This window comes from Ruegeria sp. AI2 (genome assembly GCF_056541275.1).
Genome location: NZ_JBQFYB010000001.1, coordinates 454,078 through 567,306, shown reverse-complemented (window position 1 = coordinate 567,306; position 113,229 = coordinate 454,078). Strand labels below are relative to the sequence as shown.

106 protein-coding genes, 1 tRNA gene, 1 pseudogene and 1 riboswitch (1 of these 109 only partly in view) are annotated in these 113,229 nt (G+C 58.1%); of the genes and pseudogenes, 46 read left to right on the top strand and 62 right to left on the bottom strand.

Annotated elements, in window-relative coordinates; all coding sequences use genetic code 11:
• The 3 genes from ACR0LL_RS02805 to ACR0LL_RS02795 all read right to left on the bottom strand — a co-directional run bounded on the left by ACR0LL_RS02805 (position 1) and on the right by ACR0LL_RS02795 (position 3,010).
• Positions 1-837, bottom strand: coding sequence for a class I SAM-dependent methyltransferase (locus tag ACR0LL_RS02805; RefSeq protein WP_480583760.1), 837 nt, complete (start codon positions 835-837; stop codon positions 1-3).
• Between the two features lie 46 nt (positions 838-883).
• A complete protein-coding gene (locus tag ACR0LL_RS02800) occupies positions 884-2,218 on the bottom strand; it encodes an NAD(P)-dependent oxidoreductase (protein WP_480583758.1) in 1,335 nt (444 codons plus the stop codon).
• Between the two features lie 159 nt (positions 2,219-2,377).
• Complete coding sequence (locus ACR0LL_RS02795; RefSeq protein ID WP_480583756.1) at positions 2,378-3,010, bottom strand: cupin domain-containing protein; 633 nt, start codon at positions 3,008-3,010, stop codon at positions 2,378-2,380.
• Positions 3,011-3,154: 144 nt separating this feature from the next.
• Between ACR0LL_RS02795 and ACR0LL_RS02790 the strand changes: the two genes are divergently transcribed.
• The 3 genes from ACR0LL_RS02790 (at position 3,155) to ACR0LL_RS02780 (ending at position 6,227) form a co-directional block, all read left to right on the top strand.
• On the top strand, positions 3,155-4,150 hold the full coding sequence (locus tag ACR0LL_RS02790) for a hypothetical protein (RefSeq protein ID WP_480583753.1): 996 nt from the start codon (positions 3,155-3,157) through the stop codon (positions 4,148-4,150).
• 71 nt (positions 4,151-4,221) lie between these two features.
• A complete protein-coding gene (locus ACR0LL_RS02785) occupies positions 4,222-5,514 on the top strand; it encodes an O-acetylhomoserine aminocarboxypropyltransferase/cysteine synthase family protein (protein ID WP_480583751.1) in 1,293 nt (430 codons plus the stop codon).
• 2 nt (positions 5,515-5,516) lie between these two features.
• Positions 5,517-6,227, top strand: a complete 711-nt coding sequence (locus tag ACR0LL_RS02780; RefSeq protein WP_480583748.1) for a GNAT family N-acetyltransferase — start codon at positions 5,517-5,519, stop codon at positions 6,225-6,227.
• 2 nt (positions 6,228-6,229) lie between these two features.
• Here ACR0LL_RS02780 and ACR0LL_RS02775 read toward each other — a convergent pair whose 3' ends face one another.
• Entirely contained in the window at positions 6,230-6,934 is a 705-nt protein-coding gene (locus tag ACR0LL_RS02775) for an SIMPL domain-containing protein (protein ID WP_480492689.1), read from the bottom strand.
• A gap of 155 nt (positions 6,935-7,089) precedes the next feature.
• On the opposite strand from ACR0LL_RS02775, the gene ACR0LL_RS02770 reads away from it, so the two are divergent.
• A complete protein-coding gene (locus ACR0LL_RS02770; protein WP_480583745.1) occupies positions 7,090-9,042 on the top strand; it encodes a hypothetical protein in 1,953 nt (650 codons plus the stop codon).
• An 87-nt stretch (positions 9,043-9,129) separates the two neighbouring features.
• Here ACR0LL_RS02770 and hppD read toward each other — a convergent pair whose 3' ends face one another.
• Positions 9,130-10,227 (bottom strand): 4-hydroxyphenylpyruvate dioxygenase, encoded by a 1,098-nt coding sequence (gene hppD / locus ACR0LL_RS02765; RefSeq protein ID WP_480583742.1) that lies wholly within the window; start codon positions 10,225-10,227, stop codon positions 9,130-9,132.
• A gap of 147 nt (positions 10,228-10,374) precedes the next feature.
• Here hppD and ACR0LL_RS02760 point away from each other — a divergent pair, with 147 nt between their 5' ends.
• Together ACR0LL_RS02760 and ACR0LL_RS02755 are read left to right on the top strand one after the other, a co-directional pair.
• Positions 10,375-10,830, top strand: a complete 456-nt coding sequence (locus tag ACR0LL_RS02760) for an Lrp/AsnC family transcriptional regulator (RefSeq protein ID WP_267364492.1) — start codon at positions 10,375-10,377, stop codon at positions 10,828-10,830.
• A gap of 19 nt (positions 10,831-10,849) precedes the next feature.
• Complete coding sequence (locus ACR0LL_RS02755; RefSeq protein ID WP_480583739.1) at positions 10,850-12,730, top strand: monovalent cation:proton antiporter-2 (CPA2) family protein; 1,881 nt, start codon at positions 10,850-10,852, stop codon at positions 12,728-12,730.
• Positions 12,731-12,760: 30 nt separating this feature from the next.
• On the opposite strand, the gene cobT is transcribed toward ACR0LL_RS02755, so the two are convergent.
• Entirely contained in the window at positions 12,761-13,771 is a 1,011-nt protein-coding gene (gene cobT, locus ACR0LL_RS02750; RefSeq protein ID WP_480583736.1) for a nicotinate-nucleotide--dimethylbenzimidazole phosphoribosyltransferase, read from the bottom strand.
• Between the two features lie 78 nt (positions 13,772-13,849).
• On the opposite strand from cobT, the gene cobS reads away from it, so the two are divergent.
• Positions 13,850-14,614 (top strand): adenosylcobinamide-GDP ribazoletransferase, encoded by a 765-nt coding sequence (gene cobS, locus ACR0LL_RS02745; protein ID WP_480583733.1) that lies wholly within the window; start codon positions 13,850-13,852, stop codon positions 14,612-14,614.
• On the opposite strand, the gene ACR0LL_RS02740 is transcribed toward cobS, so the two are convergent.
• From ACR0LL_RS02740 to ACR0LL_RS02715, 6 genes are all read right to left on the bottom strand, one after another.
• The gene (locus ACR0LL_RS02740; protein ID WP_480583730.1) at positions 14,611-15,372 is read right to left on the bottom strand and encodes a potassium channel family protein; all 762 of its coding nucleotides are present in this window, start codon (positions 15,370-15,372) and stop codon (positions 14,611-14,613) included. The two genes, cobS and ACR0LL_RS02740, sit on opposite strands and share 4 nt — an antisense overlap.
• 117 nt (positions 15,373-15,489) lie before the next feature.
• Positions 15,490-15,999: a CarD family transcriptional regulator gene (locus tag ACR0LL_RS02735; RefSeq protein WP_209504207.1), complete on the bottom strand. Its 510-nt coding sequence runs from the start codon at positions 15,997-15,999 to the stop codon at positions 15,490-15,492.
• Between the two features lie 279 nt (positions 16,000-16,278).
• On the bottom strand, positions 16,279-16,617 hold the full coding sequence (gene fdxA / locus ACR0LL_RS02730) for a ferredoxin FdxA (RefSeq protein WP_170616129.1): 339 nt from the start codon (positions 16,615-16,617) through the stop codon (positions 16,279-16,281).
• Positions 16,618-16,683: 66 nt separating this feature from the next.
• Complete coding sequence (locus tag ACR0LL_RS02725) at positions 16,684-17,049, bottom strand: RNA-binding S4 domain-containing protein (protein ID WP_480583727.1); 366 nt, start codon at positions 17,047-17,049, stop codon at positions 16,684-16,686.
• 6 nt (positions 17,050-17,055) lie between these two features.
• Complete coding sequence (locus ACR0LL_RS02720) at positions 17,056-19,869, bottom strand: helicase-related protein (RefSeq protein WP_480583724.1); 2,814 nt, start codon at positions 19,867-19,869, stop codon at positions 17,056-17,058.
• 20 nt (positions 19,870-19,889) lie between these two features.
• The gene (locus ACR0LL_RS02715; RefSeq protein ID WP_480583722.1) at positions 19,890-20,459 is read right to left on the bottom strand and encodes a tetratricopeptide repeat protein; all 570 of its coding nucleotides are present in this window, start codon (positions 20,457-20,459) and stop codon (positions 19,890-19,892) included.
• A 69-nt stretch (positions 20,460-20,528) separates the two neighbouring features.
• On the opposite strand from ACR0LL_RS02715, the gene ACR0LL_RS02710 reads away from it, so the two are divergent.
• The 3 genes from ACR0LL_RS02710 (at position 20,529) to ACR0LL_RS02700 (ending at position 23,699) form a co-directional block, all read left to right on the top strand.
• Positions 20,529-20,819, top strand: coding sequence for an SCP2 sterol-binding domain-containing protein (locus ACR0LL_RS02710; RefSeq protein WP_209504212.1), 291 nt, complete (start codon positions 20,529-20,531; stop codon positions 20,817-20,819).
• The gene (locus ACR0LL_RS02705; protein WP_480583719.1) at positions 20,819-21,793 is read left to right on the top strand and encodes an alpha/beta hydrolase; all 975 of its coding nucleotides are present in this window, start codon (positions 20,819-20,821) and stop codon (positions 21,791-21,793) included. Before ACR0LL_RS02710 ends, ACR0LL_RS02705 begins: the two co-directional genes overlap by 1 nt.
• An 85-nt stretch (positions 21,794-21,878) precedes the next feature.
• Positions 21,879-23,699, top strand: a complete 1,821-nt coding sequence (locus ACR0LL_RS02700) for a M3 family oligoendopeptidase (RefSeq protein WP_480583716.1) — start codon at positions 21,879-21,881, stop codon at positions 23,697-23,699.
• Between the two features lie 153 nt (positions 23,700-23,852).
• Here the strand turns inward: ACR0LL_RS02700 and ACR0LL_RS02695 are convergent, their stop codons facing one another.
• Positions 23,853-25,226, bottom strand: coding sequence for an aminotransferase (locus ACR0LL_RS02695; RefSeq protein ID WP_480583713.1), 1,374 nt, complete (start codon positions 25,224-25,226; stop codon positions 23,853-23,855).
• A gap of 404 nt (positions 25,227-25,630) precedes the next feature.
• Here ACR0LL_RS02695 and ACR0LL_RS02690 point away from each other — a divergent pair.
• Positions 25,631-27,011, top strand: a pseudogene (locus tag ACR0LL_RS02690) (IS1182 family transposase).
• Between the two features lie 172 nt (positions 27,012-27,183).
• Here ACR0LL_RS02690 and ACR0LL_RS02685 read toward each other — a convergent pair.
• The 5 genes from ACR0LL_RS02685 to cuyA form a co-directional block, all read right to left on the bottom strand.
• On the bottom strand, positions 27,184-27,906 hold the full coding sequence (locus tag ACR0LL_RS02685) for an alpha/beta fold hydrolase (protein WP_480583710.1): 723 nt from the start codon (positions 27,904-27,906) through the stop codon (positions 27,184-27,186).
• The gene (locus ACR0LL_RS02680) at positions 27,903-29,447 is read right to left on the bottom strand and encodes an ABC transporter permease subunit (RefSeq protein ID WP_480583707.1); all 1,545 of its coding nucleotides are present in this window, start codon (positions 29,445-29,447) and stop codon (positions 27,903-27,905) included. The genes ACR0LL_RS02685 and ACR0LL_RS02680 overlap by 4 nt, the downstream gene beginning before the upstream one ends.
• Entirely contained in the window at positions 29,444-30,499 is a 1,056-nt protein-coding gene (locus ACR0LL_RS02675) for a quaternary amine ABC transporter ATP-binding protein (protein WP_480583704.1), read from the bottom strand. The genes ACR0LL_RS02680 and ACR0LL_RS02675 overlap by 4 nt, the downstream gene beginning before the upstream one ends.
• A 70-nt stretch (positions 30,500-30,569) precedes the next feature.
• Positions 30,570-31,529 carry an ABC transporter substrate-binding protein gene (locus ACR0LL_RS02670; RefSeq protein WP_480583701.1) on the bottom strand — a complete coding sequence of 320 codons (960 nt, stop codon included), beginning with the start codon at positions 31,527-31,529 and terminating at the stop codon, positions 30,570-30,572.
• A gap of 31 nt (positions 31,530-31,560) precedes the next feature.
• Complete coding sequence (gene cuyA / locus ACR0LL_RS02665; protein ID WP_480585245.1) at positions 31,561-32,574, bottom strand: D-cysteate sulfo-lyase; 1,014 nt, start codon at positions 32,572-32,574, stop codon at positions 31,561-31,563.
• Between the two features lie 194 nt (positions 32,575-32,768).
• On the opposite strand from cuyA, the gene ACR0LL_RS02660 reads away from it, so the two are divergent.
• Positions 32,769-33,671, top strand: a complete 903-nt coding sequence (locus tag ACR0LL_RS02660) for a LysR family transcriptional regulator (RefSeq protein WP_480583698.1) — start codon at positions 32,769-32,771, stop codon at positions 33,669-33,671.
• A 505-nt stretch (positions 33,672-34,176) separates the two neighbouring features.
• Here the strand turns inward: ACR0LL_RS02660 and ACR0LL_RS02655 are convergent.
• Complete coding sequence (locus ACR0LL_RS02655) at positions 34,177-34,932, bottom strand: helix-turn-helix transcriptional regulator (protein ID WP_480583695.1); 756 nt, start codon at positions 34,930-34,932, stop codon at positions 34,177-34,179.
• 153 nt (positions 34,933-35,085) lie between these two features.
• On the opposite strand from ACR0LL_RS02655, the gene ACR0LL_RS02650 reads away from it, so the two are divergent.
• The 5 genes from ACR0LL_RS02650 to ACR0LL_RS02630 are packed head-to-tail and all read left to right on the top strand — an operon-like array spanning position 35,086 to position 39,891.
• Positions 35,086-36,198, top strand: coding sequence for an ABC transporter ATP-binding protein (locus ACR0LL_RS02650; RefSeq protein ID WP_171237916.1), 1,113 nt, complete (start codon positions 35,086-35,088; stop codon positions 36,196-36,198).
• Between the two features lie 34 nt (positions 36,199-36,232).
• Positions 36,233-37,396, top strand: a complete 1,164-nt coding sequence (locus ACR0LL_RS02645) for an ABC transporter substrate-binding protein (RefSeq protein ID WP_171176818.1) — start codon at positions 36,233-36,235, stop codon at positions 37,394-37,396.
• A 37-nt stretch (positions 37,397-37,433) separates the two neighbouring features.
• Positions 37,434-38,285, top strand: coding sequence for an ABC transporter permease (locus ACR0LL_RS02640; protein ID WP_171236886.1), 852 nt, complete (start codon positions 37,434-37,436; stop codon positions 38,283-38,285).
• 7 nt (positions 38,286-38,292) lie between these two features.
• Positions 38,293-39,114, top strand: a complete 822-nt coding sequence (locus ACR0LL_RS02635) for an ABC transporter permease (RefSeq protein WP_480583691.1) — start codon at positions 38,293-38,295, stop codon at positions 39,112-39,114.
• An 18-nt stretch (positions 39,115-39,132) separates the two neighbouring features.
• Positions 39,133-39,891: an SDR family oxidoreductase gene (locus ACR0LL_RS02630; protein ID WP_170485295.1), complete on the top strand. Its 759-nt coding sequence runs from the start codon at positions 39,133-39,135 to the stop codon at positions 39,889-39,891.
• A 98-nt stretch (positions 39,892-39,989) separates the two neighbouring features.
• Here the strand turns inward: ACR0LL_RS02630 and ACR0LL_RS02625 are convergent, their stop codons facing one another.
• The 4 genes from ACR0LL_RS02625 to ACR0LL_RS02610 form a co-directional block, all read right to left on the bottom strand.
• Positions 39,990-40,259 (bottom strand): DksA/TraR family C4-type zinc finger protein, encoded by a 270-nt coding sequence (locus ACR0LL_RS02625; RefSeq protein WP_480583687.1) that lies wholly within the window; start codon positions 40,257-40,259, stop codon positions 39,990-39,992.
• 59 nt (positions 40,260-40,318) lie between these two features.
• Entirely contained in the window at positions 40,319-41,293 is a 975-nt protein-coding gene (locus tag ACR0LL_RS02620) for a Gfo/Idh/MocA family protein (protein WP_480583684.1), read from the bottom strand.
• A gap of 272 nt (positions 41,294-41,565) precedes the next feature.
• Positions 41,566-42,462: an RNA polymerase sigma factor RpoH gene (rpoH, locus tag ACR0LL_RS02615; RefSeq protein ID WP_267366971.1), complete on the bottom strand. Its 897-nt coding sequence runs from the start codon at positions 42,460-42,462 to the stop codon at positions 41,566-41,568.
• Between the two features lie 145 nt (positions 42,463-42,607).
• Positions 42,608-43,642: an RluA family pseudouridine synthase gene (locus ACR0LL_RS02610; RefSeq protein ID WP_480583681.1), complete on the bottom strand. Its 1,035-nt coding sequence runs from the start codon at positions 43,640-43,642 to the stop codon at positions 42,608-42,610.
• Here ACR0LL_RS02610 and ACR0LL_RS02605 point away from each other — a divergent pair.
• Entirely contained in the window at positions 43,641-43,943 is a 303-nt protein-coding gene (locus ACR0LL_RS02605; protein WP_480565221.1) for a DUF6476 family protein, read from the top strand. The two genes, ACR0LL_RS02610 and ACR0LL_RS02605, sit on opposite strands and share 2 nt — an antisense overlap.
• Before the next feature lie 5 nt (positions 43,944-43,948).
• Here the strand turns inward: ACR0LL_RS02605 and ACR0LL_RS02600 are convergent, their stop codons facing one another.
• From ACR0LL_RS02600 to ACR0LL_RS02580, 5 genes are all read right to left on the bottom strand, one after another.
• Positions 43,949-45,856 carry an ATP-grasp fold amidoligase family protein gene (locus ACR0LL_RS02600; RefSeq protein ID WP_480583678.1) on the bottom strand — a complete coding sequence of 636 codons (1,908 nt, stop codon included), beginning with the start codon at positions 45,854-45,856 and terminating at the stop codon, positions 43,949-43,951.
• A 26-nt stretch (positions 45,857-45,882) separates the two neighbouring features.
• A complete protein-coding gene (locus ACR0LL_RS02595) occupies positions 45,883-46,902 on the bottom strand; it encodes a glycosyltransferase family 2 protein (protein ID WP_480505587.1) in 1,020 nt (339 codons plus the stop codon).
• 55 nt (positions 46,903-46,957) lie between these two features.
• Positions 46,958-47,629: a class I SAM-dependent methyltransferase gene (locus ACR0LL_RS02590; protein WP_480583676.1), complete on the bottom strand. Its 672-nt coding sequence runs from the start codon at positions 47,627-47,629 to the stop codon at positions 46,958-46,960.
• 94 nt (positions 47,630-47,723) lie between these two features.
• Complete coding sequence (locus ACR0LL_RS02585; RefSeq protein WP_480583673.1) at positions 47,724-49,604, bottom strand: glycosyltransferase family 2 protein; 1,881 nt, start codon at positions 49,602-49,604, stop codon at positions 47,724-47,726.
• A gap of 189 nt (positions 49,605-49,793) precedes the next feature.
• A tRNA-Leu gene (locus ACR0LL_RS02580) sits at positions 49,794-49,880 on the bottom strand.
• A 141-nt stretch (positions 49,881-50,021) separates the two neighbouring features.
• On the opposite strand from ACR0LL_RS02580, the gene ACR0LL_RS02575 reads away from it, so the two are divergent.
• Both ACR0LL_RS02575 and lipB read left to right on the top strand, forming a co-directional pair.
• Positions 50,022-50,681 (top strand): DsbA family oxidoreductase, encoded by a 660-nt coding sequence (locus ACR0LL_RS02575; RefSeq protein WP_480583670.1) that lies wholly within the window; start codon positions 50,022-50,024, stop codon positions 50,679-50,681.
• A 41-nt stretch (positions 50,682-50,722) separates the two neighbouring features.
• Positions 50,723-51,379: a lipoyl(octanoyl) transferase LipB gene (lipB, locus tag ACR0LL_RS02570; RefSeq protein ID WP_480583668.1), complete on the top strand. Its 657-nt coding sequence runs from the start codon at positions 50,723-50,725 to the stop codon at positions 51,377-51,379.
• Positions 51,380-51,882: 503 nt separating this feature from the next.
• On the opposite strand, the gene ACR0LL_RS02565 is transcribed toward lipB, so the two are convergent.
• Both ACR0LL_RS02565 and ACR0LL_RS02560 read right to left on the bottom strand, forming a co-directional pair.
• Entirely contained in the window at positions 51,883-52,305 is a 423-nt protein-coding gene (locus ACR0LL_RS02565) for an HIT family protein (protein WP_480583665.1), read from the bottom strand.
• Between the two features lie 356 nt (positions 52,306-52,661).
• Positions 52,662-53,675 (bottom strand): AraC family transcriptional regulator, encoded by a 1,014-nt coding sequence (locus ACR0LL_RS02560; RefSeq protein ID WP_480583662.1) that lies wholly within the window; start codon positions 53,673-53,675, stop codon positions 52,662-52,664.
• A gap of 121 nt (positions 53,676-53,796) precedes the next feature.
• Between ACR0LL_RS02560 and ACR0LL_RS02555 the strand changes: the two genes are divergently transcribed.
• The 5 genes from ACR0LL_RS02555 to ACR0LL_RS02535 all read left to right on the top strand — a co-directional run bounded on the left by ACR0LL_RS02555 (position 53,797) and on the right by ACR0LL_RS02535 (position 59,526).
• The gene (locus ACR0LL_RS02555; protein WP_480583659.1) at positions 53,797-54,717 is read left to right on the top strand and encodes a SphA family protein; all 921 of its coding nucleotides are present in this window, start codon (positions 53,797-53,799) and stop codon (positions 54,715-54,717) included.
• Between the two features lie 51 nt (positions 54,718-54,768).
• Positions 54,769-56,208 carry an arylsulfatase gene (locus ACR0LL_RS02550; protein WP_480583656.1) on the top strand — a complete coding sequence of 480 codons (1,440 nt, stop codon included), beginning with the start codon at positions 54,769-54,771 and terminating at the stop codon, positions 56,206-56,208.
• 401 nt (positions 56,209-56,609) lie between these two features.
• Complete coding sequence (gene ctaD / locus ACR0LL_RS02545) at positions 56,610-58,268, top strand: cytochrome c oxidase subunit I (protein WP_267366169.1); 1,659 nt, start codon at positions 56,610-56,612, stop codon at positions 58,266-58,268.
• A 122-nt stretch (positions 58,269-58,390) separates the two neighbouring features.
• On the top strand, positions 58,391-58,990 hold the full coding sequence (locus ACR0LL_RS02540) for a DsbA family protein (protein WP_480493417.1): 600 nt from the start codon (positions 58,391-58,393) through the stop codon (positions 58,988-58,990).
• A 44-nt stretch (positions 58,991-59,034) separates the two neighbouring features.
• Positions 59,035-59,526, top strand: a complete 492-nt coding sequence (locus tag ACR0LL_RS02535) for a DUF2244 domain-containing protein (RefSeq protein WP_480485972.1) — start codon at positions 59,035-59,037, stop codon at positions 59,524-59,526.
• Positions 59,527-59,547: 21 nt separating this feature from the next.
• Here ACR0LL_RS02535 and ACR0LL_RS02530 read toward each other — a convergent pair whose 3' ends face one another.
• On the bottom strand, positions 59,548-60,033 hold the full coding sequence (locus ACR0LL_RS02530; protein WP_267366166.1) for a GatB/YqeY domain-containing protein: 486 nt from the start codon (positions 60,031-60,033) through the stop codon (positions 59,548-59,550).
• A gap of 183 nt (positions 60,034-60,216) precedes the next feature.
• Between ACR0LL_RS02530 and carA the strand changes: the two genes are divergently transcribed.
• Both carA and ACR0LL_RS02520 read left to right on the top strand, forming a co-directional pair.
• Complete coding sequence (gene carA / locus ACR0LL_RS02525; RefSeq protein WP_267366165.1) at positions 60,217-61,383, top strand: glutamine-hydrolyzing carbamoyl-phosphate synthase small subunit; 1,167 nt, start codon at positions 60,217-60,219, stop codon at positions 61,381-61,383.
• Positions 61,384-61,464: 81 nt separating this feature from the next.
• Positions 61,465-63,342, top strand: a complete 1,878-nt coding sequence (locus tag ACR0LL_RS02520) for a glycosyltransferase (protein WP_480583652.1) — start codon at positions 61,465-61,467, stop codon at positions 63,340-63,342.
• A 3-nt stretch (positions 63,343-63,345) separates the two neighbouring features.
• Here the strand turns inward: ACR0LL_RS02520 and ACR0LL_RS02515 are convergent, their stop codons facing one another.
• Entirely contained in the window at positions 63,346-63,993 is a 648-nt protein-coding gene (locus ACR0LL_RS02515; RefSeq protein ID WP_267363400.1) for a GntR family transcriptional regulator, read from the bottom strand.
• A gap of 100 nt (positions 63,994-64,093) precedes the next feature.
• On the opposite strand from ACR0LL_RS02515, the gene ACR0LL_RS02510 reads away from it, so the two are divergent.
• The 3 genes from ACR0LL_RS02510 (at position 64,094) to ACR0LL_RS02500 (ending at position 66,344) form a co-directional block, all read left to right on the top strand.
• A complete protein-coding gene (locus ACR0LL_RS02510) occupies positions 64,094-64,738 on the top strand; it encodes a pyrimidine 5'-nucleotidase (RefSeq protein WP_480583649.1) in 645 nt (214 codons plus the stop codon).
• 86 nt (positions 64,739-64,824) lie between these two features.
• Positions 64,825-65,073, top strand: a complete 249-nt coding sequence (locus ACR0LL_RS02505) for a hypothetical protein (protein WP_480583646.1) — start codon at positions 64,825-64,827, stop codon at positions 65,071-65,073.
• Between the two features lie 74 nt (positions 65,074-65,147).
• The gene (locus ACR0LL_RS02500; RefSeq protein WP_480583643.1) at positions 65,148-66,344 is read left to right on the top strand and encodes a UbiH/UbiF family hydroxylase; all 1,197 of its coding nucleotides are present in this window, start codon (positions 65,148-65,150) and stop codon (positions 66,342-66,344) included.
• 12 nt (positions 66,345-66,356) lie between these two features.
• Here ACR0LL_RS02500 and ACR0LL_RS02495 read toward each other — a convergent pair whose 3' ends face one another.
• Positions 66,357-67,484 (bottom strand): aminotransferase class V-fold PLP-dependent enzyme, encoded by a 1,128-nt coding sequence (locus ACR0LL_RS02495; protein WP_480585243.1) that lies wholly within the window; start codon positions 67,482-67,484, stop codon positions 66,357-66,359.
• Between the two features lie 317 nt (positions 67,485-67,801).
• Here ACR0LL_RS02495 and ACR0LL_RS02490 point away from each other — a divergent pair, with 317 nt between their 5' ends.
• Complete coding sequence (locus ACR0LL_RS02490) at positions 67,802-68,416, top strand: GntR family transcriptional regulator (protein ID WP_480583640.1); 615 nt, start codon at positions 67,802-67,804, stop codon at positions 68,414-68,416.
• Positions 68,417-68,422: 6 nt separating this feature from the next.
• Here the strand turns inward: ACR0LL_RS02490 and ACR0LL_RS02485 are convergent, their stop codons facing one another.
• Together ACR0LL_RS02485 and ACR0LL_RS02480 are read right to left on the bottom strand one after the other, a co-directional pair.
• Entirely contained in the window at positions 68,423-68,881 is a 459-nt protein-coding gene (locus ACR0LL_RS02485) for an Lrp/AsnC family transcriptional regulator (RefSeq protein ID WP_209504239.1), read from the bottom strand.
• Complete coding sequence (locus ACR0LL_RS02480) at positions 68,878-69,333, bottom strand: Lrp/AsnC family transcriptional regulator (protein WP_480583637.1); 456 nt, start codon at positions 69,331-69,333, stop codon at positions 68,878-68,880. The genes ACR0LL_RS02485 and ACR0LL_RS02480 overlap by 4 nt, the downstream gene beginning before the upstream one ends.
• 131 nt (positions 69,334-69,464) lie before the next feature.
• On the opposite strand from ACR0LL_RS02480, the gene ilvC reads away from it, so the two are divergent.
• Complete coding sequence (gene ilvC, locus ACR0LL_RS02475; protein ID WP_267363386.1) at positions 69,465-70,487, top strand: ketol-acid reductoisomerase; 1,023 nt, start codon at positions 69,465-69,467, stop codon at positions 70,485-70,487.
• A 46-nt stretch (positions 70,488-70,533) separates the two neighbouring features.
• On the opposite strand, the gene ACR0LL_RS02470 is transcribed toward ilvC, so the two are convergent.
• Positions 70,534-70,989 (bottom strand): SRPBCC domain-containing protein, encoded by a 456-nt coding sequence (locus ACR0LL_RS02470; RefSeq protein WP_480583634.1) that lies wholly within the window; start codon positions 70,987-70,989, stop codon positions 70,534-70,536.
• Complete coding sequence (locus ACR0LL_RS02465; protein WP_480583631.1) at positions 70,986-71,297, bottom strand: ArsR/SmtB family transcription factor; 312 nt, start codon at positions 71,295-71,297, stop codon at positions 70,986-70,988. The genes ACR0LL_RS02470 and ACR0LL_RS02465 overlap by 4 nt, the downstream gene beginning before the upstream one ends.
• A gap of 78 nt (positions 71,298-71,375) precedes the next feature.
• Here ACR0LL_RS02465 and ACR0LL_RS02460 point away from each other — a divergent pair, with 78 nt between their 5' ends.
• Positions 71,376-72,278 carry a DMT family transporter gene (locus tag ACR0LL_RS02460; protein ID WP_480537588.1) on the top strand — a complete coding sequence of 301 codons (903 nt, stop codon included), beginning with the start codon at positions 71,376-71,378 and terminating at the stop codon, positions 72,276-72,278.
• Here ACR0LL_RS02460 and glmM read toward each other — a convergent pair.
• The 9 genes from glmM to ACR0LL_RS02415 form a co-directional block, all read right to left on the bottom strand.
• Positions 72,275-73,618 (bottom strand): phosphoglucosamine mutase, encoded by a 1,344-nt coding sequence (glmM, locus tag ACR0LL_RS02455; protein WP_480481419.1) that lies wholly within the window; start codon positions 73,616-73,618, stop codon positions 72,275-72,277. The two genes, ACR0LL_RS02460 and glmM, sit on opposite strands and share 4 nt — an antisense overlap.
• 33 nt (positions 73,619-73,651) lie before the next feature.
• A complete protein-coding gene (folP, locus tag ACR0LL_RS02450) occupies positions 73,652-74,650 on the bottom strand; it encodes a dihydropteroate synthase (RefSeq protein WP_480583628.1) in 999 nt (332 codons plus the stop codon).
• The gene (locus ACR0LL_RS02445; RefSeq protein WP_480583625.1) at positions 74,647-75,567 is read right to left on the bottom strand and encodes a dihydroneopterin aldolase; all 921 of its coding nucleotides are present in this window, start codon (positions 75,565-75,567) and stop codon (positions 74,647-74,649) included. Before ACR0LL_RS02445 ends, folP begins: the two co-directional genes overlap by 4 nt.
• 100 nt (positions 75,568-75,667) lie before the next feature.
• Positions 75,668-77,041 carry a multicopper oxidase family protein gene (locus ACR0LL_RS02440; protein ID WP_480583622.1) on the bottom strand — a complete coding sequence of 458 codons (1,374 nt, stop codon included), beginning with the start codon at positions 77,039-77,041 and terminating at the stop codon, positions 75,668-75,670.
• Positions 77,042-77,114: 73 nt separating this feature from the next.
• On the bottom strand, positions 77,115-77,756 hold the full coding sequence (locus ACR0LL_RS02435; protein WP_267363369.1) for a cell wall hydrolase: 642 nt from the start codon (positions 77,754-77,756) through the stop codon (positions 77,115-77,117).
• Between the two features lie 187 nt (positions 77,757-77,943).
• Complete coding sequence (locus ACR0LL_RS02430) at positions 77,944-80,484, bottom strand: putative PEP-binding protein (RefSeq protein ID WP_480585240.1); 2,541 nt, start codon at positions 80,482-80,484, stop codon at positions 77,944-77,946.
• A gap of 89 nt (positions 80,485-80,573) precedes the next feature.
• Positions 80,574-82,793 (bottom strand): glycine--tRNA ligase subunit beta, encoded by a 2,220-nt coding sequence (glyS, locus tag ACR0LL_RS02425; protein WP_480583619.1) that lies wholly within the window; start codon positions 82,791-82,793, stop codon positions 80,574-80,576.
• Between the two features lie 9 nt (positions 82,794-82,802).
• A complete protein-coding gene (gene gltS / locus ACR0LL_RS02420; RefSeq protein WP_480583616.1) occupies positions 82,803-84,050 on the bottom strand; it encodes a sodium/glutamate symporter in 1,248 nt (415 codons plus the stop codon).
• Entirely contained in the window at positions 84,026-84,547 is a 522-nt protein-coding gene (locus ACR0LL_RS02415) for a DUF6446 family protein (RefSeq protein ID WP_267363363.1), read from the bottom strand. Before ACR0LL_RS02415 ends, gltS begins: the two co-directional genes overlap by 25 nt.
• A gap of 78 nt (positions 84,548-84,625) precedes the next feature.
• Here ACR0LL_RS02415 and ACR0LL_RS02410 point away from each other — a divergent pair, with 78 nt between their 5' ends.
• Positions 84,626-85,258 (top strand): MarC family protein, encoded by a 633-nt coding sequence (locus ACR0LL_RS02410; protein WP_480583613.1) that lies wholly within the window; start codon positions 84,626-84,628, stop codon positions 85,256-85,258.
• 5 nt (positions 85,259-85,263) lie between these two features.
• Here ACR0LL_RS02410 and ACR0LL_RS02405 read toward each other — a convergent pair whose 3' ends face one another.
• The gene (locus ACR0LL_RS02405) at positions 85,264-86,196 is read right to left on the bottom strand and encodes a glycine--tRNA ligase subunit alpha (protein WP_480583610.1); all 933 of its coding nucleotides are present in this window, start codon (positions 86,194-86,196) and stop codon (positions 85,264-85,266) included.
• A 207-nt stretch (positions 86,197-86,403) separates the two neighbouring features.
• Between ACR0LL_RS02405 and ACR0LL_RS02400 the strand changes: the two genes are divergently transcribed.
• Positions 86,404-88,143, top strand: coding sequence for a serine protease (locus ACR0LL_RS02400; RefSeq protein WP_480583607.1), 1,740 nt, complete (start codon positions 86,404-86,406; stop codon positions 88,141-88,143).
• A gap of 67 nt (positions 88,144-88,210) precedes the next feature.
• Here ACR0LL_RS02400 and ACR0LL_RS02395 read toward each other — a convergent pair whose 3' ends face one another.
• The 5 genes from ACR0LL_RS02395 to metZ form a co-directional block, all read right to left on the bottom strand.
• Positions 88,211-89,785: a thiamine pyrophosphate-binding protein gene (locus tag ACR0LL_RS02395; protein ID WP_480583604.1), complete on the bottom strand. Its 1,575-nt coding sequence runs from the start codon at positions 89,783-89,785 to the stop codon at positions 88,211-88,213.
• Positions 89,785-91,233: a TrkH family potassium uptake protein gene (locus tag ACR0LL_RS02390; protein ID WP_480486008.1), complete on the bottom strand. Its 1,449-nt coding sequence runs from the start codon at positions 91,231-91,233 to the stop codon at positions 89,785-89,787. The genes ACR0LL_RS02395 and ACR0LL_RS02390 overlap by 1 nt, the downstream gene beginning before the upstream one ends.
• A 59-nt stretch (positions 91,234-91,292) precedes the next feature.
• Positions 91,293-91,931, bottom strand: a complete 639-nt coding sequence (locus ACR0LL_RS02385; protein WP_480583601.1) for a hypothetical protein — start codon at positions 91,929-91,931, stop codon at positions 91,293-91,295.
• A 282-nt stretch (positions 91,932-92,213) separates the two neighbouring features.
• Complete coding sequence (gene folE2, locus ACR0LL_RS02380) at positions 92,214-93,317, bottom strand: GTP cyclohydrolase FolE2 (RefSeq protein WP_480583598.1); 1,104 nt, start codon at positions 93,315-93,317, stop codon at positions 92,214-92,216.
• A 244-nt stretch (positions 93,318-93,561) separates the two neighbouring features.
• Positions 93,562-94,752, bottom strand: a complete 1,191-nt coding sequence (metZ, locus tag ACR0LL_RS02375) for an O-succinylhomoserine sulfhydrylase (protein ID WP_480583595.1) — start codon at positions 94,750-94,752, stop codon at positions 93,562-93,564.
• Between the two features lie 61 nt (positions 94,753-94,813).
• Positions 94,814-94,891: riboswitch (SAM riboswitch) on the bottom strand.
• Between the two features lie 122 nt (positions 94,892-95,013).
• Here metZ and ACR0LL_RS02370 point away from each other — a divergent pair.
• A complete protein-coding gene (locus ACR0LL_RS02370) occupies positions 95,014-95,712 on the top strand; it encodes a glutathione S-transferase N-terminal domain-containing protein (RefSeq protein ID WP_480486013.1) in 699 nt (232 codons plus the stop codon).
• 76 nt (positions 95,713-95,788) lie between these two features.
• A complete protein-coding gene (locus ACR0LL_RS02365; RefSeq protein ID WP_480583592.1) occupies positions 95,789-96,625 on the top strand; it encodes a class I SAM-dependent methyltransferase in 837 nt (278 codons plus the stop codon).
• A gap of 186 nt (positions 96,626-96,811) precedes the next feature.
• On the opposite strand, the gene ACR0LL_RS02360 is transcribed toward ACR0LL_RS02365, so the two are convergent.
• A complete protein-coding gene (locus ACR0LL_RS02360) occupies positions 96,812-97,309 on the bottom strand; it encodes a hypothetical protein (RefSeq protein ID WP_480583589.1) in 498 nt (165 codons plus the stop codon).
• 240 nt (positions 97,310-97,549) lie between these two features.
• A complete protein-coding gene (locus tag ACR0LL_RS02355; protein WP_480583586.1) occupies positions 97,550-97,921 on the bottom strand; it encodes an OB-fold nucleic acid binding domain-containing protein in 372 nt (123 codons plus the stop codon).
• A gap of 127 nt (positions 97,922-98,048) precedes the next feature.
• On the opposite strand from ACR0LL_RS02355, the gene ACR0LL_RS02350 reads away from it, so the two are divergent.
• Both ACR0LL_RS02350 and ACR0LL_RS02345 read left to right on the top strand, forming a co-directional pair.
• A complete protein-coding gene (locus tag ACR0LL_RS02350) occupies positions 98,049-98,372 on the top strand; it encodes a 2Fe-2S iron-sulfur cluster-binding protein (protein WP_209504265.1) in 324 nt (107 codons plus the stop codon).
• Complete coding sequence (locus ACR0LL_RS02345) at positions 98,372-99,115, top strand: FG-GAP repeat domain-containing protein (protein WP_480583583.1); 744 nt, start codon at positions 98,372-98,374, stop codon at positions 99,113-99,115. The genes ACR0LL_RS02350 and ACR0LL_RS02345 overlap by 1 nt, the downstream gene beginning before the upstream one ends.
• Before the next feature lie 135 nt (positions 99,116-99,250).
• On the opposite strand, the gene purD is transcribed toward ACR0LL_RS02345, so the two are convergent.
• Positions 99,251-100,519 carry a phosphoribosylamine--glycine ligase gene (gene purD / locus ACR0LL_RS02340; protein WP_480583580.1) on the bottom strand — a complete coding sequence of 423 codons (1,269 nt, stop codon included), beginning with the start codon at positions 100,517-100,519 and terminating at the stop codon, positions 99,251-99,253.
• Positions 100,520-100,595: 76 nt separating this feature from the next.
• Here purD and xseA point away from each other — a divergent pair, with 76 nt between their 5' ends.
• On the top strand, positions 100,596-102,080 hold the full coding sequence (gene xseA, locus ACR0LL_RS02335) for an exodeoxyribonuclease VII large subunit (protein ID WP_480583577.1): 1,485 nt from the start codon (positions 100,596-100,598) through the stop codon (positions 102,078-102,080).
• A 3-nt stretch (positions 102,081-102,083) separates the two neighbouring features.
• The gene (locus ACR0LL_RS02330) at positions 102,084-102,725 is read left to right on the top strand and encodes a glutathione S-transferase family protein (RefSeq protein WP_267363992.1); all 642 of its coding nucleotides are present in this window, start codon (positions 102,084-102,086) and stop codon (positions 102,723-102,725) included.
• Here ACR0LL_RS02330 and ACR0LL_RS02325 read toward each other — a convergent pair whose 3' ends face one another.
• Positions 102,726-103,106: a hypothetical protein gene (locus ACR0LL_RS02325; protein WP_267363991.1), complete on the bottom strand. Its 381-nt coding sequence runs from the start codon at positions 103,104-103,106 to the stop codon at positions 102,726-102,728. It abuts the gene before it with no gap.
• Positions 103,107-103,261: 155 nt separating this feature from the next.
• On the opposite strand from ACR0LL_RS02325, the gene ACR0LL_RS02320 reads away from it, so the two are divergent.
• From ACR0LL_RS02320 to ACR0LL_RS02300, 5 genes are all read left to right on the top strand, one after another.
• The gene (locus ACR0LL_RS02320; RefSeq protein ID WP_480583574.1) at positions 103,262-103,900 is read left to right on the top strand and encodes a lysoplasmalogenase family protein; all 639 of its coding nucleotides are present in this window, start codon (positions 103,262-103,264) and stop codon (positions 103,898-103,900) included.
• A gap of 58 nt (positions 103,901-103,958) precedes the next feature.
• Complete coding sequence (gene ftsY / locus ACR0LL_RS02315; protein ID WP_480557327.1) at positions 103,959-105,101, top strand: signal recognition particle-docking protein FtsY; 1,143 nt, start codon at positions 103,959-103,961, stop codon at positions 105,099-105,101.
• Positions 105,102-105,189: 88 nt separating this feature from the next.
• Entirely contained in the window at positions 105,190-106,092 is a 903-nt protein-coding gene (locus ACR0LL_RS02310) for an EamA family transporter (RefSeq protein WP_480476492.1), read from the top strand.
• Positions 106,093-106,108: 16 nt separating this feature from the next.
• The gene (locus tag ACR0LL_RS02305) at positions 106,109-106,714 is read left to right on the top strand and encodes an inner membrane-spanning protein YciB (RefSeq protein ID WP_267363984.1); all 606 of its coding nucleotides are present in this window, start codon (positions 106,109-106,111) and stop codon (positions 106,712-106,714) included.
• A gap of 114 nt (positions 106,715-106,828) precedes the next feature.
• Entirely contained in the window at positions 106,829-107,497 is a 669-nt protein-coding gene (locus tag ACR0LL_RS02300; RefSeq protein ID WP_480481510.1) for a Crp/Fnr family transcriptional regulator, read from the top strand.
• 218 nt (positions 107,498-107,715) lie between these two features.
• On the opposite strand, the gene ACR0LL_RS02295 is transcribed toward ACR0LL_RS02300, so the two are convergent.
• From ACR0LL_RS02295 to rpiA, 6 genes are all read right to left on the bottom strand, one after another.
• Positions 107,716-109,209 (bottom strand): DegQ family serine endoprotease, encoded by a 1,494-nt coding sequence (locus tag ACR0LL_RS02295; protein WP_480583571.1) that lies wholly within the window; start codon positions 109,207-109,209, stop codon positions 107,716-107,718.
• A gap of 127 nt (positions 109,210-109,336) precedes the next feature.
• Positions 109,337-109,531, bottom strand: coding sequence for a DUF2065 domain-containing protein (locus ACR0LL_RS02290; RefSeq protein ID WP_267363999.1), 195 nt, complete (start codon positions 109,529-109,531; stop codon positions 109,337-109,339).
• On the bottom strand, positions 109,531-110,427 hold the full coding sequence (gene hflC, locus ACR0LL_RS02285) for a protease modulator HflC (protein ID WP_267363981.1): 897 nt from the start codon (positions 110,425-110,427) through the stop codon (positions 109,531-109,533). Before hflC ends, ACR0LL_RS02290 begins: the two co-directional genes overlap by 1 nt.
• Positions 110,428-110,430: 3 nt before the next feature.
• A complete protein-coding gene (hflK, locus tag ACR0LL_RS02280; protein WP_267363979.1) occupies positions 110,431-111,573 on the bottom strand; it encodes an FtsH protease activity modulator HflK in 1,143 nt (380 codons plus the stop codon).
• A gap of 72 nt (positions 111,574-111,645) precedes the next feature.
• Complete coding sequence (gene gor / locus ACR0LL_RS02275; protein ID WP_480585237.1) at positions 111,646-113,004, bottom strand: glutathione-disulfide reductase; 1,359 nt, start codon at positions 113,002-113,004, stop codon at positions 111,646-111,648.
• Positions 113,005-113,128: 124 nt separating this feature from the next.
• Positions 113,129-113,229, bottom strand: partial view of a ribose-5-phosphate isomerase RpiA gene (gene rpiA, locus ACR0LL_RS02270; RefSeq protein WP_480583566.1) — the 3' end only. 688 nt of this gene lie beyond the right edge of the window; 101 of the gene's 789 nt are visible here — the last part of the coding sequence; its start codon lies beyond the right edge, outside the window; its stop codon occupies positions 113,129-113,131.

Genomic DNA, 113,229 nt, shown 5'->3' with positions numbered 1-113,229 from the left:
TCAGCCGGATTTTTTGAATATCATTTCGGTCGGACGTATGCGCCCGGCCTTGAGGTTTTTGACGTAGTTCTGGAACTTTTCGGGCGCCGTCTCGCCCATCATCAGATGAATGCCCAGCGGTGCCGGGCCGGATTCGGCAATCTTTGCAAAGACGTCCTCGAAGAACTGTATCGCGAATTCGGTGCGATCCGTTTCTGTCACCAGTTCAAAACCCGCGGCGCTTGCCGCAGACTTGTAAACATCCGGCGCATCCACGAACGAGGTTTCGGCAACAGTGGACCACGGCAGAGGGAAAGCCAGCGGCTCATCCACGTCTCCGGCCATCACATCGAACAGGGCAAAAGTGCCACCCTTGGCCAGCGCCCGCGACACTTCGGCGAACAGCCCGGCCTTGTCCTTTATGTTCATGCCCACATGCATCATGACGGCCAGGTCGAACCCAGCATCCGGCACCGGCATGTCCAATGCGCTGCCCACATGAAAGCTGGTTTTCGAGGAATGCCCGACCATATCGCTGAGCACCTTGGCGGTTTCAACGAATTCCGGTGTCAGATCGACGCCTGTTACTGTCGAGTCATAGCGATCCACGACATAGCGACAGGTCCCGCCGATACCGCATCCGACATCCAGAACACGGGTCGCATGGGTCGGCGACAACTGCGCAAACAGGTTGTTGGTCGCCAGAACGCCGCCCGTATGGAACTCGTCCCCTGCTTTCAGGTCTGCGACCGTGGCCGCATCCGGATCGATACCGCTGGCCTCAAGCGCCGCGCGGACGCGGTCGGTCAGTGCTCCGGTGGTGTAGTGTTGCGCTACGGCTTGTTCGATCTGGGACATGGGAATACCTCAGCAGCGAAAGGAATGGGGTGAATACCCCATCCTATCACGAAACCAGCGTCGCGTGGATGTCCATCGCTGCATCCCGGCCTTCGGCAACAGCCGTAACGGTCAGGTCTTCGCCCCCCGCCGCGCAATCTCCGCCTGCCCAGACACCGGCCACAGAAGTGCGTCCCGCACCGCTGACAGCGATCTTGTTGCCGTCCAGCTTCAGCCCTTGCGGCGCACCTTCCAGCGTCTGACCGATGGCTTTGAGAACCTGGTCTGCCCGCAGCCGGACCGTCTCACCGGTTCCGGTGAGTTGGCCGTTCTGGCTTGAGGTATACTCCAGTTCTATCTCGGCGGCAGTCCCATTGCCGTGTACCGCCACCGGCTGCACGTTGGTCAAGATCTGAACCCCGTGCGAGGCTGCCAGATCCTGCTCGTACCGGCTGGCACCCATGGCGTCGCGGCCCCGGCGATAGGCAATGGTGACATTCTCGGCACCTAACAATTTGGACTTTACCGCTGCGTCCACGGCAGTCATGCCACCGCCAATAACGACGACGTTCCGCCCGACAGGAAGCTTTGCAAGATCACCAGCCTGCCGCACGTCCGAGATGAAATTGACGGCATCCCGCACGCCGTCCTTGTCAACACCATCCGCGCGCAGGGCATTCACCCCGGCAAGTCCGATGGACAGGAACACCGCGTCGTAGTTTTCGACCAGACCATCCAGCGAGATGCCTTCACCCAGAACCGACCCGGTTTCAACCGTGATACCACCGATTTTCAACAGCCAGTCGACCTCGGCCTGCGCAAAATTGTTGGTCGATTTATAGGCGGCAATCCCGTATTCGTTCAGACCGCCCGGTTTGGGCTTGCCTTCGTGGATCACCACGTCATGACCCAGCATGGCAAGACGATGCGCGCAGGCCAGACCGGCAGGCCCTGCCCCCACGACAGCAACCGTCTTCCCGGTTGATGCCGCACGTTCAAACGGATGCGCGCCCGCAGACATAAGATCATCCGTCGCAAAGCGCTGTAGCCGTCCGATTTCGACCGGCTTGCCTTCTGCCGTCTCGCGAACACAGGCCTCTTCGCACAGTGTTTCCGTCGGACAGACACGGGCGCACATTCCACCCAAAATGTTCTGCTGAAAAATCGTTCGCCCGGCTGCCTGCGGCTGTCCGGCCTGAATCTGACGGATGAATAGCGGAATATCGATGTCTGTCGGACACGCTGTCACGCAAGGTGCGTCATAGCAGAAATAACAACGGTCTGCTGCAACTGCGGCCTCATGCGGGGCCAATGGCGGATGCAGATCGGTGAAATTCGAGGTCAGCTCATCGCTTGAAAGCCGCCCGGCGACGATGCCGGGTGCCATCTGGCCCTGTGCCATCACTCTACTCCCTGTAGATATGTTTGTTATGACCTCAGCTTGCCACAAATAAATTTTTTATCAATTGGTAAAATTTGCCAAATGGTCAAAAAATTGAAAATCCGGGCCGTAGAACCCGGATTCATTGGCATTTTGGTTAATTTCAGGGCCGAAAAGCTTTCAGACCATTTCGCCAAGATGGTGGGACTTGGTCCAAACCCGGGCGCCGTCAGGCCCTGCAACGGCCCGCGAGTGCGTTCCGGGCGGCAAGCGTAACCAGTCCCATGTAGAAAATTCCTCCCCCGATTCAGAGAAACTGCCGCTTATGACAAACACTTCCATGCCTTCGCGCGCATCCAGCTCGACCACGTCCCCCGCCGCCCATGTCCGCACAAAAACGTCCTCATGATCATCTTTGAACAGTTGTACGTCAGAATCGCCATTTATCGAGCGGCGCACCTCGGTACGGTCTTGCGGGTCAAACTGGTGGAGCTTGACCAGAATGGTCGCGCCTTCCGCTGCAGACGGAGTGTGCGAGGACGTCGGCGGATTGCGCACATAGCTGCCGACGGGGAAATCTCCGGTCTCGTCCTGAAATACGCCGTCCAGCACCAGATATTCCTCGCCGCCGTCATGGGTATGGGCAGAAAAAGCGCTGCCGGGCGCAAAGCGGACAATGGTTGTTGCACGGGCCACCTCATCACCAATCCGGTCCAGCATTTTACGCTCGACGCCAGCCGCAGGGGAAGCGACCCATTCGCTATTGTCAAAATGAACTGCGACCCGTTTTGTGAAATCCGCATTGATCCGCATGTGTAACCCTTTCTGCTGCGACCCCTGAAAGAAATGGGATCGCGCGATGAAATTTCAAATTTTCCGCTTTTGACGCCTTGGGCCGCTTGCTGTAATCCGGACTTCAAGGTGCACGGTCAAACACCTGTCGGGAAACGGGCATAGATGCAGGCAACGTCACAGAAATTCAACATCGCGGTCGTCGGTCAAAACAACCGCCTGCAATACGAAGCCCTGCTGTTTGCGGCTTCACTGCGCCATTCTTCACCGCAATTCGAGGGCAAACTGTTTGTCGCCACACCCAATCCGGGGCCACGCTGGAAACAGGACCCACGCATTCAGGACGAAGAAGTTCTGAATGCCCTGAAACAACTGGATGCCGAATTTCTGCCCTTCGACTCGCATGTATTCGGTGAAAGCTATCCCTACGGCAACAAGATCGAAGCGCTGATGGCTCTGCCGGAAGATGAGCCCTTTGTGTTCTTTGACACCGACACGCTGATCACTGGCGAGATCACATCTGTACCTTTTGACTTCGACCGCCCCAGCGCATCACTGAAGGTTGAAGGGACATGGCCCAAACCAACGCTGTATGGCCCCGGCTTTGACGGTATCTGGCGCGCGCTTTACGCCCGGTTCGGGTTGGATTTCGAAGGCTCGCTGGACACCGATCAACCCCATGACCACTGGCGGCGGTACCTGTATTTCAATGCAGGCTATTTCTTCTACAAATGCCCGCGAAAATTTGGTGAGCGTTTTCTGGACTACGCCAAAACAATCCGCGACGAAAACATTCCGGAGTTGACTGGCCAAAGCCTTGACCCTTGGCTGGATCAGGCCGCCCTGCCCCTTGTCATTCACTCGTTCGGCGGTGGTCGTGATGTTTTGCCCCCCGGTTTGCTGGACGGGTCCGTCAGTTGCCACTATCGCCTGTTTCCCTTGCTTTACGCCCGTGAAAGCGACCATGTGATAGACGTCGTGGAGGCCATCGTCGCTCCAAACAAGGTCAAGAAAGTTCTCAAGCAATATGAGCCGCTGAAAAAGATGGTGCTGCAGGGGAAAGGCGCAAAAGTCCGCGCCCTGTTTGACCGGGATCATCTGCCACGACGTGAACAGGCCATCCGCAACACGATCAAAAGCAAGGGCCTCTGGCTGCGCTGACAGGATCGTTGTGCGCAGGCGGGCAATGGCCTACAGATTTCGCAAGACAAATTCCAACAGGAGATTTCAAGATGTCTGACGGCCCCACCTACGGTTTCGACACGTTGCAAATTCACGCGGGCGCCCGCCCCGACCCGGCGACCGGAGCGCGCCAGACACCGATCTATCAGACAACTGCCTATGTGTTCCGCGATGCGGACCACGCAGCGGCCCTGTTCAACCTGCAAGAGGTGGGCTTTATCTACTCCCGCCTGACCAATCCAACTGTGGCCGTTCTTCAGGAACGCGTGGCAACACTTGAGGGCGGCGTTGGTGCTGTTTGCTGTTCGTCCGGGCACGCGGCCCAAATCATGGCGCTGTTCCCGCTGATGGGTCCGGGTTGCAACGTGGTCGCCTCGACCCGTCTGTATGGCGGCACGGTCACGCAGTTCAGCCAGACGATCAAACGTTTTGGCTGGTCGGCAAAATTCGTGGACACCGATGATCTGGACGCGGTGAAGGGCGCAATCGATGAGAATACCCGTGCGATTTTCTGCGAGTCCATCGCCAATCCCGGCGGCTATGTGACGGATATCCGTGCGCTGGCGGACGCGGCTGATGCAGCGGGCATTCCGCTGATCGTCGACAACACCTCGGCCACGCCCTATCTGTGCCGCCCGATTGATCACGGCGCGACCCTGGTCGTGCATTCAACCACCAAGTACCTGACCGGCAATGGCACCGTCACTGGCGGTTGCATCGTGGATTCGGGCAAGTTCGACTGGTCGGCAAATGACAAGTTCCCCTCGCTCAGCCAACCCGAACCGGCCTATCATGGACTGAAGTTCCACGAGACCTTTGGCCCGCTGGCCTTCACCTTCCATGGCATCGCCATCGGTCTGCGTGATCTGGGCATGACCATGAACCCGCAGGCAGCCCACTACACGCTGATGGGGATCGAAACCCTATCGCTGCGGATGGAGCGTCATGTTGAAAACGCGCAAAAAATCGCGGCCTGGCTGGAAGCGGATGATCGCGTGGACTACGTCACCTATGCCGGGCTGCCCTCTTCACCCTATCAGGATCGGGTGAAGGCTCAGTATCCACGTGGTGCAGGCGCATTGTTCACCTTTGCAGTGAAGGGCGGCTATGACGCCTGTATCAAGCTGGTCAATGCGCTGGAAATCTTCAGCCACGTAGCCAATCTGGGCGACGCGCGCTCGCTGATCATTCATTCGGCATCGACCACGCACCGTCAGTTGACCCCGGAACAGCAGGAAGCCGCAGGCGCAGGTCCGGGCGTGGTGCGCGTGTCCATCGGGATCGAGGACGTGAACGATCTGATTGCCGACCTTGATCAGGCCCTGGCCAAAGCAACCGCCTGACCATGACCCAGCACGACACAAACAACCTTGGCCAGCCTATCGGTTTACCGGTTTCGGGTGACTTTCCACGCCCGACGCCACCCTATACGCCGATGGTGGGCCGGTATTGTTCTGTCGTGCCCCTTGATGTGAACAGACATGCGCCCGGATTGTTCCGGGCGTTTGCAAAGGACACGGATGGCCACAACTGGACCTACCTGCCTTACGGCCCGTTTGCTGGCGAGTCTGAGTTCGAAGACTGGGCGCGCGCCAACTGCATGGGCGCGGACCCGATGTTCCATACCGTTCTGGACGGTGATGATATACCGTTGGGCATGGCCTCATATTTGCGGATCGAACCCGCTGCCGGAGCGATTGAGGTCGGGCATATCCACTTTTCACCCCTGCTTCAGCGCAAACCGCAATCAACCGAAGTCATGTATCTGATGATGCGGCGCGTGTTCGATGAACTGGGTTACCGGCGTTACGAATGGAAATGCGACGCGCTGAATGGTCCGTCGCGCAGTGCGGCAGAGCGGCTTGGGTTTACCTTCGAAGGCGTGTTTCGCCAAGCAACCCACTACAAAGGGCGCAACCGCGACACAGCCTGGTATTCAATCATAGATACCGAATGGCCACGCATCCGCGATGCTTTCGAGGCCTGGTTGTCACCCGAAAATTTCGACGCTTCGGGCCAGCAACGAAAACCGCTGACGGCCCGTGCGACAGGTTGAATTCATTCCGAGATCTCGAACACCATCGAGACGCTGACAGACACCGAAACCTCACCACCTGCGACAGGAACACCCCCTGCGTCAGCCATGCTCATCATGCGCATCTCGGGCATCGGGCGCACGCCCCCCGTTTGTTCCGAAATCGTTTGCACCGCGCCAAGGGTTACACCCGCCGCCTGTGCCAGCTGCTCGGCCTTGGCCATAGCTTCGCCGACAGCTTGCGCGCGCGCTTGGGCTTCGATTGGTTTGGTATCCTGCACCCCAAAGCTCAATCCACCAAAATCGTTGGCGCCATCCTGAATGACCGCATCCATGATGCTTCCAAGCTTGGACAGATCACGCACACGCACAAACACGCGGTTCGAGGCAGCGAACCCCGAAATTTCCGGTGTTTCCCCATTCTGCCCGTGCCGCCCAGACCAAACAGGGGAAAGCGACAGATCGCGGGTCTGAATATCGCGGTCTTCAATCCCCATCCCGGTCAGGCGCGCAAGAACCTTCGCAACTGCGTCCGAGGTGGCCTGCATCGCTGCCGAAGCCTCGGCATTTTCATTTGTCACACCCAATGTGATCGTCGCCATATCGGGGGCAACATCGATGGTTCCGGTTGCGTCAACGGTGATGCGACGTTCTTCCGCATGGGCAAGTCCAGCGGTCGTTGCGGCCATCATTGCGGCCAGAAAAGCGAATGTCTTCAATGTTATCACTCCGATTTGCTTGCGTTAAAGATGGGTCGGCGATGCATTGCCATACAAGAGGAGAGTTTGCCTTTTTCTTTCCCTCGGCAAGTTCCTGCTTTAATGTCGGTCTGCGAACGCCAAGGTGTTTGCATTGACGTTGATAATTATGGTTCCTGCGGATTATGAAACCTGCCTTTGCGCTGTCTTTTTCTGCGACCGGAATATCACTGTATCATCACTCGGATGACGAATGGTTCGTTATCGGCTCGATTCCCTTGGATTCGCCGGACCTGTCCGGTCAGATGCAGGTTTTGCGGGAAAACGCCTTTGCGTTGGAAAACGACCTAAGCTGCAAGCTTGTTCTACCTTCCGAACAGGTTCGATACCTTCAGGTTGCAACCGATGACTTGCCCCCCGAAGACATGGTCGAACGTATTGAGAGCGCACTTGCCGACGCAACGCCTTACGCATTGTCCGAGCTCAGCTACGACTATCAGATCGAAGGCGGCACCACCTATGTTGCAGCCGTTGCGCAAGAAACGCTGAGCGAGGCGCGTACCTTTGCCTCGGACCATGGTTTCGTGCCGGTTTTGTTTTGCGCCGAGGAAGACGCAGACGCATTCCCCCGAGAAGCATTGTTCGCGCAGCGTTCAGGCACATCGGAAACCCGACCAGCAGAGCTACCGCTGTCGGTAAAAAACGCAGACCAGCCCGAACCGGCAAAATCCTCTGGGAAACCAGCGCATCCCATTGCAGGCGCAGCGGCACCAAACGTGTTTCTGACCCCCGAAACACCTGACAATAAGTTTGCGACTACGAAAGCGCAGGCACCGCGTTTTGCTATCCCGGCATTTGCCGCGGCGCTTCTTCTTGGTGGCGCTTTCGGCGTTTGGCTGGCCTTGGACAGCGGTGGAGAAACAGATCAGGCCGCACCGAGCCCAATTCCAACCGAGACAGGTGTTTCCGAGCCGGTTATCGACGCCCTGCCACCGATAGTGCCCGAAGTTGCGGCAATTGCCCCCCCGGAAAACTTGCCCGCTGACCCTGCTCTGGACAGGGACGTGCCCCCAACACCGGAACCTACTGACGCCGAAGCCGAAGAACAACCGGAACTCACGCCTACCGACGCGGCAATCCTTGAGGCGCTCAAGGTGGCCCCGACCCCTGTTGAATCTGTGGCTCAGGACCCCGAGGCAGATGAGGATATCAGCGCTGCCTCCGGTGTGAATGTAACGCCTCCGGCCGCTTTGGACGTGCCAGAAGCCCCGGAACCGGACGATCTGTATCTGACGTCGATTGACAAATCCGACCTGTCCAGCGATGCGGTTGCCCTGCCCCCGGCTTCCAGTTTCGATACCGACGAACCCTTTGTTCGGGACGTGCAACATGGCATAGCAGGAGCGCGGTTCAATCTGGATGATCGCGGGCTGGTAACGCCCACGCCGGAAGGGACGCTGAACCCGGATGGGATTGTCGTTTATCAGGGCCGACCGTCGAAGGTTCCGCCAGCAACGCCAGTGCGTTTCGAAGATGAACCCGTACTTGACGAGGTCGACGAAAGACTGGCCGGTCTTCGCCCCAAACCTCGCCCCGCAGATCTGGTCGAGAGCTTCGAACGCGGGCAGTTGGGGGGGCGGTCGCTGGCAGAGCTTTCGACCAAGCGACCAAAAGCACGCCCGGACAGTCTGCAAGCGCGCACAGAAATCGACGAGACGCCAACCGCATTGGCCGTTGTCCGCGTCCCGCGCCCCAGAGTGCGCCCGGCGGGTCTTGTTATTGCAAAGGCACCTGCTTCTGGTAACTCCAATCTTGGATCAACGGCCGCGCTGGACCAGAGTTCAGACGACGCCGGATCGTTTCAGGCGAAATCGGTCGCGCCCAAGATTCCCTCAACCGCGTCTGTAGCCCGGCAGGCCACGCTCGATAACGCGATCAATTTGCGTCGCCTGAATCTGATCGGCGTTTACGGCACACCCGCAAATCGGCGCGCCTTGGTCCGGCTTCCCAGTGGGCGCTACAAAAAACTGAAAGTTGGGGACAGTATTGACGGCGGCAAGGTCATTGCTATCAGTGACAGTGAACTGCGTTATCAAAAGAAAGGTCGCAACGTGACCCTGGCGATGCCACGCAGCTGACATAGGCGCTCAAAGCTGTGACCGATCACCTGTAGACAGGCACGTCAGAGGCAGCAGAACCGCCCCCGACTTATTGGTTCATTTGGATCAAGCCGCGGAAATCTCGCCGCTTTCGATCTGTTCGCGCTCGATGGATTCAAACAGCGCCTGGAAGTTCCCTTCGCCGAAACCATCATCACCCTTGCGCTGAATAAACTCGAAGAAGATCGGGCCAATCACCGTTTTCGAGAAGATCTGCAACAGAATGCGCGTCTCGCCCCCGTCAACGACACCTTCACCGTCGATCAGGATGCCGTGTTTCATCATCCGGTCCAGCGGCTCTTCATGGCCGACCACGCGGGTCCTGGACATCTCGTAATAAGCTTCATTCGGACCCGGCATGAACTTCAGGCCGTTTTCAGCAATAGCATCGGTTGACGCGTAGATGTCGTCGCTGCCCACTGCGATATGCTGAATGCCTTCACCTTTGTATTTCTTCAGATAAGACACGATCTGCCCGGTCTCACCGCGGTCCTCGTTGATCGGAATACGAATACGACCGCAGGGTGATGTCAGCGCGCGGCTATAAAGGCCGGTGAATTTTCCCTGAATGTCAAAGAAACGAATTTCACGGAAGTTGAACAGGTCGCCATAGAACTTGAACCACTTGTCCATGTTGCCCTTGTAGACATTGTGCGTCAGGTGATCGAGATAGAAGAACCCCTCGCCCCGAGGTTTGGATTCCTTGATCCAGTTGAATTCCTGATTATAGGGCGATGTGTCGTAGTACTGATCAATGAAATAGATCAGCGACCCGCCAATACCCTTGATCGCAGGCACATTCATGGTTTTGTCAGCGTGGTCGTAAGGTTCCGCACCTTTTGACACGGCATGCTCAAACGCTTTTTGCGCGTCCACGACCCGCCAGCCCATCGACGGCGCACAGGGCCCATGTTCGGCCACGAACTTAGCCGCAAAACTGTCCGGGTCAGCATTCAGGATATACGTCACATCCCCTTGCTGCCATAGCTCGACAGAGGGTTTTTCCTTGTGGCGGGCCACCAGATCAAACCCCATCTTTGCGAACAGGTCACGCAGCTCCTGCGGTTCTGGATGGGCGAATTCGACGAATTCAAACCCATCTGTACCGGCAGGGTTTTCTTCGCTGATCACGGATTTCGGGGCATTGTGCGGGAAAGGACCCATGGCGCGTCTCCTACGAAAACAGGAATTTCTTTGCTGATTCAAAAATACGACTTTTCTGACGCTGTTTCTGCGCATTGTTTTCGTATAAACTGGAAGATGACGCGCAAAACGCGCATATAAGTTAATAAAACCAGGATTTTTCCGCACATGCTGGATGCAACCGACAAGCGACTGCTTTCCGCGCTGCAAAAAGACGCGCATCTGACGGCCCATCAACTGGGTGAAATGCTGAACCTGTCGCCCAGCCAAGCGGGACGCCGCCGACAGCGGCTTGAAGTCGAAGGGTACATCACCGGGTACGCTGCCCGGCTGGACCCGCTGAAACTGGGCCTGCAGGTGCAGGGGTTCGTTCAGGTGCATCTGGGCACCCATGGCCCCGAGCAATCCGCAAGCTTTGCCCGCATGGTCGACACCCGCCCCGAGATTACCAGCGCATGGACGATGACGGGTGAGGCAGACTATCTGCTGCACATCTACTGTGACGACCTGTCCGCCCTCAACAGCTTGCTACATCAGGTGATCCTGCCGCATCCTGCCGTTGCACGAGTACAGAGCCAGATCGTAATGGATCAACTTAAACGCGACGCCCCCCTTCCCACCTGAAAAGGTTCCGAGGACACACATGGACGACTTTCTATACCAGGCTTCGATCTATCTGGCAGCGGCAGTCATTGCCGTTCCCCTGTCTGCCAGACTGGGGTTGGGATCTGTGCTGGGCTATCTTGCAGCCGGGATCATAATCGGACCCGTACTGGGGTTAGTCGGAGCGGAAACCGAAAATCTTCAGCATGTGGCCGAATTTGGCGTGGTGATGATGCTGTTTCTCATTGGTCTGGAATTGGAGCCACGCGCCTTATGGGATATGCGCGACAAGCTATTGGGTCTGGGCGGTTTGCAGGTGTTGCTGTCAACAGTCGCGATTGCTGCCGTGGCTATGTACGCCAACCATCCATGGTCGGTTGCCCTAGCGGTGGGTTTGACCCTTTCGCTTTCCTCGACTGCGATCGTTCTTCAAACCCTGTCAGAAAAAGGCCTGATGCAGACAAACGGCGGCCGCGCGACATTTTCGGTTCTGTTGACGCAGGACATCGCGGTGATCCCAATTCTGGCTTTGTTGCCACTGCTGGCGCTGCCCGCCATGCCGCGTTTCCAAGCAGATGGATCGATTGACCGGGGGGCTGGAGGATCACATGGCGCAGGCGATCACAGTTTGTCGCTGGTCGAAGGGCTGCCGGGCTGGGCCGTTACCCTTGTCACAATCGGCGCGGTGGTGTTTGTCATTCTGGCCGGTGTCTACCTGACAAGACCGTTGTTTCGCTTCATCCACGCAACCCGTCTGCGCGAGATGTACACCGCACTGGCGCTGATGATCGTCGTGGGCATTTCGTTTCTGATGACACTGGTCGGCCTGTCACCTGCCTTGGGCGCGTTCCTGGCAGGTGTTGTTTTGGCCAGTTCTGAATTCAGACATGAAATGGAAAGTGACCTTGAACCGTTCAAAGGGTTGTTTCTGGGGCTGTTTTTCATCACGGTCGGGGCCGGAATAGACTTTGGGTATTTTTTCAACGACCCGCTGGACCTGATTGGACTGGCGCTGCTTGTGATACTTGCCAAAGGGATCATCCTATTTCTGGTGGGCAAGGCCTTCAAACTGCGGGGGCGCGATCACTGGTTGTTCACCCTAGGGTTGGCGCAGGCTGGTGAGTTCGGATTTGTCCTGCTGGCATTTTCGACGAAACAGAATGTTATTCCGCCCAACCTGTCGCAAAAGCTGCTGATGATCGTTGCTCTGACGATGTTGATCACACCTCTTCTTTTCATCGTCTACGATGCGTTGTCGCGGAAGATTGGCGATTCCGCGGCCAGCCCCGAACCTGACGTGATCGACGAAAAGGGCCCCGTAATCATCGCCGGCATTGGTCGCTTTGGTCAGATCGTCAACCGGCTGGTGCGGGCCAGCGGTTTCAAGACAGTCGTTCTGGACCACAATATTGAAACGATTCAGCTGATGCGCCGATTTGGTGTCAAAGGCTTTCTGGGCGATCCCACTCGACCGGAACTGCTGCGCGCGGCGGGGTTGGACAAAGCATCCGTTCTTGTTGCCGTTATGGATGATCACAAGCAAGTCACGCGGCTTGTCAGCTATGCCAGACGGCAGCGTCCTGACCTGCACATCATCGCCCGCGCCCGCGACCGGACCCATGTGTACGAGTTGTATCAGGCGGGTGCCAATGACATCGTGCGGGAAATGTTCGACAGTTCGCTGCGCGCAGGTCGCTATGTTCTGGAGAATGTCGGACTGAGTGAATACGAAGCAGCCCAGGCCGAGCAGACGTTTTACAACCATGACAGGAAGGCGGTGCGCGATCTGGCCGAGCTTTGGGTCCCCGGAATGCCAATCGCCGAAAACAGGAAATATATCGAACGTTCGCAGGCACTGGAAAAGGATCTGGAAACCGCGCTGCTGGAACTGGCTGAAGAGCACGCCAAGAAATCGGCCTGACCCAAGCCTTTGCCCGGGTCAGGTGCGAGTTCAGCCGTCAGAAACCCCAGCTTCGGCAAAGGTTGCCATGCCGGAATGACAGGCGACCGCGCTTTTCAGAATGTTGATCGCCAACGCCCCGCCGGACCCTTCGCCCAACCGCAGGCCAAGGCTCAGCAAAGGCTCTTTACCCAATTTTGCCAGCACGGCACCATGGGCTGCTTCGGCGCTTTGGTGGCCTGCCACAGCATGATCCAGCGCACCATCCGACAGCTTCCACAAGCAGGCTGCGGCAGCCGAACAGATGAACCCGTCCAGGATCACCGGGATGCGCAACACCCGCGCGGCAGCAATTGCGCCCGCCATTGCAGCAATCTCGCGCCCACCAAGACAGCGCAGGATGTCCAGACCATCATCTGACGCGTGTTTGGCGACACCCTCGGCCACGACACGGGTTTTGTTGGCCAGACCGGCGTCATCCACACCGGTTCCGCGCCCTGTCCAATCGGACGCGTCGCCACCAAACAGCGCGCAGGCAATAGCCGCAGCCGGGGTGGTGTTGCCAATCCCCATTTCGCCGACCACCAAAAGATCGGATTGCGGATCAACGGCCAGCCAGCCAGTGCGCAACGCGGCCAGCAATTCATCCTCTGTCATGGCGGGGGTTTGGGTGAAATCCGCGGTCGGCTTGTCCAGATCCAGCGCGTGAACATCCATCTTCGCGCCTGCCGCCCTTGCCAACTGATTTATCGCCGCCCCGCCATGTTCGAAATTCATCACCATCTGCACGGTTACTTCCGGCGGAAAGGCCGAAACACCCTGCGCGGTAACACCGTGATTTCCGGCAAACACAATGACCTGAGGCGCGCTGATCTGTGGACGGGCGTCCCCTCGCCATCCTGCAAACCAGACCGCAAGATCCTCAAGCCGACCAAGCGCTCCGGGGGGTTTGGTCAATTGTCCGTTTCGCTCGGCCGCGCCCTGCACCGCAGCAGCATCTGGGCCCGGCGCCCCCGCTAGGACAGCACGGAACGTGTTCAAATCATTCAGTTCAGGCAGCATGAAAGCCTCATTGCATCAGAGTGGTCCTGCGTGTTTAACCGAAGGATCGAAACCAACAAGACCCCGAAAGGCACGGGCGTGCATAAAAACGACACCAAACCGTTTTCCCTGTGGGATGTTCCGCTGGCCCTGGTGCTGTTGACCCGCCTGCCCCTGCCCCGTTTGCCCAAAGCCGTGTTTGCCCGGCAGGCACAATCGGTATGGGCATTTCCACTGGTTGGGCTGGTCGTTGGCGGGCTGGCATGCCTGACCGGTTGGCTGGCGATGGGGCTTCAACTGCCCCCGTTTGCGGCAGCCTCGTTGCTGGTCGCGGTACTGATCCTGTTGACGGGCGCTATGCACGAGGATGGTCTGGCCGACACGTTCGATGGGCTTTGGGGCGGTTTCACCCCTGAACGGCGGCTGGAGATCATGAAGGACAGCCAGATTGGAACGTACGGCGTGCTTGCCTTGATGATCTCGCAGATTTTACGAATCTCGGCGATTTCCACCATACTCGCTGTTGGTCCGATCTGGATGGTTGTTGCGGCTTGTGTATTTTCCCGCGCCCTGATGCCAGCACTAATGGTTCTTCTTCCAAACGCCAGAAAGTCGGGCCTGAGCCATTCAGTTGGCACCCCCGGCGCAGGATCAGCCTGTATCGCCGTGGGCATCGCGATTCTGGTCGCTTTCAGCTTGTGCGGAAGTCTGGCGCTTAACGCGATAGTCTGCGCGGCTTTAATCGTTGCGGTATTGGGGCTCGTCGCGAAAACCAAGATCGGCGGTCAAACCGGAGATATTCTGGGCGCGTCACAGCAATTGGCGGAGATCACGTTTCTGCTTGCCCTCAGCACCCAGATCTAGGAAGCGCCCCCAGTTTCAATTCGCAACGTATCGCCGCAATGTTTGCAATGCACGGCGTCCGGGTCGTGCCGGTACAACCCACAGCTGGGGCATTTGTGACGGACCTTCTGTGGCGCGAAAATTGCTTGCGCTAGCCGGACGAACAAGGCCACGCCAACGACCATTATGAAGACGGAAAACAGCTTGCCACCCGGTGTGACCAAAGTGATGTCGCCAAACCCGGTCGTGGTGAGCGTCGCCATGGTAAAATACAGCGCATCTATGTAAGGCGTTTGCGCGTCTTCGGGGATAAAAAACACCAAAACGGCCGTCGAGGTGGCAAAGACAAAGACCAGCAGGTTGATCGCCGCGATAACAGCGTCCTCGTGCGTGCGGAAAAAACGGCTGTCGCGCCGCAGATCCCAGAGCAGATGATATGAATGAATCAGACGCAGAGCGCGTAATATCCGCAGGAAAGCCAGGTTTCCTGTCAAAAACGGATCAAGCACCAGCGAGAGGACGACCACGATATCCGCCACTGTGTAGATCTGGCGCAAAAATCTCCAGCGGTCTTTTGAAATCCAGAGACGCGCAGAGAAATCCAGAAAGATCAGCACACCGACCAGTTGGCTTGCAACGGTCAAGCCCGGCCCATGCGGGATGTGGGCCGTCCCGACAAAGAAAATGATTGTCGCCACGTCAAACAGGATCAGTGCATACCTAAACCAGACCGAAACAGGGTCGTGTCCGATATACAGGTATTTCACAGTCTGCTTCATGTCTGTCCGGTAATCCGCTGCATATACAGTGAAATTAGCGCCACTTAAACAAATCACCAAGCCACGAAAAAGGCCGCCCCAAATTTGGAACGGCCCGTTTTGTCAAAGTACCTTCAATCAGGCAGCGCGTGAGGTCAGAACTTCGTCCACCTGCTTGGCAGCTGACACCTCGCCAGCGCCTGAAACAGCCGCGACCTCACGGGTCAGACGTTCCAAGGCGGCTTCATATAGCTGACGCTCGGAATAGCTCTGCTCGCGCTGGTCATCGGTGCGGTGCAGGTCACGGACCACTTCGGCGATCGAGATCAGGTCACCCGAGTTGATCTTCTGTTCATATTCCTGCGCACGGCGGGACCACATGGCGCGTTTCACCTTGGCCTTGCCTTTCAGCGTTTTCATCGCCTGGCTGATCACATCGGGCGAGCTGAGCGACCGCAGACCGGATTCGGTCACCTTGTTGGTCGGCACGCGCAGCGTCATCTTGTCTTTCTCAAATGAGATGACGAACAGCTCAAGCGAGAATCCCGCGACATCCTGTTCCTCGATCGAGATAATCTGGCCCACGCCATGGGCGGGGTAGACAACATAGTCGTTCGGGCGGAACTCGAGCTTTTTCGACTTTGTCATTCAGTTTCTTCCTTGCTTGCGGACGGGACACGGACAACAAAAGCACCACATGCGGGGACTGTCTCAGCCCCGTCAGGCGGCGATATTGTCACAAATTCAGAACTCCAAAGTGAGCATACTTACGGAGCGCATCCCAATCTCGGTCATCATGTAGGTATAGTATATCACAAATTTACGACGCCCGAAAGTTTACCTTACGGGAATTTATCATATTCAACCTGCATTCAACAGGTTGTGCCGCGGTCTTTATGCCAAAACAGGCCGCTTGGAACGAATCACTCAGCCGCCTTCGCCGGGCGCTTCCGAGAAATACTTCTCCATCTTGCCCTCTTCACCGTCACGCTCCTCCGCATCTGGCAGCGGGTCTTTCTTGGTGACGATCACCGGCCATTGTTCGGAATACTTGCGATTGAACTCGACCCACTCCTCCATACCTGGCTCGGTATCGGGGCGGATCGCGTCGGCGGGGCACTCGGGCTCGCACACGCCGCAGTCAATGCATTCGTCAGGATGGATGACCAGCGTATTTTCACCTTCGTAGAAACAGTCCACCGGACACACTTCGACACAGTCGGTGTATTTGCAGGCGATACAGTTTTCGGTGACTACATAGGTCATGGTCGGATTCCTGTTTGCGGTTTGAGCGACTAGCTAATTCAGTCTGGCCCGCTCTTCAAGACAGGATCAGTGATCTTCCGGGCGAGAAAGATCAATAGCGCGTCGATCTTTCTTGGTTGGTCGACCTTTTCCCTCGAATCCCGGATTTACAAGAGGCGCTTCCTGCTTTTCGGTCATATCAAAGTACAGCGTTTGCGCCTCGGGCGCCGGACCGCGGCGTTCCCCCAGTTTTTCCACACGTATCACGCGGACAATGCGGCCCTGCGAGAAGGTCAGAACGTCACCGGGGGCCACGGTCTGCGCCGGTTTCAGCACCCGGTTTCCATTCAGCCGGACATGGCCACCACTGACCTGTTTGGCGGCAAGGCTGCGGGTCTTGAAGAACCGCGCCTGCCACAACCATTTGTCAATTCGCAGTTTGGCCTCGGCCATCTTGCGTCAGTTGCCGTCCTTCAGACCCATAAGCGCTGCGGCGAACGGGTTGTCGGGATCAATGGCCTTTTCCTTTTTCGGTGGCCGTGATGAGAAGGTCTTGGCACCCTGCGGCTTGCCGCCCTTCTTGCCGTGCGGTTTGCCACGGCCGTCCTGCGGTTTGCCCCGTGGTTTCCCCTTGCCCTGCCCCGGCTCGCGGCGCGGGCCACGGTTCGGCTGGCGCTGACGACCCCAGGTGAAGGTGTAAAACACTTCAACCTCGGATTCATCCGACGCACGTTCCGCAACCTGACCTTCTGCGACGACCTCTGCTGCCGCCTCAGTGCTTTCGGTGGCCTCGGCTGGCGCGGCGACCTCTTCTGAGGCCGCGTCAGGTGCTGGCGTCTCATCGATAACGGCTTGTTCAGCCGCCTCTGTCTCAGGCTGCTCTGCCGGTGCCGGTTTGACCTTGTCACGCTCGCCGCGCTCGGCTTTGTAGCCGAGCCCCTGCATCAGGTCTGCAAACTGTTCAAGCGTCATGCCAGTGATCGACAGCATATCCGGCTTGGCTTCGAACCCGCCACGGCTATCTTCCGAACGAAGCATGTCCGCCAGACGTTCCAGCATATCGATACGGATCGATCGGTCGCCCGCATCGCGGTAGCCGCACATGGTATCGTAACCCTGCGGTGCATCCTTGGCGACCGGCACTGTTACCAACCCCGGAGGCGGTGCTTCGGGGAATTCCTGCAAACCGCCATACAGCGCCCATAGCACTAGGCGCAGACGCGTCGGTGCGGGCTTCAGCAAGAGCGGCATGAAGATGGTGAACTGGCCAAACCGGATACCATGCTTGCGCAAGGCGCCGCGGGCGTCCTGATCCAGATCCTTGACCTCTTGCGCGACACCGGCGCGCGGCAGAACGCCCAGCGCCTCGACCATGCGGAAGGCAAACCCTTTCGCCAGACCGTTGAGTTCCTCGTCGCGCGACAGATTCAGCAACGGCTCGAACAGCGCAGCAATCTTGCGGTCGATGAAATGCTGCAACCGGCGCCGCACCTTCTGTTCGACATCCGGACCGGCGGCCTCATCCACAAAAACCTCGACCACGGGCTTGAGAGGTTCGGCCCCGGCAACCAGTTTGCCAACGGCGTATTCGCCCCACATCAGGCCACCCTGATCGGTGAAATCAATTTCGGTATCGGGCGCATTGTAGAAGCGATCGGCACGCAGATGGAATTGCGGCGCGAGTGCTTGCAAAGATGCCGATTTGAGCGCTTTCGCCTCGGTTCCTTGCGCGCTTTTGTCCGGGCTGAACCGGAACCCTTCCAGACGACCGACGAATTCGCCTTCGACGGTCACTTCACCCTTGTCATTTACTTCGGCCAAAAGGGCCTCCTTCTGTTTGAGCCGCCGCAACAAAACCGATGTACGCCGGTCCACAAATCTTTGAGTCAGTCGCTCATGTAGTGCGTCAGACAGTCTGTCTTCTACAGTGCGCGTTTCGTCACGCCAATGTGATTCGTCACGCACCCAACCGTTTCGTTGCGCAACATATGTCCAGGTGCGAATATATGCCAACCTTTTGGATAACGCATCGATATCCCCATGGGTTTGGTCAATCCGCCGTATCTGCCGGGCCATGAAATCATCAGGAATACTGCCGCGTTCGTGCAGGTGGCCATAGATCACTTCCAGAAGGCTGGCGTGTTCTGCATGGCTGATGCCGCGAAAATCAGGGATTCTGCACACATCCCAAAGCAATCGGATGGATGGACCGTCACTTGCGCGGGCGGCAATCTCGGCCTGTTGTGACAGCGATTTCAACACATTCAGGTCATCAGCAGGGCGGGCTTTGATCAGGTGTTCGTCACTCGGGCTGACCTCAAGCGAGCTGATCAGCGCATCAATCGAACCAAACCGGAGAGCGGCATTCCGCCAGTTCAGCTTTTTCATCGGCGTAAACCGGCTGTCCATGATTGCTTGCGCGACACCTTCGTCCAGCGGCGGCGCCTCTCCGGTCACGCCAAAGGTGCCGTCCGACATGCCACGCCCGGCCCGGCCTGCGATCTGGGCCAGCTCATTCGGGGCCAGCGGGCGCATCCGCCGCCCGTCGAATTTGGTCAGGGATGAAAATGCAACGTGGTTTACATCCAGGTTCAAGCCCATGCCGATGGCATCTGTGGCAACCAGATAATCAACCTCGCCATTTTGATAAAGTTCCACCTGAGCATTCCGCGTCCGTGGGCTCAGGGCCCCCATGACCACCGCCGCGCCACCTTTCAGGCGGCGCAGAAGCTCCGCGATGGCATACACATTCTCAACCGAAAACCCGACAATAGCGCTGCGGGCCGGCATCCGGCTGAGTTTCTTCGAACCGGAATAGACCAGCTGCGACATCCGCTCGCGTCGGACAAACTGCGCCTCGGGCACCAGCGCCGCAATCGGGCCGCGCATCGTGTCAGAGCCAAGAAAAAGCGTCTCGTTTGTTCCGCGCGACCGAAGCAGGCGATCTGTAAAGACATGGCCGCGCTCGGGATCGGCACACAACTGGATTTCATCAATCGCCACGAAATCCGCACCCATACCTTCGGGCATCGCCTCGACAGTACAGACCCAATACTGGGTCCGGGGGGGTACGATCCGCTCTTCACCGGTGACAAGCGCAACAACCGACGGCCCGCGGATGGCGACGATCTTATCGTAGACCTCGCGCGCAAGCAGACGCAGCGGCAGACCGATGACACCTGTGCGGTATCCCAGCATCCGTTCGATTGCATAATGGGTTTTACCTGTGTTCGTAGGGCCCAAAACGGCCACTATTCGGGATGACCCGCTCACCTTTGCCCCCTGCCCGGACTTTACAGCGCTGCGCCGTCAATCTGCGGCTTCAGTCGATTCACCGCATTGGTTACTTCTTCGTGGTGGGGATGTATAGCCAATGCCCGTGAATAGGCCTCGTAAGCTTTGTCAGGTTGTCCGATAATCTCAAAGATCAGGCCCAGACCATAGATTGCCTCGTAATTGTTGGGGTTCAGGGTCAGGGCATGTTCCAGATCGGCAGCGGCCATGCCAAACCGTTCGATCCCGAAAAAGGCCGAAGCGCGCAGGTGCCAGCCTTCAGCAAAATCGGGCGCATGGTCCGTCAGGGCGGTCAGATGTTCCAGTGCCGCACTTACGTCTCCGTCATCCAACGCTTCGCGGCCACGTTCCAGCAGCAGATCGGCCGATGCTGAACCGGACTGGGCCCACAGAGCTTGCAACTGCCGATCCAGAGCAATGGCCTGATCGGGCGTCGATTGGGCAAGTTGTTGCAGCAATTCGCCCTCGTCCCGTGAATCCGCCTGTTGCGCGAGGCAAGTGGAGGAAATCGTGACTAGGACAAAAAGTGCCGCGACGGTACCTTTGAGATTGTAGATTGCAATGCTCATAACAATAGTCAGTGTAGCGTTGCGACCGGGGATGTCCATTCACGGCGCACTAACAATATGAGGAAAAACATGAGCGAGACACTTGAAAAGGCAGCCGCCGCTTTGAATGAAAAACTGGAAGGCGGCGCGTTTGATGCCTCGGCCAAGTTTGATATCGCCGATCTGGGGGCTATTGTCCTGGATTCCAACGGCGCGCGGGTCAGCGACGATGATGCTGATGTCACCCTAAGCGCGGATGCCGACACGTTCGAACAAATCCTCAGCGGTGAATTGAACCCGACAGGTGCGTTCATGTCCGGCAAGCTGAGCATTGATGGCGACATGGGTGTTGCCATGAAGCTGGCATCGGTACTGGCCTGATGGAGTTCTCGCCGGCCCCTTTGTTTGAAGACGTGGCCGGCGGCCCCGCCGGTGGAAAGGCCCGCTGGTTGACGACGTCGGATCAAAAACGCATCCGCGTTGCTCACTGGCTTCCGGACGGAAAGGCACATGGCACTGTCATGATGTTTCCGGGACGCACGGAATACATTGAAAAATACGGCAATACTGCCAGCGAATTCGTAGAACGTGGGTTCGCCATGCTGGCCGTCGACTGGCGCGGTCAGGGTCTTGCAGATCGGTTGCTGGACGATGCTCGGGTCGGACATGTCGATCAGTTCACCGATTACCAGCAGGACGTTCAGGTCACCCTGAAACTTGCACGCGCGCTGGACCTGCCGAAACCGTGGTACGTGGTCGGGCATTCGATGGGCGGTGCAATCGGGTTGCGTGCCGTCATCGAGAATGGCTGCTTTGCTGCGTGTGCCTTCACGGGCCCTATGTGGGGAATTTTCTTCACTCCGGTCATGAAACCCCTAAGCCGCGTAACAGCCTATTGGGGCACGGCGCTTGGCCTGGGCGAGCGCACACCCCCCACCACAACGCTCAAAAGCTATGTTCTGTCGCAACCTTTCGAGGGAAACATGCTGACCCGCGACCCGGACATGTACCGGATGATGCAGGATCAGTTGAACGCACATCCTGAACTCGCGCTGGGTGCCCCTTCAAACCTGTGGCTGCGCGAGTCGCTGGACGAATGTGCATGGTTGATGGAACAGCCCGCCCCGAAAACTCCTTGCCTGACATTTTTGGGCAGCCATGAGCAAATTGTGGATCGCAAGGCAATTCGTGCGCGCATGGCCAATTGGCCCAACGGAACGCTGATCGAAATTCCGGATGGTGAACACGAGGTGCTGATGGAAGCACCCGAGGTTCGAGGGCCTGTTCTGGACCAGATCGCGGCGCATTTTCTGGCCAACCAGGCCAATAGCGTTTCCAAGCTGGTTTCCTCGTAAACCTTTTCACCTTTGGGATTGGCCGCTTGTGATCCGGGCGCGCCAGCCCTAGATGTTTGCAAAAGCAGTCTACTAAAGGTGACCCATGCGCAACCTTCCCTTCCCTGTCCGTGACGCGAACGCAACCGGTGGTTCCGGCAATCTGGGCAATCTTCCGGAATGGGATCTGAGCGATCTCTATACCTCGGAAGACGCACCCGAATTAGCGCGCGATCTGGATTGGCTGGAAGGTGAATGTGCCGCGTTTGCTGCTGATTACGAAGGCAAGCTGGCCGGTCTGGAGGCCGCAGACCTGCTGACCTGTGTGCATCGCAACGAAAAGATCAACGCCATCGCCGGGCGTATCATGTCCTTTGCCGGTCTGCGCTATTATCAACTGACCACAGATGCAGAGCGCGCCAAATTCCTGTCGGACATGCAGGAAAAGATCACGATCTTCACCACTCCGCTGGTGTTCTTCACGCTCGAGATCAACCGGATCGAAGACGATGTTCTGAAAGCGCATTTTGCGGCGAACACGGATCTCGCCCGCTACGAACCTGTGTTCCGTCGCATCCGCGCAATGAAGCCCTATCAGCTGTCTGATGAACTGGAAAAGTTCCTTCATGATCTGGGGGTTGTCGGCGACGCGTGGGAACGTCTGTTCGACGAAACGATTGCCGGACTGGCCTTTCATGTCGACGGTGAAGAACTGAACATCGAAGGCACCCTGAATCTGCTGACGGAACAGGACCGCGCGAAACGTGAGGCCGCGGCGCGTGAACTGGCATCGGTCTTTCAGGACAATATCAAAACCTTTGCCCGCGTTCACAACACGCAGGCCAAAGAGAAAGAAATCGTCGACCGCTGGCGCAAGATGCCGACCGCTCAGACCGGGCGTCACCTGTCGAATGATGTCGAGCCCGAGGTGGTCGAGGCCCTGCGCGAGGCGGTCGTGGCCGCCTACCCCAAGCTGAGCCATCGCTATTATGAGCTGAAGCGCAAGTGGCTTGGACTGGACGTCATGCAGGTCTGGGACCGCAACGCGCCCCTGCCCATGGAAGACACGCGTATCGTGAATTGGGAAGAGGCCCAAAAGACGGTGATGAACGCGTATAATGCCTTTGACCCCCGGATGGGTGAAATCGCGGCGCCTTTCTTCTCAAAAGGATGGATCGACGCGGCGGTGAAACCGGGCAAAGCGCCGGGGGCCTTCGCACATCCGACAGTTACAGATGTCCACCCCTATGTGATGCTCAACTATCTGGGCAAACCGCGCGATGTGATGACGCTTGCCCATGAACTGGGTCACGGCGTCCATCAGGTGCTGGCCGCCGGCCAGGGCGAGATGCTGTCATCCACCCCGCTGACGTTGGCGGAAACCGCCTCGGTCTTTGGTGAGATGCTGACATTCCGCAAGATGCTGGACCAGGCCGAAACCCCGGAACAGCGCAAGGTTCTGCTGGCCGGCAAGGTCGAAGATATGATCAACACGGTGGTCCGCCAGATCGCCTTCTACGACTTTGAATGCAAGCTGCACGCCGCCCGACGTGAGGGCGAGCTGACCCCGGATGACATCAACGCCCTGTGGATGAGCGTTCAGGCCGAAAGCCTTGGCCCCGCATTTGAATTCATGGACGGGTACGAGACCTTCTGGGCTTACATCCCGCACTTCGTCCACTCGCCCTTCTACGTCTATGCCTACGCCTTCGGCGACGGGTTGGTGAACGCGCTCTATTCCGTTTACGAAAGCGGCGCCGACGGGTTTGAGGACAAGTATTTCGAAATGCTGCGTGCAGGTGGATCAAAGCACCACAAGGAATTGCTGGCCCCGTTCGGCCTGGACGCCAGCGATCCCAAGTTCTGGGACAAAGGCCTGTCGATGATCTCAGGCTTCATTGACGAACTGGAGGCGATGGAGGGCTGAGACGCCCTCGACAGAGGGTGGCGACATCTGCCTTGCTGAAATAACCTGCCATGCCTGGCAATGTCACACCCAAGGGGCTCCTGAATGCCCGCTAAGCGGACGAACCAGACATTCAAATCGAAGAAATGAATGTCCGGTTCCGGGCGGTAACGATTAACCTAAAACTGCGCCGACCGCTTTCGCCGTGGCGGCAACGATCTCGTCTGCTTCTGCGGTGGTCAGACAAAACGGCGGCGCAAAGCCCAGAATGTCACCTTGCGGCATGGCGCGGGCGATGACCTTGCTTTGTTCTAGCATCTGCGCTGATAGCTGCGGCCCAATCTTTTCGGCGGGATCAAAGAAGGTCCGACTGTTTTTGTCTTTCACAAACTCGACCGCACAGAGCAAGCCATCGCCACGCACCTCTCCCACATTCGGATGGTCGGACAACACGTCTGACATGGCTTGATTTAAATAAGCGCCGACCTTGCCTGCATTCTCGACCAAACCCAGTTCATCAATCAGCTTCAGATTTGCCACGCCAGCTGCAGCGCCGATGGGGTGGGCGGAATAGGTCCAGCCGTGGCCGATAGAGCCGTTTTCGTCGGTACCTTGTTCCAGGACCTGCCAGACTTTGTCTCCGACAATCGATCCCGACAAAGGCGCATAGGCCGAGGTCAGCCCCTTGGCGATGGTGATAATGTCGGGCGTGATCCCGTAATGGTCCGAGCCAAACATGGTGCCCAAACGGCCAAAACCGGTCACAACCTCATCCGCAATGAGAAGAATGTCATGCTTGCGTAGAATGGCTTGGATCGCCCCCCAATAACCTGCGGGCGGGGGAACGATGCCGCCTGTACCAAGGATCGGTTCCCCGATGAACGCCGCAATCGTGTCTGCGCCTTCGCGCTCAATCAACGCCTCTAGTTCGGCAACGCAGTGGGCGACGAATTGCTCTTCGGATTGTGATTGGTCTTCCCGCCGGAAGAAAAATGGCGCTTCTGTATGGATCACCTGTTCGACAGGTAGATCAAAATTCTTGTGGAACAGCTCAAGCCCCGTCAGAGATCCGGTCACGAGACCCGACCCATGATACCCGCGCCAGCGCGATATGATCTTCTTCTTTTCAGGGCGGCCAAGGATGTTGTTGTAGTACCAAACCAGCTTCACGTTGGTTTCATTGGCGTCCGATCCGCCCAGCCCGAAATAGACCTTGGACATGCTTGTGGGCGCGCGGTCAAGGATCATTTTTGCCAGCGTGATTGAGGCTTCCGTCCCGTGGCCAACATAGGAATGGTAGTAGGCCAATTCATGTGCCTGATCGGCAATCGCTTCGGCGATCTCGCTGCGGCCGTAGCCGACATTAACGCAGTAAAGCCCGGCAAAAGCATCGAGTAGTCGTTGACCATCTCGGTCTTCGATATGAACACCAGAGGCGGTCTTTATGACGCGACCGGGACTTTCACCCCGTGCGTGTTGTGCCAGATGTGTGGACGGATGAAAGAAAGCTTCACGGTCCCATTGTTCGAGTTGATCATTTTTCAGCAATTGGCTCCCCTTTTTTGGCCAAGACGGCGCGCCGCCTGTTTGAAGTTATGGAGCTGTGGTTTGCGCGGTCAGCTGACACTTTGCCGGGTCACAAACGGAGGGCTCCGTTCATCCCAACAGCAGCGCGCAATGCCTTTATTGCTGAGCACATCATTTATAACATGTTTTGCATCTTCGGGAAGCGGTCTTTCCTGCGTAATGCAGCATCGGTCAAAACGGGCTCTCTGCAGGCTTTCTCTGCAACATGTTTAAGTTGGTGAATTGAGCCCCAACCGGACCTTCAACGTGATACTACACTTTGCTCACGCAGAGAGCCGCGAACGGCATATTTCGTTGAAAAACTCTTGCTTGATCGTGAGGTAAGTCGCTGATTCAATTCTCCCCGAGGATGGGAGGACTGAGCGATGATGGGACCAAGGCAGGAAGCGCAGGCGGCGTTGTTCTACGAATTCTCTCTTGAGGATCATGTTCCCCAAGACTACCTGCTGCGCTCGATTGATCGCATTGTCTGGATGGCATCCGCGCCTACCTCGCAGATTTCTACAGCCACACCGGTCGGCCATCTGTCGACCCGGAACTGCTGATACGCATGCTGCTGGTGGGATATTGCTTCGGCATTCGGTCAGAACGTCGGCTGTGCGAAGAAGTGCATTTGAACCTGGCGTATTGCTGGTTCTGCCGTCTCGACCTGACTGACCGCGTGCCGGATCATTCGACGTTTTCCAAGAACCGACATGGCCGGTTTCGGGAGAGTGAACTGCTGCGGCACCTGTTCGAGACGACTGTGGCGCGCTGCATCGTGGAAGGTCTGTTGAGCGGCCAGCGCCTGGCAATTGATGCCAGCCTTATCGAGGCGGATGCAAACAAGCAAAACTCGACACCCAAGGAAGAATGGGACGCCTCCGACATCGACCCGGCCGATGCCCCTCGCGCCGTTCGCGAGTATCTCGACACGTTAGATGAAGCTGCGTTCGGTGCCGCCGGCGAGGTGCAACGGAAGTTCACCTCCCATTCTGATCCGGCCAGCCAGTGGACGGCGGCACGTAAAGGCCCTGCGTTCTTTAGCTATTCCGACAACTATCTGATCGACACCGATCATGGGGTTATCGTCGATGTGGAGGCGACCCGCTCGATCCGGCAAGCCGAGGTCGGATCAACGAAGACGATGTTGAACCGCGTGAAGGCAAAGTTTGATCTTAATCCTGAACGGCTGATCGCCGACACGGCTTATGGCACCGGGCCACTTCTGGGCTAGCTGGTTGACCGCGAGATCGCACCGCACATTCCTGTCTTTGATAAATCAGGGCGCAACGACGGTACCTGGACGCGCGCCGACTTCGAATGGGATGCCGAGAACGATCAATACATCTGCCCGGAAGGCCACGTGCTCAAGCAGTTCCGCCGCAACTACTCCGATCCGAACCGAGGTCCGACCGGTAAAGGCACAGCCCGCTATCGCGCGCTGAAGGAAGTCTGCCAGGCTTGCCCATCGAAGCCAAATGCTGACCGAATACCGATGCACGCAAAATCACACGTGAAGAACACGAAGACGCCCGACAGGTTGCCCGCGATATTGCGAAGACAAAGCAATACGACGTCTCAATGAAACTCCGAAAGAAGGTCGAGATGCTCTTCGCCCACCTCAAACGCATCCTCGGGCTGGGACGGCTCCGATTACGCGGACCATGCGGTGCAAATGACGAATTCCTCCTCGCCGCCACCGCCCAGAACCTCCGCAAGCTGGCAAAGATCTTTCCCGCACCGCAGCAAACGCACAAAGCCTGACCCGAAAGGCGCTCGCGTCGCATTCACACGCCCGCTTTCTGCACCAGCAACACGTTGTTTTTCCACAGAATCGGCACAGTCCGGACATTCAATTCCGCCAAGTGAATTCGAAAGGTGCGGACAAAGCTGATCTTGGCTGCCGCCCTGCAAAGGTCCAAGTTGTTGGGATTGCTCAGCGGTCCAAAAAGTCGGAGATTAAACGTGTGAAAAAATCAGGTCTCTCGGCATGTAGAGCGTGAGCGCAACCTGGCACAACTGCTAACAATGTATTGGGAATTGTTTCCCAAAGCATTTGAATTTGGCTCCACGGATATGTCCGATCTTGATCGCCCCAAAGCACAAGAGTTTCCTGCCGGATCCGGCTAAGGTTCTGCTCTCCTGACCAGGATTGCATCGCTTCAAGCCCAGCATTTATGGCGGCCAGCTTGGCTTGAGCGGCGATCCCGGCGCAGTGTTCATATCCTGGCGCAGCTTCGCAATCCAGAAACCAAGTCGCTGCGATCCTACGTGCGGTGGCCGCCGGGCCGTCTTCCGCAGCGCGATTTTTACTGTGTTCAATGGTCTCGAACCGCCCCGGCAAAACACCGACAGCGCCCGTTGCGTAAAGCACAAGACGGTCAATCCTTTCAGCCTCGCGCAAGGCAATTTCCTGAGCGATCATACCGCCCATGGAGTGCCCCAGCAGATGATATTCCTCTACTCCAAGGCCGCGGAGGTGCCGGACGACCCAATCCGCATATCCGCCAATACTGTCAATTGGCGGCAGATAGGCATTTGCGCCGAACCCAGGCAGGTCGACTGCAACCACATTAGCATGCTGCTGTAGGGTATCGCGACACCCATCCCATTGTGCGCTGCCCCCCATGAAACCATGAACAAGGACAAGGGGGATCACTTTCGCTGACCTTGAACGATCCGATCAAGGATCATCGCACAGAAGAGAATGGCAAAACCTGCGAGGATACCCTGGCCCACATTGGCGTATTGCAGCGCCTCGAGGACGTCTTCGCCCAGCCCTTTCGCGCCAATAAGCGAGGCCACCACGACCATGGCGAGCGACAGCATGATTGTCTGGTTGATACCGGCACGAATGGAGGGGCTGGCAAGCGGCAGATCGACCTTGGTAAGAAGGTACCACTTGTTGGCGCCAAAACTGATCGCGGCTTCACGCACGCTTTCAGGAACACCGCGCAGACCCAAAACGGTAAGGCGTACCACAGGTGTCCCGCCGAAGATCATAGTGACAATCACTGCCGCTGGCTTGCCAACACCAAAAAAGGCAATCACAGGCACCATGAAGACAAAGGCAGGCATGGTCTGCATGAAATCCATGATCGGCTGGATGACAGCGTAGAACCGCGGTCGGCGAGCAGAGAACATGCCCAAAGGAATGCCAATCACGATGGAAAGCAGCGCCGCAGTGCCGAGAAGCGCCAAAGTGGTCATAGCTTTTTCCCAGAATCCGAGAAGGCCCATGTAGGCCAGAAAGGCACCAGACCATATAGCCATGCGCAACCCAGCCGTGAGCCAGGTCAACAGAACGATCAGCGAGGCCACCACAATCCAAGGCGTTTGAACCAGTGCAACCTCCATGGCATCCAGCAACCAGCGAATGGCCGCGGTGAGCCCTTCAAAGAACGCCACACTGTTGGCGACGCACCAGGCGATAAAACCCTCTACGCTGTCAATACTGGCCAGGCGGATTGAGTTGTCCGTCGGAAACTCGCTAAGAAATGAAAAACGGCCGGGGAAACTGTAGTGGATCATTGCGGTCGCGACCAACAAGATCATGAAACCCGCGCTGAAAACAATCTGACTGACCGGCATGCCAGAGCGAATGGCGCGATTTGAGAGCCAGTCAGAAAACCGGGCCTCCAGTGCCCAGTTGGCTGCCACAGCCTGTATGAGCTTAGCCACAAGCAAGATGATAACCCCGGTGAATGCAATCGACGGACCTTGCGCGGCGAGCAGCTCTGCCTCGGCGCGGAAACCTTCAATGTTGGCCTCCAGCCCTTCGATCTGGCGCTGGATGGCGGCGGCTCGATCCGAGCCGCTTTCTTGAGCTGCAGCAAGCTGCTGGTAGCGCAAATCGAGCGTACCTTCGATCGAGGTCACACGGGCCAGCGCATCCGCTCCCAGATCTCCGAATAGGCCCCGCGCTATCTGCACAAAGCCGATTGCCTCGACGACAAGAAAGGCCAATGCCCATGACCAAAGTCCGCGTGCGCCGAACCAGATCGGACCAAAAAGCCCGGCCATCACATTGAAGGTTGCCGTAAAGCGCGCGGACGAACCGATCTTGTCGAAGTTGCGGATGTAGTAGTCGGGACTTGTGCGCACAAAGGTGCGGATATTCTCGCGGCGTTCCTCGGCGTAGGCCTGCGCGGCTTCGCTTTCTGTGTCTTCAAGGGGGTTCACACCAAGATCTTCGCTCATGACATTTCCGTCCCTTCAATCACGGTGCGCAACAGATCTGCGCGAGTGATGACACCTCTGTCTTCACCGCCTTCGGACACCAGAACCGGCCGTTCATCGTCGATGGCTCGCGTAATTAAAGCGGAAAGTGTCTCATTGTGGTCCACTCGGTCGATGTCAGCGGGTAGCGAGCCGTGCGTGGCGAGGTAGCTGTCCAAGGGTTGCATCGCCGCATGAGCATGCACCACCTTCAGGCGCGATATCCCGGCCACGAAATCAGCAACGTAGTCATCAGCGGGATGCATGACTATGTCCTCAGCCGAGCCGATCTGCACCATTTTGCCATCACGCATGATCGCAATCCGGTCCCCGATGCGGACGGCCTCATCGAGGTCATGGGTGATGAAGATCGTGGTCTTTTTGAGAATTTTGGACAGCCGGATGAACTCATCCTGCAACTGCCGCCGGATCAGGGGATCAAGTGCAGAGAATGGCTCATCCATCAATAGAACATCAGGGTTGGCCGCGAGCGCACGGGCAAGCCCCACACGTTGCTGCATGCCGCCAGAGAGTTCGTGAGCGAATTTCGACCCCCAAGCCCCCAATTCGACAATGTCGAGAATGGCGGCCGCCTGCCGCATACGCTCGTTCTTAGCGACCTGGCGGATTTCCAGGGGCATTGCTACGTTATCAAGGACTGAACGGTGGGGCATCAGCGCAAAATTCTGGAAGACCATCCCGATTTTCCGGTTGCGGAAAGCCTGAAGTTCCTTTGTGCCGAGTGCCATGACGTCCGTGCCTTCGATCTCGATCTTGCCGGCCGTTGGTTCGAGCAGGCGATTGAAATGGCGCACGAGTGTGGATTTGCCGCTCCCTGATAGGCCCATGATACAGAAGATCTCACCGCGTTTGACGTCGAGGCTGACATCGGCCACGCCCACCACCGCGTTGAATTCAGCAAGGACTTCAGCCTTGGTCAGCCCCCGCGCACGAATGGCTTCAAGAGCGGCCTCGGGTTTTGCCCCGAAGATTTTCCAGATGTTGGAAATTTCGATTACAGTCTCGTCGCTCATCCGCCCACCCGTGCGTGCCTTCAAGTGAGGCGGCACCGCTAGGTGCTGCCCGTTGTTTTTTTGGCCTGGCTCAGAGACCCAGCATCGAATCTACGCGCTCGGAATTGGCGTTAACCCATTCGGCCGCAACTTCCTCAGCATCGCGCCCATTGGCACTGATCTCGAAGGCCAGCGAGCTCACGTCATCGGCGGTTAGGGAGAAGTTGGCGAAGAATTCCGCAATCGCCGGCGAGCGATCCGCAAGCGAGTTGGACCAGGCGATCTGAACTTCCTTCAGAGCGTCCTTACTGGCCACCATCGACTTGTTGTACCAGTCAGGGTCGTCGGAGGGTTGCACCATCACGTATTTTTCAGGGTCATAAGTCGGTTCAGTCAGCATCACTACGTCAAACATGTACCAAACAGCATGCGGCTCATAGCAGTAGAAGGCATATCCTTCTTTTTTGGCAATACTGTCCTTGATGCGCGCGGTCTTCACAGCTTCCTCGGCGCGGATCGGATCGATGAAATCCAACAGGCCATAGTCGCGCACCTTCACCTCGTTGACATTGGCCGAGGCCCAGCCGGGCGCACCGATCCACATCTCACCCTTACCATTGCCATCGCTGTCCATCGCAGCCGCTACATCGGGGCGTCCAAGATCCGCGATGTCGGTGATGTTCATCTCTGCGGCAAAGTCTTTGGAGACGCAGAAACCCTGGTTGCCCTGGTAGGGGTTCGATGACAACGTCACGGTGCCGGCACCATCAACGTATTGCTTGGTGAACGCTTCCTGATTTGGCAGCCATACATCAGGGTGAACGTCGATGTCACCCTTACCCTGATCCATCGCTTGAAAAATCGTGGCATTGTTGCCCGGCACATACTCCACTGTGCCGCCAATGCGGGTGGTCACGATCTCACCCAAGACATGGGCTATAGCCTGTGCTCCGGTCCAAGTGGGAACACCGATCTTAACCTCTTCAGCGGCGAGTGGTGCGCTGAGAGCTGAAACCAAAGCCGCGCTGATCAAATATTTTTTTAGTTTCATTTGATATCTCCTTGTTGGTTTGTTGTAGATTTCAGGCCACGTAGCCAGGAAGTTCAAAAGTTTCGGGATAGCCAAACAGGGCTGCACTTCCGCCGGTGTGCAGAAAGACGACATTGTCCATGCCGTCGAAATAGCCTTTGCGGGTTTGGTCGATGAGGCCATCCAACCCTTTACCGGAATAGACCGGGTCGAACAGAAGCCCTTCGGTGCGGGCCAACAGCTTGAGCGCGTCAATCATCCCTTTGGTCGGAAGACCATATCCTGCACCGACGTAGTCGCAGTTTGCGCGCACATTTTCGCGCGCAATGGGCGTACCCGTCTCCATATACTCGACAGTACGTACGGCCAGATCATGGACCATGCCTTCCTGTTTGTCTTGCGGGGCCCGCACGCCGATGCCCAAAAGGTGAATGTCACTTTCTAGGGCGGCAAGACCGGCGACTAATCCGGCTTGTGTGCCCGAGCTGCCGGTCGCATGTACCAGCGCATCAATTTTCAACCCGGCATTGGCGGCCTGTTCGCATAACTCGCGCGCGCAGTTCACGTAGCCCAATGCCCCGATAGGGTTCGATCCACCGCCCGGGATGATGTAAGGGTTTTTGCCTTCTGACTTCATCTGCGCGGCGCAGGCTTCCATCTCGGCGTTCATGTCTGCGCCACCGGGACGCTTGGAGACACTGGCACCATGCAATCGATCCAACAGGACGTTTCCATTCAGAATATAGTTCGGGTCATTGGAACCCGTACGATCCTCAAGCAGGATATGGCACGCAAGGCCAAGTTTTGCGGCCGCCGCTGCTGTCTGACGCGCGTGATTTGATTGCGTCGCCCCTTGCGTGATGATTGTATCTGCGCCTTTCTGAACTGCGTCAGCCATCAGAAATTCCAGCTTACGGGTCTTGTTCCCACCCGACGAGAGGCCAGTGCAATCATCCCGTTTGACCCATAGACGCGGACCACCCAAAACATCGCTCAGGCGATCCATCGGCTCCAAAGGCGTGGGAAGATGGCCAAGCGATACCCGGGGAAATTTGGCCAGCGTCAGCGATAGCTCCTTGCACAAACTCAAAACCATCTCCGGCGCAACCATCGCGTCATCGCCGGTCATATGAATTGTCTCAGCCACCACATTCTCCCTGCTTTTGCGTACAGCCAAACACTTTCAAAAGAAAAAGAAGAAAAACAGTGCATATTTCGCAGGCTGCTCATACATTTTGTTTGGGTGTTAGGGAGGTGCGGATGAATATGCTGTGGTTTGATGATGTTCTGGCCCTTCTGGAAGAGCGGAACATGACGCGGGCTGCGGCCCGCAGAAACATCACACAACCAGCGTTCTCAAGGCGTATTCGCAGTTTTGAGGAGTGGCTGGGGATTGAAGTTCTCGATCGCAAATCGAACCGGGTCGAGATCAGTCCAGCACTGGCCTCTAACGAGGCCGAAATCCGCTCTTTGATCGCAAGGCTAAATGACCTGCGCACAAAAATTGCGCAACATGGCCCCACCGTTTCGATTGTGACGATCGCCGCGACACACGCATCGGTCGTCTCCACCTTCCCTGATATGGCATTGCGTGCACGTGCCGCGTTCAAGGGGCTCCGTTTTCGCCTCAGGACTGCCAATCTGAACGATTGCGTCACTCTGTTCCTGCGCGGCGATACCAACATGCTGCTATGCTATGAGGCGCGAAACGTCGCCCCAATGCCGTTCGGAGCGGGCATTCGTCGCGGCACTTGGGGCCACGACTACCTCATTCCGGTCATCGGTGGCGGATTGCGGTATGCAGTGCGCGGAAACGGTGAGGTGCCTTTGAATACACCGGCCATCGTCTATCCCGAGAACAGCTACTTCGGCGAAGCATTGAACAAAAGCAAACTCCCGTTCGGAACCGCCGATTTCAGTAAAAACCCCGTTTGCCAGACAGCCTTTTCAAGTGGGGCAAAGGAAATGATCCTGAACGGTCTCGGTGTTGGTTGGTTGCCGTTCAGCATGGTGCACAAGGAAATTGAAAGCGGTGAGCTGATCTCCCTACGCAATCAATTGGGTCAGGAAAAGCTCGACGTGGTGGTCTATGCCCATCACCAGACCAAGATAGCGAAAATGTTGCTTGATTTTTGGACAAACAGGCCGTTTTCAAAGTCTTGAGCCGATAAAACGCCAATCAGCGCCAAAGACCATAGCCATCTGTCGGCACCAAATATTGACTGCTGAAAGCTGTGCGAAATTGCCGCGCTTCTCGCAGTATCCTATCCCACAGTCGTCCGGATTTCGTAAATATTCAGTGATCGCTTTGCGCTCTCTCGGAACCTTCGCCGAACCAGGCTTGAATGGCCGCCCTTCGAGATAGGAGCCGTTCACCTAGTCGCGCGTGAATTGGCGGTGAGCGGACAAAGCGGTCTATGGTTCTCCAAACAAATCGGCCATCCTTGGGTTTACAATACACAGTTGTGTAGAGTGGGAAGGATACTTGTCTTCACTTCCGAAAGCGTTTTCGGGTATTAATAGAGTCCCGACATGGGTCCCGGGCGTCCCGACCCTCTCCCGTTGGCTTCCTTGGCTATCAGACGGTGTCGTCCCAATGGTTGGGGCGTTCCGGATCACACGGTAGCAAGGTCGGCAATACGGACAAAGTGGGTGTTCAAGGAACCTTTTAAAGTGCCTTTTCAATGAACTTTGAAAAAAGCTCACCCTGCGAATTGATCCTAAGTTTCGCGTAAATGTTGCGTCTGTGGATGCGGACTGTGCCTGGAGAGATGCCGAGAATTGTGCCGACAGCTTCTGCCGAATGGCCCTTCAACGTGAACTCAACGACTTCTCTTTCTCTTGGCGTCAGAACGCCATCGCCAAATGCCTGGAAAGCAAGATCGACGCGACGACTAACGCCATTCGCTGCGGCGCCGCGGGTCATCGTTGGAAAGTCACTCCAATGTTTGCAACAGGCTGCCCGAACGAGCGGCCATAGAGCGTGCAAATGACGAATTTCCTTGGCTGAAAAAGGCTTCACTGATCGCATGAGCGAGACCACAACCATCCCAGTGCTTGGGATATCGATAAAGTAGCCAATCTCCTCTGCTAACCCAGTCCTTTTGTAATAGCTGCGATAGTATTCGCCCTGATAGAACCTGTCCGGTGCGATATCGCGCATGCGGTACAGACCCGGTGTTATCGGTTTTGTCGCGGCCAAAAAAAATGGATCGAGTACGTAGGGCCCTGCTTGGTAATCCTCAACAAAAATACGCCGTTTGCTTTTGGGAAAATCGTCGTGAAGGTCTATAGGTGCTTCGGTTCCGACATGGCCAAACACCACTGTAAAATCGAATGGTGCGACCTGCCGCAAGCCATCTGCCAAAGTACATGGAAATTCTGGGGTTCCGATCTTCTCCACGACCCTGCCGGCCTCTTCCATCCAATCGTACACACGCTGCTCCAGATTTTCGAAAAGCAGCTCTATACCCCAATTGTGGTATATACAGCTAATCGGAGTTATTGTTACTTTTTCCCTGTTTGAGTGGTATGCCAATAAATGCCAAAAAATCAAGCAAAAGGAAAAAGGCAGTATATGAGCTTTGACATGAGCGTCACCATGCAGACGATTGCGGAACTCCGCGGAGTGACTAAGACCTTCGGGAATGTGGTCGCTGCCAAAGACCTGAATCTTTCCATTGGGAAAGGAGAGTTCCTGTCGTTCTTAGGCCCATCTGGTTGCGGCAAAACCACTGCACTTAGGATGCTGGCGGGTTTCGAGAAACCAACCGAAGGTCAGGTGTTGCTCGATGGCGAAGTCGTCAACGACTTGGATGCGCACCATCGCCCAGTCAACATGGTGTTTCAGCACTACGCTCTTTTTCCTCACCTGAGCGTGTTCGACAACATCGCGTACGGCCTGCGCCAACAACGACCACGCGTAGACAAACAAACAATCGCGACAAAGGTTAAGCAGGCGCTGGAAACTGTCCGTCTGGGTGGGTTTGGCCCACGTCGCATCTGGGAGATGTCTGGTGGTCAGCAGCAACGCGTCGCTTTGGCGCGTGCGATCGTAAACGAGCCCAAGCTTTTGCTGCTCGATGAACCAATGGCTGCTCTGGATCGAAAGCTTCGAAAAGAAATGCAGTTTGAACTGCAGAACCTGCAACGACAACTGGGAATAACTTTTGTCCTCGTCACGCACGACCAAGAAGAAGCGCTTTCAATGTCCGACCGAATTTGTGTGATGGAAGGCGGCAGTATTGTGCAAGTAGGCAGCCCACGCGAACTCTATGACATGCCCCGCAGCCGTTACGTGGCTGGATTTGTAGGCACCTCGAATTTCTTTGATGCAACTGTAACTGACGCAGTAGCCGACCAAATCACTGTGCGTTTAGCGAGTGGCCAAAAGGTGCACGGAACTCCGGAGATTCCAATAGATGCAGGGCAGGAAGTGTGCGTCAGCATCCGTCCTGAACAGATAGCGCTGACCCGCGCGCTGCCCGCAGCTGAAATTGCTCTGCCAGTTACCATTCAAAATCGGATCTTCCTTGGGGAGCACACAGAATACCTTGCGCGCAACGAAGCACTGGGTGATTTCCACGTACTTGTGCCAAGGCAAGCGGAATTGAACGAGGGGACGTTCAATGCAGGAGAACAGGCCTTTGTTTCATGGGGCGAAGGCGCACTGCTGATCCTGGAAAATTAACAAATCCCGCAGTCCAACAACAGAGAGGTTCACAATGACCAAGGATAATGGGACTATTTCCAAGCAAAAGTTCATGGAAGAGCTTCGCCGGTACCAAAAGGGTTCGGTCACACGGCGACATTTTTTGGGCGTGACAGGTCTTGGGATGGCGACGGCCGTTCTGGGCACGGCTATGCCTGGGTTGCGTCCACGCCCGGCATTTGCTGCCGGAGACATTGGCGACCGAGTGATCCTCGCCACGTGGCCGAACTACCATGACGAGATGAACTTCGAAGCCTTCACGGAAGCCACTGGCGCCCACGTTCAGGTCAATGTTTTTGGCTCGAACGAAGAGATGTTGGCAAAACTGCAAGCCGGAGGGTCTGGCTGGGACGTGTTCGTTCCAACCAATTACACGATCACTACGTATGTGGGCGAAGATCTGATCATCCCGCTCGATACGTCCAAACTGCCAAACTACGACGCAGGTTCATTCGAACAGCGCTTTTCAGATGCCGGCTCTGTCGATGGCCAGCTTTACGCGGTGCCGAAAAACTGGGGCACGACCGGCTTTGCAGTGAATACTAGTAAGCTTGACGGCGCTCCGACTCCAACCACATGGAAAGAGTTCTGGGACCTTACTATGGAAGGTTACTCAGGTCGGACAATGGTGCATGATTATCAACTCACCACCATCGGTAATGCCCTGAAATACTTCGGCTACTCCTTCAATTCGGTCGATGAGAAGGAACTGGCGGATGCCGAGAAATTGTTGCTGGATGCTAAACCGCATCTGTTTGCAATCTCGTCGGATTATCAGCCACCGATGCGTAACGGTGACGCGTGGATGACGATGTGCTGGACAGGTGACGGCAAGCAGATGAATGTGGACATGCCTGAAATCGCCTACGTTCTGGGAGCCGAGGGCGGTGAACTCTGGTCCGACTACTACGCTATTCCTAAGGGCGCACCCCATATGGATGCCGCTTATGCCTTGATCGACTTCCTGCTGAACCCGGAAGTTAATGCGAAAGAAGTCCTCGCTCATGGCTATCCATCGGCTGATGCTCGCACCAATGCGTTGCTGCCAAAGGAATTGCTGGAAGATCCGATCCTTTATCCGGCAGCTGACCTTTTGAATGCGCTCGAGTTTGGCGCGGCGGCTACGCTAACCGATCCAAACCGTGCCGAGTTGCTCGCCCGCTTCAAGTCGGCCTAAGCGGCAAGGCCGCAATATCGGAAAAGACGAGGACAATATGACCAAACGAGGCAGAAAAGCACTGTTGCTGGCACCGGCAGGAATATGGCTTTTGGTAATGCTTGCCCTTCCACTACTGGTCGTCTTCGTCTTTTCCTTTGGCGAACGGGGTGCCGCCGGAGGCTATGTTCCAGCGTTCACTTTGGAACAATATGCCAACCTTCCTGCGCGATGGACGGCGTTTAAGAACACCTTGATCCTTGCACCTCTGGGGACTATCGCTGCGTTGGTAATTGCCTACCCGCTCGCCTACTTTCTTGCGGTGCGTTGTTCACCAAAGTGGAAAACTTCGCTGTTGATCCTGGTGATCGTGCCGTTCTGGACATCGATCCTGATCCGGTCATACGCATGGATTTTCATCCTTGGGGGGCGTGGCTTGCCCGCTTTACTGGAGTCGATCGGCATCGATGATGTCCGCCTGATAAATACGCCGTTCGCTGTGCTTGTGGGGATTGTCTATGGGTATCTACCTTTGATGGTTTTCCCAATTTTTGTAAGCTTGGACAAACTGGATAAACGCCTTCTGGAAGCCTCAGCGGATCTCGGCTCTACTCCGTGGCGTACGTTCCGTCAGGTAACACTTCCTCTGTCGGTACCAGGTATCGCAACTGGCTGCATGCTGGTCTTCATCCTACTCATGGGCGAATTTCTGATCCCAGCGATCTTAGGTGGCGGAAAAGTGTTTTTCGTCGGAAATGCGCTGGTGGACCTGTTCTTGCAGTCTCGAAACTGGGCGTACGGTTCGGCGGTCGCAATGACGCTGGTTGTCGTAATGCTTGTCACTGTCTCAATTTACATGAAATTCATCTCGCGCCTGGGTGGCCAGCGCGAAGATGTCTCGCTGATGTGAGGGTCCGATGCGTTTTTACGCGATTTGCGTCTACCTTTTTCTCTATATTCCAATTGGCGTCATCGCGCTTTTCAGCTTCAATGCCGGACGACACGCAAGCCAGTTCATGGGGTTCTCGACCCAATGGTATGGCAAAGCGCTCAACAACCCATTTGTTATGGACGCGCTCGAGACCAGTCTGCTTGCGGCATTCATAACTGCTTGCCTCGCATCCACACTCGGAACCATGGCCGCCATCGCTTTACAAGGGGTTAAGGGATGGCTCCGAACTTTGTTCGATGCGATGATTTATATTGCGATAATGATACCAGGTATCGTCATCGGTATCGCGACACTCATTGCCCTGGTCACCGTATTCGGCTGGCTAAACCCGCTTCTTGCGAGCCTATGGCCCGATGGAGCAAATCCCCCACAACTTTCCATGGGGATGCCCACGCTTGTCGCCGCACACACCATGTTCACAATGGCGCTGGTCATAATCATCGTACGTGCAAGGCTATCGGGTATGGACCGTGCCCTCATGGAAGCTTCAGCTGACCTCTTTGCGACGCCCTGGGGCACCTTTCGGCAGGTGACCCTGCCGTTGATAGCACCGGCAATTTTGGCGGGCTTCCTGCTCAGCTTCACTTTCTCATTTGATGATTTTATCATAGCGTTCTTCGTGGCTGGCTCAGAAACAACCCTGCCTATCTACATATTCTCATCCATCCGACGCGGCGTAACACCCGAGATCAATGCCATCGGCACTATGGTTATGGGCGCGTCGCTCTTGTTGCTCGTTGCAGCGCAACTGCTTTTGCGCCGAGGCGCCTCAAAATCGAATAGTTAAATAAAGGAGCCAAGTGAAATGCGGCTTGCAGGTAAAGTCGCGCTCGTGACGGGCGCGGGATCAGGAATTGGTCGGGCGGGTTCAATGGCAATGGCACAAGAGGGTGCGCATGTTGTGGTAACGGATCGCGATGCAACACTTGCTGAAGCCACTGTGGCCGCGATCGTTGCGCAGGGGAATCAAGCATCTGCCCTACAGCTTGACGTGACTGATGACGATGCCCTTACCAAAGCCATAGACGAAGCAGTAAAAAACTTCGGTCGGCTTGACGTGTTGCACTCTCATGCTGGGTTGCAGATCGAAGGAACGCTGGAAGAAGTGGAACCAGATGGAATGGATGCTTCTTGGGCATTGAATGTCCGCGCTCACTTCATTGCCGCACGCGCAGCCGTCCCCCATATGAAATCACAAGGTGGAGGCAGCGTGATCGTCACGGCCTCCAATTCTGGGGTTCAATACGACCGGGGGATGATCGCCTATGCGACTACAAAGCACGCAGCTGTTGCGATGGTCCGGCAGATGGCAGCCGACTACGCTGTCCATGCAATTCGTTTCAATGCCCTTTGTCCAGGATTTGTAGACACCCCCTTCAATGCAGGCTTCGAAAAGCAGATGGGTGGCCGTGCCAAACTGGAAAGCTACGTCGAGCAGGCGATCCCTATGAGTCGGTGGGCGACAGTTGAAGAGATTGGCCATGGGATCGTCTATTTAGCTTCAGATGAATCCGCTTTTATGACGGGGCAAGCCTTGGTTATCGATGGCGGTGAATGCATTTAGTGATGGGTTAGACCGCTCAAGAGAATGTCTATCGCCGCACTTCATTTTTGGCGAGCACATTTCAGTCCGCTTTGGGCTCAAAGCAGCCGCACCTGAGATCACTTCAACTGGCTGTCCTTCGACCCCCGCCGATTGACGCCGCCACGTGCCTTGAACGCGCCGTCCCGTTCCTGCTGGCACTCAAGGCACAGCTTCACGCCCGGCAAAGCAACGCGGCGTTTTTCAGGGATCGGCTCTTCGCATTCGGCGCAATGGGTCAGGCTTTCACCAACAGGCCGCTTTTGCGCCTGCATCCGCGCCAGTTCATCCGAAATCGACGCTTCGATCTGTTCGCTTACTGCGCCGTCGCGCGCCCAGCCTCCGGCCATGGGTCATCTCCTGCTAAACGTAAGCAAAAGGATAGCCGAGCCCGCGCGCAAAGGGCAAGTTACAGCGAAACTGCGCCCTCGAACACGCGGTCAATCACCTCTTGCGTCCCCTGAGAGAATTCCAGCGGACAGGGATATTCTGCCCCTTCCCTGACCGAGCGGCAAAAGGCCTCGACCTGAAGCTTGTAATGGTCTGCGCCGGGGAACCGGGTGACCAGCACCTCAAGCCCCGGACGATGCAACTCGACCCGGGCTTCACCAAACACTCGCGCATTAAACGGTGTAGTCAGGCGGATCAGGCCATTTTCCCCGTGAAACACCATTTCCTGATGGGGATGCATCCGAATGGACACGTAGCTTGAGTAGGTAAAACCGGGGAACTGCGCGCGAATTTCGGTGAAGATGTCGATATCATCCTGCCAACAGATGGCTGACTGTATCGCCACCGGTTCCTGCCCCGTTGCAAACCGGGCTCCGCCAATTACGTAAACACCGATGTCTCGCAATCCGCCGCCGCCCGTTTCAGCGCGGTTACGAATATTCTGGGTATCTGCCCGATTGTCGAAACTGAACGCTCCGGTTACGTGCACCAGATTGCCGATTGCACCATCCGCAATCAGTTTACGTGCCAGTTGCCACTGGGGGTGATGCACGATCATATACGCCTCGGCGGCAAGCAAGCCGCTTTCGTCGCGCTTTTGGATCAATGCGTCAAACTCACCCACCTTCATAGTCATCGGCTTTTCGCACAGCACATGCTTGCCGGCATCCAGCGCTTTCAAGCTCCATTCCACATGAAGATGGTTGGGCAGTGGTATGTAGACCGCATCAATACCAGGGTCCGCCAACAGCGCATCATAGCTTTCGAACACGTTCAGATCGGGACAGAACGACAAAAAAGGTTCAGCCTTTGCAGCATCTGACGTCGCCAGTGCAGCCAGTCGCGCCCCGTTGGCGGCATGTATCGCCGGTGCCATGTATTCACGCGCGAATTTCGCGGCACCTAACACGCCAAACTGAACCGGTTTTTGCATAACGCTCTCCATAGATGTTTGAACCCCAAAGGGTTCGTGCCCCTGCGAGGTCCGCAGGATCGACCTGTCACACCGTCATCGAAATGAAACGCGTCCTTGCAGTACCATAGCTTTGGCCCTGCGGCCATTCTTTTGGCTTCACAGTCTGGATAGCGGTCATACGCGTTCAGCAGGAAATGATTTGTCAGGATGCGCCGGGCATGTGCGCGAAGAGGAGGTTTCTTCGCACAGATGAAATACCAGCCCGCAGCTATTGCAGGCTGGTATTGTGGTCAGCTGACACCCAGCATCCCTTTTTCACGTGCCAGATCCCGCATTTTCTTTTGCAGCTTCTCGAACGCGCGAACTTCGATCTGACGGATCCGCTCGCGGCTGACATTGTATTGGGCGCTGAGGTCCTCCAACGTAACCGGTTGATCCAGCAAGCGGCGCTGAGTCAGGATGTCCTTTTCACGGTCGTTCAACACGTCCAGCGCCGCAGCAAGCAACTCGCGACGCGCTTCCAGTTCATCGCGCGCCTCATAATCTCCGGCCTGGTCGGCGTCTTCATCCTCAAGCCAGTCCTGCCATTGCATCGTGCCTTCGCCTTCGGACCCGACCGTGGCGTTCAGAGACGCGTCCCCGCCGGACATACGGCGGTTCATGCTAATCACTTCCTCTTCGGTCACGCCAAGATCATTGGCAATCTGCGCGACGTTTTCGGGGCGCAAGTCGCCCTCTTCCAGTGCGCCGATACGTGCCTTGGCTTTACGCAGGTTAAAGAACAGCTTTTTCTGCGCCGAAGTTGTGCCCAGTTTCACCAGCGACCATGACCGCAGAATATATTCCTGAATCGAGGCGCGAATCCACCACATGGCATAGGTGGCCAGACGGAAACCCTTTTCAGGGTCAAAACGTTTGACCGCCTGCATCAGGCCCACATTGGCTTCGGAAATCACTTCGGCTTGCGGCAGACCGTAGCCGCGATACCCCATGGCAATCTTGGCCGCCAGCCGCAGGTGCGATGTCACCATCTTATGCGCGGCTTCTGTGTCCTGCTCTTCGACCCAGCGCTTGGCCAGCATGTATTCTTCTTCTGGCTCAAGCAGGGGAAATTTGCGAATCTCCTGCATATAGCGGTTCAGGCCGCCCTCGGGCGTCGGCGCGGGGAGATTTGCGTAATTTGCCATTATGATGTCCCTCCGACAAATGTTTAAGTCTTTAACATGGGATATGGGTAAGGAACCCATCCTGTTCAAGAGGTGCTGCTAACAGTCTGAAATTAATCTTTCATGAAGGAAAGATAAGAAACTCTTACTCACAGGACTTTGCTTATTATGTCAGCGGTGCACGAAGCGCGGCAATCAGGTTCTCCATATCTTGCGGCAGTTCGGCTTCAAACCGCAGGTTTTCGCCGGTCACCGGGTGCTCGAACCCCAATACGGCGGCGTGAAGCGCCTGCCGGGGAAAGCCGGACACGCATTCGGCAGCGGCAGGCGCAAACGCCTTGGTCGCCAGTTTCCGCCTTCCACCATAGACCGGATCCCCGACAAGCCCATGCCCGGCATGGGCCATATGAACGCGGATCTGGTGCGTTCGCCCGGTCTCGAGCCAGCATTCGATCAAAGCCAGGCCAGCAGGCGTGCCAAATGTCTCAACAACCCGCGCGCGTGTCACCGCGTGGCGCCCGCCATGAAACAACACTGCCTGCCTTTGACGGTCGGTCTTGTGCCGCGCAAGCTGGGTGGTCACACGCATGATGTTTCCCGGTTCAAAACTGACACCTTTGACGCCGCGCAAACGGGGATCACTTGCATCCGGAACCCCGTAACACACAGCGCGGTAATAGCGTTCGACACTATGTGCTGCGAATTGCTCGGCCAGCCCGTGATGTGCGGCGTCTGATTTGGCGACCACCAGAAGACCGCTGGTTTCCTTATCGATCCGGTGAACGATACCTGGGCGTTTCACCCCCCCAACACCTGACAAAGCGTCACCGCAATGGTGTAACAAGGCGTTGACCAGCGTGCCCCCGGGCGAGCCCGGCGCGGGGTGCACCACCATACCTGCTGGCTTGTTAACGACGATCACGTCTGCGTCTTCGAAAACAACCTCAAGCGGGATGTCTTCAGCACCGATGTGGCTGTCTTCCGCCTCGGCCACAGTTATGGCGACCTGCGCCCCTTCGGACACCTTGGCCTTTGGGTCCTGCGTCCGGGTTCCGTCAATCCATACCGCGCCGTCCTCGATCAGGCGCGCCAGCCGCGTGCGCGACAGGTTTTCACCGTCTGGCACATCGCGGGAAAGCGCCTTATCAAGGCGAGGCGGCGGATCAGCCGCGATCTGAAACTCAATCTGGCGGGTGCCCATGACTGTCCCTTCCGAACCCCAAGAACCGCAGGAAACCCCGCAGCTGCGATTGCTGCGGCGGATGGTCATGCTGCTGACCGCGGTGATGATTGGCGGGGTTCTAGTGACATTCGCCCTGATTGTCATCCGCCTATCGGACCGCACACCCGCCTTGCCAGATCAGATCAACCTGCCCGACGGTGCCCGGGCACAGGCCCTGACCATCGGGTCCAACTGGTATGCGGTCGTGACCGACGACAACCGCGTCCTGATCTTTGACAAGACAACAGGAAAGCTGCGTCAGGAAATCGCCGTCGAGTAACCTGATCATTTCGGGAACAGACGGGTGCCAACCCAGGCCTCACCCATCTGTACATCCAGTTCGGGCGTACGCATCTTGCGTTTTCCGCCAAACGGGCAGAGCGTGATTTCGCCAAGATATATCTTGTCGCCAATTACATAAAGGTCCACCCGCGCAAACTCGACACGTTGCCCAACCGCTTCGGCTATTGCGACCATATCGTCAAAGACCTCTGGCTTGGGCTCGGTGTCATCGCTTGTCTGGAAGTACAGCTCTTTCGGGATAAAGTTGAAATCCCGGTCGTGGATCATCTGCACATGCCCCCGAGAGCGGTCCCGGTCGACCTGAACAATCTGGACCTTTCCGGCGACAACCCAGAATTTCCAGTCGATGATGTCCTGACCTTCAACCGCCAAATCTTCCTCGAGGAAATAGCGCGTTTCGATCGTGGAATACCACCATTCTGCCGCCCAGAAGCCGTGGGGAATGGGTTTATTGCTCCAGTTGGTAAGCTTTTCCTTGGCCAGGTTGCGGTCTTCTGTGTTCATGGGCCAAGTGATCCTATGGTTTTGCCCCTGCCCGTTATTGCATTTGAGCCAATAGCTGCCGGGCTCGAGATCGAGGTCTTCCGGCAACTCAGGTGACGATGAAACCCAATAGCGCTTCACCGGTGTAACAAGGTTCCTGGCTGGTTCTGGGATATAACTTTCCGCCGTCAACTTATCCGCCGCCGACACTTCGGGCATCTCGGCAAACAGCTTCATGACCAGCATCTTCTCAGTCACAGTCTTTGGGTTGCTCAAATCAGGCAAATAGCGCTGATTGTTGGCAAACCTCGACAACGACATAGACATGGCATTCAACCGCAATGCGTCATTGGCATAGTGATCCCAACCTCGCTGATGACCCGATTGGGGTTTGTCATTCACCCCATAAAGCCCTTTGTCTTTTATCTTATCCAATTCAACCTGGGCCAATTTGAAGAACTGCTCAGAATTTGCGACCTGAGCTACGGACATCACGCCGTTGGTGGCCTCACTGATTTCCTCTTTGCTGATCCGCAAGTCCGGAAGCGAGTCGGGAAACTCAATTTTCTGCGGCGCGCCCCGCCCTCTGCGTGGCAAAGGTGCATTGGCAGGACTGATCCCCAAACCGCGCAGCCTTCGATCCAGAAATGAATGACGTTTTACACCCTTGGCAATCCACCAACGCATCCGACGGCCCCAAAGATGGACGGCCTGCGTCTGATCCGTAAGGTACTTTTTGCGAAACTCCCGCGCTGGAATGTCGTTCGCCTGCCCCGTTTGCCGAAACGGCAAAGGATAAAACACCGGGGGTGGGCTAGCGTGTTCAATCTCGCCATGATGTCGCAGAAACCACGTCATGACACCGGGTCCGTAAACACTGTGTGCCTGATCCGAGGCATGAGGCAACTCACCGGCCTTTTTCTGGCGTTCCAGCTTCTCGCGTTCCTCACCTTCTACCCATGGTCGGATCGGGAATGGATCAAGACTGTATTCCGTATACGCTTTCAATGCGGGGCTGTCTGACGGCAACCGCATGATCGCATTGCAGATCGTATTGCGATTGAAGAAACCGAAAATATGATCCGCTTTCGGGATCGGTTTCAAAGAAATCACATCCGTATCGCACCAGAGAAAATCGGTTTTTTGCATCAACTGCAGCCTGAAAATATCAGATTGCGGAACCGGTGTTTTGAACTGGTTGTTCATGATGAACCGCTGCGGTTCGTGAATCTCGTTCGCGGAAACCAGTTCGATACCTTCGGGTACATTCTCGACTTCGTCGTAGTGGAACAGCACGACCCTGTGCCCGTTCGCGACAAACGACAAAAGGCACATCTGTTCCAGAAAACTGAGAGGACCTTCCAACCAGAGCATTCCGATTGTAGGAAGAGTATTTTCCGCAGCCATATGCAGTTTCTCCGAGGGCGAGTTTGTCAGGATTCAGGCTGTTTTTCGCTGGAAGACGGTTGCTTGTCAGCCGAAAGACGTGCGTGCAATCCGCGGTCTTTTGCAACAAATTCAACAGCCGGCTTATTAACAAGCGTCTGGTAAAGCGCGTTGTACTCTGGCTGTTTGAGAAGATCTTCGATCAACGCCTTATGCCACAGGAATGCTTTTCGGTGCAGCCGTGCAAGCCGTTCGTCGGACTGAAACTCCGCCATCAATGCGTCAACTTCGTCCTTGTACCTGAGGATCGTCTCATCCGCCGCGCCACCCCTGTTCCAACGGTCCCAGTATTCCGTTCCCAACGTCTGGGACGAGTGATTAGCTCGCCCACGGCTGCGCTTGGCTAGATAGGCTTGTGTGGAGCGGACCGCATAGTGATTGATCTGTGCAATCTCAAATCCAAAAGGCGGTGCAACATGATTCCCAAAAGGTGCGGGTTCTTTCGCGTGCCCCCCGGGAACAGACCGGAACACACCTGCCTCAAATTCGGATTTGGGATGCGGGTTGTGCATACCATAGCGGAGATAGACTTCGCCCTGTCGGAAAAGCGATTTGACGAACCGGCGCCCCGCCCCGCCCTGCTCATACTCTAACTCACCATCAAAAAACTGCTGCGTCACTGGCGCGTCGCGCAACACATGGCGACCGCTGTTCGAGAATATCTTCCAGGGAATCGAAATGACATCCACGCCCGGTGTGGCCTCAATCAGGTCGTCCACCTTATGGTTTCCGACATGAATATTCAGAAACTCATCCGCATCGCAGACATAGACCCACTTGGCTTCTTTCACGACGGGCAAACGGCGGGCCTGCCTCAGTGCTGATCTGTGAATCCCGCCCGTTCCCACGCGGTTCCTGTGAAATTCAACATGCCCCAGGGCCTCAAGGCGGCGCAAAATTCTGTTCGTACCGTCCGTGCAATCGTTGGTGTAAACAATGATCCTGTCGAAACCCAAAACTTTATGATGAGCCACCCATTCCAGAATATACGGGCCCTCATTTTTCATCGCAGAGATGAGGATTTTTTCAGGCTTGTTCATCGCTGCCATTCACCCCAGACGCTTAGTCGCCCTGTTTCTTGCTGTCGTCTTGCGGGGTGATTTTTTCTATAGCGATCTGCGCACCAGCAATTGCCCGGATACGCAATTCACGGGGGTGTTTGCCCAGAAACTCGTTGACGGCCCGGATCACGCCATCACCCCACCAGCCGCGACGGTGGTAATCATCGAACGCCATGATCCCACCCGATTTGATCTTGGGAAACAACGCCTCCAGGTCCGCAGTTACTCCTTCGTAAGAATGGTCACCGTCGACATAGGCAAAAGAGATGCTCTCATCGTCAAAGAGCTTTAATGCCGGCACCGAGAAATCGCGAATGATGCCAACCTTGCCTTCCTCGATCTCTTTTTCGAAGGACGCGACGACCTTCTGGAAGATGGCTTCCATCTTTTCGTCTTCGGTCCGGCCGACAAACGCCGTTGTATGCGATTCCTCGCCAATATGTTTCCAGGGATCGATCAGAAACAACTGACTGGGTTCAAGCAATTTCAGGATTGTCGGAGAAAACTCGCCCTGCCAGACGCCGATCTCAACAGCCACCCCGCCCTTGGGAAGGCGCGTCAGGAACGTACGACGGATCGCGTCTTTAGTATTCTTGCGCTTGGTTGCCTTGTCTGCGTTCGGTTTATTCTGGCTGCCGGGAACAGCACCGATCACTCTGGGTTCGTTTGACATCTCGACCTCACTTGCAGACGGGTATTGAATTCACACGAAACCCGTTTTGTTTATTGGGCAATGGCTAACATGTCGTTGCTTCAAGAACCAGAAGCTATGTGTCGTATTTGGAAAGTGGTGGCAACTTGTCGATACCAAGCCACGGAGGCTCGAGGCTTGTAATCCGATAGTCACTCGCTTTGCTCGCGAGAAAACGGTTAATAGCCGAAGACATGCCGGAATAAGACCCTTTGCCCCGCCTGTAGGATGTAAAGGCGATACTTCCGCCCGGAGCCAGAACCCTGTCGATCCGGTTCAACAATTGTAACATGACACGCTCGGCGCGAACGCCGCGTATGATTACGACGCCCACACTTTGATCCTGAAACAACTTCAGCATCAAAGGCGGCAGCGCTCGGTAGACCCTCAGCCGCCCCGCAATGATCGGTTCGCGGAAGTACTCCAGCAATGCATAGAACGTGCGATCCAGGGCCTGTAGATTACCATCTTGCGTTGTATCCTTGCAGGCGAACGTATCCCACGACAGCCCCCATGGCCCGATGATCGTCAATTGCGCGACTGCATCCAAGGCGAGTATTTCTTCTACGATTTCGGTTTCAACATGCCCGATCAAAACCCAGTTCTTCTTGCCACTAATTGACCGCAAGAACCGCTGTCGCTGCTCTTTCGTTCTTTCAACCTCCGGAGACACTTGCGGCAGGAAAGATGGGTCCTTCGGATCGAACGGCAAGTCCACCTGTTTTGCATCAGTGATTAATGCATGCTGCGCCGCCGCTTCTTCGTACTCCATGGCCGTTCCCAGAGAATCCAGCCGGGTAAACCAGGGGTAGTTATTGGGTCGTGAGTTTTCAGGTTTGGACATCTTGCCCAAACGCGTCCATTTCGCAACTTGCGCGAAAGAAACTTCAGGGTCTTTGTAGGTCTCCGCATCAAAGGAAAGATCGCCTTCTTCCATCACGCCCAGATCCAGCGCCTTTATATATCGCCCCCCGGCAAAATTCTTGTACCGAGTTATGAATCCCTGCGCGGCCTCTGTTTCACGTATCCCCGAGATACGGCGCATGTGATAAGCAGCAGCTTTTTCGTGCAAGTCTCCCAGAACACCATCCGCACGTAGTTCATCATACGATTTTACAAGGCGGTCCAATTTGGAAAGGATCGATAATTCTTCAACTTTGTTGAAGCAATGCATGTGCCAATAGGCTTGTCCCGTTGCCTCCATCTTGGGATGAAACGCAGTTGTGTTTACATCCCCCCGCAACCGCTTCATCAGATAACTCTCAATGGACCGGACGGCATAGTGGTTCATCCTGAAAAACTGCTGCCCAAAGGCCGCGCCAGTAGTGGAATGGGACCAACCGTTTCGTCGCATTGCAGGTGGCAAGGGATCTCCGTCACCATCAATCCATGCAAAGCTTTCGGCCTTGCCAACGACTGGGCCACGCGGACGATGTGTGTTGATTGCCCGATAAGACCCATTGTTTCTGACAAGCGATTTGAAGGCACGCACATTCTGCGGCGTGACCACCCCCAACTCTGATGCATATGTGAATTGTTCGATTACAAACTTGTCTTCAAACTCGACAATCCCATTGTGCCCGAACATCTGCCATATCGCGGCAAAGCCATCTGCATGTGGAAAGGTGCGAAACAGATCGTCCAACGTCCCGTCCCCAACACGGATGTCTAAGAACTCATCCACATCACAAACCAGAATCCACTCGGCTTCAGCGTACCAGGGATGTTCCATAGCGTTCGCATAGGCCGACGCCTGCGGCCCATGCTTCCAGGGACCGGGGTTATCGATATGCGCCAGAAAACCCAGCTCCTCGCATCTTTTCAGGATCGCGTCGGTGCCGTCAGAACAGTCATTCGAGTTAACGATGAAATGTGTGAACCCGATCGAAAGGTAATAGGCGATCCATTCAAGGATGAACGGCCCCTCGTCTTTCATCGTTGATATGACAAGTCTCATCGCACCTACCCGCAATTACGGCCCGCAAATTCAGGACGAAGGGAAAAATCGCATCATTGCAGAGGTATGGCGCGCTTCCCGACACCTGGCTTAGTTACGGGCCACGGATTTGCAATGCAAGAGAACAGACTAGAACGGCAAAGTCAGCTTCGCGAAAGCTGATCGCGCTTCACAGGATGCGAAAAGATTTGGTGCGGTCGAGAAGACTCGAACTTCCACGGGAGTTACCCCACAGCGACCTCAACGCTGCGCGTCTACCAATTCCGCCACGACCGCACTGCCAGTGACTTGGTAGAGCGGCGTATAGACGTTGGCGCGCGCGATGTGAAGAGGCAAAAACACGCTGGTTTAAAAACCTTCGCGGCAGCCTTATCTAAGCCGGTAAACAACACAGTTTCGATCTGACAGGAGCCGCAGATGACTTCGCCCGACACCCGCCCCATCATCCAAATCGATATCGTGTCAGACGTCGTGTGCCCGTGGTGCATAGTCGGGTTTCGCCAGCTTGATGCGGCTTTGAAACAGCAGGGCATCCAGGCCCAACTTCGCTGGCACCCGTTCGAATTGAACCCGAACATGCCGCCTGAAGGGCAGAACCTGCGGGAACACATCACTGAGAAATATGGCTCGACCCCTGAACAGAGCCAGCAGGCACGCGACAGGCTAACGGCGATCGGGGCGGAACTGGGGTTCACCTTCAACTTTGATGAAGACAGCCGGATCGTGAATACATTCAAGGCGCATCAGTTGCTGGATTGGGCCGAAGGTCAGGGCCTGCAACATCAATTGAAACTTGCGCTTTTCGACGCGTATTTCACCCGCCAACAGGATGTTTCCGACATTGAGGTTCTGTTGCAGGCTGTTACTTCTGCCGGGCTGAACCCTGATTCCACACGGCAGGTGCTTGAGACCGGGGAGCATATCGCTTTAGTGCGAGAGAAACAGCAGTTCTGGACCAGCCGGGGGATCTCTGGTGTGCCGTCCATGGTATTTGGCGGAAAATACCTGCTGACGGGCGCACAAGGGGTCGATACCTATTCTCGGGTGCTGCAACAGTGTTTGGCCGAAGCGGCCTGACCCCTCTTCCCCTACCCGCTTTGGGCGGATATGAGGCTGCCATGGAATGGAAAATCACCGATGGTCTGACCAGTTATGACGACGCCACCGCCTTTATGGAGGCGCGCGTCGCCGGGATTGCGCGCGGTGACGCGGCGGAGTGCATCTGGTTGCTGGAACACCCACCACTTTATACGGCAGGCACGTCGGCAAAGATCGAAGACCTGACCGATCCTGACCGCTTTCCGGTTTATGCAAGCAAACGCGGCGGCGAGTACACCTATCACGGGCCCGGTCAGCGTGTGGCCTATGTCATGCTGGACCTAAACAAGCGCGGGCGCGACGTGCGCCAATTTGTGAAGCAGCTGGAAATCTGGGTGATATCAGCACTGGCCGAATTCAACGTGCACGGCGAAATACGCGACGGGCGCGTTGGTGTCTGGGTGCGGCGCGACGACAAACCGCTGACGGTGACCGGCAAACCGGCAGAGGACAAGATCGCGGCAATTGGCTTGCGTTTGCGAAAATGGGTCAGTTTTCATGGCATTTCGGTCAATGTCGAACCGGACCTAGAGCATTTTTCGGGCATTGTTCCCTGCGGAATCAGCGAATACGGCGTGACCTCGTTGGTGGATTTGGGTCTTCCGGTCACCATGGATGATCTTGATGCGGCCTTGAAGAAAACCTTTGAGGAGGTTTTTGGCGCTTCGGAAACCTGATTCTGTCTGGTGTTCAGCAGTCGTCGAATCAGATTCTGTCGCTCCCTGATACAACAATATGGATGGGCGGAAGGCTCTGTTTCCGAAACTCGTCGCAATTTACCAAGAACGATCCAGTTTTACGGTATTCTTTAGGCAAATTTTAATTCTCTAGGATACACCTGAGTTGTTAACGAGTAATATGAAACTGCCAATCAAGAGTGAGTGGTATGTTAAACCGGTGATCAAGGGCTCGCCCTCGAAATCCGAGAAGTGTTTGGTTACGAGTCTGCCGTTCCGACCCCAAATCGGAACGGCAATTCATTTCCCCCTTCCCGCTTAATCTTATGGCCAATTCGCGTTGCAAGGGAGCAGGCGATTTCTGCGTTATCCGGCTATTGAGTCACTTGCTCGGTCCCAAGGAGGGGTTTCGGGTTTTCTTGTCTCCGATCACGGCGATATGCGCGGGCGGGTGTGGGTAATTGTCCGGATTATCACCTCACAAACAGACCGTAAGATATTGACTACAAAGCTATTTGTATCTTCTCCGCATGTTCGGCAATCAGGTCGAAATCACCCATTTTACCAGGTGGGCGCATCGACACGCCGTCATGACGCGGCAGGACGTGAAAGTGGAGATGGAAAACCTCCTGCCCGCCTGCGGTTTCGTTGAATTGCTGAATGGTTACACCGTCCGCGTCGAAGGCTTTCATCACTGCACGAGCCATCTTTTGAACGGTGTTCATGACCGCCGTCAGTTGGTCGGGCGTGGCATCCAGCACATTGCGGCAGGGCGTTTTGGGGATCACCAGCAAATGCCCATCGGCACGAGGCATGATGTCCATAAAGGCCAGTGTGTCGGCGTCTTCGTAAACTTTTGACGAAGGTATCTCACCGCGCAGAATTTTGGCGAAGATGTTGTCGGGATCATAAACCATGGTTGCCATCCGTTCCTTGAGGGGCTTTTGACCGAGTTGTGGTCCACCCGCCCCGCCGGGTCAAGCCGGGGGATTGAGCCCTGAAATGTGCAAATTGTACCGGGTTTTCAGTGGGAGTTGTACGTTTTGTACACTTGGATTTGGCATGAGATCACATCATCAGAGACAGATGCGGCACGTTCCCCACAGGTGATGCCTGCCTACGCAGCAGAGTACAGATTTCGCAACTCTTAATCGGACGTAAACTGGTTAAGTTTTTGAATACTTCATCAAGCTCAAGTCGAAGGTGCACTGTGCGGACAAAGCAGGCCTTTGCGGACATCCTGGCAGGCGGCGGGTTTCAACGCGATGCGGTCACTTCACCGCTATCGAGACTTTGAGGCGCGATACTCCATCGGGCTGGTTTCATACGCATTCCTGAACGCGCGCGCGAAATGCCCAGCCGTAGAGTAGCCAAGCTGCAACCCGATTTCTGAAACGGTCAGCGGGCTGGACGCCAGGAGTTCCCTGGCCCTGCTCATTTTCACCCGTCCGACCAGCATTCGAAACTCGGCACCCTCTCTGTCCAGATGCCGCTGAAGGGTTCTTCGGCTGATGGACATCGATTTCGCCACGTCGTCAATAACGACCCCGTCAACACCAATTCGTTGGCGGATGAGGTGTTCGACAATCTGAATGAGACCAGTGGGCGGCCCACCGCGGCAAGCCCGTGTCACATCTTCAATCGTTGTCCAAGACCGCTGGTTGGCGGGGTTTCCCGTTTCAATGTCGCGATTGGCAATTTCCATGGCGACACAGTTACGGTCCGTCCTAACCTGCAGGTCCAGAACGGCTTCGATGCGGCGGGCCGAACCGTTTTCACCCAGGTCGAGATCGATGGAAAGCGGGAGCCAGGACTTGCCCAGAAAGTGACGCGGAATACTAAACATCGGCCCGAGGGCAGCCAGCGCGATTTGCCGGTATCCGTGCCCAGTGCGTTCTGCAAACATGTATTCCAGCCGGCATGAGACGGCTCCCTCGCGAAAAACGAGGGTGTCCCGATCCGCATGCAGGTGAATAGCATCGGATGCCCGTCGCAAGGCGTGACGCAATGTCCGGGCGCCCAGAACATAGTCGCCCCACACTCCATACTCCCTTATCGAGAGATGCGGAAACAGGCTCAGGCCGAACAGATCGTCACCTGCTTGCTGTGCTGCGCGGGCCAAAAGCCTCTCAATCGATGCCTCGGTGACGTAGTTTCCTTGGCGATCGGAAACATCCATCGGCAACCCGGCCGATGAGAGACATCTTTCCAGACTGCGTTCACCGAGCGACGAACGGATCAGGTCCGGAATGCTGCCGAGGGCTTCAACGGCGGTCAGAGCTGGTGACGACGACATGTAGCAATCCTAAGACTCATCCGGATAGTGGCGCGAAATGGTGCAACGATCAACACGCGCGCCGCTACTGTTGCCGCATTGCCCGGATGGCCTGCCGCTTCAGAGTTGGAGGAGAGAAAAAATGCCTTTGCCCCGATTGTCAGCGTTGCCGTTGGTCCTGCTGATGGTGCTTGCCCAAACGCCGGTCCAAGCCGGTGAAGGCGCGTTCTCAAACTACTTTCCCGGTGCTTACGGAAGCCTTCTTCCGGGCTTCGCCCCGGAACCCGGGCCCGTTTTTTCCAATGTGAACCTGCTCTACCGCAGCGAAGCCAGCCGGGCCGTCAGCGAAGGGAAGATACAAACAGCGATAGAAAGCAAAGCTTTCTACTCCCTCCTGCAGGGCTTGTATGTGTGGGATGCGCCTTCGATTGGCGGCCGGTTCGCCGTGGGCGGGTACATACCCATTGGATACGCCTCCTACCAGTCTTCGATCGCTGCGCTTGCCCGGTCTCAGAGCGACACTGCGCTGGGTGACATCGGGATTATTCCCGCCTCGTTCTTCTGGTCGTCGGGAAACCTTCACACCAACCTGTACTCTTTGATCGTGGCGCCGACTGGCAGATACAGCACGACCAGCGCGGTAAATATCGGCCGCAATCACTGGAGCCTTGATCTGGTCGCCGCATTGACTTGGTTCGATCCGAACGCCGGCACCGAGTTTTCGGTCGTTCCAGGTTTAATGTTTAACACGGAAAACCCCGATACGAATTACCGCACCGGGACAGAATTCCACATGGACTTCATGTTCAATCAATTCGTTTCCGAGGATCTGGCCATCGGCCTGCACGGATACGCCTACAAGCAATTGACCGGGGACTCCGGCGTTGGGGCGCTGTTAGGGGATTTCAAGGGCGAAGCTGTCGGGATCGGACCGGCCATATCTTGGATTCCGAAGTCGGCGGGAGGGGCCGTCGCATTGTCCGCCACGTGGGTTCATGACGTTCATGCGAAAAACCGCCTGTCCGGCGACTATGGATCTTTGTCTTTCAGCATTCAGTTTTGAACTGCTCTGTCCCTGAGGTGGCAGATCAATGTAACCGTTAGAGGAGCACAAATGAGGAACATCATATATTCTGCGCTGGCGACATTTGGATTGCTAACAGGGGCAGGACCCGCACTCTCAGAAGTCAAACCGAACATAATTCTGATAAATCTCGACAATTTTGGATGGGGCGACCCCGGTTTCAACGGGGGCGGCATCATCCGCGGCGCTGCGACCCCGGCAATGGACACGCTCGCGGCAGAAGGCATGCGCCTGACAAACTTCAACGTCGAGGCGCAGTGCACACCATCTCGCGCAGCGCTCATGACAGGGCGCTACGGAATCAGGTCCGGCAACCACACGATCCCCGGTGGCGGCGGCGTATACGGCTTGACCCAGTGGGAAGTTACGATAGCAGAAATGCTGAAGGAGGTTGGCTACAGCACGGCGATGTACGGCAAGTGGCATCTGGGATGGAGCGATGGTCGCTTTCCGAAAGATCAGGGATTTGACGAGTTCTACGGTGTCGAAAGCACCGACCAGACAATGTGGACATCGTCACCTCGCTGGCAGGCATTGGATCTCGAGCCTCCCCATGTCATGGAAGGAATTGCTGGCGAAGACGCTTCGGTCGCGCGCGTCTACGATCTTAAGTACCGTGCACTGATAGACGCCGACCTTACCGACAAAGCAATTGACTTTATCGATCGCAAAGCAGGTGAAGAGAGCCCGTTCTTCATCTATCTGGCGATGACAAACATGCACACACCCTCAATCGCCCACCCCGATTTTGATGGGGCAACCGGAATGGGTCTTTTCGCGGACCTTCTGAAACAAACCGACACGTATGTTGGGCGCGTGTTGGAAGCCATAGACAGCAAAGGTATTCGCGAGAACACCATCGTGATTTTTACCGCAGACAATGGACCAGAAACAGCGGCAAAGGGTGGCAATGACATTGCTCCGCAGGCCCACGCACAGGGCAGCTCAGGTCCGTGGCGTGGAACGTTGTTTACACCTTTTGAAGGCAGCTTGCGCGTGCCGTTTGCTATCCGCTGGCCTGGCCGCATCTCCGCGGGCAGTGCCAGCAATGAAATTGTTCATCAGATGGACCTCTACCCAACTCTGGCGGCAATTGTTGGTGGCAAAGTTCCAGAAGACCGGGCCTTCGACGGCATTGATCAGTCCGCCTTTTTCCTTGGCGAACAGGAAAACTCGAACCGCGAAAGCGTGATCGTTTACATGGGCGCGCAAATTTACGGTGTGAAGTGGCTCAATTGGAAGCTGGTCTCGAGGGAAAACGAAAGTACCTGGCAGAACACAGTAAACTACTCAACGCCGCGGGTATACGATCTAATCAATGATCCGGGCGAATTGAAAGACGTACTTCTGCCAAATACGTGGGTCGCTGAACAAGCCGCTCCACTCGTTGACCAGCATCTGGCCACGTTTGAAAAATACCCTGCAATTCCCCCAGGTACCCCTGATCCTTACACGCCGCCGGATCAATAACCGAAAAGATTGAAATCTGGACGGCCGCTTCAGCTTTGATTGCGGCCGCTTGCTGCGGCTGATTGAAGTGTCCGCATCGGGCTCAACACCCCCCTTTCCTGTCCTTGATCCTGCGGGGTGGGCTAGAGGCAAAGGTTCACGCCTGCCGGGTCAGCTTTGAGAGCCGGACCCATTGCGGGCGACCTGAACACAGGCGCTAGGCCCGCTGTATCACCAGCCCCCCCGAACGCTCAGATCCCGGCTTCTCGAACACCCGTTTTCAAGGGGGGTGCGGCCATTTATCTTGATCCAGATCAAACTCGGCCATTGAAGGTCGCCCCTACGCATTCTAAAACCAGCAGGAATCCCGCGCGTTGGAGAGGTCCGGCTGCGCGGTGTAGTTGCAACAGGAGGCACCTATAATGGCAGACGCAGCCATTCATGGTCACGACCATGAAGACCAGCGCAGCTTTTTCCAGCGCTGGTTCATGTCGACCAACCACAAGGACATCGGGATTCTGTACCTGATCGTTTCGGCTCTGGCCGGTCTGATCTCGGTTCTGATGACCGTTTACATGCGGCTTGAACTGATGCACCCCGGTGTTCAGTACATGTGCCTGGAAGGCTTCATGGCCGACCCGTGTACGCCCAACGGGCATCTGTGGAACGTGATGATCACCTATCACGGTGTTCTGATGATGTTCTTTGTTGTCATCCCTGCCCTGTTCGGCGGATTTGGCAACTATTTCATGCCGTTGCAGATCGGCGCGCCGGATATGGCGTTCCCGCGGATGAACAACCTGTCCTTCTGGCTTTATGTTGCCGGTACCTCGCTGGGTGTGGCCTCGCTGCTGAGCCCGGGTGGTAACGATCAGATGGGTTCGGGCGTGGGCTGGGTTCTGTACCCGCCGCTGTCCACGACCGAGGGCGGCATGTCCATGGACCTTGCGATCTTTGCCGTGCACGTATCGGGCGCCTCCTCGATCCTCGGCGCGATCAACATGATCACCACCTTCCTGAACATGCGTGCCCCCGGCATGACCCTGTTCAAGGTGCCGCTGTTCAGCTGGTCGATTTTCGTCACCTCGTGGCTGATTCTGCTGTCGCTGCCGGTTCTGGCGGGCGCGATCACCATGTTGCTGATGGACCGCAACTTTGGCTTTACCTTCTTTGATCCGGCCGGTGGCGGTGACCCGATCCTGTATCAGCACATCCTGTGGTTCTTTGGCCACCCGGAAGTGTATATCGTGATCCTGCCCGGTTTCGGAATCATCAGCCATGTCATCGCGACCTTCTCGCGCAAGCCGATCTTTGGCTACCTGCCGATGGTCTGGGCGATTATCGCAATCGGTGTGCTGGGCTTTGTCGTGTGGGCGCACCACATGTACACCGTTGGCATGTCGCTGCGTCAGCAGGCCTATTTCATGCTGGCCACGATGGTTATCGCGGTTCCGACGGGTGTTAAGGTCTTCTCGTGGATCGCGACCATGTGGGGCGGTTCCATCGAATTCAAGACACCGATGCTGTTTGCCTTTGGCTTCCTGTTCCTGTTCACCGTTGGCGGTGTGACCGGTGTGGTGCTGTCGCAGGCTGGCGTGGACCGTGCCTATCACGACACCTACTATGTGGTGGCACACTTCCACTATGTGATGAGCTTGGGTGCTGTCTTTGCGATCTTTGCGGGGATGTATTTCTACTTCGCAAAAATGACCGGTCGCCAGTATTCCGAGTTCTGGGGCAAGGTTCACTTCTGGATGTTCTTCATCGGCGCCAACCTGACCTTCTTCCCGCAGCACTTCCTGGGTCGTCAGGGCATGCCGCGCCGCTACATCGACTATCCCGAAGCGTTCGCGCAGTGGAACTATGTTTCGTCGATCGGTGCGTTCATCTCGTTCGCCTCGTTCCTGCTGTTCTTCGGCATCGTGATCTACGCCCTGCTGCGTGGCGCACGCGAGACACGGCCCAACTACTGGAACGAGTATGCCGATACGCTGGAATGGACCCTGCCCACCCCGCCGCCCGAGCACACGTTCGAGCAGCTGCCCAAGCAGGAAGACTGGGACAAGGGCCACGCGCACTGATCCCGATCTGAACCAAGAAAACCCCGCCCAGGTGGCGGGGTTTTTCTTTGCCCTCACCCCGCGTTCGCCAACTGCCCCGAAATCGGCTATGATGTGCGGACGGAACAGTCGGAGGGTCGGCAATGCCCGAGATCGACTTTTGGTATTCCATTGGCAGCACGTACAGCTTCCTGACCGTGATGCGTCTGGACGAATGGTGTGCCCAGCATGACGCCACGGTGAACTGGCGCCCGTTCAATGTGCGCACGGTGATGTCGGCCCAGCAGAACATCCCTTTTGCCGGAAAGCCTGTGAAATCGGCTTACATGTGGCGCGACATCGAACGCCGCTGTGCCAAGTACCACATCCACGCCAACCTGCCCGCACCCTATCCGATTTCCAATCTGGCATTGGCCAATCAGGTTGCGGTGCTTGGGATGAAGGATGGCTGGGGCGTGACGTTCACCCAAACGCTCTATCGCATCTGGTTCGAGGAAGGGGTGGAAGCCGGTCGCGAAAGTGCGCTGTCCGAGGCGCTTTTGCGGTGTCAGCAGGACCCTCGACTGACCCTGGCGCGCGCGCAAGGCGACGACATCGTCGCGGCCCTTGAGGCGGAAACCGAAACCGCCGTCAAACTGGGTGTTTTCGGCGCCCCCAGCTTTGTCGTCCGGCAGGAGGTGTTCTGGGGTGACGATCGTCTGGATGACGCCCTGTCCTGGTCCCGGGTCGGACACGTCGTCTGATCAAAACCCGTCGACACGAGGCGGCGCTGCGCTATGTTCGCGGTATGCCCTATACGTGGAATCAGACCTCGGAAACCGAACAGGAACTGCGGCTTTGGCCGCATAACTCGCTGCCGCCGCGAGGGGCGATGATCACGATCCTGTCGGTGTTCCTGTTTGGCCTGATCCCATTGCTGGCCACGCTTGGTTCCGTAATCCTGTGGGGGCTGCTGCCGTTTCTGCTGATCACTGTGCTGGGGCTTTGGCTGGCCATCAAGACCAACTACCGCGCCCGCAGTGTTTTCGAGGTTCTGACCCTGTCGGGCACACATGCGCGGCTGGTGCACCACACCCCCGGCAAAGAGCAGCACGAATGGTCTTGCAACCGCTATTGGGCGCGACCGACGATGCACGAGAAAGGTGGCCCGGTTCCGCATTATGTCACCCTTGTCGGAGACGGGCGCGAGGTCGAAATCGGGGCGTTTCTGTCCGAAGATGAGCGGATCACGCTTTATGACGAGCTGGTCCTAAGACTGCGCGAGCCAGTCGCGCAGTAGCAATTCACGGGGCCCAGTGCCTCAGCAGTCGCCGTTTGATGCTGCGCACAGGTGATCCTTGACCATCGGACCGACCTTGCCGAAATCCATCCGGCCGGTATAGCGCGTCTTCAACTCGCCCATCACCTTACCCATATCGCGGATCGAACCCGCGCCGGTTGCCGTAATGGCGGTTTGAATGGCTTTGCTGACCTCATCGTCGTCCAGCTGTTTGGGCAGAAATTCCTCGATCACCTCAACTTCGCGAATCTCGCGTTCGGCCAGATCCAGGCGACCGCCCTCTTCGTAAGCGCGGGCGCTTTCCTTGCGCTGCTTGGTCATTTTACCAAGGATTTCAAGAACCTCTGCGTCGCTGCATCCCTTTGCTTCTTCATTGTCGGACGCACGTGCCGCGATATCGCGGTCTTTGATGGCGGCGTTGATCAACCGCAGCGTCGACAGACGCTCGGCTGCTTTGTCTTTCATTGCTTGCTTCAGGGCGGCATTCACCCGTGATCGCATGTCCATTTGGTTTGTCCATCCCCATGACAACGGAACCCCGACCATATCGAAACAAAAAGCCTGACACAACCGGGGGTGAATACAGCTAAACCATTGAAAAACAACAATAGCCCAAAAATTGAACAGACTTGACCCAGACGCGCAACCCCCTTAGGTATGCGCCGATTTACCCTACAGGAGAGTCGCGCCATGGCCCCGAATGCCCCGTCCAAGCCCACCGCATGTCTGGCTTTGGCCGATGGAACCCTGTTTTACGGCGCAGGCTTCGGCGCGACCGGGCAAACTGTGGCCGAGCTGTGCTTTAACACGGCGATGACCGGATATCAGGAGATCATGACCGACCCGTCTTATGCCGGGCAGATCGTGACCTTCACCTTCCCTCATATCGGCAATGTCGGCGTGAACCCAGAAGATGACGAAACCGGTGATCCGGTCGCGGCGGGCATGGTCGTGAAATGGGATCCGACCGAGCCATCGAACTGGCGCTCGGCCGAGGAGCTCAAGGGCTGGCTGGCGCGTCGGGGGCGCATCGCCATCGGGGGTGTCGATACCCGCCGCCTGACCCGTGCCATCCGCCAGCAGGGCGCGCCGCATGTGGCGCTGGCCCATGATCCCGAAGGAAATTTCGACATCGAGGCGCTGGTCGCCGCGGCGCGTGGTTTTGCAGGGCTGGAAGGCATGGACCTGGCCAAGGATGTCACCTGCGCCCAAAGCTATCGCTGGGATGAGATGCGGTGGGCCTGGCCGGATGGGTACCAACGTCAGAAGGCCCCTGCCCACAAGGTCGTTGCCGTTGACTATGGCGCCAAGCGCAACATCCTGCGCTGCCTCGCATCCGCTGGGTGTGACGTTACCGTTCTGCCCGCGACTGCCACCGCAGCCGACGTGCTGGCACATCAGCCTGACGGTGTGTTCCTGTCGAACGGCCCCGGCGATCCGGCGGCAACGGGTGAATACGCCGTGCCGATGATCAAAGAGATTCTGGAGACGACAGACCTGCCTGTGTTCGGCATCTGCCTTGGACACCAGATGCTGGCGCTGGCGCTGGGTGGTCAGACGGTCAAGATGAACCATGGCCACCATGGCGCGAACCACCCGGTCAAGGATCTGGACACCGGCAAAGTCGAGATCACATCGATGAACCACGGTTTTGCTGTCGATGCGCAATCCCTGCCCGATGGCGTCGTGGAAACCCACCGGTCGCTGTTTGACGGCTCGAACTGCGGTATCCGCATGGCGGACCGGCCGGTTTACTCGGTGCAACACCACCCCGAGGCATCGCCCGGACCGCAGGACAGTTTCTATTTGTTTGAGCGCTTCGCCGAGGCCATGGAAAAGAAGAAAGAGCAAGCATAACTGCTTGTCTGTGCAGTGTTAACCGGGCGTTAACCCTGATCGAACAACCCTGAGTGCAGGTAACTGCGCCAGGGTTTTGTTATGGCTGAGCTTAATCTTCTGGATTTCACGTCCGCCGCACCGATCCCCGCGCCCGGGTATCGGAAGCCGCTGGGTACCTGCCTGCTGGAAACCGGGGCCATAACCCGATCCCAGCTGGACCATGCGCTGAGCCAGCAAACCAGACAGAACGCACCGCTGGGAGAGATACTGGTCGGCGAAGGCTATGCCACCCGGCAGGACGTGTTGCGCGCGCTTTCCGCACAATCCGGCTGGCAGATTGCGGATCTTGAACAGATCCCGCCGATGTCGGAACTGAGCGGGTTGATGCCGGTCGATTTCTGGCTGAAACACAATGTCATCCCCTGGATGCGGATTGGCCCCCTTGTTCTGGTGGCCACGGCCCGGCCCGACCGGTTCGCAACCGTGACCGCCGAAATGCGCGAATGCGAATATGCCGTGATCCCGGTGCTGGCGGCATCCGATCAGATCGACCGCACAATTGCGCGGCAATTCTCGGGATCTTTGGCCAGATCGGCGGAAACGCGGGTTGATCCCGCGCAAAGCTGCCGCAACTGGACCCTCAGGTCGCGCGTGGGGCCTTCGGTGGCCCTGTTGTGTGTGCTGGGGCTGTTTGCCGTATTCCCGTCCTTTGGCCTGCTGGCGATGCTGGGCATGGCTGTGGGAACTCTGGTGCTTTTTGCCGTCTTTCGGACGGCTGGCACGCTGGCTTATCTTTGGCATCGCCTGAGAACGCAGCCGGACCACACCGAAGCGGCCATCACATTGCGGCAGCCCTGCGTGTCGATCATGGTGCCATTGTACAAGGAGCGCGAGATTGCGAACGCTCTGGTGCACAGGCTGCAGCGGCTGACCTATCCCAAGGCGTTGCTGGATGTCATCCTTGTGCTTGAGGAAAAGGATGACGTGACGCGCAATGCCCTTGCACAGGTGAGCCTGCCCAGCTGGATGCGCATCGTCGAGGTGCCTGAGCTGAACGGGCTGACCACCAAGCCGCGCGCCATGAATTACGCGCTGGATTTCTGCCGGGGCGACTTCGTTGGCGTCTGGGACGCAGAGGACGCCCCACAACCGGATCAGATCGAGCGCGTGGTGGCGCATTTCACCCAGGCCGCGCCGGATGTGGTGTGCCTGCAAGGAGTTCTGGATTACTACAACCCGCGTACCAACTGGCGGTCACGCTGCTTTACCATCGAATACAACAGCTGGTTCCGCGTGATCCTGCCGGGGATCGCCCGCATGGGGCTGGTGGTGCCACTTGGGGGCACCACGTTCTTTTTCCGTCGCGACAAGCTGTTGGAACTTGGCGGTTGGGATGCCCATAACGTCACCGAGGATGCTGATCTGGGCGTAAGGCTGTGCCGGGCCGGCTACCGGACCGAAATGGTGGATACCGCAACATATGAAGAGGCGAATTTCCGGGCCTGGCCCTGGGTCAGACAGCGCTCGCGCTGGCTCAAGGGGTTCATGGTCACGTATCTGGTGCATATGCGCAGCCCGCAAAAGCTGTGGCGTGACCTTGGAGGTGCCAGATTTCTGGGCCTTCAGGCGTTCTTTCTGGGCACGTTGGGGCAATTTCTGCTGGCACCCGTTCTCTGGGTATTCTGGCTGTCAAGCCTGGGGCTGGCCAATCCGATGGGACCTATTCTGCCGCAATCCATCTCAACCGCGCTGATCGGGCTGTTTCTGGTGGCAGAGGGGCTGAGTATCGGCGTTGGCCTGATCGCCGTATCTGCGCGTGAGCGGCGGTTTCTTTTGCCTTGGGTTCCGACGATGTTTCTGTATTTCCCGCTGGGCGTGATTGCCGGTTACAAGGCGCTGTGGGAATTGGCGACCAACCCGTTTTTCTGGGACAAGACCCAGCACGGGCAGGCCAGCGAAGACGAGCCGCTGGCCTGATAATCACTTGTCGCGGCGGCTTGCGTCCTGTTTCAGGCGCGTCATGAACGCGATCGAGATATGGTCCTTGAGCGCCCGCCCCGCCGCCTCTTCATCGCGCGCGGCAATGGCTTCGACGATGCCTTTGTGTTCGCTCTGGGCAATCTCTCCGCGCCCCTGCACGGCCAGCGACGTGGTCGCCATCAAGGCCATTGTCCGGTGCACCAGATCAAGCTGTTGGACAAGGTAGCGGTTGTGAGAGGCCAGATGGATCTGTTCGTGAAAGCGCCGGTTGGCACGTGACAGCGCCATCGGATCGCCCACCAGCTTGTCATCTTCGAGAACCATGTCCTGAAGAACCCTGATCTCTTCTTCGGTGGCGTGTTTGGCAGCCAGCCGCGCGGCGAGCCCTTCCAGTTCGCGCCGCACGATATAAAGCTCGGCCATCTGGTTGTGGTCCAGCGACGCCACGATCAGTGACCGACCGTCCCGTTCCAGCAGAGACTGGGTTTCCAGGCGTTGCAACGCTTCGCGGATCGGGGTGCGCGACACCCCGAACCGTTCTGCCAGCTCGCTTTCCACCAGACGATCGCCGGGCTTGTAGACGCCGACATCAATGGCTTCGAGTATCAGGCTATAGGCATCCTTTGTGGGGGATCGGGTCTGGCTCATGGGGTATTCTGTCTCCTCGTTCGGACATGTCTATCCGTCTCTGGGGGCGTCAATCAAGTACGGCATTGAAAACACCCTGCCCACGCCCTAAACCCAAGCCATGGTCAAACCGTCCTTCAGTCATGTCACGCAATGGGTGTTCGATCTGGATAACACCCTCTATCCGCCGCATATGCAGCTGTTCGATCAGATCGAAGTTCTGATGACGGATTACGTGGTGCAAGCCATCGGCGTGGACCGGACCGAGGCCGACAGGCTGCGCGGGCAGTACTGGCGCCAATACGGCACTACGCTGGCCGGGTTGATGGCCGAACATGATCTGGACCCTGAGCCCTATCTGCACGCGGTGCATCAGGTGGACATGAGCCATATGGACCCGGATGCAGAGCTGGCCGATCACATTCGCGCCCTGCCCGGACGGCGCATCGTCTACACCAATGGCAGCGCGCCCTACGCCGAGCGGGTTTTGCAGGCGCGCGGGCTTTCGGGGCTGTTTGACGCAATTTATGGCGTCGAACATGCCGGGTATCGGCCAAAGCCCGAGAAAGCCGCCTTTGAAGCCATCTTTGCACAGGATGGCATTCAGGCTGACAAGGCCGCCATGTTCGAGGATGACCCGCGTAATCTGGCCGCCCCGCATGAGATGGGAATGCGCACGGTTCATGTCGCCCCGGACCCGCATGAGGCCGATCACATCCACCATCACACGGATGATCTGACCGCATTTCTGGCCCGCCTGCGGTAGCCTGTCACACTGCGACGATCCGTACGTTCTGCACCCGCATGCGCAGCCCTATATGCGCTGGAGCGACGAACAGAACGGAGAGCCCCATGAGTGCGATCGAGATGCCCGGACGCCTGCCGGTTTGGCAGCGCCTATTCTTTGCAATTCCGGTTTTCGGGTGGCTGGCCCGCGACGCCGCCAACGCCAAGGCGGAGGACCTGTATTATTCCGTCGGCGCGGTCCTCAGCATGTGGGGCTGTTCTGCCATGGTGTTTGGTCTTCCCGGCCTTTACATCCCTGCCCTGATGATGGTGCCGGTGATGTTCCTGGTCCTGATCCTGATCTCACGCGGCTGAGATACGGGACAGGATGTCACTTGGCGCAGGGAGTGGAACCGAACTAGGGTCTGCCTGAACTGATGAGAGGCGCCATGACTGACCGTTGTGACATCCTGATTTCCGGCGGTGGAATCGCCGGTCTGACCGCAGCGGCGGCGTTTGGAACCGCCGGGTTTGACGTGGTGTGCGTAGATCCCGCGCCACCGATCACCGAACGGGATGTGGACGGGTCCGACCTGCGCACCACCGCCTTTCTGCAACCTGCGCGCGGCCTGCTGGAGCAATGCGGCCTGTGGGCACGGCTGGATGCACATGCGGCCCCCTTGCAGATCATGCGTATTGTCGATGCCGGCGGGGACGTGCCCGAACCCCGCGTCATACGCGATTTCAACGCCGCTGACATTTCCGAGCAACCGTTTGGCTGGAACCTGCCCAACTGGCTGTTGCGCCGGGAGATGGTCGCGCGGCTGGCAGAACTGCCGAATGTCGATTTCCGCCCCGGCACCGGGACCGTCAGCCTGTTCACCCGCACTGCCGAAGCCCGCGTTGGCCTGAGCGACGGCAGCCGCATCCGCTGCAAGCTGGTGCTGGCCGCAGATGGGCGCAACTCTCCCATGCGCGAGGCCGCCGGTATCAATGTGCATACAACACGGTATGGCCAGAAAGCGCTGGCGTTTGCGGTAACGCATCCTATTCCTCACGAGAATGTCTCGACCGAGATACACAGGTCTGGCGGGCCGTTCACGCTGGTTCCGCTGCCCGATTGGCAGGGGCAGCCTTCGTCCGCCATTGTCTGGATGGAACGCGGGCCGAATGCCGTTGACCTGTTGACCCTTGATGCCGAAGCGTTTGAGGCTGCGATGACGGAACGGTCCTGTGGCCTGTTTGGCCCCCTGAAGCTGGCATCGCGCCGGACCATCTGGCCGATCATCAGCCAGTCCGCGGAACGGCTGGCGGGTGAGCGCATTGCCCTGATGGCCGAGGCCGCGCATGTGGTGCCACCGATCGGCGCGCAGGGGCTGAACATGTCATTGGGCGATCTGCGCTGTCTTCTGGATCTGGCGCAGTCCCGGCCCGAAGGTCTGAGCGACGCGCAGATGCTGGACGCCTATCACAAGGCGCGCCACACCGAGATCGAGATGCGGGTCAAAGGGATCGATTTGCTGAACCGCGCCTCGATGATCGAGGCGCGCCCGCTGCGGGATGCGCGCGCAATGGGGCTGAGCGCGCTGTATTCCCTGCCGCCTGTGCGCAAGACGCTGATGCAGATGGGCCTTGGCGTTCGCTAAGGCCCGGCCCGTTTACAGAACCTGATCCAGCACGCGTTTCAGGCGCGCGATGGTGGCGTCCACATCATAAAGCTTGTCCAATCCGAACAGGCCCAGACGGAAGGTGCTGAAGCCTTTGGGTTCGTCACATTGCAGCGGCACCCCGGCCGCGATCTGCATCCCCAGAGCGGCAAATTTCTTGCCGTTCTGGATTTCGGGGTCCGAGGTGTAGCTGACCACAACGCCGGGCGCGCCGAAACCGTCAGCCGCCACCGAGACAATGCCATACTCCTTCAACATCGCCCGCACGCCGTCGCCCAATGCCCATTGCGCCTTGCGCAGCTTTTCGAACCCGTATCCCCTGGTTTCTGCCATGGTATCGCGGAAGGCCAGCAGCGCATCGGTGGGCATCGTGGCGTGATAGGCGTGGCCACCGTTTTCATAGGCCTGCATGATCTGGCGCCACTTCTTCAGGTCGATGGCAAAACTGTCCGAGCTTGTCTGTTCCAGACGCGCCTCGCCCCGTTCGGACAGCATGACCAGACCGGCGCAAGGCGATGCGCTCCAGCCCTTTTGCGGGGCCGAGATCAGGACGTCGACGCCGGTGGCTTTCATATCCACCCAGGCACACCCGGATGCGATGCAATCCAGCACCATCAATGCACCCACCTCATGCGCCGCGCTGGCCAGGGCGGTCACATAATCATCCGGCAGGATGACACCCGCCGCCGTTTCAACATGCGGTGCGAACACAACGCCGGGTTTCTGTTCGCGAATCGTTGCGACGACCTCGTCAATCGGTGCGGGCGCAAAGGGGGACGGGCTGGCATTGCCGGTCTCGCGCGCCTTCATCACGGTGGTCGAGCTGGTCAGGGCGCCGCTTTCGATGATCTGGCTCCAGCGGTACGAAAACCACCCGTTCCGGACCACAAGAACATCCGCCCCGCGCGCGAATTGCCGGGCAACCGCCTCCATCGCATAGGTGCCGCCGCCCGGAATGACGGCCACCCCGTCTGCCTTGTACACCTCTTTCAGCATGGCCGAGATGTCGCGCATTACCCCCTGAAACTTTTGAGACATGTGGTTCAGCGAGCGATCGGTGAATACGACCGAGAATTCTTCGAGCCCGTTCGGGTCAACGTTCTTCAGCAAGGCAGGCATATGGCGTCCTTTCAATATCGTCAGTGCAGTCTTGGTCTCTTTACCTTGGCCAGTAAAGCCATTTCGCGACAAAAAGTGACGCGACGGAATGCGGGTAAAATCGACCCATTCGGTGCTGTATAACACTGGGAACACAAGAAAATGACGCCAACCAGTGTCACTTCCCCTTTACACTTCTGCTTGCTTCTGAACAGATGCGCACACTTTTTACTTGAAGGGATATTTTTCCTGTGACGATACAAAAGCGTATTAACTTCCAGTCCGTTCGAGATGAAGTAAAACGACGTATTGAAAGCCGCGTGTGGCCGCAGGGATCATTGCTGCCGACCGAAACGCAACTGGCCGAAGAATTCAATTGCGCCCGCGCGACGGTGAACCGTGCCCTCAGGGAACTGGCCGATCAGGGTTTCATCGAACGCAAGCGCAAAAGCGGGACGCGGGTCAAGAAAGAGCCCAGCAAACACGCCAAGCTGGAATTCTCACTGGCGCGGCAGATGGTCGAAAGCCAGAATGCCGCCTATCGCTATGCGCTGGTGGAACGGACTGTCGAGGCCTGCCCCCGCTGGCTGTCCTCTCAGCTTGATGTCCCCGCCGAGACGCGGGTTCTGCATGTCATCTGTATGCATTACGCGGACAACCGCCCGTTCCAGCTTGAAGAGCGCTGGATCAATATCGGAACCGTCCCCGATGTGGAAACCGCCGACCTGACCCAGCAAGGACCGCATGAGTGGCTGCTGAATGCCGCTCCGTTCAACGATGCCGAGGTCGCGTTCTGCGCGATTTCCGCTGACGCAAGGCTGGCGGAATTCATGGGCACCACGGCGGGCGCGTCGATGATCCAGATGGAGCGTACCACCTGGAAAGAAGACAAACCGATCACGTTTGCCCGCCTGACCCATCATCCCGGATATTACATCCGCACCAGATACTAAGGCAGGTCATCCAATCGGTCCGGGCAGCCGTTCCTCGCTCAGCAGGACGTTCGCTTCGACATCGCCAGCGCCGGGCAGCGTCATGATCCGGCGCCGCAACACGCGTTCGAAATCGGACAGGTCCCGCGCCACAACACGCAAGCGGTAGTCGTACAATCCCAGAACATGCTCGACGGTCTGCACTTCGGGGATGGCACTTACGGCGCGTTCGAAATCCTCAAGGCTGATCTGTCCCTTGCGCGCCAGCTTGACCCCCAGAAACACGGTCACACCGAATCCCAGCGCCTCGGCATTCAGACGCAGCCTTCGGCCCTTGATGATCCCGGCGTCCTCCAACCTGCGGATACGCCGCCAGGTGGCGGGCTGAGACAGGTTGAACCTCCGACCCAGGGCACCTGCGCTTTGGGTGGCGTCCTGTTGCAGCGCGCGCAGCAGACGGCGGTCAATCTCGTCCAGCTCGATCATACCGGTAACACCTCGTCCCGCTTGACCCGCGCGATATGCATCAGCGCTTCGATATCGGCTATATGCGGCAGGGTCAGGATCCGGTCCCGATAAAGCTGCTGATAGTGCTTCATATCCCGCGCAATTACCGACAGGCGGACATCCACCCGGCCCAGAAATGTCTGGATTTCGATCACCTCGGCCACGTTGCGGGCCTCTTCCATAAACTCGTCAAAGGCGCGGGCCTGTGTCTTGTCCAGGGTGATCCGAAGCGAGACTTCGATAGCATAGCCCATCGCGGTCCAGTCGATCACCGCCTCCTGCCCTTCGATGATCCCGGCTGCCTGCATCTTTTCCAGCCTGCGCCAACAGACACCTGCGCTGATCCGGCACAGATCGGCAAGTTCCGCGGTGGTCAGGCTGGGGTTCGCCTGAAAGTGACGCAAAATGCGCCGGTCGATATCGTCAAGCATGATTTTCTCAGTATTTTCCATTTTCAAGAATTATTCTTCATCTTTTTTACAAATACTCAAGCCCAACCCTATCGCCAATCCGACGCGCGGCAGGTAGAACCGCCCCAACCAAACCAGAAAGGACCGGCAAAATGCGCGTCTATTACGATCGCGATTGCGACATCAACCTGATCAAAGACAAGAAAGTGGCTATCCTGGGCTATGGCAGCCAGGGTCACGCCCACGCGCTGAACCTGCGCGACTCGGGTGCCAAGAACCTGGTCATCGCCCTGCGCGAAGGCTCGCCCTCGGCCAAGAAAGCCGAAGCGGAAGGTCTGGCAGTGATGGGCATCGCCGAAGCGGCTGCCTGGTGCGACGTCATCATGTTCACCATGCCCGACGAATTGCAGGCCGAGACCTACAAGAAATACGTCCATGACAACATCAAGCCCGGTGCCGCCATCGCGTTTGCCCACGGCCTGAACGTCCATTTCGGCCTGATCGAGCCAAAAGACGGCGTTGACGTCATCATGATGGCCCCCAAAGGCCCCGGTCACACCGTGCGTGGCGAATACACCAAAGGCGGCGGCGTGCCCTGCCTGGTCGCGGTTCACAACGATGCAACCGGCAAGGCGCTGGAAATCGGCCTGTCCTACTGCTCGGCCATCGGTGGCGGCCGCTCGGGCATCATCGAGACCAACTTCCGCGAAGAATGCGAAACCGACCTGTTCGGCGAACAGGCCGTTCTGTGCGGTGGTCTGGTCGAACTGATCCGGTGCGGCTTTGAAACTCTGGTCGAGGCCGGTTACGCACCCGAGATGGCCTATTTCGAGTGTCTGCACGAAGTGAAGCTGATCGTTGACCTGATCTATGAAGGCGGCATTGCCAACATGGATTACTCGATCTCGAACACGGCTGAGTATGGCCAGTATGTCACCGGCCCGCGCATCCTGAAATACGACGAGACCAAAGCCCGCATGAAAGCGGTTCTGGACGACATCCAGCAGGGCAAATTCGTCCGTGACTTCATGCTGGAAAACGCCGTTGGCCAGCCGACCATCAAAGCATCGCGCCGCGCCAATGACGAGCATATGATCGAAGAGACCGGCGCCAAGCTGCGCGGCATGATGCCGTGGATCTCGGCCGGCAAGATGGTCGACAAAGAAAAGAACTAAGTCTGACCGATGTCAGGCAAAGGGCGGCCCAGGCGGTCGCCCTTTTTCATTTTAAGACCGCTTTGGCAAAACATTCACCCAGAACGATATCCCATCCCGTATCGTAGCCGCCGTGCTTTTGGGGCGCTTCATCTGCCCAGACGTCCCAGCCGGAATGCGTCAAGGTGACTTTGGCCTGCCCCGAACCGCAATCCTCAAAACGCACATCGACGCGCGTAGGAGACCCGCTGTTGGTGCCCGGATGCCAGGTGAATGCCACGGATCGGCCGGGATCGATCGCCAGCACTTCGCCCCAGTCGGCACGGGTTCCGTCGAACATGACCTCATAGACCGCGCCACCGATCCGGGGTTCAATAACCACGTCCCTTGCCGGTTGTCCCTGCGATGCGGACACCGCGTGGCTGTCCAGCGGCCACCATGTACCGATGCGGTTGACGAAGATGTCGAAAGCACGCGCAGCTGAGGCACTTACGACAATTGTTTTGACAATCGGGTCTGTCATGGCCTCTCTCCCGCTCTGTTCACCTCATCTGCAAAGCTGTTCATCACGTCGGTCCAGTACCGGTCGAGCCATCTGCGCAGCTCTGCCAGCCCCTCGGGGCGCACCGCATAGATCCGGCGCGTCCCTTTCGCGTGGCATGTCACCAGTCCGGCATCCGATAGCACCTTGAGATGTTGAGAGACGGCCGGTCGGCTTACCGGCAGCTTTGACGCAAGCTCACCCACTGCCTGAGGCTGGCTGGCGACGGCTTCGAACACCTGCCTGCGGGTTGCATCGCCCAAAGCTGAAAATGTCAAATCGTAAGTCATTGCTTACGGTAAGTGAAAGCTAACGTTAAGTCAAGATCAGCCCGTGACACCGGCGCGCACGCGGGATAAGGGGATGGAATGGTTGAACAACCCACGAAACAGGACTGGAGCGGCGTTTTCACGCTGGGGCTTATTTGGGGCGGCACATTCATGGTCGTCGCGATGGCTTTGGAAGGCTATGGCCCGATTACCGTGGCGACATCGCGCACCACATTGGGGGCAGTGACATTGCTTGTCCTGATGCGGATTACCGGGCGCCGCATGCCGGTACTGACACCCGCGCTGACAACGTCTATCCTGCTGATTGGCGTGTTGTCGACTGCGGTGCCTTTCATGCTGCTTAGCTGGGGGCAGCAATATGTGCCCTCGGCCTTTGCAGGGTTGTCCATGGCTGCAATTCCGCTGATGGTGCTGCCGCTGGCGCATTTCTTTTCCGATGAGCCGCTGAACCTGCGTCGGTTTCTGGGCGTGTGCCTTGGGTTTTCCGGCGCATTGGTCCTGATCGGACCCGGTCTGGCAAAGCTGGGTCAAGGGACCGAGCCACTGGCGCAGCTGGCCTGTGTCTCGGCCGCCCTTTGCTATGCCTCGACATCGATCCTGACGCGGCGCTGCCCGCCGGTCGAGCCGCTGGCGCTGGCCGCGCTGACCCTGCTGGTCGGCGCTGTTCTGCTGGTGCCCATCATGCTGCTGGTCGAAGGTGTCCCTACTTGGCAGGGTAACCGCCCGTCGCTGGCCCTGATCGTGCTTGGCCTGATCCCCACAGCATTCGCCAATTTGCTGCGGGTTTCGATCACCCGCAGCGCCGGATCGGTGTTTTTGACACTGGTGAATTATCAGGTGCCGATCTGGTCGATGGTGTTCGGGGCCTGGATCCTGTCCGAGGCCCTGCCCCTGCGATTCTACGTCGCCCTGGCCCTGATCCTGACGGGCATGGCCATCAGCCAGTGGTTCAGCCTGCGCAGAGTTCTGTTCGGGCGCTAGCCTGCGGCGGCTTCGACCTCGGCCACGATACTGTCGACGACCTGGACCAGCAGCGCGTCATCCTCGCATTCGGCCATAACGCGGATCAGCGGCTCGGTGCCGGATTTGCGGATCAGCAACCGGCCCTGCCCGTTCAGCCGCGCCTCGGCATCGGCAATGGCAGCTTTAACGCTTTGAACTTCAAGCGGAGTTTGACCGTTGGCATAGCGGACGTTCTTCAACAGTTGCGGCACGGTTTCGAACTGCTTGGACAGGTCCGAGGCTTTGCGACCGGACAGAACCATCTCGGCCAGGAAATGCAGACCGGCCATCAGGCCATCGCCGGTGGTGGCATAATCGCTCATCACGATATGACCGGATTGTTCACCGCCCAGGTTGAAGCCACCTTCGCGCATACGCTCGACCACATAGCGGTCGCCGACCGCCGTGCGTTCCAGTCGCATACCGTGTGACGAGAGGTGCCGTTCAAGCCCCAGATTGGACATCACGGTGGCCACAAGCGCATCGCCTTTCAACTGCCCGGATTTTTTCCAGGCCGTCGCCAGCAGCGCCATAAGCTGATCGCCATCAGCGACCTGACCGGTTTCGTCGACGATAACGACCCGATCCGCGTCGCCGTCCAGACAGACACCAACGTCAGCGCCATGCGCCACTACGGTTTCGGCAGCCAGTTGCGGCTTGGTCGATCCGCAGTTGAGGTTGATGTTCTTTCCGTTGGGCGCAATGCCAACCGGGATCACGTCTGCGCCCAGTTCCCAAAGAACCTCGGGCGCGGTGCGGTGGGCGGCGCCATTGGCACAGTCGATCACCACCTTGAGGCCATCCAGACGCACATCGCGCGGCAGCGAGGATTTCACACGCTCGCCATATCTGAACCGGGCGTCATCAACACGGCGCGCCCGTCCGATGTTCTGGGCCTGAGCAGGCCGGACACCTTCGTCGATCAGCTTTTCGATGTCTATCTCGGCCTGATCGGACAGTTTATAGCCGTCGGGACCAAAGAATTTGATGCCGTTGTCCTCTGCCGGGTTGTGGCTGGCCGAGATCATGACACCCAGATCGGCCCGCATCGAGCGCGTCATCAGACCCACCGCAGGCGTGGGGACAGGCCCCAGCAACAGCACATTCATTCCCGTCGACGTCAAACCGGCGGTCAGCGCGTTTTCCAGCATATAGCCGGACAGGCGCGTGTCCTTGCCGATGACGACCCGGTGCACACCGGTCGCATCACGCCGGAAATAGCGCCCCACCGCAGCCCCGATCCGCAACGCCATTTCCGCCGTCATCGGATGCGTGTTGGCCGTGCCCCGCACCCCGTCGGTTCCGAACAGCTTGCGCATTGGTGTCACTCCGTGATTTTCCGTGAGACCGGATTACCGGACAGCGGCCCATAGGCGCAAGGCCTGAGCAGTCTCGGCGACGTCGTGAACGCGAATGATCTGCACGCCCTGGGACAATCCGGCCAAAGCCACGGCAATTGAACCCGGAGCGCGGGCAGTCTTGTCCGGTTCCCGTCCAATTGTTCCGATAAAGCCCTTGCGGGACACGCCCAGCAGGATCGGACAGCCAAGCCCGTGAAACAGGCTGAGATTGCGCAGCAAGGTCAGGTTATGGTCCTCGGTCTTGCCGAAACCGATGCCCGGATCGACGATGATCAGGTCGCGCCGAAGCCCCAGGCTTTCCAGCAGAGTGATCTGGGTTTCGAGGAAGTCGTAAACATCCAGCAACACGTTGTCGTAGCTGGGGTTTTCCTGCATCGTGGCCGGATCACCCTGCATATGCATAACGCAGACCGGTGTGCCCTTGGCGGCGCAAAACGGTGCCAGTTCGGGATCGAACGTGAACCCCGAGACATCGTTGACCAGCCCTGCGCCCGCCGCACACGCCGCTGTGGCGACGCTGGCTTTGCGGGTGTCGATTGAAATCAGGGCATCTGTTTGCGCGCGAATCGCCTCGATCACCGGGCGGGTGCGGGCAATTTCCTGATCTGCCGGAATGAAATCCGCACCCGGGCGCGTTGATTCCCCGCCGACATCCAGAATGGTGGCCCCATGCGCCACCATCCGGGCGGCGGCATCGCGGGCGGCCTCGACCGAGCTGTGAACGCCCCCGTCCGAGAAACTGTCAGGCGTGGTGTTGAGAATGCCCATGATATGCGGCACCTGCATATCCAGCCCGGCGATGGGTGCGCGCGGGCCGGTCAAGCGCGCCAGCGCCCCACCGGGAATGTCCGATGCCGCCATGATCTGCGGAGCGGTATCGCGCCCAAGCGCTTCGACATGGGTAAACCACAGGGGTTGACCGGCCAGAGAGTACGCGCCAGCGGGTCGGGTCTGGCCGTGCTGAACCAGCGGTCTGAAATAGATGCTCACAATTGGGCCTGATCCACGGCCACAGCCCGCAGCGGGGTTTTGGGCGATTTCGGCAATTCGCCGCCGATGACCATCATCTCACTGGCTTCAAAGGTCGCGGCAAACCATGCGGCCAAAGCCACGGCGTCGGATGGCGCGGCAGAAGGACCATCCACCGCGTCCAGAACGATCTTGGACGGGGCCCAGACACAGATCTGGCCGTTCTTCATGGCCCAGTCCAGTTCCGTCCGGGTTGAAACCACCTTGCAGCGGTGATCGCGTGCGGCCAGAACCCACGCGTTTTGCTCGATCGCAAGCAGGTCAATCCGGCGCTGTGTCATCGCGTGGCCGGTTTGCGGCGCAGCCAGGTCTGACGCCCCCACACACAGGATCAGCGGGCGTTGGCGGTTCTGCAACTGGTCGATCCACCCGGTCAGATTGTCCGAGGCGATGGCGTCATTCGACAGGTAGACCAGACGGGGATGCGGGCGGTCTTCCTCGGTCACATCGTGATGAACCGAGTCTTTCCCGCGTACGATCTCAACCCCAAGAGCGCCCGGACCGCGATCCAGTTTTTCGATGCGAACAAAGACCCTTACAGCCTGAGGTTCATGCAAGATACGTTCAGCCACACGCTCGGCCAGGGTTTCAAGCAGGTTCAGACGCTCGGCCGCGAGCTCATAGGCAATGGATTCCGTTACCCGGTCATAAGACAAGATGCGATCCACATCGTCGTCAATCGGGTCGGTCAGAGGCCGGACTTCGACCACGATGTTGAAACAGATCCGCTGGGTTGTTCCCCGCTCGGCCTGAAACGCACCGATTTCAACCTCGACAATATGGTCGCGCAGAGAAATGCGGTCCAGCGGCCCTCGGGGCGAGGTCGCCTCGGACCGTTCGGACGGGTGCGCAAATGCCAGTCGGATTTCAGAACTCATGGGTCCGGCCTTTTCGGCTTGTTGCAGGGCTTGCCCACTATAGGCGTTGCAAGGGCCTATAACATTCAAACAAACGCCATTCCAACCGCCGAATGCGGCGTCATGTGACGCGAAACCAGCTCATCATACCCGAAGCGGCATGTCCCAGCATATGGCAATGCAACAGCCAGTCTCCCGGATTATCCGTGACCAGCGCGATCTGGCGGGTTTGTCCGCGATCAACCAAAACAGTGTCGCGCCACGGGCCAAGCGATCCGTCCGGCTGGATCAGTCGGAAGTGGTGGCCGTGCAAATGCATGGCATGTGGAAAGACTGTTTCATTGACAAACTCAATCCTGTAAAGGCCGCCGGTCCGGGCGTCCAGAAACGGGTCGGACGGGCGTTCCGCATAACCGTTCAGGGCCCAGAACCGGCCCAACTGCGCCAATTCCTGGCCTGACAATTCAGTGTCCCCGATCCGGGCGTTGTCCAGCCAGCGCATCGCCCCGCCTTGCAGGGACATCCGGTGCAATGGTGCGGATGAGATATCCTCGATGACTGGCAAAGGGTTGGGCGGCAACGCTGCCACGCCTTGTCGTGGCGCGGGTGCGAGAGGTTCGTCGACATCGAACCTAACGATGCCAAAGGCACCGTCGCGTTCAACACTCACCAGACTTGCCGTATCGCCCGCAGCCACGACATCCACAACCAGATCGATACGTTGTGCGGGGGCGATTGGGAAAGCCCCCGACAATGGGATCGGCGTTCCCAGTGGCATACCGTCAAGGGCGACAATCCAACCAGACAACCCGTCGAGATCCAGGTCAAAAATCCGCGCGTTGGAGGCGTTGATCAGGCGCAGCCGGAGACGGTCGTTCCGTCGCGCCTGAACACGCGGGTCAAGGGATCCGTTGACAGTGATGATATTCCCCAGCCGACCAGCGTGGCTGAGGTCATGGCCATTGTCGAAATCATCCGTGATCTGGGCGGTTTCCGGATCAAGCAGCCAGTCGTCCAGCATCAGCACCAGATCCTGATCCACATCGGGGGCCGCGGTTTCTTCGACGATCAGCGGCCCGTAAAGCCCGCGCGCAACCTGTTCCATCGACTGGTTATGCGCATGGTACCAATAGGTCCCTGCATCGGGAACGGAGAAAGAGTAATCAAAGCTTGCGCCCGTCTCGACAGCGTCCTGCGTCAGGCCCGGTACGCCGTCCATGGCGTTCTCGATGCGAATACCGTGCCAATGGACCGACGTGGCTTGCGGAAGCTGGTTCATCAGGGTGCGCTGGATGCGATCGCCCTGCCTGACGCGCAGTTCAACGCCGGGGACAGACCCGTCATATGTCCAGACTGCCGTTTCAGGATAACTTGCCGGCGCGATCGGGTGTTTGGCTACACGCGCATTAAGCGGTGCAAAACCCGCGCTGGCCACACGCGGCATCAGCAATGCTGCAGCGGCGGATTGCAAAAGGTGTCTGCGGTTCAAAATCATCACGGGTCTCCTGGCCCGCAATATAGGATGCAACCTGCCCCGCGCCAGCAAGCTTCCAGCGCGGGTGCGTCAATCAGTTGCTCGCTGTCCGGTAGTTGTGGCGGTAAAAAACATGCACGCCGATTTTCGCCGTCTGTTTGTAGACCCGCGACCAGGATGGGCGAACCGACGTCGTGTGATAATGTGTTGCCCCTTCGGTCAACTCATCCGCCACGCCATCAATGGCAGCCCGCGCGACTTTCGCCACACGCTCATACGCCTTTTTCTCGTGGATGACTTCCTTGCGGCCATCGCAGGTGTATGTGAACTGGCACTGGTATTTCTTGCCGGTCCCCTGATGGATCACCCCGCACAGGGAATCCGGGAAACGGCTGCTTTTGACCCGGTTCAGGATCACCTCGGCAACCGCGAACTGGCCGCGCACGCTTTCGCCGCGCGCCTCGAAGTACAGGGCTTCGGACAGGCATTCCCAGTTTTCGCCGCCCGTGGCCTTTGGTTGCTGGTCAAGCCAGTCTTTGGAGAAGGACACTTCGACAGGTTCAGCCGCCTTGCGGGGCTGGAACAGCTTGAAATAGTCCCGAAAACTTTGCGCTGGCAGCTCGCTGCGGGCGACAAGTTCTTGTTTTGCAGTATCAGTCGCTTCCTTCTCGGCGAAGGACGCACTCGGCAGCACGGTTGCCGCCACTGCGGCAACAGCCAATATGTAACGTAGCATCAGATAACCTCGCACAGGCACATCACGCGCCTTACCCTCCCCCGGCGGGCGCGACGAGGCTGATACCCCAGACCGAGGCAAAGGTCCAGTATCTTGAAAAAAGCAAGTGGAAAATCGCCCGTAGCGAAAATATTTTTCGCCTACGAGTGACCGAATAACCCACTATTCCTTGGGGTTCAGCGCAGTGTCAACCCCCAAGTCTGGAGGAAATCGCCAGTTGAGCGGCAGCCAGCCGAGCGACCGGAACCCGGAACGGTGAGCACGACACATAGTCGAATCCAAGATCACGGCAGATGGCGATTGATTCGGGGTTTCCACCGTGTTCGCCACAGACCGAAAGGGTCACATCCGGCTTCGCGGCACGTCCGCGTTCCGCCCCGAGTTTCAGCAGCTCGCCCACCCCGTCCGGATCAAGGACGTGGAACGGATCTTCGGTAAAGACCCCCTGCCGCACGTAAGCGGACATGAAACGACCGGCATCGTCGCGGGACAGGCCGTAGGTCATCTGCGTCAGGTCGTTTGTACCAAAACTCATGAAGGCGGTCTGCGGCGCGATCTCTTCCGCGCGCAGACAGGCGCGTGGTGTTTCGACCATGACGCCCAGCCGATATTCGAACTTCTGCCCGCGTTCCGATTCAACGGCGGCGGCGACCGAGTCGATGCGGGATTTGACCAGTTCAACCTCGCGCTTGGCGGATACCAGCGGGATCATCACTTCGGGCACCACCGGGGCACCGTTTTTTCGGGCCTCAAGTGTGGCTTCGAAGATCGCGCGCGCCTGCATGTCGTAGATCTCGGGCACGGTGACACCCAGACGAACGCCGCGCAGACCCAGCATGGGGTTGTATTCGGTCATCGCCTCAACCCGGCGTTCGACGTCGGACACGGGCAGGTCCAGCGCCTCAGCTAGTTCCCGTTGCCCGGTGCGCGTTGTCGGCAGGAATTCATGTAAGGGTGGATCGAACAGGCGGATGCAGACAGGCTGGCCTTCCATGATCCTGAACAGCTGAACAAAATCCTCGCGCTGCATCGGAAGTAGGCGTTCCAGCACTGCCGCCCTGCCCGCCGAGGTTTGCGCAAAGATCATTTCGCGCATCACAATCAGACGGCCGGGATCAAAGAACATATGTTCGGTCCGGCACAGACCGATCCCCTGAGCCTGAAAGTTCCGGGCCGTCTGCGCATCAGCCGGTGTGTCGGCATTGGCGCGGATGTCGATGTCACGCTCGGCATCGGCCCAGCCCATCAGCGTCTGGAAGCAGTCATCCAACGCGGCCTCGAGCATGGCGGGCTGACCGGCCAGCACCTGACCCGAGCTGCCGTCAATGGTGACAATATCGCCGGTTTTAAATACCCGCCCATCCGGTGCGGTCAGCATCTTGTCTTTCGTCTGAAACCGCATTTCCGAGGCCCCGACGATACAGGGCAGACCCAATCCGCGCCCGATCACGGCCGCGTGGCTGGTCATGCCGCCCTTTTCCGTCAGAACCGCAACAGCGGCGTGCATCCCGCGCACATCCTCGGGCGAGGTTTCCCGGCGCACCAGAACACACGCCTCGCCACGGGCGGCGCTGGCCTGTGCTTCGGCCGAGGTGAACACGATCTTGCCGGTCGAGGCACCGGGGCTGGCACCAATGGCGGTGGTCAGCACGTCACGGCGCGCATCAGGATGGACCTGACGGTGCAGAAGTTCGTTCAGCGCGTGCGGATCGACACGCATCACCGCCTCTTGCGGCGGTATGATACCGTCTTCGGCAAGACGTACGGCAATGCGCATGGCCGCGCGAGCCGATCGCTGCACCCGGACGCCATCCAGAATATGCACAGTGCCATCCTGAATGACGAATTCGACCTGCATTTCTTCGCGCAGTTTCTCGCGCATCAGGGCGGCATGCGTTTTGACATCGGCAAAAGCATTGGGCGCGACCTCTTCCAGCGAGGGGCCGCGCGGGTCTTTTTCCAGAAACAGGGCGGCCACATCTTTGCCCAACGCATCGCGTCCCTGACTCTGGCTGAGGTAGCGACCGGTGATCTGTGGCATACCGGTTGTGGAATCAACCAGTTGCAGAACGCCCGATCCGCATTCCCCTTTCCCGACGCCGGGGATCATCTCTTGAATGACCAACCCAAGCCCGGCATCAGCAGGTGCCCCCTTGGCCTGCCGCAGCAAGCGCGCGGACGTCCCGTCCCATGCACGTGCCATCGAGCGCAGAACGCCGATCAGCTGTTCGCCCCTGTCCTGCGGAAAGACCTCGTCGGTTTCATCCTCGTAGGCGCGCAGCGAATGACGCAGCCCCTCGCGGCCATCTGCGTCGATGTCATCAAACACATCCGCATCCAGCCGCGCCACGTGGATCGCATAGCTTTGAACGAACCTCAGATACAGGGCTGCGGCGGCCTCGGCCCCCATGGTGTCGGACAGGTCGACATAACGGGCATCGTTCATTCCGATATTGAGAACCGCGCCGGGACCACCCCAATCGGGGTCTTCGGAACTGGGCCGGACGCATAGCAACGAGGTCGGATCGAACTGTTCGAGGATCGCCGCAATATCCGGGGCTGTCCCTTCAGCGATCTGGTGAACGGCATCAAATGACAACGCAACGGTTCGGGGCACCGGCAGGTCCAGCCGGACTAGACGTTGCAAGCATTTGGCCCGCCCGCCATGCCTATGGGCGGTGACAGGCGCGTCGGATGTAATGAGCGTCGTATTCGGATTATTCTGCACTGCAGCACCTTTTGGTTTGCGTGCAGCATAAGCGCTTGCGCCCTTCACGCAAGTGCGTTGTGGGCGCGCCTGCCAGCGCGCCCGGTCGTTTACCCTTCGATCCGGGTCAGATCGGCCACGCTGGAGCAGATCTGCCGGATCTGGCTGAGCAGGTTCAGCCGGTTGCGGCGAACAATATCATTTTCGGTGTTGACCTGCACATCCTCAAAGAACGCATCCACCGGTCCGCGCAGCCCCGCCATGGCGGCCATGGCCGTGGGGAAATCTTCGGATGTCAGCGCGGGTTCGATTTGCGCCTGTGCTGCCTCCAAGGCCGCAAACAATGCCTTTTCGCTGTCTGTTTCGGCGAATTTCACATCCGCACCGTAGGAATATTCCACCCCGTCCTTTTCCTCGGCCTGGGTCAGGATGTTGTTGGCGCGCTTGAAGCCCTGCACGAGGTTTTCGCCATCTTCAGTCGCGATCACCGCGTTCAGCGCGCGGGCGCGTTTGACCAGCAGATTGAGGTCATCATTGCCGTCCATCGCGATACAGGCGTCAATGACGTCGTGACGGATGCCTTCGTCGCGGAGGAAGACCTTGAGGCGGTCGTGGAAGAAGGAAAGGAGATCATCGGATGCGTCGGGGATCTTCTTTTCAAGGCTCAGGAAATCGGCGCCCGACACTTCGCCCAGCCTTTCCTTGACAGTCTGGAAGGCTGCGCCAAACACGCCGTGATCTGCGATTTCATCCAAAAGTTCGTCAACGTTTTCCGCCGCCAGCGCCTCGTTTGCAGCGCTTTCAGCACGCAGTAGCTGTCCGTCGAAAAACCGATCCAGATGCAGGCGCAGGTCATTGTCGAGCACCAACCGGATAACCCCCAGTGCCGCACGGCGCAGGGCAAACGGGTCTTTCGAGCCGGTAGGCTTTTCATCAATCGCCCAGAACCCCGCCAGTGTGTCCAGCTTGTCGGCCAATGCAACGGTCACCGACAGCGGAGCCGTGGGCACATCATCCGACGGCCCCAAAGGCGAGTAGTGCTCTTGCGCGACAGCGGCCACGGCGGCATCTTCGCCTGCCGCTTCGATGTAATACCGCCCCATAAGGCCCTGAAGCTCGGGAAATTCGTAGACCATTTCCGAGCTGAGGTCGGCCTTGGCCAGGCGCGCGGATTTTTCAGCCTGATCGGCATCAGCTCCAGTCACTGGTGCCAGTTCGCGGGCCAGGGCGGCGATGCGCCCGATCCGGTCGGCCTGCGTTCCCAGTTTGTTGTGGAAGGTGACGTTTTCCAGCGCGCGGGTCCATTGTGCAATGTCCGATTTGGCAATGCGCAGGTCATTTTCCCAAAAGAACTTGGCATCGGCCAGACGGGCCGACAGCACTTTCTGATTGCCCGCCAGAATGGTCGCGCCATTGTCAGCGGTTTCGCGGTTCGCAACAGTGACGAACCGTTCAATCCGGCCCGTTTTGGGATTGCGGACCGAGAAGAACTTTTGGTGTTCTTTCATCGAGGTTTGCAGCACCTCGGGTGGCAGGTCGAGGAATTCGTCGTCGATCCGCCCCATCAGGACAACCGGCCATTCGACCAGACCAGCGACCTCGGCCAGCAGGCCCTGATCTTCGACCAGTTCAAGACCGGCGGCAAAGGCCATGTTCTGGGCGTCGTTCCAGATGTGCCGGGCGCGTTCCTCGGGGGACAGGACGACAAAAGCCCGCTTCAGCTTGGCCGCGTAATCGTCGAAGGACGTGACCGAAAACCGGTTGGGCGCCATAAAGCGGTGGCCTGCTGTGGTGTCGCCGGACGAAATGCCATCGACATCCATTGGCACGACCTGCGCCCCGGCCTCATCCGTCAGAATGCACAGGATCGAATGCAGCGGACGCACCCAGCGCAAGCTGCCACTGCCCCAGCGCATGGACTTAGGCCAAGGGAAATTGCGGATGGTGGTTTCGAGCACTTCGGCAATGATCTCGGCCGCGGGGCGACCAGCCTTTTCGATGGTGGCGAAATAGATGGCCCCCTTGGGGGTTTCGCGTTCTTCCAGCTGATCACGGGTCAGGCCCGCGCCGCGCAGAAACCCTTCGATTGCTTTATCAGGCGCGCCGACCTTTGGACCCTTGCGTTCTTCCCGGATGGTGGGGCTTTTCGCCAGCAGCCCCTCGACCGCCAGCGTCAGGCGGCGGGGCGTGGTCAGGGCGGCGGCGTTTGCATAGGTCAGACCGGCCTCGACCAGACCATCGGTAATCCGCTTTTTCAGATCCTCGCCGGCACGGGCTTGCATCCGTGCGGGGATCTCTTCGGAGAACAGTTCGATCAGCAGGTCGGGCATTGTCGGTCCTTAGAAATTGACGATCGTCTGAATGACGATGGCATTGGCGATATCCACAAAGAAGGCGGATACAAGGGGCAGCACGATAAAGGCAATAGGCGATGGGCCATATCGCTTGGTCACGGCTGTCATATTTGCGATAGCGGTGGGTGTGGCCCCCAACGCAAAGCCGCCAAACCCGGCGGCCAGTACTGCGGCGCGATAGTTGGACCCCATGACCGGGAACAGCACCCAGAGGACGAACAGCACCGCGAACACCGTCTGCGCTGTCATGATCACGGCAATGGCCATGCCCAGCTGCGCGATGGTCCAGAGTTGCAGGCTCATCAGTGACATGGCCAGAAACGCGCCCAGCGCAAATTCCGAAATCAGCGCCAGCGACGGTGTGCGCGACACTTTCGGAGCATCGGGAAACAGCGCGTCCCTCAGATTGGCGATCACGATGCCCATGATCAGGCAGGGCACGAACAGCGGCAGTTTCAGCCCGGCGGCGGCAATTGATTCATTCAGCGCATATCCCGAGATGATCGCCAGGTTCAGGTGCAGCAGGACGCGCATGACGGTCAGATGATCGATGTTTGCGGTGTGCCCGTCATGCTCATCCGGCAATCCGATGCTGTGTTCCTCGTCGGGGCGGTCAGGCTTCAGGCCGCGCCGTTCGACCAGCAGGCGCGCAATCGGGCCGCCAACCAGCGCCGCAAGCACCAATCCAAGGGTGGCGACGGCCACACCCAGTTCGGTCGCGCCGTCAAGCCCCGTTGCCTGCGCCACGTCCGGCGCCCATGCGATTGCCGTACCGTGCCCACCGATCAGAGCGGCCGATCCGAACAACACACCGGCCTGTGCGGGATAGCCGAAGATCGCCGCCCCAGCCGCGCCAATCACATTCTGAAAGACAATCGTCGCCAGAGTGAGAATCAAAAGCAAGATTAACGGCTTACCGCCCGCAATGAGGTCAGACAGACGGGCGTTCAGGCCGATCCCGGCAAAAAACAGGACCAGCAGGAAATCGCGGGCAGTCAGGCCAAAGGACAGTTCGATCCCGAAGACCAGATAGAGCATCAGAACCACCAGCGAGGCCAGCAGGCCCCCTGTCACGGGTTCGGGGATGTTGAAATTGCGCAGGGTTGTCACACGTGCGTTGATCTCGGCCCCGATCAGATAGACCGCAAACCCCAGAGTGGCCGTCAGGAAATCGGGGATTTCTATGACATGGCCCACGGTCTGCTCCTTCAGTTTTCCGGGCGCGGCGGACATTCCTCGCCCACGACGGTACCGTCATAGGCTTTTTCACCGCAATTGTTCAACGCGTGCCAGACATAGCCCTTACCATCTTCGGTGATCGCCACGATCCGGTCGACGCCGAAATGGATGTTCTTCACCCCCATGAACGCCCGCGCCTGCCCGGATTCAAGCGCTTCCGCCAAAGACACCGCATCGTAGCATTCAAACCATCCCGGTGCGGTCAGGGGTTCGGAGTTTTCGACAGGCACGTATCCAGCCATCTGGTCCGGCGACAATTCGGTTTCGAAACAGGCGCGATACCGGATCGGAGAGCTGTCGGCGTCGATTGCCTGAAACCCGGAATAGGCGATGGGTTCCGGCACACCGCCTGCATCCGTCATCAGGGCAACGTCCTGCCCCGGTTGCGGTTCGACCTCATAATAATAGCCGTAGACCTGTAGATAATACATGCCGAGGCCTGCCACGATGGCCGACAGCAGCAGAAGAATTGCCAGCAGTTTTCCCGTCATCTTTCAGGCCGCCTCTTTCAAGTTCTTGTAAAATAGGACAGGTTTCATCGGGGAACAGGCAGAAACGAGGTCTACACGATGGAATCCACCCTTGCCGTCGGATTTTTCGGCGCATTGTTTGCGATCATGAACCCGGTCACCAACCTGCCCGTGTTTCTGAGCGTCACTCAGGACCTGTCTGCCGCCGAACAGCGCAAGATAGCGGTCAAAACCGTGATCTACTGCCTGATCCTTGGCGGTGCCTTTGCCCTGGTCGGCAGTCAGGCGCTTGGCCTTTTTGGCATCAGCGTCAATCATCTGCGCGTCGCCGGTGGTCTGGTTGTCATGATGATCGGTCTGAACATGCTGAACGGACACGAAAGCACCTCTCATCACGGGACGAAGGGGGAGAAGGACGCTTACCCCGAACCCGACACCGTCGCCTTTTATCCGCTGGCCTTTCCCATTCTGGTCGGCCCCGGCACCATCACCACGCTGATCCTGTATGCGCACCAGATCAAGAAGCCCGCAGAAGCCTTTGTTTATGCAGGTGTATTCCTTGCCGTTGTTGGCCTGCTTCTGATCACGTTCTGGAACGCGGCCTGGCTGGCCCAACGCCTGTCCGACACCGCGCGCGTGATCATGAGCCGCTTTATGGGGATGATTCTTGCGGCTATCGCCGTCAGCATGATTGCGGACGGCCTGAAAGCCCTGTTGCCGGGGCTGGCCTGATCGCCTCATCCGGCGCTGAACCCGGCGGCCTCGGTCTGCACAAAGGCATCCGCGCATTGCTTGGCCAGCGCCCGCACGCGTCCGATATAGGCCTGTCGTTCGGTGACCGAGATCACGCCCCGCGCATCCAGCAGGTTGAAGATGTGTGACGCCTTGATGCATTGGTCATAAGCCGGGTGCGCCATGATGATGCGCTTGCCGGTTTTCGGATCGTCATGCGCCTGCGCCAGGATAGTGGCGCATTCAGCCTCGGCCTCTTCGAAATGGCGTAGCAGAACCTCGGTATTGGCCACATCAAAATTCCAGCGGGCGTATTCCTCTTCCGTCTGTTTGAAGATATCGCCGTATTTCAGCGCGCTGGGCGATTGCGGATCGTTGAACGGCATGTCCATCACGTGGTCGATGCCCAGCACATACATGGCCAGACGCTCGAGACCATAAGTCAGCTCGCCCGAGACAGGCGTGCAGTCATGGCCGCCGACCTGCTGGAAATAGGTGAACTGGCTGACTTCCATTCCGTCACACCAAACCTCCCAGCCAAGCCCCCATGCGCCCAGTGTGGGGCTTTCCCAGTCGTCTTCGACAAAGCGGATATCATGCAGGTCCATGTCGATGCCGATGGCCTGAAGGCTGCCCAGATACAGCTCCTGCAAATCCGGAGGGCTGGGTTTGATCAGCACCTGATACTGGTAGTAATGCTGAAGCCGGTTCGGGTTTTCGCCATAACGCCCATCCGTGGGACGGCGCGACGGCTGAACATAGGCTGCGGCCCATGCCTTGGACCCCAGCGCCCGCAAGGTGGTTGCGGGATGGAACGTCCCTGCCCCGACCTCCATGTCATAGGGTTGCAGAATCGCACAGCCTTTCGAGGCCCAGTAGGACTGAAGCCTGAGGATGATTTCCTGAAATGAACGCGGTGCGCTGGTCGGTTCGGTCATGACATTCCCTCTGGGCGTCCCGTACGCCCGGTTCCGGTCGGTTTGGCCCTTCCTATGCAAGGGGCCGAGGGGCGTCAACGGGGCTTTGGGCTGTGGCTGTATCTGCGCGGCCACACCACAAATTCCCCGCATTCTCAGCATGGTATTTGGCAAATGAAATCGCGTATTCTGCACCTCAGTACAAACACCGCATAACACGGGCAGACAATGACACGCGTATTTTCAGCAATTCTTTTGTTTCTTCTGGTCGGCCTGCGCGCCGCGACCGCTCAACAAGACCCCGGCGTCTGGGTTCAGGTCGAGGCGCAGCCCTCGCTGCGCGAAGCGCAGGACCGGGCGCAAGCCTATGCCAGTACCCTGCCCGATGTGAACGGGTTTCGGCTGAACAGTGGCTGGTATGCCATCGTCATTGGCCCCTATTCGCGCGGCGATGCCGAGCAGGTTTTACGCGTATACCGGGCTGAGGGGCAGATCCCGCGTGACAGCTTTGTCGCGTTTTCAAGTTCGTTGGGGCAACAGTTCTGGCCCGTCGGCGAAAACGCCCTGAACCGCGACGCTGTAAGCGCGCCGACGGAACCGGCAGCACAGCCGCAAGAAACCCTGACAATCACGACCCCACAGGTTTCGGATGAAACCCGCGCACAAGCATTGCAGTCCGAGCGCCTTTTGACCGCGCAGGAACGGAAAGACCTACAAACGGCCCTGCAGGCGGCGGGTTTCTATTATTCGACCATTGATGGTGCTTTCGGTCAGGGAACCCGCCGGTCGATGGGCGATTGGCAGCGGTTCAACGGCTATGAGGCGACGGGCGTTTTGACCACGGTGCAGCGCAAGGCCCTGATGGATGAATACAACGCGCCGCTGATCTCGGCCGGGATGGACCGGTATTCCGACGACGCGGCCGGAATTGCGCTGGATATGCCGTTGGGTACAGTCAGCTTTGACCGCTATGAAGCTCCGTTCGTACATTTCAAAAGCGCCTCGGACCTGAAGGCCCAGGCCCTTTTGATCAGTCAGGAGGGTGACAAGAACACGTTGCGCGCCCTTTACGAGGTGATGCAGTCGCTTGAGATTGTACCGCTGAACGGCCCGCGCGAGCTGGGCCGCGACCAGTTCACCCTTGAAGGGCGCGGCAATGGGATCGTGTCATTCACGCAGGCGCGGCTGGCCGATGGGAAAATCAAGGGCTTTACGCTGGTCTGGCCCGAAGGGGACGAGGCGCGCCGCCTGCGTGTTCTGGCTGCGATGGCGACCAGCCTGAGCACAACGGACGCGGTTCTGGATGCCGCCGCCGGTGCGGATGCGGAACAGCGCATCGATCTGGTCTCGGGTCTTCAGATCCGCAAGCCCCGGTTGTCGCGGTCGGGCTTTTTCGCTGGCGCGGACGGTACGGTTCTGACGGTATCTGAAGCCGCCGAAAGCTGCACCCGGATCACCCTGGAGGGGGATCAGGAGGTGCAACTGGCGCTGACGGACCCGGAGCTTGGTGTTTCGGTCCTGCGCCCTGCAAAAGCCCTTGCACCGATGAGTGTTGCTGCTTTCAGTACCACCCAGCCGCGCATTCAGTCCGAAGTGGCCGTATCCGGCTTTTCCTATCAGGGGGCTTTGGGCGCACCGACGCTGACCTACGGCCAAATCGCGGATATCCGCGGCCTGAACGGCGAGACAGGTGTCAAACGGCTGGCGCTGAACGCTCAGCCCGGAGATGCGGGCGGGCCGGTCTTCAACGACAGCGGCAACGTGGTTGGTATGCTGCTGCCCACACCGTCCGAGGGGCGCACCCTGCCCGCATCGGTCAGCCTTGCGGCAACGGTCGAGCGGTTGACAGAAATCCTGACGAAAGCCGGCGTTTCCGGTCAGTCAAGCGAGGAAACCACCCGGATTTCCCCTAACGAGCTGAACCGGCGCGCGACCGGAATGACGGTTCTGGTACACTGCTGGGACTGAGCCCGCGCAGACATTGAAACCAGACGTTGAAACACCAAAGCGCCGCATGAAGATGCGGCGCTTTTTGTTACAGAATGTCCGGGGTCACGTGGATCAAGGTCGGGACAGGTGCATCAAACGCCGCGCGAACCGCGCTCTGCATCTCAGCCAGAGATGAAGGGGCTGAGGAACGCGCGCCAAAAGCCTCGGCCAGTTTGCAGAAATCCGGGTTATGCGCCACCACCGCATTGGGCGCGATCTGGCTGCGGACCATGCTGTCTTCGATTTCTTTCAGCTTGCCATTGTCCCACAGGATGATCGGCAGCGACAAACCCAGTTCGACCGCAACACCCAGTTCCTGCATCGTATAGTGGAACCCGTAATCCCCGGCGATAACCGCCGTTGGTTTGCCGTGCCGCGCCACCGCGCCACCAATTCCGGCCGGCAGACCATAACCCAGCGTTCCGAACCCGGTCGGATGGTGCCAGTGATGCGGATAGGCCATGTCCCACACCTCTTTCGCGACATAGGCGAATTGGGTCATGTCGGAATAGATCATGGTATCAGCCGGCATCGCCGAGCGCAGCGCATCGGCCACTGCTACAATTCCGGGCCGTTCGGCATCCACCTCGGCCCGCCACCGGGCGCGGGTTTCGGAAATTTCATCGGGCGACCAGCCGGTTGCCGGTTTCAGGTTTTCGGTCGCCTGCCACAAAGCGCGGGCAAAGCTTTCGCTGTCGGTTTGCAGTTTGATCGCGGCGCGATGGTGGTCGGACAGGACTTCGGGATCAAGGTCAACGCGGATCAGCGTTGCCGAATGCCCAAGGTCGCTGCGCCACAGATCGACCTCGCCCAGTTCTGCGCCGACCGCGATGACCAGATCCGCCGAGGCGATAACCTCGGCGCTGCCGGGGCGCGGCAGCGACGCGCCGAAATCCAGCGGATAGTTTGCGCCCGGCAGCCCGCGCCCTGCGTATGTGGTAAAGCAGGCAGCCCCAAGCTGTGCCAGAATCTGCCGCCAGTCGTTGGACTTGCAACCGCCCCCCAGAATGAACAGCGGCCTGCGCGCAAGGTTCAGCATCGAGACAACAGGCGATACGTCAGGCGGCAACGCCTTGATGCGCAACGCGGGCTGGTTGGGGAAAGGTGCCGGATCAGCCTCGGCCTGCAACTGCGCGATTGGCACCTGAATGTGCTTGGGGCGCGGGCGCGACAGCTCGAATTCTTCAAAGGCGCGTTCGACCAGCGCATAGGCGGCCTCGGCCGTGTTGGCCTGTGCCGACCAGTCGGCAACGGTTCCGGCCGCAAGGCGCTGGTCCTTCATCTGGTGCAACTGGCCGCGCAAGGCCTGTGTTTCATCAAGGCAGGACGACACCACCAGCATCGGCACCGAGTCACTGTAGGCCTGCCCGATCGGCGTCATGATGTTGCACAGGCCGGGCCCGGTGATCACATAGGCAACCCCCGGCTTGCCGGTTGCGCGGGCATACCCATCGGCCATGAACCCCGCCCCCTGTTCGTGACGGGCCAGAACATGTTGGATGCCAGCCTCTTCGATGCCGCGGTACATTTCCTGATTGTGAACGCCGGGTATGCCAAAAATCACGTCCACGCCACGATCCTTGAGCATATGCGAAATCTGCGCGCCAAGGGGTCTTTTCATCAGCCTCTCCAGAATTGAACGGTGAAGATCGCGTAAACGGCCAACAGCTCGAGCCGCCCGACCAGCATCCCGATTGTCAGCAACCATTTGGCCGTGTCGTTGAGATTTGCGAAATTGCCCGCTGGTCCGATCTGATCGCCCAGACCGGGGCCGACATTGGCCAGCGCGGTCGCCGCCCCGGAAACGGCTGTGATGAAGTCCAGACCGGTCAGCGCCAGCGCCCAGGACAGCACGCCCATCGACAGGACGAAGAACATGAAGAAGCTCATCACCGAGGTCAGAACACCCTGCCCCACGGGCCGCCCATCATAGAGCGGCACAAACACGCCATGCGGAGACCTGATCCGTTTGATCTGACTTTTGATCGAGGCAAACAGCAACTGATAGCGGAATATCTTGATCGAACATGCAGTCGATCCCGCGCAGCCGCCAATCAGGCCGATCAGGAAGAACATCATGATCGGAAAGCTGCCCCAACCCATGTAATCGACACTGGCATAGCCGGTGCCCGAGATGATCGAGGTGATGTTGAACAGAGATTCCCGAAACGCCTGTTCCCAGTGATGCGGAAAGACCGATGTCAGGAAAATCGACATGATGATGACCAGAACCAGAATGGTCGCCAGAAACGCGCGAATTTGACTGTCTTTCCACAAGGACGCTGTATGGCCGTTTGCCAGCTGGACATAGCGCACAAAAGGAAGCGCCGCCAATATCATGAACACCGACGCCGCATATTCGGCGGGGCCCGAGAAGGTTCCGAACGAGGCGTCATAGTTCGAGAATCCACCGGTCGAAAGCGTTGTCAGTGCATGTACCAGCGCATCGAAAAAGTTCATTCCCAGACCGGCGTAAACCAGCGCGCAAACCAGTGTCAGGAAAACATAGATGAGCGAAATCTGACCCGCGATCTCTTGCGCGCGAGGCAGGATTTTACCCATTGTTTCAAAGCCTTCCGAGCGGAAAATCTGCATGCCGCCGACACGCAGTTCGGGCAGGAACACCATGGCGACAACGATGATCCCGATACCCCCCAGCCATTGCAGGATACCACGCCACAGCAATAGCCCCTGCGGCAGGGTATCCAATCCGGAAATCACCGTTGAACCTGTAGTTGTCAGGCCGGACATCGCCTCGAAATACGCATCGACAAAGCGCAGCTCGGTTTCACCGAACAGAAACGGAATTGCCCCAAACAGGGGCAGCGCCGCCCAAACACCGGTTGTCAACAGGAAGGTCTGGCGGATGGTCAGCCCTTCGCCCACACCGTTCGAGCAGCTCATCGCCAGAACGGTCCCGGTCAGCGTCGTGATAATGGCGCTTTCCAGAAATACCGGCCATTCGCCGCGCCCCTCGATCAGGTCCGCGAGCATAGGCAGCAGCATGGTCGCCCCAAGAATGGCGACCAGCAAGCCAATCACATATCCGACCGGGCGAAGATCCATCATGACGCGCAGGGTTGGCGTGCCAACCCGACCGTGTCAAGCAGATGATCCCGGTTTACCCGTCAGTTTTTGACATCTGTTCCGGGCATCACAGGCGGTTTTGACGGGGCGCGTGATTTTCGCGCCTGCGGTTTGCGCGGTTCCGTCGCCGGGGCTGGTTTCGCCTGCACCTTGGCCGGGGCAGGATCGGCCTGTGTCGGCTTGACCTGCGCTGCCTGAACAGGCGCCGGTGTCGCAGGGGTGGGCTTGGGCGTTACGGGCGACACGGTTTCGGTCGCAGGTGTCGCCGCGGATTCAACAGGCTTCACTGCTTTTTCATCACTAACCGCTGGTGTCGGTTTGGCTGCCGCCGGGGGTGCCGCCGTGGGCCGCGGACTGGCTGAAAACTCAACAGGTTTGGCCGCCGGCTTGGCCGGTGCAGTTTTGCGGGCCAGCTTTTTCTTGGGCGTAGATGATTTCTCCGGTACGCGTTTCGTGCGCGCCACGGCAGGTTTGGGTTTGGCCGCCGGTTTTTCCGCCGGAGCTTCCACCACTGGACCCGGTGCTGATGCTGCCAGATGCAGGGCGTGGACCGGCACCATCGGCAGTTCAAGCGCCGAACGGGTCATGATCTGTGCAATCTTGATCTGGTTGACGATCGCATAGCCAGCCATGCGTATAGCCGCGGCCTGAAGCTCCAGCGGTTGGGTAATCGGATTCATTCCATAGATCTCCTGTGAAAACGATGCAGCCAGAAAAGTAAGGGTAAAGCGCCCTGCCCGCTCGGGGGTCCGGGCGGAGGTTGGGGTCTTGCAGTCCAAGGCGTCTCACGTCTCGGCTTCCTTTCGGGTGACACACCATTGAGCGCGCCGGTGTGCCGAAGCTGCATTCCCCGTCAGGATACAGGAGTTTTTCACGCAATTGCAGCATTTTTGCTGCGCTGCGGCGAATGAGCGCCGATCAGGTAAATCTCTGATTAAATTCTAGCCACTTACCCGAGACGTTCAGCCAACGTGAAACAGGGTCGTGAACAGTTTCGGGTCAAGGTTGGACGCGGCGAAGGTTGGGCCTTCGGTCAGAATCGACACGGCGTCATGGCTGTGCAGGCTTTCCTGATGGCTTGCGACAACGCGAAAATCGCCAACGTGATGATCTGCCAGCAACTCGGCACAAAACAGGCGCGCGGCATCTTCGACGAAGATAGGATTGGCTGCGTTCAATTCGGCGAAAGCCTGTTCATCTTCGCGCTTCACCATCACCTGCGTTTCCGTCGGAACCGCACGGCGGCACAGCGCAATCAGGTCTTCAAACCACAGGCAATCCGCATCGCAATCCACGACAACCGAGATCCGCGCGACGGAGCGCTGCGAATGCGGCGTCGCCAGCTGACCGCGCATCGACCGGGCATGTTCGCTGAGTTCCAGCGAACAGGGGCAGGTCGAGGAATAGACATAGTCAAGGTGCATGATCTTCTGACGCACACCGTTCTGTTCGACCAGTTCAAGCGCGATGTCGTAATACTGGTACCCCTCAAGGCCCGAGCGCAGGCTTTTGATCCTGTCCGGGTAGGAAAAGCGCATCTGGATACGGGCGTCGAAGCTGTCCAGATCGGACATGTAATCGTCCAGAGCGGATTCCATAACCTCAAAGCTGAACGTCCGTTCCGCATGTTTGTAGAACGACCGCATGATCCGGGACATGTTGATGCCCTTTTTCTCGGCCTCGAGGCTGACCGTGCCGGTGATCGAGGTTTCCAGTGTCACGTCTTCGCCCTCCTTCCGGTGGAACCGGATCGGCAGGCGGAAGTTCGAAATACCTACATGTTGGATCTGCTGTTTGGCCCCACGGATCAGGCTGGACGGGCCGTTCTGCAAATCCGGCAAGGATGCGCGGTACGCCGCATCGACGGTAAAGTCATCGGGGTAAGCGCGCGAAAAAGGCGGATAGTTGCCCGCTGCCAAACCGGGCAGCAGCCGGGCCACAGCCGGGTCAAGCTGGTTTATCTCGGCTTCCGAGGCAGATTTGGCCCATTGCCGCAGAACGTTCAAAGCCTCGGCAGCCTTGTCCCGATCCGGTTTTTCATCAATGTCGCGCGGGTGAACATTCATCAGCGGCGGTTCCTTGGTTGGTCGTCGGACTATATATGACTGATGGTCTAATACCAGTCTAACCCGATACGTCGGCAATAGCAGCCCGGATTGAAAAATCCGGCGCAAAACCGTCATCTCGCAACAGTTAGCGCCTTTTGAAGGTGGGAACAGCGGGCGGCGCGCCTGGCTGCCGCCCGAAACAAAGTGGCCGCTTAGGCACGCAGCCTGCCCCCCAGTACAAAAAGGACGCGGGGGCTTTGGTTTATTTCTGCGAGGCTTCCAACGCTTGCCGAAGGTCGGCCAGCAAGTCACCGGCATCCTCAAGCCCGACGGAAAAGCGGATCAGACCCGGTGTAATGCCCAGTTGGTCCTTCTGCGCGTCACTGAGACGCTGGTGCGTTGTTGTCGCCGGGTGCGTCGCGATGGATTTGGCATCGCCCAGATTGTTCGAAATCACCGGGATGGTCATCGCATTCAGGAAGGCAAACGCTGCATCCTTGCCGCCCTTGATGTCCAGCGACAACACGGTTCCGCCCTTGCCGCCAAGTTGGGTCTGAACCAGTGCATTCTGGGCGTGGGTTTTCAAACCGGGATAAAGCGTCCGTTCCAATGCCTGGTGCCCTTCCAGCGCCTCGGCGATCTTTTGCGCGCTTTCGGCCTGCGCATTGACCCGCAGCGCCATCGTCTCAAGGCCCTTGAGCATGATCCACGCATTGAACGGGCTCAGCGCGCCACCGGTATGCTTGAGATAGGGTTCAACGGTTCCGCGAATGAAGTCCTTGGTTCCGATGATCACACCGCCCAGCGCACGGCCCTGCCCGTCGATATGCTTGGTCGCTGAATAGACGACCACATCCGCACCCTGCTGGATCGCGCGTGAGAACACCGGGGTCGAAAACACGTTGTCCACCACCACAACAGCACCGACCGCATGGGCCAGATCGGCCACAGCAGCGATATCGATCACCTCAAGCGTGGGGTTCGACATGGATTCAAAGAAAACAGCCTTGGTGTCCGAGCGGATCGCAGCCTTCCACTGCTCCAGATCGGTGCCGTCCACAAAGGTCACCTCCACGCCATAGCGGCTCAGGATGTTTTCAAGGATATAGAGGCACGAGCCGAACAGCGCCTTGGCCGAAACGACATGGTCCCCGGCTTTCAGCATCGAGGTCAGAGCGCCGTTGACGGCGGCCATGCCCGAGGCCGTCGCAAAGGCATCTTCGCCACCTTCCAGCGCCGCGATGCGTTGTTCGAACATGGACACGGTCGGGTTGCCGTAACGGGCATAGATGAACTCGTCGGGGCCACATTCCAGAAACCGGGCCTCGGCCTGTTCCGCGCTTTCGTAGACGAAACCCTGCGTCAGGAAAATCGCCTCGCTCACCTCGTTATACTGGCTGCGACGGATGCCGCCATGGACGGCTTGGGTGCGTTTGTTCCAGTTCTCGCTCATCTCAATCCTTTCAGCCTCGGGTGGAGGCAAACAAAAAACCCCAGACGCGGCCAAGCGAAAGGGGTCTTTCATCCTGACCTTTTAGCGGTGTTGTTTAGCGTGGCCCGCAATCCGGTAACAAATCGCCACGTAGCTTCAGGATCGCAATACGCCTCGGGCGGTTCGCGGTCAAGCCCGGCCTGCGCGTCGGTCACGCTTTCGTAAGCGGTACTTGCCGAACCGGCAGAAACCCGCATGATCCCCTCAGCATCAGGAGAACACATGGCTGACCCGATTGATCTGTATTTCTGGCCGACACCGAATGGCTGGAAAGTATCCATCGCCCTGGAAGAGATGGAGCTGCCCTACACCACCCATCTGATCAATATCGGCAAGGGTGACCAGTTCGATCCCGCGTTCCTGAAAATCGCGCCCAACAACCGGATGCCCGCCATTGTCGATCCCGACGGGCCGGATGGCGCACCTGTTTCGGTTTTCGAAAGCGGCGCGATCCTGATGTATCTGGCCCGCAAGACCGGGCGGTTCTATGGCACGACCGAACGCGACCGGATCGCGGTCGAGGAATGGCTGATGTGGCAGATGGGCGGCGTTGGCCCGATGGCCGGTCAGGCGCATCACTTCCTGAAATACGCCCCGCAACTGGACCCGCCGCAGGACCTGCCCTATGCCAAGGACCGCTACCGCGCCGAGGTCGCGCGCCTGTACGGCGTACTGGACCGGCGGCTGGCCGAAAACGAATATGTCGCGGGCGATTTCTATTCCATCGCCGACATGTCGATCTGGGGCTGGGCCAGCCTGTGGGAAGGCCAGCAGCAGGTGCTGGAGGACAAACCGCACTTTGCCCGCTGGCTGGAAACCGTCAGCGCCCGCCCTGCCGTTCAAGCCGGACGCGCGCTGTATGCCGAGTTGCGAGGGGATCATCGGGACAAACAGGCACAGAGCGTTTTGTTCAAGCGGTAAGACTTATGGGCTGCTTTGAGGCCGTAGCTGACCTCTCTGTTTTCATCTATCATTCAACTGTCTATGAGGATGCCAGATGGAGGACGGGGGAAATATGCAAGATTTCGGCGAATTCGCAGCCCGCGAGCGCCTCGGCTGGGCCGACGAGAGCATTGTCTCCGCTTATGTAAGAAAGTTTGGCCCTGTCACGGACTATGCGGCCCAAGAGTTGATCAATCGTGGATCGCCAAAAGGAATGTCGGTTCTTGATTTATGTTGCGGTCAAGGCGCCTTGACCGCAATGCTTAGCGAGGCGGGTTCACGTGTTACTGGCTTAGACTTTTCTGAAGAAATGCTTGCCTTAGCAGCTGAGACCGCACCAGATGCTGTTCTTCAGCAAGGTGACGCCGCAGCACTTCCTTTCGCTGACGGCCAATTCGATCAGGTGGTCTGCAACTTTGGTATGATGCACTTACCTGAGCAACCGAAAGCGTTAGATGAAATCAACAGAGTGCTGCGTACCGGGGGCCGTTTCTTGATGGCAACTTGGGCGACGCCAGATGTTTCTCCGGCATTCGGAACTGTGTTTGGAGCGATAAAGACGAATGCAGATTTTTCCGATGCCCCCCCTCAGCCGGACCTTTTCGCTTTTGCGCGGCCCGACGAAGCGAAGGCGATGATGCAGGCATCTGGCTTGCGCATGGTTTCCCATGAAAATGTCACGACGCATTGGCTCTTGGATGAACCGGGTGAATTATTCGATATTTTCCTAACGGCAACGGTTGCGGCATCCCAGCTTATCAAGGGTCAGAAGCCGGAAGTGATTGAAGCAATTCGGGATCAAGTAACCGATGCGGTAAGCGCTAATTTCCGCGACAAGAATATATATCGCGTACCAGTGGCCATCGCGATCGTGCAGGCAGAGGCTGAATAGCAGCCGTTATTCTGTCGAAGTCCGTTTTGTCCCGCAAGGCGGACTAACCCTCTCCCCCACACCAAAACATCCTGTATCCCCGGAATATCCTCGATCCTTTCCGCGATCGCATTGGTTACCTAGTTTGCCCTCTGAATCCTGCCCTGCAACGCCCCTGGCGGAGGATCCTTGTCGCGGGGCGACCTGTCAGCGAAACTGGAATTCAGGTTCCGCGGGGAAAGACATGGATATGCCCGTCCAATGCCCATTGCGCAGCCTTGCAACGTTCCGCCCGTCAACACGCATCCGGGTCGTCAGGACAAATGCGGCCTGCCCTTTGCGCGCCCCGGCTTTCTGGGCTGCGTCGCCAGAACGCTCGGCCCTGTCGAACAGAATCCCATCGGGTTTTGCCGACCGCCGGGACCGAAAGTTCGGGACCAAATGCGGCTTTCGATCCGCTTCTTCCGCCGGGCGCGATGCCTCAATCTGCTTGAGTAGCTGCAACTCTGACCGAAGCCTTTTTGCAGTCTCAGCCTGTCTGCGTTCAAAGGAATAAGCGCTTAACGCCTCATCGATCATTCGGGCGGTGTGAACATATCCCGCTGAACGCGTGAGTTCCGAGAGCTCGGCCAGACGGTCGGAAATCCGGCTTTCGTCCCGAGAGATGGTGTTTTGGAGCGATCCTTGGTGCGTTGCGTTGGGCATCCGAACTGACTCTGAAAAGACGTTGAGTGATGCGCAATCCGGCCCGAGCTTTGACACAAGCCGATGCGCAAAGATGCGTGTCACTACGTGCCCGGCCCCAAAGAGTCGACCATCCCGCGTTCAAGTGGCGGAAAAGCGCCTTAATCGCGCATTTGGGACAAAGAAAACATATCGCCCGCTCTCCAGGCGCGGGTTTGTGGCACTGCGACGGACAATTTAGGATTGATCCGCACGACAGACCTAACCCTGCCCCTGCACCAGCAAGTCCAGCATGCCCGAGATATCCTCGATCTCTTCCGCGATCACGTGGGTCACCGAATGCGCCCGCTGCATCCGACCCGTCACCTTCAGCAATCGCCCCGAGATCACCGCACGGCGGAAGCGTTCGTAGATTTTGCGCCAGACCACCACGTTGACGATCCCGGTCTCATCCTCAAGCGTCAGAAAGATCACGCCTTTGGCCGTCCCCGGCCGCTGCCGCAGGATCACCAGCCCGGCCACGGCCACACGCGCCCCTTCGGGCGGGGCCTCCAGCTGGGCGGTGGGCAGACAGGACGGCGGTCGCGGCCAGTTCCGGTTTGAAACCGCGCGGTGAAAAGGGGCAATAAGCATAGGAACAAAAATAGAACAAAATGCAGGAAAGTCCAGACACGGCGCAAGGAGTCGCAAATGAGGCTGGAAACACCTAACTCCCTTCACTAAGGAAGGTTTCGAACATCGCAAAAGGAAGACGCACGCAATGGCAAAGATCACCTATGTCGAGCATGGCGGTACCGAGCACACTGTCGAGGTCGCCAACGGACTGACCGTCATGGAAGGGGCCCGTGACAACAATATTCCCGGCATCGAGGCCGATTGCGGCGGTGCCTGCGCCTGCTCGACCTGCCATGTCTATGTCCACCCCGACTGGGTCGAGAAGATCCCGGCCAAGGACGACATGGAAGAAGACATGCTGGATTTCGCCTATGAGCCCGACCCGGCCCGCTCGCGCCTGACCTGCCAGATCAAGGTGACCGACGCGCTGGACGGCCTGATTGTCCAGATGCCTGAAAAGCAGATCTGATGCCCAACAAAGCGCCGCGTCAACCCGCCCGCCAGTGGCAATGTCGGGTGCGCAGCGCTTTGCTCCCTTTTGGCCTGTGGTGCGCGCTGCCAATCGCCGTCGCGGCGGATACCATCACCGACGCCCGCTTCACGGAACCAACCACGCGATACTCACATGGCGTTTTGGGTGACAATATCGAATACGGCGCGCTGGAGCTTGTGGTCGATGACACAGTCGTAACGGTTCGTCTGCCACAGGACCGTGTATTCGAAGACCTTGCGCCGCGTCTGGCAGACATCGACAGGGACGGCGCGGTTGAAGCAGTTGTCGTCGAAACGCAGGACACAACAGGCGCTCAGCTTGCGATCTACAACGCCGCTGGCGAAAAGATAGCGGCCACTCCTCATATCGGCGCACGTTTCCGCTGGCTCGCCCCGGTCGGTGCTGCTGATCTGGATGGTGATGGCAATATCGAAATCGCCTATGTCGACCGCCCCCACCTGGCCAAAACCCTGCGCATCTGGCGCTTCAAAGATGGTGGACTGACCGAAATCGCCGCTCTGCCCGGCCTGACCAACCACAAGATCGGTGAGGATTTCATTTCCGGCGGCCTGCGGAGCTGCGGCGACCATCCCGAAATGATCCTCGCCAGCGCCGACTGGTCGCGGATCATCCGTGTTTCCTATCAGGATGGCTGGCACCTGACGGACTTGGGCCCGCTCAAACAGCGCGACAGTCTTACATCAGCCCTGAATTGCTGATCCGCCTCTTCATCTGGCCAAAAAGATCCTGGAGGGTGAGTGGTTGAAAAGAAATCGTCCAGCGGACGATTTCGACCGCAAACGCGCGCAGCGCCGGGAGGCCGCAAGGCCGAGGGGGCAAAGCCCCCTGCCCGATCATCCCTCCAAAGCGCGCCAGCCGATATCGCTGCGATAGAACCCTTCGGGCCAATCCACGGCATCAACCATCTGGTACGCCCGGTCGCGCGCCTCTTGCAGCGTTTTTCCGCGCGCGGTCACGTTCAGAACGCGCCCGCCGACGGCCTGCACCTGCCCCGCAGCCTCGCTTGTGCCCGCATGAAACACCATGTTGCTGCTGTCCTCGGGCAAGCCGTCCAATCCTTTGATGACCGTGCCCTTCTCGTAGGTTCCCGGATAACCTTTGGCCGCCATCACGACCGTTATCGCGTGATCATCGGCCCAGTTGACCCGCATCTCGCCCAGCCGCCCTTCGGCGGTGGCATGCAACAGGTCCATCGCCTGCGCGCCCAGACGCATCATCAGGACCTGACATTCCGGGTCCCCAAAACGGACGTTGTATTCCACAAGGCGCGGCTGGCCGTCCTTGATCATCAGCCCCGCATAGAGGATTCCCTGAAACGGCGTGCCCCGGCGCTTCATCTCGGCGATGGTGGGGCGCACGATCTCTTCCATTGCACGCGCTTCAACTTCCGCGCTCAGAACCGGCGCCGGAGAATAGGCACCCATCCCCCCGGTATTCAGGCCGGTATCCCCTTCGCCCACCCGCTTGTGGTCTTGGGCCGTGCCGATGGACAGGATGTTTTGGCCGTCGCACAGAACAAACAAAGACGCTTCTTCACCGTCCATAAACTCTTCGATCACGACCTCGGCCCCGGCCCCGCCAAAGACACCGCCGAACATGTCGTCAATGGCGTCAAGCGCCGTGTCTTCGTCCATGGCCACGATCACGCCCTTGCCGGCGGCCAGACCATCGGCCTTGACCACGATGGGCGCGCCCTGTTCGCGGATATAGGCCTTGGCGGGCTCGGGCGCGGTGAACCGCGCATAAGCGGCGGTGGGCGCATGTGCCGCGTCGCAGATTTCCTTGGTAAAGCTTTTCGAGGCTTCCAGCCGGGCCGCTTCGGCAGACGGTCCGAAAACCAGCACCCCGGCTTCGCGCAGGCGATCCGCCACTCCGGCGGCCAAGGGGGCCTCGGGACCGACAATCACGAAATCAATCGCGTTTTCCTCGGCAAAGCTGACGACGGCCCCGCCGTTTTCGATATCCAGAGCGGCACACTCCGCGATCTGAGCGATCCCGGCATTGCCCGGCGCCACGATCAGACGGTCGCATTTTGGGTTTTGCATCACTGCCCAGGCCAGGCTGTGTTCGCGCCCGCCGCTGCCGAGAATAAGGATGTTCATGGGGTAGTCTCCGATCTGCTTGGCCTCGCCTGCGCGGCGTTCTAAGCTGGGTGAGCAATTGAAACAAGGCGCTGAAATGTCCGACCTGCTTGATGACCCGATTCCGGGCCAAAACACCCCTGAATACACGGTTTCCGAGGTATCGGGCGAGGTGAAGCGCACGCTGGAAGGCGCGTTCGGGCGAATCCGCGTGCGCGGCGAAGTCGGGCGCGTGTTCAAGGCCCGGTCCGGGCACCTGTACTACGACATCAAGGACGACCGTAACGTTTTGGCCTGCACGACATGGAAAGGTCAGGTTTCCAGCCTCTCGGTCGTGCCAGAGGAAGGACTGGAGGTTGTCGTCACCGGTCGCCTGACCGCTTTTGGCGCACAGTCCAAATACAACCTGAATGTCGATGAAGTTGCCGTTGCCGGTCAGGGTGCACTTATGGCCTTGCTGGAAAAGCGCAAGAAACAGCTTGAGGCCGAAGGTCTGTTTGCGCCCGAACGCAAGAAGCCCCTGCCGTATCTGCCGCAGATCATCGGCGTCGTGACATCGCCTTCGGGCGCGGTGATCCGTGACATTCTGCACCGGCTTCGGGACAGGTTCCCGCGCAAGGTGCTGATCTGGCCCGTGGCCGTGCAGGGCGCAAACTGCGCCCCCGAGGTTGCCCGCGCCATCGAAGGGTTCAACCAGTTGACACCCGGCGGCGCACTGCCCCGTCCTGACCTGATCATCGTGGCCCGTGGCGGTGGGTCGATCGAAGATCTTTGGGGCTTCAACGAAGAGAGTGTCGCGCGAGCCGCCGCCGCATCGGACATACCGCTGATTTCGGCCGTTGGGCATGAAACCGACACGACCCTGATCGATTTCGTCTCGGACCGCCGCGCGCCTACACCCACAGCTGCGGCAGAGCTGGCCGTGCCGGTCCGCATCGAACTGCTGGCCTGGACCGGCGAGCAAGGCGCCCGCCTGTCGCGCGCGGCAACGGACGCGGTGCAGCGCCGTTCGCAAAGGCTGCGCGATTTGTCCCGCGCCCTGCCGCGCCCGGACAGCCTGTTGAACTCCCCCCGGCAACGCCTTGATTTGATTGCGGATCGCCTGACCCCGGCTTTGACGCGAGGAGTGCAAAACCGCCGCCTGCAAGTAGTGGAACTGTCAGCCCATCTGCGCCCGTCAACTCTGCGCGGTCTGGTCTCGGCCCGGCAGGAATCACTGCGCAACCTGTCGTCGCGCCTGTCCCTGCGCCCGCTTCAACGCGAGATCGGCCAGCACGCGCAAAACCTTGCCCGGCTTGGTGATCGGATGAACGCGGCACAGACCACGCGGCTGGATCGTCTGAAACATCAGTTGGAGGCCACCGACCGCCTGCGCGAAACGCTCAGCTACAAGGCGACGCTGGAACGCGGATATGCTGTGGTCCGCGCAGATGGGAATGTCATCACGACCAAGGCCGAGGCCGCAAAACACACGGTGCTGGACATCGAATTCGCCGATGGCATTCTTGGCACCGGGACAGCCGCAAAGCAGCCCAACCGGAAATCCAAACCGGATGCACCAGATCAGGGATCGTTGTTCTAAGCCATGTTGACAATCTGGGGCCGCAAAACGTCATCGAATGTTCAAGCCCTGATGTGGTGCGTCGGAGAGCTGGATCTGCGCTTTCATCGCCACGATGCAGGGCACAGGTTCGGCGGGCTGGACACCGATGCCTTTCGCAAGCTGAACCCGAACGGCACCATCCCAGTACTACAGGATGGCGATCACCCACCGCTGTGGGAAACCGGCGCAATCCTGCGCTACCTGGCGAATGCCTATGGCGGGAATGCGTTCTGGCCACGCGACCCGGTCCAACGGGCTGAAATCGACAAATGGGCGGAATGGGCCAAGATCAACGTTGCGATGGATTTCACGGTGCCCGTGTTCTGGCAGGTTGTCCGGACCGCCCCGGCAGAGCAGGACCAAAACGCGATTGAGCAGGCCGTTGCCGCACTGGACAGCAAACTGGCACTTGCCGATACCCGGCTGTCAGAAAACACCTACCTGTGCGGGCCCGATCTGACGCTGGCCGATATTCAGCTGGGACATATCCTTTATCGCTATTACGACATCGCGATATCCCGCGCGGTCCTGCCCAACCTGCGGCGCTATTACGATAAGCTGACAGAAAGACCTGCATATCAGGAGCATGTCATGCTCAGCTATGATGAGCTTCGGGTAACCTAGTCAGACACCGACGTCGGGGCCATAACACACCATTTCTTCCCCGATATCTTCCGCCTCGTACAGCTCGGTCGCCTGCGGGTCGCCTTCAAACTGCGCGACAAGGCCACCGCCGGATCGTGTAAAGACCCAGCATTGCGGGTCAAACCGGTCTTCGTAGATGAAACAAATCTGTTCTTCCTGCTGATACCATACACCTTCCTTGCAATCGCCATCCAGAAAAGACCAGATCACGCGGCGGTTGGGCAAATAGCGTTCGACCCCGTAAACCTGCCCTTCGAACCCGTAAAACAGGGTCTTGCCCTGCGTATAGGTGTCGAATTCGGGGCCGGACAAAGGGGTCTGGGCCGCAGCGGGCGGTGCAGCAAAACAGGCGAGAATCATCAGCGCTCGGAACATACGCCCATTGTGTCAGATGCGATCCCGCTATGCCATTCACCCTTTGGCCAGGGCTTGGGGAAACACGCTTAACTCAACGTAAGCGCTTGATTATATGCCGCGCTCGGGATGAAGGTATTCGAAAACCGCAGTGAGGTGACATGACAACCCTTCTCTTCTGGATCGCCCTTGGCTGCGCATTGGGATACCTGCCCCTGACGGCCCGACCAGCCAGTTCCTTGCGCACTGTGCTGAAAACCACCTCGGTCGCCGCGCTGGCAGTCATTGTGGTTCTGCAGGCCAGCCCATGGATGCTTGCCGCTGCGCTTGCCCTGTGCGCAACCGGGGACGCGCTGTTGTCGCGTGAAACGGATGCCACGTTCATGGCCGGCATTGCCGCTTTTGCCGCCGGGCATCTGGCCTATATCGCCCTGTTCCTGTCGCATCCTGCCAGCTCCGCCAGCCTGATCTGGGATGCCCCCGCGATCGTGTTGTCTCTGGTCATTCTGGGCATTGTCATGGCCACACTGCTTGCCCCCCGCGCCGGAGACCTGAAAGGCCCTGTTCTGGCCTATATCCCGATCATCCTTGGCATGGGGATCACCGTGCTGGCGCTGCCCCAGACAGGTGCCTTGCGATGGGCGTTCCCGGCTGCAATCGCCTTCATCGCGTCTGATCTGATCCTTGCTACGGAAAAGTTCCTGCTGCCTGCGAACCACCCCGCCCACAAGCTGACGCCCTATCTGATCTGGCCGCTCTACTGGGGCGCGCAATTTGGTTTCGTCTTCGCTTTTGCGTGACCCTTTGCAACTGCCGCAAATCCGCATTAGGTGAAAGGAACACCTGCGGAGACCAAATATGGCGTTTTTCTCAAAGCTAAAGGACAAGCTGTTCAAATCCTCATCCCGCCTCGAACAGGGGCTGGACGCCATCGTCGAGGATGGTGGCGAGGAAACCGCCGCACCCGACCCTGTCCTCCCCGAACCTGAGCCCGAACCGCAACCGGTTCCCGAAATCCCGACCCCTGAACCGGCGCAGGAACCGGCTGAACAACCTGCCCCCGCCCCGGCGGATCCCACACCAGTTGCCCCGCCACCAGAAATCCCTGAATCCAAAGGCATCCTGAACCGCTTGTTCAGCCGTGGCAGCGCTGCCACAGAAATGCGCCGCACGCTGGATGACGACATGCTCGAGCAACTCGAAGAGCTGCTGATCGCTTCTGACATGGGCGTCGACACCGCCCTGCGTGTCACCTCGAACATGGCCGAGGGGCGCTTTGGGCGCAAACTCTCGACCCGGGAAATCAAACAGTTGCTGGCGCAGGAAGTGGCCCGCGTGATGGAGCCCGTGGCCAGGCCCCTGCCGATCTATCCCAAACGCCCGCAAGTGGTGCTGGTCGTCGGCGTCAACGGCTCGGGCAAGACCACGACCATCGGCAAACTGGCCAGCCAGTTCAAGCAGGCTGGCAAAAAAGTCGTCATCGCCGCCGGTGACACCTTTCGCGCTGCGGCCGTCGAACAGTTGCAAGTCTGGGGCGATCGCGCCGGGGTTCCGGTTCTGACCGCGCCCGAGGGCTCGGACCCCGCCAGCCTCGCCTTTGACGCGCTGACCCGGGCTCAGGCCGAAGGCGCGGATCTGCTGATGATCGATACCGCCGGACGCCTGCAAAACCGCACCGACCTGATGGAGGAACTTGCCAAGATCGTCCGCGTCATCCGCAAGGTTGACGAGACCGCACCGCACAACACCTTGCTGGTCCTTGACGCCACCACAGGTCAGAACGCGCTGAGCCAGGTGGAAACCTTTCGCAAGCTGGCCGATGTCTCGGGCCTGATCATGACCAAGCTGGACGGAACCGCCAAGGGCGGTGTGCTGGTCGCGCTGGCCGACAAGTTCGGCCTGCCGATCCATGCAATCGGAGTGGGAGAACAGATCGATGACCTTGCCCCCTTCGATCCCGAAGAATTCGCCGCCGCCCTGACCGGGCTCGACAAGGGCTGATCCGCCACTTCATCTGGCCCCAAATATCCTCGGGGGTGTGGGGGCAGACAGCCCCCACCCCTCTCCGCCCTACAAAAGGTCTGCGTATTTGAGCGACTGGCTGATCTCACTTGAAGGCACCGAAGCCGGTCACCAACTGGCGCTGGCACTGGCGTTGATGGCCGCCTTCCTGCACGCCGCGTTCGGGGCGCTGCAGAAGGGCCGCCATGATCCATGGCTGTCCCGCGGTGCCATTGACGCCAGCTATGGTCTGATGGCCGCCCCGTTTGCCTTTTTCGTGGTGCCCTGGCCTGAACCTCATATGTGGCCGATCTTCGCCCTCGTCTGGCTGATCCACATTGCCTACAAGACGCTGCAGGCCGCGGCGTACACCAAAGGGTCCTACACGGTCGTCTATCCCGTCGTGCGCGGGACAGGCCCGCTGTTTACGGTCATTGGTGCCTATCTTCTGTTCGGAGAAACATTCTCGACCGTGCAGTGGCTGGGCGTCGCAACCCTGCTGGCCGGGATATTCGGCCTGGCCGCCTATAATTTCCGGTTTCTCGAAACCAACCGGGACACGCTGGGGATTGCGCTGGTCCTCGCGATCATCACGGGGCTGTTTGTCGCCCTTTACACCACCTATGACGCCTATGGCATACGCGCCACCGCCGACCCGTTCACATTTCTGGCCTGGTTCTTCATGATCGACGGCGCGGCGATGCCGGTCTACGCCTTCCTCAGATGGCGCGCGATGACACATCGCCCTGCGCCCGGCCCGCTGATGCTGCGGGGTCTGGCCGGCGGCATCATCGCACCTTTGTCCTTTGGGTCAATCATGCTGGCCACACGACTGGACAAAGTCGGCGAAGCCGCCGTGCTGCGCGAAACCTCAACCGTCTTTGCGGCGCTGATCGGCTGGCTTGTCCTGAAGGAGACCGTTGGCCCAAGGCGCATTGCATTGATGGCATTGATTGCACTCGGCGCCGTAATAGTTGAAATGGGCGGGTAAGCAGCAGGACATACCGATGACAGGCAAAAAAGACATCAACCCATTTCTGAAACAGGTGCTGGAGCTTGGCCCGCCGCTGGCCTTCTTCTTCATCTACCTGCGCTTGCGTGATGACAGCTTTCTGATCGGTGGTACCGAATATTCCGGCTTTATCATCGCGACGATTATCTTCGTCCCCCTGATGCTGGGGGCAATGGGTATTCTGTGGTACCTCACCGGCCAACTCAGCCGGATGCAGATTTTCACGGCCTTCATGGTTATTTTCTTCGGCGGCCTGACCGCATGGTTCAATGACGAGCGGTTTTTCAAGATGAAAACCACGCTTGTCTATGGCCTGTTCGCCCTGATCCTTGGCATCGGGTTGCTGCAAAAGAAATCTTATCTGGCCTACGTATTGGATGAAATGCTGCCGATGAAGCACGAGGGCTGGATGATTCTGACGCGCCGCCTATGCGCCTGTTTCGCTGTTCTGGCCGCCGCAAACGAGTTTGTCTGGCGCACCATGTCGACCGACCTTTGGGTCAAGATCGAAACCTTCGGATTTCCCATCGCGCTGATGGCCTTCCTGATGCTGCAATTCAGCATCCTGCAACGCTACATGGACGACCCGGAACAGAAATAACTGCCCTGACGTCGCCATACCTGCAAAAACAAACAAAATTCTTGGCTTAGCCGCCGAGCTATGGGAAGTTGTATCACCACCCACACTCACACCTTGCCCAAGATCGGTGTATACATGACGGCCTTTCCCACCAGCGGCTTCCTTTCCGAAGCCTCCGACGGGCTTAGAGAGATGCTTTCGGCGCAAGCGACCGACATCTCGCTGGCTCAAGGAGAAACCCTTTTCGAACAAGGCGATGAAGGGGATTCGCTCTATGCCATTCTGGAAGGCACGCTTGAAGTGTCCTTTCTGGCGATGAGCGGCCGGAAACTGACATTGACGCTGATGCGCCCAGGTGAAGTTTTTGGCGAGATCGCTCTGTTTGACAACGGCCCGCGTACGGCGACTATTGCCGCGGCCGAGCCATCGCGCGTCCTGCGTGTGCGTCGCAATGACGTCATGAACCAGATCAGAAAACAGCCTGATCTTGCCGTGGATCTGATCCGGTTGGCCGGGCTGCGGATGCGATGGATGGGGTTGCAGCTGAACGAGCAGGTCTTTTTGCCCATGCCCATTCGACTGGCCCGAAAGCTGCTGCATCTGTCGGAATTGCAGGACGACCCGACGCAGCGCATCACCCTGTCGCAGAGCGAACTTGCCGAATTTGTCGGGGCTACGCGCGAGGCCGTTTCCAAGACAATCTCGATCTGGAAACGCGACAATATTGTCGAATCCTCGCGCGGCGGATTGCTGATTCAGGATTTCGATGCTTTGCGGGAACTGGCCGATTCCGAACTTATCTGAACCAGTGTGATCTGGTTCACATACGAGAGGGTTTGTGTTGACCTAAGGTGAAGTTGTTACCGTAGGAGGTCAGAGAATCATCCCCGATATCTGTCCACTGATCTCTCCCTGTATCTGAGCCATACGCAATTACTGCGTATGGCTCATTTTCTTTCTGCATGCCTCTTCAGGTGTTCAGGCAATGAAAAAGGCCGGGCGCTTGACCCGGCCTTTTCAAATCACTCTTCCAGGCTTAGCGCCACAAATCGCGGCTCGCCCCCCCTGCGGACCAAAAGCAGCAGGGATTTCCGCCCAGCCTCTCGCGATTGGTCCATTCGGGCTTCCAGGTCCGCGATGGTTTCCACCTTTTGCTGACCCGCTTCCGTAATCAGGTCACCCGCGCGCAACCCTTTCGCGTAAGCCTCAGACGCTTCGTCAACATTCGAAATCACCAGACCTTCGGCATCTGCGTCCAATCCCATATCCGCACGCAGCGTATCTGTGAGCGGGGAGATGGTCAGCCCGAGAATATCGGCGTTTTCTTCGACCGGAGCATCCTGCGTTTCTTCTTCGTCATCTTCTTTGCTTTCTGCGTCCTCGCGGCGTCCCAGCGTGACCAGAATTGTCTGTGTGCCGCCATCGCGGTGCACAATGACCCGGACGGCTTTGCCGACTTCTGTTTCGCCGACCTGACGGACCAGACCACGGGTGTCTTCGACTTCGACACCGTCAAAGCTGATAATCACGTCGCCCGCTTTCAGACCGGCCTCTTGGGCGGGGCCTTCTGGGACATCGCTGATCAGCGCGCCGCCGGGTTTTTCCAGCCCCATCGCCTCGGCCATATCCTCGGTCACGTCCTGAATGCGGACGCCCAGCCAGCCGCGCCGGGTTTCGCCAAATTCGCGCAGCTGATCGACGACCTTTACCACCACGTTCGACGCCATCGAAAAGCCGATACCGATCGAGCCACCGTTTGGCGACAGGATCGCGGTGTTCACGCCGATCACTTCGCCGTCCATGTTGAACAACGGACCACCCGAGTTGCCCCGGTTGATCGCCGCATCTGTCTGGATGTAATCGTCATAAGATCCGCTGAGCGCCCGGTTGCGGGCCGATACGATACCAGCGGATACAGAAAAGCCCTGGCCCAGCGGGTTGCCCATGGCAATAACCCAGTCACCCACACGCGCCACGTCGCTGTCGCCAAATTGCACGTATTTCAAGGGGCCAGACGCCTCGACCTTGAGCAGCGCGATATCGGTTTTCTCATCGGTTCCGATGACCTTGGCCACCAGTTCTTTTTTGGGCTGCCCGTCGCCGGGGAAGAATTCCACAAGGATTTCATCAGCTTCCGCAATGACGTGATTGTTGGTGACAATGTAGCCATCTTCAGAGATCACAAAACCCGACCCAAGGGCGTTGCTGCGTCGGGGCGGGCTGTTGTCATTGCCGCCGTTGCGATCCTGAAACTCGCGAAAGAAATCCTCGAACGGAGACCCCTCGGGCACGATACCCTGCGGACCTGTCTGACCTTCGATCAGGGTGCTTGTGGTGATGTTCACCACGGCCGGGCTGATCTTTTCGGCCAAGGGCGCCAGGCTTTCGCCTCTGGCCTGAGCGGAAACCGACTGCGCCAGCACAAGCAGCGTACCGGCAAAGGCCAGCCACAACAGCCGCATCCAAACACTCACGTCGTCCCACCGGACGGATAAACTGCGCGCTTTCGCCTGCACTTGAGCTCTCCTTGTCGACAATCTTGCCAAGGCCTGTTTCGGCCTTTCTTAGTTTCCAATGTAGTCAGTTTAACCCGGTGAGCAACTCGGGATCGCAGGGAAATCACCCGCACGTGAAACCGCCCCGTCAAAAGCCCAGTTGATATGCCCCCCAGAGCAGGATCAAACCGCTGACAACACAAAGCAACCCGGCCAGACGCCGGGCCTGTTCGGGCATGGCGCGCAACGCCTCCAGCATCCGCTCGATAAGCGAAGGGGCCAGCGCATAGGCCAGCCCCTCGACAATCAGTACCAGCCCGAAGGCCAGAAGGATCATGCCCATCATTCGGACGGCGCCGCCACCGGTGCCCGCCGACCTGATGGCGAACTGAGGTAGTTGAAGAAGTCCGAATCCGGGCTTAGCACCAACGAGCTGTTTCCGCCCTGAAGCGCATTTTCATAGGCCGACAGAGAGCGGTAGAACTCAAAGAACTCGGGGTCTGCTCCGTAGGCATCCGCAAAGATCGCGTTGCGTTCGGCGTCGGCCTCACCACGAACAATTTCAGATTCGCGGCGGGCATCCGACACCAGTTCCACCACTGTACGATCGGCTTGCGCGCGGATACGCTGTGCAGCTTCCTCACCACGGGCCACTTCATCTGCCGCTTCACGCTCGCGTTCGGCACGCATACGCGCAAAGGTGGCTTCGAGGTTGGCTTGCGGCAGGTCAGTGCGTTTGAGCCGGACGTCGATCACCTCGAGCCCCAGATCACGCGCTTCGGTAATGGCCCCATTGCGGATGCGCAGCATCAGCGCCGCCCGGTCCGAGCTGAGGATATCGTTCGAGCTGACGGAACCCAAAACTTCGCGCGTTTTCGCCCGCAAAATGGAATCCAGCCGCTGTTCTGCGGTATCGATACCGCCCGCACCCACCGCTTCGCGGAACTGGCGCACATCGGTAATCCGATAGCGTGCAAATGCGTCAACCACCAGACGGCGGTCATCCAGAGGTGTCACCTCCAGTGGTCCGACCTCGCGGCTCAGAATACGGTCGTCATAGCGGACGACTTCCTGAATGACCGGAATCTTGAACGCAAGACCCGGATCTTCCTTGACATCAATGACGCGACCGAATTGCAGAACCAGTGCTTTTTCACGTTCATCGACGATGAAGATCGAGGACAGCGCAGCCACCACAAGAACAAAAATGATGGGCAGAACAAAAGTTGATTTACGCATCTTTTAGTTCCCCTCGCCCGAGTTGCGGCGCAATTCGTTCAGCGGCAGATACGGGACCACGCCCTGCCCCTGCCCACCGGCATTCTCATCCAGAATGATCTTGTTTACGTCGCCAAGGACCTGCTCCATCCGCTCAAGATACAGACGCTTGCGCGTCACGTCCGGCGCTTTGGCGTATTCCGCCAAAACCGCACTGAAGCGGCTGGCCTCACCCTGTGCCTCATTCACGACCTGGGCGCGATAGGCTTCGGCTTCTTCCAGAACCTGCGCCGCTTCACCACGGGCACCGGCGAGAACCCGGTTGGCATAGGCATCAGCCTGCTTTTCAAGCCGGTCACGTTCCTGACCCGCTGACTGAACTTCGCGGAATGCGTCCTTGACCGGTTCTGGCGGGTCGGCACCATCAAAGTTCACACGAACGATATTGATGCCTGAACTATAGCTGTCGAGTGTGGATTGGATCAGTTCCTCAAGCCGTTCCGCGATAACCGCACGGTCGCGGTTCAGGATCGGCGCAAGCGAAGATTGCGCGATAATTTCGCGCATCGCGGATTCCGAAACCGCCTGAATCGTTTGTCTGGGATCACGCAGGTTGAAGAGGAAATCTGCCGGATTCGAGATGTTCCAGACCACCTGAAAATCGATATCGACGATGTTTTCATCGCCCGTCAGCATCAGACCCGCATCGCTTCCTCGACCACCCGAGCCGATGGTTTCCGTCTGTTCGACCTTCACCGGAATAACTTCGGCCGTCACAACCGGCCATGGGGCAAAGTTGAGACCTTCTGTACCGATCCCCGAGAAGCGACCAAACAGCAGTTCAACTGATTGCTCTTCGGGTTTGACCGTATAGGCGCTGGCCACGCCCCACATCACCAGAGCGGCGACGCCACCCAGCAGCAGGGTGCCTTTGGTAAAGGCCGGGCCACCACCGCCACCCGAGCCATTGGTACCACGGCCACCGCCACCACGACCGCCCATGAGGACGCGCAGCTGTTCCTGGCCTTTTTTCATCAGTTCGTCGATCTCGGGGATATGCGGGCCATCGCTTTCGGGGGGCTTGCGCCCGTCCCCGTTGTTACCCCGATTTCCTCCGCCACCGGATGAGCCTCCGCCCCCCCAGGGGCCGCCGCTGTTGCCCGCCATAAGTATCTTTTCCTTCGTTTTGGACCGTGTGATCACGGGTTCCCTTGTAACGTGTGTGCGCGCGCTTGCAAATCAAGCCGTGCGCACAGGTTGCCGCATTGTCACCAGTTCTTCGGCCATGACCGGGTGAACTGCAACCGTGCGGTCAAAATCTTCCTTGGTCGCGCCCCTCTTTACGGCGATTCCCGCCAGCTGGATCATCTCGCCGGCACCGGGGGCGACAATATGGCAACCCAACACCTTGCGCGTCGCCTGAGAGACGATGAGTTTCATCAGCACACGCTGCGTGCCGCCAGCAAAGGATTTCTGCATCGGCTTGAAAGATGTGGCATAGACCTCGATTGGTTCCTGCGCTGCCGCCTCTTCTTCGCTGAGACCTACGGTACCCATCTCAGGCTGAGTGAAGATCGCAGTCGGGATCAAGTCGTGATCCACCGGTGTCGGATTGCCTTTGAATACGGTTTCCACAAAAGCCATCCCCTCGCGGATCGCAACCGGTGTCAGGTTCACCCGGTCTGTCACATCACCAATGGCATAGATCGAGGGCACGGCGGTCTGGCTGTATTCATCCACGATGATCTCGCCCTTACGGCCGCGTTCAACGCCCAAAGCTTCCAGCCCAAGGTTATCGGCATTCGGCGCACGGCCCGTGGCATACATCACCACATCAAAACTCTGCTCGGAGCCGTTGGTGGCCTTGACCCAGATCTTGTCGCCCTGCTTTTTCATCCCGATCACATTGGTGCCCAGGTGCAGGTCGATACCGTTCTGGCACATTTCTTCGCTGATCAGTCCACGCGCCTCGTCATCAAACCCCCGAAGGATCTGTGCGCCGCGATAGAACTGAGTCGTCCTGACCCCCAGCCCGTTCATGATCCCGGCAAATTCACAGGCGATATAACCGCCCCCTACGATCAGGATGCTTTCAGGCAGCTTGTCCAGGTGGAATATCTCGTTCGACGTAATCGCCAGTTCCGAGCCCGGAAAATCCGGAACAACCGGGCGACCGCCGGTGGCGACCAGAATGTGTTTGGCCGTTTTGCGGGTTCCGTCGTCCAGCTCGACCGTGTGAGCATCCACAAGGCGCGCACGCTGGTCAAAGCTTTCGACGCCGTTGTTCTTCAGGATATTGCGATATATCCCTTCCAACCGATCAAGCTCGGCCACCAGCTTGCCGTGGAAAGTGTTCCAGTTGAACGCGCCGGGCTGAATGTCCCAGCCATAGGCCTGCGCATCCCCGACCATGCCCGAGTATTCGCTGGCAAAGACCATCAGCTTCTTTGGCACGCAGCCCCGGATCACACAGGTGCCGCCATACCGGTCTTCTTCGGCCAGCGCGACCTTGGCACCGGTTTCGCCCGCCGCAACACGCGCCGCGCGGACCCCGCCCGAACCTCCGCCGATGACAAAAAGATCATAGTCAAAGCTCATGCCGGGTTCCTTCATTCAACTTTCAAAATTCTCTGGATATCTGGGCGTAAAAAACCCTGTGCCAACCCCCGGCGCGGAAAATTCGAACTTTCATAGCCACTTGCCGAAGGGACCTGCACGATACTCAGTCCGAAAAATCGGAAAACAGGTTATCGCACGACCCGCTGAGCAGCTGATCCAGTTCGACCGTGCCCGCGTTGATATCACGCAGCTCGACCCGGCCAT

Bases quoted from the DNA above. Each gene is read 5' to 3' on its own strand.
- ACR0LL_RS02805 (WP_480583760.1), bottom strand. From the start codon at position 837: ATGTCCCAGATCGAACAAGCCGTAGCGCAACACTACACCACCGGAGCA.
- ACR0LL_RS02800 (WP_480583758.1), bottom strand. From the start codon at position 2,218: ATGGCACAGGGCCAGATGGCACCCGGCATCGTCGCCGGGCGGCTTTCA.
- ACR0LL_RS02795 (WP_480583756.1), bottom strand. From the start codon at position 3,010: ATGCGGATCAATGCGGATTTCACAAAACGGGTCGCAGTTCATTTTGAC.
- ACR0LL_RS02790 (WP_480583753.1), top strand. From the start codon at position 3,155: ATGCAGGCAACGTCACAGAAATTCAACATCGCGGTCGTCGGTCAAAAC.
- ACR0LL_RS02785 (WP_480583751.1), top strand. From the start codon at position 4,222: ATGTCTGACGGCCCCACCTACGGTTTCGACACGTTGCAAATTCACGCG.
- ACR0LL_RS02780 (WP_480583748.1), top strand. From the start codon at position 5,517: ATGACCCAGCACGACACAAACAACCTTGGCCAGCCTATCGGTTTACCG.
- ACR0LL_RS02770 (WP_480583745.1), top strand. From the start codon at position 7,090: ATGAAACCTGCCTTTGCGCTGTCTTTTTCTGCGACCGGAATATCACTG.
- hppD (WP_480583742.1), bottom strand. From the start codon at position 10,227: ATGGGTCCTTTCCCGCACAATGCCCCGAAATCCGTGATCAGCGAAGAA.
- ACR0LL_RS02760 (WP_267364492.1), top strand. From the start codon at position 10,375: ATGCTGGATGCAACCGACAAGCGACTGCTTTCCGCGCTGCAAAAAGAC.
- ACR0LL_RS02755 (WP_480583739.1), top strand. From the start codon at position 10,850: ATGGACGACTTTCTATACCAGGCTTCGATCTATCTGGCAGCGGCAGTC.
- cobT (WP_480583736.1), bottom strand. From the start codon at position 13,771: ATGCTGCCTGAACTGAATGATTTGAACACGTTCCGTGCTGTCCTAGCG.
- ACR0LL_RS02740 (WP_480583730.1), bottom strand. From the start codon at position 15,372: ATGAAGCAGACTGTGAAATACCTGTATATCGGACACGACCCTGTTTCG.
- ACR0LL_RS02735 (WP_209504207.1), bottom strand. From the start codon at position 15,999: ATGACAAAGTCGAAAAAGCTCGAGTTCCGCCCGAACGACTATGTTGTC.
- fdxA (WP_170616129.1), bottom strand. From the start codon at position 16,617: ATGACCTATGTAGTCACCGAAAACTGTATCGCCTGCAAATACACCGAC.
- ACR0LL_RS02725 (WP_480583727.1), bottom strand. From the start codon at position 17,049: ATGGCCGAGGCCAAACTGCGAATTGACAAATGGTTGTGGCAGGCGCGG.
- ACR0LL_RS02715 (WP_480583722.1), bottom strand. From the start codon at position 20,459: ATGAGCATTGCAATCTACAATCTCAAAGGTACCGTCGCGGCACTTTTT.
- ACR0LL_RS02710 (WP_209504212.1), top strand. From the start codon at position 20,529: ATGAGCGAGACACTTGAAAAGGCAGCCGCCGCTTTGAATGAAAAACTG.
- ACR0LL_RS02705 (WP_480583719.1), top strand. From the start codon at position 20,819: ATGGAGTTCTCGCCGGCCCCTTTGTTTGAAGACGTGGCCGGCGGCCCC.
- ACR0LL_RS02700 (WP_480583716.1), top strand. From the start codon at position 21,879: ATGCGCAACCTTCCCTTCCCTGTCCGTGACGCGAACGCAACCGGTGGT.
- ACR0LL_RS02680 (WP_480583707.1), bottom strand. From the start codon at position 29,447: ATGAGCGAAGATCTTGGTGTGAACCCCCTTGAAGACACAGAAAGCGAA.
- ACR0LL_RS02675 (WP_480583704.1), bottom strand. From the start codon at position 30,499: ATGAGCGACGAGACTGTAATCGAAATTTCCAACATCTGGAAAATCTTC.
- ACR0LL_RS02670 (WP_480583701.1), bottom strand. From the start codon at position 31,529: ATGAAACTAAAAAAATATTTGATCAGCGCGGCTTTGGTTTCAGCTCTC.
- ACR0LL_RS02660 (WP_480583698.1), top strand. From the start codon at position 32,769: ATGAATATGCTGTGGTTTGATGATGTTCTGGCCCTTCTGGAAGAGCGG.
- ACR0LL_RS02655 (WP_480583695.1), bottom strand. From the start codon at position 34,932: ATGGAAGAGGCCGGCAGGGTCGTGGAGAAGATCGGAACCCCAGAATTT.
- ACR0LL_RS02650 (WP_171237916.1), top strand. From the start codon at position 35,086: ATGAGCTTTGACATGAGCGTCACCATGCAGACGATTGCGGAACTCCGC.
- ACR0LL_RS02645 (WP_171176818.1), top strand. From the start codon at position 36,233: ATGACCAAGGATAATGGGACTATTTCCAAGCAAAAGTTCATGGAAGAG.
- ACR0LL_RS02640 (WP_171236886.1), top strand. From the start codon at position 37,434: ATGACCAAACGAGGCAGAAAAGCACTGTTGCTGGCACCGGCAGGAATA.
- ACR0LL_RS02635 (WP_480583691.1), top strand. From the start codon at position 38,293: ATGCGTTTTTACGCGATTTGCGTCTACCTTTTTCTCTATATTCCAATT.
- ACR0LL_RS02630 (WP_170485295.1), top strand. From the start codon at position 39,133: ATGCGGCTTGCAGGTAAAGTCGCGCTCGTGACGGGCGCGGGATCAGGA.
- ACR0LL_RS02625 (WP_480583687.1), bottom strand. From the start codon at position 40,259: ATGGCCGGAGGCTGGGCGCGCGACGGCGCAGTAAGCGAACAGATCGAA.
- ACR0LL_RS02620 (WP_480583684.1), bottom strand. From the start codon at position 41,293: ATGCAAAAACCGGTTCAGTTTGGCGTGTTAGGTGCCGCGAAATTCGCG.
- rpoH (WP_267366971.1), bottom strand. From the start codon at position 42,462: ATGGCAAATTACGCAAATCTCCCCGCGCCGACGCCCGAGGGCGGCCTG.
- ACR0LL_RS02605 (WP_480565221.1), top strand. From the start codon at position 43,641: ATGACTGTCCCTTCCGAACCCCAAGAACCGCAGGAAACCCCGCAGCTG.
- ACR0LL_RS02610 (WP_480583681.1), bottom strand. From the start codon at position 43,642: ATGGGCACCCGCCAGATTGAGTTTCAGATCGCGGCTGATCCGCCGCCT.
- ACR0LL_RS02600 (WP_480583678.1), bottom strand. From the start codon at position 45,856: ATGGCTGCGGAAAATACTCTTCCTACAATCGGAATGCTCTGGTTGGAA.
- ACR0LL_RS02595 (WP_480505587.1), bottom strand. From the start codon at position 46,902: ATGAAAAATGAGGGCCCGTATATTCTGGAATGGGTGGCTCATCATAAA.
- ACR0LL_RS02590 (WP_480583676.1), bottom strand. From the start codon at position 47,629: ATGTCAAACGAACCCAGAGTGATCGGTGCTGTTCCCGGCAGCCAGAAT.
- ACR0LL_RS02585 (WP_480583673.1), bottom strand. From the start codon at position 49,604: ATGAGACTTGTCATATCAACGATGAAAGACGAGGGGCCGTTCATCCTT.
- ACR0LL_RS02575 (WP_480583670.1), top strand. From the start codon at position 50,022: ATGACTTCGCCCGACACCCGCCCCATCATCCAAATCGATATCGTGTCA.
- lipB (WP_480583668.1), top strand. From the start codon at position 50,723: ATGGAATGGAAAATCACCGATGGTCTGACCAGTTATGACGACGCCACC.
- ACR0LL_RS02565 (WP_480583665.1), bottom strand. From the start codon at position 52,305: ATGGCAACCATGGTTTATGATCCCGACAACATCTTCGCCAAAATTCTG.
- ACR0LL_RS02560 (WP_480583662.1), bottom strand. From the start codon at position 53,675: ATGTCGTCGTCACCAGCTCTGACCGCCGTTGAAGCCCTCGGCAGCATT.
- ACR0LL_RS02555 (WP_480583659.1), top strand. From the start codon at position 53,797: ATGCCTTTGCCCCGATTGTCAGCGTTGCCGTTGGTCCTGCTGATGGTG.
- ACR0LL_RS02550 (WP_480583656.1), top strand. From the start codon at position 54,769: ATGAGGAACATCATATATTCTGCGCTGGCGACATTTGGATTGCTAACA.
- ctaD (WP_267366169.1), top strand. From the start codon at position 56,610: ATGGCAGACGCAGCCATTCATGGTCACGACCATGAAGACCAGCGCAGC.
- ACR0LL_RS02540 (WP_480493417.1), top strand. From the start codon at position 58,391: ATGCCCGAGATCGACTTTTGGTATTCCATTGGCAGCACGTACAGCTTC.
- ACR0LL_RS02535 (WP_480485972.1), top strand. From the start codon at position 59,035: ATGCCCTATACGTGGAATCAGACCTCGGAAACCGAACAGGAACTGCGG.
- ACR0LL_RS02530 (WP_267366166.1), bottom strand. From the start codon at position 60,033: ATGGACATGCGATCACGGGTGAATGCCGCCCTGAAGCAAGCAATGAAA.
- carA (WP_267366165.1), top strand. From the start codon at position 60,217: ATGGCCCCGAATGCCCCGTCCAAGCCCACCGCATGTCTGGCTTTGGCC.
- ACR0LL_RS02520 (WP_480583652.1), top strand. From the start codon at position 61,465: ATGGCTGAGCTTAATCTTCTGGATTTCACGTCCGCCGCACCGATCCCC.
- ACR0LL_RS02515 (WP_267363400.1), bottom strand. From the start codon at position 63,993: ATGAGCCAGACCCGATCCCCCACAAAGGATGCCTATAGCCTGATACTC.
- ACR0LL_RS02510 (WP_480583649.1), top strand. From the start codon at position 64,094: ATGGTCAAACCGTCCTTCAGTCATGTCACGCAATGGGTGTTCGATCTG.
- ACR0LL_RS02505 (WP_480583646.1), top strand. From the start codon at position 64,825: ATGAGTGCGATCGAGATGCCCGGACGCCTGCCGGTTTGGCAGCGCCTA.
- ACR0LL_RS02500 (WP_480583643.1), top strand. From the start codon at position 65,148: ATGACTGACCGTTGTGACATCCTGATTTCCGGCGGTGGAATCGCCGGT.
- ACR0LL_RS02495 (WP_480585243.1), bottom strand. From the start codon at position 67,484: ATGCCTGCCTTGCTGAAGAACGTTGACCCGAACGGGCTCGAAGAATTC.
- ACR0LL_RS02485 (WP_209504239.1), bottom strand. From the start codon at position 68,881: ATGATCGAGCTGGACGAGATTGACCGCCGTCTGCTGCGCGCGCTGCAA.
- ACR0LL_RS02480 (WP_480583637.1), bottom strand. From the start codon at position 69,333: ATGCTTGACGATATCGACCGGCGCATTTTGCGTCACTTTCAGGCGAAC.
- ilvC (WP_267363386.1), top strand. From the start codon at position 69,465: ATGCGCGTCTATTACGATCGCGATTGCGACATCAACCTGATCAAAGAC.
- ACR0LL_RS02470 (WP_480583634.1), bottom strand. From the start codon at position 70,989: ATGACAGACCCGATTGTCAAAACAATTGTCGTAAGTGCCTCAGCTGCG.
- ACR0LL_RS02465 (WP_480583631.1), bottom strand. From the start codon at position 71,297: ATGACTTACGATTTGACATTTTCAGCTTTGGGCGATGCAACCCGCAGG.
- ACR0LL_RS02460 (WP_480537588.1), top strand. From the start codon at position 71,376: ATGGTTGAACAACCCACGAAACAGGACTGGAGCGGCGTTTTCACGCTG.
- glmM (WP_480481419.1), bottom strand. From the start codon at position 73,618: ATGCGCAAGCTGTTCGGAACCGACGGGGTGCGGGGCACGGCCAACACG.
- ACR0LL_RS02445 (WP_480583625.1), bottom strand. From the start codon at position 75,567: ATGAGTTCTGAAATCCGACTGGCATTTGCGCACCCGTCCGAACGGTCC.
- ACR0LL_RS02440 (WP_480583622.1), bottom strand. From the start codon at position 77,041: ATGATTTTGAACCGCAGACACCTTTTGCAATCCGCCGCTGCAGCATTG.
- ACR0LL_RS02435 (WP_267363369.1), bottom strand. From the start codon at position 77,756: ATGCTACGTTACATATTGGCTGTTGCCGCAGTGGCGGCAACCGTGCTG.
- glyS (WP_480583619.1), bottom strand. From the start codon at position 82,793: ATGCCCGACCTGCTGATCGAACTGTTCTCCGAAGAGATCCCCGCACGG.
- gltS (WP_480583616.1), bottom strand. From the start codon at position 84,050: ATGTCCGCCGCGCCCGGAAAACTGAAGGAGCAGACCGTGGGCCATGTC.
- ACR0LL_RS02415 (WP_267363363.1), bottom strand. From the start codon at position 84,547: ATGACGGGAAAACTGCTGGCAATTCTTCTGCTGCTGTCGGCCATCGTG.
- ACR0LL_RS02410 (WP_480583613.1), top strand. From the start codon at position 84,626: ATGGAATCCACCCTTGCCGTCGGATTTTTCGGCGCATTGTTTGCGATC.
- ACR0LL_RS02405 (WP_480583610.1), bottom strand. From the start codon at position 86,196: ATGACCGAACCGACCAGCGCACCGCGTTCATTTCAGGAAATCATCCTC.
- ACR0LL_RS02400 (WP_480583607.1), top strand. From the start codon at position 86,404: ATGACACGCGTATTTTCAGCAATTCTTTTGTTTCTTCTGGTCGGCCTG.
- ACR0LL_RS02395 (WP_480583604.1), bottom strand. From the start codon at position 89,785: ATGAAAAGACCCCTTGGCGCGCAGATTTCGCATATGCTCAAGGATCGT.
- ACR0LL_RS02390 (WP_480486008.1), bottom strand. From the start codon at position 91,233: ATGATGGATCTTCGCCCGGTCGGATATGTGATTGGCTTGCTGGTCGCC.
- ACR0LL_RS02385 (WP_480583601.1), bottom strand. From the start codon at position 91,931: ATGAATCCGATTACCCAACCGCTGGAGCTTCAGGCCGCGGCTATACGC.
- folE2 (WP_480583598.1), bottom strand. From the start codon at position 93,317: ATGAATGTTCACCCGCGCGACATTGATGAAAAACCGGATCGGGACAAG.
- metZ (WP_480583595.1), bottom strand. From the start codon at position 94,752: ATGAGCGAGAACTGGAACAAACGCACCCAAGCCGTCCATGGCGGCATC.
- ACR0LL_RS02370 (WP_480486013.1), top strand. From the start codon at position 95,014: ATGGCTGACCCGATTGATCTGTATTTCTGGCCGACACCGAATGGCTGG.
- ACR0LL_RS02365 (WP_480583592.1), top strand. From the start codon at position 95,789: ATGGAGGACGGGGGAAATATGCAAGATTTCGGCGAATTCGCAGCCCGC.
- ACR0LL_RS02360 (WP_480583589.1), bottom strand. From the start codon at position 97,309: ATGCCCAACGCAACGCACCAAGGATCGCTCCAAAACACCATCTCTCGG.
- ACR0LL_RS02355 (WP_480583586.1), bottom strand. From the start codon at position 97,921: ATGCTTATTGCCCCTTTTCACCGCGCGGTTTCAAACCGGAACTGGCCG.
- ACR0LL_RS02350 (WP_209504265.1), top strand. From the start codon at position 98,049: ATGGCAAAGATCACCTATGTCGAGCATGGCGGTACCGAGCACACTGTC.
- ACR0LL_RS02345 (WP_480583583.1), top strand. From the start codon at position 98,372: ATGCCCAACAAAGCGCCGCGTCAACCCGCCCGCCAGTGGCAATGTCGG.
- purD (WP_480583580.1), bottom strand. From the start codon at position 100,519: ATGAACATCCTTATTCTCGGCAGCGGCGGGCGCGAACACAGCCTGGCC.
- xseA (WP_480583577.1), top strand. From the start codon at position 100,596: ATGTCCGACCTGCTTGATGACCCGATTCCGGGCCAAAACACCCCTGAA.
- ACR0LL_RS02330 (WP_267363992.1), top strand. From the start codon at position 102,084: ATGTTGACAATCTGGGGCCGCAAAACGTCATCGAATGTTCAAGCCCTG.
- ACR0LL_RS02325 (WP_267363991.1), bottom strand. From the start codon at position 103,106: ATGATTCTCGCCTGTTTTGCTGCACCGCCCGCTGCGGCCCAGACCCCT.
- ACR0LL_RS02320 (WP_480583574.1), top strand. From the start codon at position 103,262: ATGACAACCCTTCTCTTCTGGATCGCCCTTGGCTGCGCATTGGGATAC.
- ftsY (WP_480557327.1), top strand. From the start codon at position 103,959: ATGGCGTTTTTCTCAAAGCTAAAGGACAAGCTGTTCAAATCCTCATCC.
- ACR0LL_RS02305 (WP_267363984.1), top strand. From the start codon at position 106,109: ATGACAGGCAAAAAAGACATCAACCCATTTCTGAAACAGGTGCTGGAG.
- ACR0LL_RS02300 (WP_480481510.1), top strand. From the start codon at position 106,829: ATGACGGCCTTTCCCACCAGCGGCTTCCTTTCCGAAGCCTCCGACGGG.
- ACR0LL_RS02290 (WP_267363999.1), bottom strand. From the start codon at position 109,531: ATGGGCATGATCCTTCTGGCCTTCGGGCTGGTACTGATTGTCGAGGGG.
- hflC (WP_267363981.1), bottom strand. From the start codon at position 110,427: ATGCGTAAATCAACTTTTGTTCTGCCCATCATTTTTGTTCTTGTGGTG.
- hflK (WP_267363979.1), bottom strand. From the start codon at position 111,573: ATGGCGGGCAACAGCGGCGGCCCCTGGGGGGGCGGAGGCTCATCCGGT.
- gor (WP_480585237.1), bottom strand. From the start codon at position 113,004: ATGAGCTTTGACTATGATCTTTTTGTCATCGGCGGAGGTTCGGGCGGG.